General features: G+C 61.2%; 109 protein-coding genes and 2 pseudogenes (1 of these 111 running past the window's edge). 51 read left to right on the top strand and 60 right to left on the bottom strand.

What is annotated here, in order from left to right; genetic code table 11:
• Both ACZ5SR_RS00555 and ACZ5SR_RS00550 read right to left on the bottom strand, forming a co-directional pair.
• Positions 1-47, bottom strand: the 5' portion of a protein-coding gene (locus ACZ5SR_RS00555; protein WP_464449671.1) for an NAD(P)H-dependent flavin oxidoreductase. 1003 nt of this gene lie to the left of the window's left edge; only the first 47 of its 1050 coding nucleotides appear in the window; it begins with the start codon at positions 45-47; the stop codon falls past the left edge of the window.
• A 3-nt stretch (positions 48-50) separates the two neighbouring features.
• Positions 51-1082, bottom strand: coding sequence for a hypothetical protein (locus tag ACZ5SR_RS00550; protein WP_464449670.1), 1032 nt, complete (start codon positions 1080-1082; stop codon positions 51-53).
• A 120-nt stretch (positions 1083-1202) separates the two neighbouring features.
• On the opposite strand from ACZ5SR_RS00550, the gene hpaR reads away from it, so the two are divergent.
• From hpaR to ACZ5SR_RS00485, 13 genes are all read left to right on the top strand, one after another.
• Positions 1203-1682, top strand: coding sequence for a homoprotocatechuate degradation operon regulator HpaR (gene hpaR, locus ACZ5SR_RS00545; protein WP_464449669.1), 480 nt, complete (start codon positions 1203-1205; stop codon positions 1680-1682).
• Positions 1683-1685: 3 nt separating this feature from the next.
• Complete coding sequence (locus tag ACZ5SR_RS00540) at positions 1686-2339, top strand: fumarylacetoacetate hydrolase family protein (protein ID WP_464449668.1); 654 nt, start codon at positions 1686-1688, stop codon at positions 2337-2339.
• Positions 2336-3112 (top strand): fumarylacetoacetate hydrolase family protein, encoded by a 777-nt coding sequence (locus tag ACZ5SR_RS00535; protein WP_464449667.1) that lies wholly within the window; start codon positions 2336-2338, stop codon positions 3110-3112. Before ACZ5SR_RS00540 ends, ACZ5SR_RS00535 begins: the two co-directional genes overlap by 4 nt.
• 2 nt (positions 3113-3114) lie before the next feature.
• On the top strand, positions 3115-4584 hold the full coding sequence (hpaE, locus tag ACZ5SR_RS00530; protein ID WP_464449666.1) for a 5-carboxymethyl-2-hydroxymuconate semialdehyde dehydrogenase: 1470 nt from the start codon (positions 3115-3117) through the stop codon (positions 4582-4584).
• Positions 4585-4613: 29 nt separating this feature from the next.
• A complete protein-coding gene (locus tag ACZ5SR_RS00525; RefSeq protein WP_464449665.1) occupies positions 4614-5045 on the top strand; it encodes an MAPEG family protein in 432 nt (143 codons plus the stop codon).
• A gap of 26 nt (positions 5046-5071) precedes the next feature.
• Complete coding sequence (gene hpaD / locus ACZ5SR_RS00520) at positions 5072-5998, top strand: 3,4-dihydroxyphenylacetate 2,3-dioxygenase (RefSeq protein ID WP_464449664.1); 927 nt, start codon at positions 5072-5074, stop codon at positions 5996-5998.
• Positions 5999-6010: 12 nt separating this feature from the next.
• Positions 6011-6442: a 5-carboxymethyl-2-hydroxymuconate isomerase gene (locus tag ACZ5SR_RS00515; protein WP_464449663.1), complete on the top strand. Its 432-nt coding sequence runs from the start codon at positions 6011-6013 to the stop codon at positions 6440-6442.
• 3 nt (positions 6443-6445) lie between these two features.
• Complete coding sequence (gene hpaH / locus ACZ5SR_RS00510; RefSeq protein ID WP_464449662.1) at positions 6446-7267, top strand: 2-oxo-hept-4-ene-1,7-dioate hydratase; 822 nt, start codon at positions 6446-6448, stop codon at positions 7265-7267.
• A gap of 181 nt (positions 7268-7448) precedes the next feature.
• Entirely contained in the window at positions 7449-8264 is an 816-nt protein-coding gene (gene hpaI, locus ACZ5SR_RS00505) for a 4-hydroxy-2-oxoheptanedioate aldolase (protein ID WP_464449661.1), read from the top strand.
• A gap of 86 nt (positions 8265-8350) precedes the next feature.
• The gene (locus tag ACZ5SR_RS00500) at positions 8351-9139 is read left to right on the top strand and encodes a class II aldolase/adducin family protein (protein WP_464449660.1); all 789 of its coding nucleotides are present in this window, start codon (positions 8351-8353) and stop codon (positions 9137-9139) included.
• Between the two features lie 17 nt (positions 9140-9156).
• Complete coding sequence (locus ACZ5SR_RS00495; RefSeq protein WP_464449659.1) at positions 9157-10164, top strand: 2-dehydropantoate 2-reductase; 1008 nt, start codon at positions 9157-9159, stop codon at positions 10162-10164.
• Positions 10165-10259: 95 nt separating this feature from the next.
• Positions 10260-10421 (top strand): hypothetical protein, encoded by a 162-nt coding sequence (locus ACZ5SR_RS00490; protein WP_464449658.1) that lies wholly within the window; start codon positions 10260-10262, stop codon positions 10419-10421.
• 61 nt (positions 10422-10482) lie between these two features.
• Positions 10483-11397 (top strand): DMT family transporter, encoded by a 915-nt coding sequence (locus ACZ5SR_RS00485; protein ID WP_464449657.1) that lies wholly within the window; start codon positions 10483-10485, stop codon positions 11395-11397.
• 16 nt (positions 11398-11413) lie between these two features.
• On the opposite strand, the gene rsmI is transcribed toward ACZ5SR_RS00485, so the two are convergent.
• Complete coding sequence (rsmI, locus tag ACZ5SR_RS00480) at positions 11414-12313, bottom strand: 16S rRNA (cytidine(1402)-2'-O)-methyltransferase (RefSeq protein WP_464449656.1); 900 nt, start codon at positions 12311-12313, stop codon at positions 11414-11416.
• Between the two features lie 14 nt (positions 12314-12327).
• On the opposite strand from rsmI, the gene ACZ5SR_RS00475 reads away from it, so the two are divergent.
• The 3 genes from ACZ5SR_RS00475 (at position 12328) to ACZ5SR_RS00465 (ending at position 13991) form a co-directional block, all read left to right on the top strand.
• The gene (locus ACZ5SR_RS00475) at positions 12328-12714 is read left to right on the top strand and encodes a YraN family protein (RefSeq protein WP_464449655.1); all 387 of its coding nucleotides are present in this window, start codon (positions 12328-12330) and stop codon (positions 12712-12714) included.
• 65 nt (positions 12715-12779) lie between these two features.
• The gene (locus ACZ5SR_RS00470) at positions 12780-13364 is read left to right on the top strand and encodes an SIS domain-containing protein (protein WP_464449654.1); all 585 of its coding nucleotides are present in this window, start codon (positions 12780-12782) and stop codon (positions 13362-13364) included.
• Positions 13365-13991: a BON domain-containing protein gene (locus tag ACZ5SR_RS00465; RefSeq protein WP_464449653.1), complete on the top strand. Its 627-nt coding sequence runs from the start codon at positions 13365-13367 to the stop codon at positions 13989-13991. It abuts the gene before it with no gap.
• Positions 13992-14098: 107 nt separating this feature from the next.
• Here the strand turns inward: ACZ5SR_RS00465 and ACZ5SR_RS00460 are convergent, their stop codons facing one another.
• On the bottom strand, positions 14099-15004 hold the full coding sequence (locus ACZ5SR_RS00460; RefSeq protein ID WP_464449652.1) for an NAD(P)-dependent oxidoreductase: 906 nt from the start codon (positions 15002-15004) through the stop codon (positions 14099-14101).
• A 120-nt stretch (positions 15005-15124) separates the two neighbouring features.
• Between ACZ5SR_RS00460 and ACZ5SR_RS00455 the strand changes: the two genes are divergently transcribed.
• Entirely contained in the window at positions 15125-15808 is a 684-nt protein-coding gene (locus ACZ5SR_RS00455) for a YggS family pyridoxal phosphate-dependent enzyme (RefSeq protein ID WP_464449651.1), read from the top strand.
• A 46-nt stretch (positions 15809-15854) separates the two neighbouring features.
• Here the strand turns inward: ACZ5SR_RS00455 and ACZ5SR_RS00450 are convergent, their stop codons facing one another.
• Positions 15855-16871: an asparaginase gene (locus ACZ5SR_RS00450; protein WP_464449650.1), complete on the bottom strand. Its 1017-nt coding sequence runs from the start codon at positions 16869-16871 to the stop codon at positions 15855-15857.
• A gap of 70 nt (positions 16872-16941) precedes the next feature.
• Here ACZ5SR_RS00450 and ACZ5SR_RS00445 point away from each other — a divergent pair.
• Positions 16942-18828, top strand: a pseudogene (locus ACZ5SR_RS00445) (carboxyl transferase domain-containing protein); the annotation flags it as partial.
• Positions 18829-18856: 28 nt separating this feature from the next.
• Here the strand turns inward: ACZ5SR_RS00445 and fahA are convergent.
• The 8 genes from fahA to purU form a co-directional block, all read right to left on the bottom strand.
• Positions 18857-20182, bottom strand: a complete 1326-nt coding sequence (fahA, locus tag ACZ5SR_RS00440; RefSeq protein WP_464449649.1) for a fumarylacetoacetase — start codon at positions 20180-20182, stop codon at positions 18857-18859.
• A gap of 10 nt (positions 20183-20192) precedes the next feature.
• Entirely contained in the window at positions 20193-20729 is a 537-nt protein-coding gene (locus tag ACZ5SR_RS00435) for a VOC family protein (protein WP_464449648.1), read from the bottom strand.
• A 25-nt stretch (positions 20730-20754) separates the two neighbouring features.
• A complete protein-coding gene (locus ACZ5SR_RS00430) occupies positions 20755-20943 on the bottom strand; it encodes a DUF2783 domain-containing protein (RefSeq protein WP_464449647.1) in 189 nt (62 codons plus the stop codon).
• Between the two features lie 8 nt (positions 20944-20951).
• Positions 20952-22640 carry an FAD-dependent monooxygenase gene (locus ACZ5SR_RS00425; RefSeq protein ID WP_464449646.1) on the bottom strand — a complete coding sequence of 563 codons (1689 nt, stop codon included), beginning with the start codon at positions 22638-22640 and terminating at the stop codon, positions 20952-20954.
• A gap of 21 nt (positions 22641-22661) precedes the next feature.
• The gene (locus ACZ5SR_RS00420) at positions 22662-23096 is read right to left on the bottom strand and encodes a MarR family winged helix-turn-helix transcriptional regulator (protein WP_464449645.1); all 435 of its coding nucleotides are present in this window, start codon (positions 23094-23096) and stop codon (positions 22662-22664) included.
• A gap of 155 nt (positions 23097-23251) precedes the next feature.
• A complete protein-coding gene (locus ACZ5SR_RS00415) occupies positions 23252-24760 on the bottom strand; it encodes an FAD-linked oxidase C-terminal domain-containing protein (RefSeq protein ID WP_464449644.1) in 1509 nt (502 codons plus the stop codon).
• A gap of 119 nt (positions 24761-24879) precedes the next feature.
• Positions 24880-25755 carry a LysR substrate-binding domain-containing protein gene (locus ACZ5SR_RS00410; protein WP_464449643.1) on the bottom strand — a complete coding sequence of 292 codons (876 nt, stop codon included), beginning with the start codon at positions 25753-25755 and terminating at the stop codon, positions 24880-24882.
• 47 nt (positions 25756-25802) lie between these two features.
• Entirely contained in the window at positions 25803-26651 is an 849-nt protein-coding gene (gene purU / locus ACZ5SR_RS00405; protein ID WP_464449642.1) for a formyltetrahydrofolate deformylase, read from the bottom strand.
• A gap of 197 nt (positions 26652-26848) precedes the next feature.
• On the opposite strand from purU, the gene aptA reads away from it, so the two are divergent.
• Positions 26849-28162 (top strand): omega-aminotransferase AptA, encoded by a 1314-nt coding sequence (gene aptA, locus ACZ5SR_RS00400; protein ID WP_464451077.1) that lies wholly within the window; start codon positions 26849-26851, stop codon positions 28160-28162.
• A 102-nt stretch (positions 28163-28264) separates the two neighbouring features.
• Positions 28265-29341 carry an AbrB family transcriptional regulator gene (locus tag ACZ5SR_RS00395; protein WP_464449641.1) on the top strand — a complete coding sequence of 359 codons (1077 nt, stop codon included), beginning with the start codon at positions 28265-28267 and terminating at the stop codon, positions 29339-29341.
• Between the two features lie 184 nt (positions 29342-29525).
• Here ACZ5SR_RS00395 and ACZ5SR_RS00390 read toward each other — a convergent pair whose 3' ends face one another.
• The 5 genes and pseudogenes from ACZ5SR_RS00390 to ACZ5SR_RS00370 all read right to left on the bottom strand — a co-directional run bounded on the left by ACZ5SR_RS00390 (position 29526) and on the right by ACZ5SR_RS00370 (position 38008).
• Positions 29526-32441, bottom strand: coding sequence for a Tn3-like element IS1071 family transposase (locus tag ACZ5SR_RS00390; protein ID WP_003049965.1), 2916 nt, complete (start codon positions 32439-32441; stop codon positions 29526-29528).
• 166 nt (positions 32442-32607) lie between these two features.
• Positions 32608-33021: pseudogene (locus ACZ5SR_RS00385) on the bottom strand (5'-methylthioadenosine/adenosylhomocysteine nucleosidase); the annotation flags it as partial.
• A 98-nt stretch (positions 33022-33119) separates the two neighbouring features.
• A complete protein-coding gene (locus ACZ5SR_RS00380; RefSeq protein WP_464449640.1) occupies positions 33120-34802 on the bottom strand; it encodes a long-chain-fatty-acid--CoA ligase in 1683 nt (560 codons plus the stop codon).
• A gap of 131 nt (positions 34803-34933) precedes the next feature.
• Positions 34934-36352, bottom strand: coding sequence for a Re/Si-specific NAD(P)(+) transhydrogenase subunit beta (gene pntB / locus ACZ5SR_RS00375; protein ID WP_464449639.1), 1419 nt, complete (start codon positions 36350-36352; stop codon positions 34934-34936).
• 54 nt (positions 36353-36406) lie between these two features.
• Complete coding sequence (locus ACZ5SR_RS00370; protein WP_464449638.1) at positions 36407-38008, bottom strand: Re/Si-specific NAD(P)(+) transhydrogenase subunit alpha; 1602 nt, start codon at positions 38006-38008, stop codon at positions 36407-36409.
• 233 nt (positions 38009-38241) lie between these two features.
• Between ACZ5SR_RS00370 and ACZ5SR_RS00365 the strand changes: the two genes are divergently transcribed.
• The gene (locus tag ACZ5SR_RS00365; RefSeq protein WP_464449637.1) at positions 38242-38736 is read left to right on the top strand and encodes an NUDIX hydrolase; all 495 of its coding nucleotides are present in this window, start codon (positions 38242-38244) and stop codon (positions 38734-38736) included.
• Entirely contained in the window at positions 38733-39491 is a 759-nt protein-coding gene (locus tag ACZ5SR_RS00360; protein ID WP_464449636.1) for a sulfite exporter TauE/SafE family protein, read from the top strand. Before ACZ5SR_RS00365 ends, ACZ5SR_RS00360 begins: the two co-directional genes overlap by 4 nt.
• Positions 39492-39499: 8 nt before the next feature.
• Here the strand turns inward: ACZ5SR_RS00360 and ACZ5SR_RS00355 are convergent, their stop codons facing one another.
• Positions 39500-40270 (bottom strand): transglycosylase SLT domain-containing protein, encoded by a 771-nt coding sequence (locus tag ACZ5SR_RS00355; protein ID WP_464449635.1) that lies wholly within the window; start codon positions 40268-40270, stop codon positions 39500-39502.
• 50 nt (positions 40271-40320) lie between these two features.
• Here ACZ5SR_RS00355 and mnmA point away from each other — a divergent pair, with 50 nt between their 5' ends.
• Positions 40321-41490: a tRNA 2-thiouridine(34) synthase MnmA gene (mnmA, locus tag ACZ5SR_RS00350; RefSeq protein WP_464449634.1), complete on the top strand. Its 1170-nt coding sequence runs from the start codon at positions 40321-40323 to the stop codon at positions 41488-41490.
• A gap of 4 nt (positions 41491-41494) precedes the next feature.
• Here mnmA and ACZ5SR_RS00345 read toward each other — a convergent pair whose 3' ends face one another.
• The 4 genes from ACZ5SR_RS00345 to ACZ5SR_RS00330 form a co-directional block, all read right to left on the bottom strand.
• Positions 41495-42829 (bottom strand): DUF3422 family protein, encoded by a 1335-nt coding sequence (locus ACZ5SR_RS00345; protein ID WP_464449633.1) that lies wholly within the window; start codon positions 42827-42829, stop codon positions 41495-41497.
• Positions 42830-42933: 104 nt separating this feature from the next.
• Positions 42934-43935 (bottom strand): SLAC1 family transporter, encoded by a 1002-nt coding sequence (locus ACZ5SR_RS00340; protein ID WP_464449632.1) that lies wholly within the window; start codon positions 43933-43935, stop codon positions 42934-42936.
• Positions 43936-44009: 74 nt separating this feature from the next.
• Complete coding sequence (gene ssb, locus ACZ5SR_RS00335) at positions 44010-44510, bottom strand: single-stranded DNA-binding protein (RefSeq protein ID WP_464449631.1); 501 nt, start codon at positions 44508-44510, stop codon at positions 44010-44012.
• Between the two features lie 67 nt (positions 44511-44577).
• On the bottom strand, positions 44578-45765 hold the full coding sequence (locus ACZ5SR_RS00330) for an MFS transporter (RefSeq protein ID WP_464449630.1): 1188 nt from the start codon (positions 45763-45765) through the stop codon (positions 44578-44580).
• 168 nt (positions 45766-45933) lie between these two features.
• Between ACZ5SR_RS00330 and uvrA the strand changes: the two genes are divergently transcribed.
• From uvrA to ACZ5SR_RS00315, 3 genes are all read left to right on the top strand, one after another.
• Positions 45934-48861 (top strand): excinuclease ABC subunit UvrA, encoded by a 2928-nt coding sequence (gene uvrA / locus ACZ5SR_RS00325; RefSeq protein ID WP_464449629.1) that lies wholly within the window; start codon positions 45934-45936, stop codon positions 48859-48861.
• Positions 48862-48906: 45 nt separating this feature from the next.
• Positions 48907-49293 carry a glutaredoxin family protein gene (locus tag ACZ5SR_RS00320; protein WP_464449628.1) on the top strand — a complete coding sequence of 129 codons (387 nt, stop codon included), beginning with the start codon at positions 48907-48909 and terminating at the stop codon, positions 49291-49293.
• A 73-nt stretch (positions 49294-49366) separates the two neighbouring features.
• Entirely contained in the window at positions 49367-49981 is a 615-nt protein-coding gene (locus ACZ5SR_RS00315; RefSeq protein WP_464449627.1) for a CYTH domain-containing protein, read from the top strand.
• A gap of 22 nt (positions 49982-50003) precedes the next feature.
• Here the strand turns inward: ACZ5SR_RS00315 and ACZ5SR_RS00310 are convergent, their stop codons facing one another.
• Together ACZ5SR_RS00310 and ACZ5SR_RS00305 are read right to left on the bottom strand one after the other, a co-directional pair.
• Positions 50004-50414 carry a PaaI family thioesterase gene (locus tag ACZ5SR_RS00310; RefSeq protein ID WP_464449626.1) on the bottom strand — a complete coding sequence of 137 codons (411 nt, stop codon included), beginning with the start codon at positions 50412-50414 and terminating at the stop codon, positions 50004-50006.
• Positions 50411-50770, bottom strand: coding sequence for a MerR family transcriptional regulator (locus ACZ5SR_RS00305; RefSeq protein ID WP_464449625.1), 360 nt, complete (start codon positions 50768-50770; stop codon positions 50411-50413). Before ACZ5SR_RS00305 ends, ACZ5SR_RS00310 begins: the two co-directional genes overlap by 4 nt.
• A gap of 142 nt (positions 50771-50912) precedes the next feature.
• On the opposite strand from ACZ5SR_RS00305, the gene ACZ5SR_RS00300 reads away from it, so the two are divergent.
• Both ACZ5SR_RS00300 and ACZ5SR_RS00295 read left to right on the top strand, forming a co-directional pair.
• Positions 50913-52088 carry a serine hydrolase domain-containing protein gene (locus ACZ5SR_RS00300; RefSeq protein ID WP_464449624.1) on the top strand — a complete coding sequence of 392 codons (1176 nt, stop codon included), beginning with the start codon at positions 50913-50915 and terminating at the stop codon, positions 52086-52088.
• A 29-nt stretch (positions 52089-52117) separates the two neighbouring features.
• A complete protein-coding gene (locus tag ACZ5SR_RS00295; protein ID WP_464449623.1) occupies positions 52118-53737 on the top strand; it encodes a long-chain-fatty-acid--CoA ligase in 1620 nt (539 codons plus the stop codon).
• A gap of 14 nt (positions 53738-53751) precedes the next feature.
• Here ACZ5SR_RS00295 and ACZ5SR_RS00290 read toward each other — a convergent pair whose 3' ends face one another.
• Positions 53752-54372 (bottom strand): glutathione S-transferase family protein, encoded by a 621-nt coding sequence (locus tag ACZ5SR_RS00290; RefSeq protein ID WP_464449622.1) that lies wholly within the window; start codon positions 54370-54372, stop codon positions 53752-53754.
• A 218-nt stretch (positions 54373-54590) separates the two neighbouring features.
• On the opposite strand from ACZ5SR_RS00290, the gene ACZ5SR_RS00285 reads away from it, so the two are divergent.
• Complete coding sequence (locus ACZ5SR_RS00285; RefSeq protein WP_464449621.1) at positions 54591-55769, top strand: acyl-CoA dehydrogenase family protein; 1179 nt, start codon at positions 54591-54593, stop codon at positions 55767-55769.
• A 17-nt stretch (positions 55770-55786) separates the two neighbouring features.
• Here the strand turns inward: ACZ5SR_RS00285 and ACZ5SR_RS00280 are convergent, their stop codons facing one another.
• From ACZ5SR_RS00280 to ACZ5SR_RS00270, 3 genes are read right to left on the bottom strand one after another with little or no spacing between them, the layout of a single operon-like run.
• Positions 55787-57145, bottom strand: coding sequence for an MFS transporter (locus ACZ5SR_RS00280; RefSeq protein WP_464449620.1), 1359 nt, complete (start codon positions 57143-57145; stop codon positions 55787-55789).
• Between the two features lie 8 nt (positions 57146-57153).
• Entirely contained in the window at positions 57154-57996 is an 843-nt protein-coding gene (gene pyrF, locus ACZ5SR_RS00275; RefSeq protein ID WP_464449619.1) for an orotidine-5'-phosphate decarboxylase, read from the bottom strand.
• Between the two features lie 35 nt (positions 57997-58031).
• Positions 58032-58697: a GntR family transcriptional regulator gene (locus ACZ5SR_RS00270; protein WP_464449618.1), complete on the bottom strand. Its 666-nt coding sequence runs from the start codon at positions 58695-58697 to the stop codon at positions 58032-58034.
• 117 nt (positions 58698-58814) lie between these two features.
• On the opposite strand from ACZ5SR_RS00270, the gene ACZ5SR_RS00265 reads away from it, so the two are divergent.
• The 10 genes from ACZ5SR_RS00265 to ACZ5SR_RS00220 all read left to right on the top strand — a co-directional run bounded on the left by ACZ5SR_RS00265 (position 58815) and on the right by ACZ5SR_RS00220 (position 68523).
• Positions 58815-60011: a CaiB/BaiF CoA transferase family protein gene (locus tag ACZ5SR_RS00265; protein ID WP_464449617.1), complete on the top strand. Its 1197-nt coding sequence runs from the start codon at positions 58815-58817 to the stop codon at positions 60009-60011.
• Positions 60008-60784 (top strand): enoyl-CoA hydratase, encoded by a 777-nt coding sequence (locus ACZ5SR_RS00260; RefSeq protein WP_464449616.1) that lies wholly within the window; start codon positions 60008-60010, stop codon positions 60782-60784. The genes ACZ5SR_RS00265 and ACZ5SR_RS00260 overlap by 4 nt, the downstream gene beginning before the upstream one ends.
• Positions 60785-60819: 35 nt before the next feature.
• A complete protein-coding gene (locus ACZ5SR_RS00255; protein WP_464449615.1) occupies positions 60820-61797 on the top strand; it encodes an ABC transporter substrate-binding protein in 978 nt (325 codons plus the stop codon).
• A 15-nt stretch (positions 61798-61812) separates the two neighbouring features.
• Positions 61813-62619: an ABC transporter permease gene (locus tag ACZ5SR_RS00250; protein ID WP_464449614.1), complete on the top strand. Its 807-nt coding sequence runs from the start codon at positions 61813-61815 to the stop codon at positions 62617-62619.
• Between the two features lie 8 nt (positions 62620-62627).
• Positions 62628-63377: an ABC transporter ATP-binding protein gene (locus ACZ5SR_RS00245; protein ID WP_464449613.1), complete on the top strand. Its 750-nt coding sequence runs from the start codon at positions 62628-62630 to the stop codon at positions 63375-63377.
• 1 nt (position 63378) lies between these two features.
• A complete protein-coding gene (locus tag ACZ5SR_RS00240) occupies positions 63379-64263 on the top strand; it encodes a polysaccharide deacetylase family protein (RefSeq protein WP_464449612.1) in 885 nt (294 codons plus the stop codon).
• 82 nt (positions 64264-64345) lie between these two features.
• Positions 64346-65122, top strand: a complete 777-nt coding sequence (locus tag ACZ5SR_RS00235; protein WP_464449611.1) for a short-chain dehydrogenase/reductase — start codon at positions 64346-64348, stop codon at positions 65120-65122.
• Positions 65123-65129: 7 nt separating this feature from the next.
• A complete protein-coding gene (locus ACZ5SR_RS00230) occupies positions 65130-66287 on the top strand; it encodes an acyl-CoA dehydrogenase family protein (protein WP_464449610.1) in 1158 nt (385 codons plus the stop codon).
• 14 nt (positions 66288-66301) lie between these two features.
• Entirely contained in the window at positions 66302-67102 is an 801-nt protein-coding gene (locus ACZ5SR_RS00225) for an enoyl-CoA hydratase/isomerase family protein (protein WP_464449609.1), read from the top strand.
• Positions 67102-68523, top strand: coding sequence for an MmgE/PrpD family protein (locus ACZ5SR_RS00220; RefSeq protein WP_464449608.1), 1422 nt, complete (start codon positions 67102-67104; stop codon positions 68521-68523). The genes ACZ5SR_RS00225 and ACZ5SR_RS00220 overlap by 1 nt, the downstream gene beginning before the upstream one ends.
• Here ACZ5SR_RS00220 and ACZ5SR_RS00215 read toward each other — a convergent pair.
• The 6 genes from ACZ5SR_RS00215 to ACZ5SR_RS00190 all read right to left on the bottom strand — a co-directional run bounded on the left by ACZ5SR_RS00215 (position 68469) and on the right by ACZ5SR_RS00190 (position 73945).
• Positions 68469-69788, bottom strand: coding sequence for an amidase (locus tag ACZ5SR_RS00215; protein WP_464449607.1), 1320 nt, complete (start codon positions 69786-69788; stop codon positions 68469-68471). The genes ACZ5SR_RS00220 and ACZ5SR_RS00215 overlap by 55 nt on opposite strands.
• Positions 69789-69794: 6 nt before the next feature.
• Positions 69795-70703 (bottom strand): DMT family transporter, encoded by a 909-nt coding sequence (locus ACZ5SR_RS00210; protein ID WP_464449606.1) that lies wholly within the window; start codon positions 70701-70703, stop codon positions 69795-69797.
• An 80-nt stretch (positions 70704-70783) separates the two neighbouring features.
• Entirely contained in the window at positions 70784-71650 is an 867-nt protein-coding gene (locus ACZ5SR_RS00205) for a uracil-DNA glycosylase (protein ID WP_464449605.1), read from the bottom strand.
• An 8-nt stretch (positions 71651-71658) separates the two neighbouring features.
• On the bottom strand, positions 71659-72156 hold the full coding sequence (gene rimI, locus ACZ5SR_RS00200; protein ID WP_464449604.1) for a ribosomal protein S18-alanine N-acetyltransferase: 498 nt from the start codon (positions 72154-72156) through the stop codon (positions 71659-71661).
• An 8-nt stretch (positions 72157-72164) separates the two neighbouring features.
• Entirely contained in the window at positions 72165-72965 is an 801-nt protein-coding gene (gene tsaB, locus ACZ5SR_RS00195; protein WP_464449603.1) for a tRNA (adenosine(37)-N6)-threonylcarbamoyltransferase complex dimerization subunit type 1 TsaB, read from the bottom strand.
• Complete coding sequence (locus ACZ5SR_RS00190; protein WP_464449602.1) at positions 72962-73945, bottom strand: DMT family transporter; 984 nt, start codon at positions 73943-73945, stop codon at positions 72962-72964. The genes tsaB and ACZ5SR_RS00190 overlap by 4 nt, the downstream gene beginning before the upstream one ends.
• A 78-nt stretch (positions 73946-74023) precedes the next feature.
• Between ACZ5SR_RS00190 and dacB the strand changes: the two genes are divergently transcribed.
• The gene (dacB, locus tag ACZ5SR_RS00185; RefSeq protein ID WP_464449601.1) at positions 74024-75646 is read left to right on the top strand and encodes a D-alanyl-D-alanine carboxypeptidase/D-alanyl-D-alanine endopeptidase; all 1623 of its coding nucleotides are present in this window, start codon (positions 74024-74026) and stop codon (positions 75644-75646) included.
• Between the two features lie 35 nt (positions 75647-75681).
• On the top strand, positions 75682-75936 hold the full coding sequence (locus ACZ5SR_RS00180) for a SemiSWEET transporter (RefSeq protein ID WP_464449600.1): 255 nt from the start codon (positions 75682-75684) through the stop codon (positions 75934-75936).
• 7 nt (positions 75937-75943) lie between these two features.
• Here ACZ5SR_RS00180 and ACZ5SR_RS00175 read toward each other — a convergent pair whose 3' ends face one another.
• The 3 genes from ACZ5SR_RS00175 to purE are packed head-to-tail and all read right to left on the bottom strand — an operon-like array spanning position 75944 to position 78644.
• On the bottom strand, positions 75944-76948 hold the full coding sequence (locus ACZ5SR_RS00175) for an L-threonylcarbamoyladenylate synthase (RefSeq protein WP_464449599.1): 1005 nt from the start codon (positions 76946-76948) through the stop codon (positions 75944-75946).
• An 8-nt stretch (positions 76949-76956) separates the two neighbouring features.
• On the bottom strand, positions 76957-78147 hold the full coding sequence (locus ACZ5SR_RS00170; RefSeq protein WP_464449598.1) for a 5-(carboxyamino)imidazole ribonucleotide synthase: 1191 nt from the start codon (positions 78145-78147) through the stop codon (positions 76957-76959).
• Positions 78144-78644: a 5-(carboxyamino)imidazole ribonucleotide mutase gene (purE, locus tag ACZ5SR_RS00165; protein WP_464449597.1), complete on the bottom strand. Its 501-nt coding sequence runs from the start codon at positions 78642-78644 to the stop codon at positions 78144-78146. The genes ACZ5SR_RS00170 and purE overlap by 4 nt, the downstream gene beginning before the upstream one ends.
• Positions 78645-78725: 81 nt before the next feature.
• Here purE and trxA point away from each other — a divergent pair, with 81 nt between their 5' ends.
• Entirely contained in the window at positions 78726-79679 is a 954-nt protein-coding gene (gene trxA / locus ACZ5SR_RS00160; RefSeq protein WP_464449596.1) for a thioredoxin, read from the top strand.
• Positions 79680-79760: 81 nt separating this feature from the next.
• Here trxA and ACZ5SR_RS00155 read toward each other — a convergent pair whose 3' ends face one another.
• Positions 79761-80282, bottom strand: coding sequence for an Mpo1 family 2-hydroxy fatty acid dioxygenase (locus ACZ5SR_RS00155; RefSeq protein WP_464449595.1), 522 nt, complete (start codon positions 80280-80282; stop codon positions 79761-79763).
• A gap of 154 nt (positions 80283-80436) precedes the next feature.
• Here ACZ5SR_RS00155 and ACZ5SR_RS00150 point away from each other — a divergent pair, with 154 nt between their 5' ends.
• Positions 80437-80802: a hypothetical protein gene (locus ACZ5SR_RS00150; RefSeq protein WP_464449594.1), complete on the top strand. Its 366-nt coding sequence runs from the start codon at positions 80437-80439 to the stop codon at positions 80800-80802.
• Between the two features lie 67 nt (positions 80803-80869).
• Here the strand turns inward: ACZ5SR_RS00150 and ACZ5SR_RS00145 are convergent, their stop codons facing one another.
• The 3 genes from ACZ5SR_RS00145 to pyk all read right to left on the bottom strand — a co-directional run bounded on the left by ACZ5SR_RS00145 (position 80870) and on the right by pyk (position 84484).
• A complete protein-coding gene (locus tag ACZ5SR_RS00145) occupies positions 80870-81778 on the bottom strand; it encodes a phosphoribosylaminoimidazolesuccinocarboxamide synthase (RefSeq protein ID WP_464449593.1) in 909 nt (302 codons plus the stop codon).
• 76 nt (positions 81779-81854) lie between these two features.
• Complete coding sequence (fba, locus tag ACZ5SR_RS00140; RefSeq protein WP_464449592.1) at positions 81855-82919, bottom strand: class II fructose-bisphosphate aldolase; 1065 nt, start codon at positions 82917-82919, stop codon at positions 81855-81857.
• Positions 82920-83050: 131 nt separating this feature from the next.
• A complete protein-coding gene (gene pyk / locus ACZ5SR_RS00135) occupies positions 83051-84484 on the bottom strand; it encodes a pyruvate kinase (RefSeq protein ID WP_464449591.1) in 1434 nt (477 codons plus the stop codon).
• Between the two features lie 231 nt (positions 84485-84715).
• Here pyk and ACZ5SR_RS00130 point away from each other — a divergent pair, with 231 nt between their 5' ends.
• Positions 84716-85831, top strand: a complete 1116-nt coding sequence (locus ACZ5SR_RS00130) for a fatty acid desaturase (RefSeq protein WP_464449590.1) — start codon at positions 84716-84718, stop codon at positions 85829-85831.
• Positions 85832-85984: 153 nt separating this feature from the next.
• Here ACZ5SR_RS00130 and ACZ5SR_RS00125 read toward each other — a convergent pair whose 3' ends face one another.
• From ACZ5SR_RS00125 to ACZ5SR_RS00100, 6 genes are all read right to left on the bottom strand, one after another.
• A complete protein-coding gene (locus tag ACZ5SR_RS00125; protein WP_464449589.1) occupies positions 85985-87178 on the bottom strand; it encodes a phosphoglycerate kinase in 1194 nt (397 codons plus the stop codon).
• 106 nt (positions 87179-87284) lie between these two features.
• Positions 87285-87620, bottom strand: a complete 336-nt coding sequence (locus ACZ5SR_RS00120) for an AzlD domain-containing protein (RefSeq protein ID WP_464449588.1) — start codon at positions 87618-87620, stop codon at positions 87285-87287.
• Positions 87617-88348, bottom strand: a complete 732-nt coding sequence (locus ACZ5SR_RS00115; RefSeq protein ID WP_464449587.1) for an AzlC family ABC transporter permease — start codon at positions 88346-88348, stop codon at positions 87617-87619. The genes ACZ5SR_RS00120 and ACZ5SR_RS00115 overlap by 4 nt, the downstream gene beginning before the upstream one ends.
• The gene (gene fmt / locus ACZ5SR_RS00110; protein ID WP_464449586.1) at positions 88348-89310 is read right to left on the bottom strand and encodes a methionyl-tRNA formyltransferase; all 963 of its coding nucleotides are present in this window, start codon (positions 89308-89310) and stop codon (positions 88348-88350) included. Before fmt ends, ACZ5SR_RS00115 begins: the two co-directional genes overlap by 1 nt.
• 7 nt (positions 89311-89317) lie before the next feature.
• Positions 89318-89824 carry a peptide deformylase gene (def, locus tag ACZ5SR_RS00105; RefSeq protein WP_464449585.1) on the bottom strand — a complete coding sequence of 169 codons (507 nt, stop codon included), beginning with the start codon at positions 89822-89824 and terminating at the stop codon, positions 89318-89320.
• Between the two features lie 92 nt (positions 89825-89916).
• Positions 89917-91569 (bottom strand): phosphoethanolamine transferase, encoded by a 1653-nt coding sequence (locus ACZ5SR_RS00100; RefSeq protein ID WP_464449584.1) that lies wholly within the window; start codon positions 91567-91569, stop codon positions 89917-89919.
• Between the two features lie 171 nt (positions 91570-91740).
• Here ACZ5SR_RS00100 and ACZ5SR_RS00095 point away from each other — a divergent pair, with 171 nt between their 5' ends.
• A complete protein-coding gene (locus ACZ5SR_RS00095) occupies positions 91741-92472 on the top strand; it encodes a phosphatase PAP2 family protein (RefSeq protein WP_464449583.1) in 732 nt (243 codons plus the stop codon).
• An 85-nt stretch (positions 92473-92557) separates the two neighbouring features.
• Positions 92558-93724, top strand: a complete 1167-nt coding sequence (gene dprA, locus ACZ5SR_RS00090) for a DNA-processing protein DprA (RefSeq protein ID WP_464449582.1) — start codon at positions 92558-92560, stop codon at positions 93722-93724.
• Between the two features lie 102 nt (positions 93725-93826).
• Here dprA and secF read toward each other — a convergent pair whose 3' ends face one another.
• The 3 genes from secF to yajC all read right to left on the bottom strand — a co-directional run bounded on the left by secF (position 93827) and on the right by yajC (position 97072).
• The gene (secF, locus tag ACZ5SR_RS00085; RefSeq protein WP_464449581.1) at positions 93827-94777 is read right to left on the bottom strand and encodes a protein translocase subunit SecF; all 951 of its coding nucleotides are present in this window, start codon (positions 94775-94777) and stop codon (positions 93827-93829) included.
• 12 nt (positions 94778-94789) lie between these two features.
• Complete coding sequence (gene secD, locus ACZ5SR_RS00080) at positions 94790-96670, bottom strand: protein translocase subunit SecD (RefSeq protein ID WP_464449580.1); 1881 nt, start codon at positions 96668-96670, stop codon at positions 94790-94792.
• Positions 96671-96739: 69 nt separating this feature from the next.
• Positions 96740-97072 carry a preprotein translocase subunit YajC gene (gene yajC, locus ACZ5SR_RS00075; protein ID WP_090044009.1) on the bottom strand — a complete coding sequence of 111 codons (333 nt, stop codon included), beginning with the start codon at positions 97070-97072 and terminating at the stop codon, positions 96740-96742.
• A gap of 234 nt (positions 97073-97306) precedes the next feature.
• Between yajC and ACZ5SR_RS00070 the strand changes: the two genes are divergently transcribed.
• A complete protein-coding gene (locus ACZ5SR_RS00070) occupies positions 97307-98149 on the top strand; it encodes an EamA family transporter (protein WP_464451076.1) in 843 nt (280 codons plus the stop codon).
• A 112-nt stretch (positions 98150-98261) separates the two neighbouring features.
• On the opposite strand, the gene ACZ5SR_RS00065 is transcribed toward ACZ5SR_RS00070, so the two are convergent.
• The 3 genes from ACZ5SR_RS00065 to phaP all read right to left on the bottom strand — a co-directional run bounded on the left by ACZ5SR_RS00065 (position 98262) and on the right by phaP (position 100905).
• On the bottom strand, positions 98262-99428 hold the full coding sequence (locus ACZ5SR_RS00065) for a hypothetical protein (RefSeq protein ID WP_464449579.1): 1167 nt from the start codon (positions 99426-99428) through the stop codon (positions 98262-98264).
• Between the two features lie 46 nt (positions 99429-99474).
• Entirely contained in the window at positions 99475-100263 is a 789-nt protein-coding gene (locus tag ACZ5SR_RS00060; protein ID WP_464449578.1) for an enoyl-CoA hydratase/isomerase family protein, read from the bottom strand.
• A gap of 84 nt (positions 100264-100347) precedes the next feature.
• Positions 100348-100905 carry a TIGR01841 family phasin gene (phaP, locus tag ACZ5SR_RS00055; protein WP_464449577.1) on the bottom strand — a complete coding sequence of 186 codons (558 nt, stop codon included), beginning with the start codon at positions 100903-100905 and terminating at the stop codon, positions 100348-100350.
• Between the two features lie 241 nt (positions 100906-101146).
• On the opposite strand from phaP, the gene ACZ5SR_RS00050 reads away from it, so the two are divergent.
• Positions 101147-101746 (top strand): hypothetical protein, encoded by a 600-nt coding sequence (locus tag ACZ5SR_RS00050; protein WP_464449576.1) that lies wholly within the window; start codon positions 101147-101149, stop codon positions 101744-101746.
• A gap of 28 nt (positions 101747-101774) precedes the next feature.
• Here the strand turns inward: ACZ5SR_RS00050 and mdeB are convergent, their stop codons facing one another.
• Complete coding sequence (mdeB, locus tag ACZ5SR_RS00045; RefSeq protein ID WP_464449575.1) at positions 101775-104384, bottom strand: alpha-ketoglutarate dehydrogenase; 2610 nt, start codon at positions 104382-104384, stop codon at positions 101775-101777.
• 102 nt (positions 104385-104486) lie between these two features.
• Here mdeB and ACZ5SR_RS00040 point away from each other — a divergent pair, with 102 nt between their 5' ends.
• The gene (locus ACZ5SR_RS00040; protein ID WP_464449574.1) at positions 104487-104954 is read left to right on the top strand and encodes an Lrp/AsnC family transcriptional regulator; all 468 of its coding nucleotides are present in this window, start codon (positions 104487-104489) and stop codon (positions 104952-104954) included.
• 7 nt (positions 104955-104961) lie between these two features.
• Here ACZ5SR_RS00040 and ACZ5SR_RS00035 read toward each other — a convergent pair whose 3' ends face one another.
• Positions 104962-105573, bottom strand: a complete 612-nt coding sequence (locus ACZ5SR_RS00035) for a 3'-5' exonuclease (protein WP_464451075.1) — start codon at positions 105571-105573, stop codon at positions 104962-104964.
• An 82-nt stretch (positions 105574-105655) separates the two neighbouring features.
• Here ACZ5SR_RS00035 and ACZ5SR_RS00030 point away from each other — a divergent pair, with 82 nt between their 5' ends.
• Both ACZ5SR_RS00030 and ACZ5SR_RS00025 read left to right on the top strand, forming a co-directional pair.
• Complete coding sequence (locus tag ACZ5SR_RS00030) at positions 105656-105823, top strand: hypothetical protein (RefSeq protein ID WP_464449573.1); 168 nt, start codon at positions 105656-105658, stop codon at positions 105821-105823.
• A 117-nt stretch (positions 105824-105940) separates the two neighbouring features.
• Positions 105941-106411: a hypothetical protein gene (locus ACZ5SR_RS00025; RefSeq protein WP_464449572.1), complete on the top strand. Its 471-nt coding sequence runs from the start codon at positions 105941-105943 to the stop codon at positions 106409-106411.
• A 4-nt stretch (positions 106412-106415) separates the two neighbouring features.
• Here ACZ5SR_RS00025 and ACZ5SR_RS00020 read toward each other — a convergent pair whose 3' ends face one another.
• The 4 genes from ACZ5SR_RS00020 to dnaA all read right to left on the bottom strand — a co-directional run bounded on the left by ACZ5SR_RS00020 (position 106416) and on the right by dnaA (position 112108).
• Positions 106416-106727: a cupin domain-containing protein gene (locus tag ACZ5SR_RS00020; RefSeq protein ID WP_464451074.1), complete on the bottom strand. Its 312-nt coding sequence runs from the start codon at positions 106725-106727 to the stop codon at positions 106416-106418.
• Between the two features lie 16 nt (positions 106728-106743).
• On the bottom strand, positions 106744-109347 hold the full coding sequence (gene gyrB, locus ACZ5SR_RS00015; RefSeq protein WP_464449571.1) for a DNA topoisomerase (ATP-hydrolyzing) subunit B: 2604 nt from the start codon (positions 109345-109347) through the stop codon (positions 106744-106746).
• Between the two features lie 84 nt (positions 109348-109431).
• The gene (gene dnaN, locus ACZ5SR_RS00010) at positions 109432-110541 is read right to left on the bottom strand and encodes a DNA polymerase III subunit beta (protein WP_108285435.1); all 1110 of its coding nucleotides are present in this window, start codon (positions 110539-110541) and stop codon (positions 109432-109434) included.
• Between the two features lie 166 nt (positions 110542-110707).
• Positions 110708-112108: a chromosomal replication initiator protein DnaA gene (gene dnaA / locus ACZ5SR_RS00005; protein WP_464449570.1), complete on the bottom strand. Its 1401-nt coding sequence runs from the start codon at positions 112106-112108 to the stop codon at positions 110708-110710.
• Between the last annotated feature and the right edge of the window lie 100 nt (positions 112109-112208).

Genomic DNA, 112208 nt, shown 5'->3' with positions numbered 1-112208 from the left:
TGCACGATGGGAGCCAGCAGATCGGGGAGCAGTGATTTGGCGATCATGGTTCAGGGGGACGTGGTTGGGTTCTGGATGAGCTTGAGCAAGTCGGCCAGCATTTTTTCCTTGGCCGAATTCTCGGATCCCGTCCATGAAAAAGTCACGTTGTCGGTGCCGTAGGTCAACATTTTTCGATCGATGGGCCCCTGAAAAATGCCATGTGCCGCGTTGTCGTAAAACCAGACATCGATGTCGGCTTTTTGGGCTTTGAGCCGGTTCATCCAGTCGATCGGTTTTTCGGTGAGGTCCGTGGGGTTTTGGCGGCCGTTGCATCGCGCTGCATTGCCCACAGGAATTTCCGAGTTGGGTGCGCGGTTGACGAGACAACTTTCTTGACGTTGCCACATCCAGTCTTCTGGGTGTTTGCCGCCATAGTTGTCGAGTTTGCCAAATACCAGTTTGACGGGCACAGCCACCGTGTCAGGCAAACCGATGCCCATGCCGGGCAAGCCTTCGGCGAAAACAGCTTTGACATGCTCGGGGCTGACCACACTGGCCAGATTGGCCACCACGGCAGCGCCGTTGGAGACGCCTTGTAAATAGATTGAACGGGTGTCGATTTTGTCCGACTGTGTCAGCGCCCACTCGTAGGCCCCTTTGGCCGCTTTGTAGATCATGCGTTGACGCGATTCGTTGGTCGCTTGCGAACCCCAGAACGGGTAGCCTTGGTAGAAGCCATTCATTTGGTAGGCGTCAAACACCAGTGTGGCGATGTCCTTTTTTTGAAGGGCAGTTGCCAGATTGCGCTCGAGCATGCCCAGGCCTCCTCCCCCATGCGCAATGATCATCAGTGGCGGTTTGATGGCCAAGGGGCTGCCATTCCATCGGCTAGGCACGGTCAGTTGTGACGATTTGTGGCACGGGTCGAACTCTGCGAGTGGCCCTTTGACGGTGTGAAAACGCGGACGGAGTTGCACCAACTCTGCGACGTTCTCCGGGGCGGGCTTGCAGTCCGGCCTTGGCTGCGCAGCGCAACCCAGAGCTAAAAAGCCCAGACATGCGGCCAGAGGCCAAATCGTGAGGCGCAGGGGAAGGTTCATGGTGTCTCCAAGGTGTGGGCATCTTAGGGGAAAAGCCTGCTTGCAGAGCGTGAAGTGACCGATGGTTTCAGTAGAAACCCGCATGGCAGTGAGCAGCTATTCATTTAACATGTTAAATAAATGAGCAACCAACCTTCTTTTGCCCACCGCAACTTGCCCCGGCTTTTGCTCGAAGCCCGTGAGGCGGTGATGTTCCACACCCGTCCTAGCTTGCGTGAGCATGGCTTGTCGGACCAACAATGGCGCGTTTTGCGTGTGTTGGGGGAGCATTCGGACGAGCCCGGTGGCATTGAAACCGGTCGTGTGGCCCATGAGGCCTATTTGTTGGGCCCCAGCCTCTCCGGCGTGTTGACCCGCATGGAGCGTGACGGCCTGATTGAGCGCCATCGTTGCCCACAAGACGCCCGCCGCACTGTGGTGCGCGCCACCGCATTGGGCCTGGACAAGGTGCAGGCTTTGTCTCAGACCATCGAAGCGCATTACGCCTGGATGGAACAGCAACTCGGCAAGGCGCGCTTGATGGCTTTGTACGAGTTGTTGGACAAGGTGATCGCATTGGAAGTGACCGATGCAGATGCACAAGAACACACAGAGGAATAAGGCATGCAGTCGATCCCAACCGCGAATCTGCCCTGGCAACCCCAAGGCACGGTCTATGGTGCTTTGCTGAACTTTCGACGTGAGTGGGACCTCTGGGGCCCGCGCATGACGCAAGATCCGCACAAGGCACCACCCCAATCGCCGGTGCTTTACGTGAAAACTGCCAACACCTTCAGCCCCGCTGGGCAGGCTTTGGTGCTGCAAGACGGCGTGAGCGAAGTCGACATCGGTGCCACGCTGGGCTTGGTCATCTGTCACGACGGTCAAGTTGGCGCTGCCGCGCTGCTGTGCGACTGGTCGGTGCCGCATGCCAGCTACTACCGTCCCCCAGTCAAGTTCCGCTGCCGCGATGGCTTTCTGGCTTTGCCGCAGCAGGTCACAAAGGGGCAGGTGGCTGACTGGGCCGCGCTGCAAATCGAAGTGCGCTGCAATGGTGAGCGGGTGCAAACGGTGGATTTGCGTGGGTTGATGCGTGACTTGCCCACGCTGCTGGCCGATGTGGGCGAATTCATGACGTTGCAAGCCGGCGACGTGTTGATGTTGGGCACCGATTGCCTGGACGATGGCTCACGCCCACGCGCCAAAGCGGGTGATCGGGTGGAGATTTCTGCGTCTGGCTTTTCGTCCGTGTCTGTGCAAGTGGGAGGTGCCGCATGAAGCACGCACGCATCGCCTGGTCGGGCGCCATTCAGGAAGCCGTTGAGTCAGATGGCCAGTTGCTCATCACCCAAGGCCCGCACAAGGGGCGGCGCGTCGGTTTTGATGAAGTCGTCTGGCTGCCGCCACTGGCCCCCGTTCCGCAAGCGCGCACCGTGATCGCGCTGGGTCTCAACTACGCCGACCACGCCAAAGAACTCGCCTTCAAAGCACCCGAAGAACCGTTGGCTTTCATGAAAGGTGAGGCCTCGCTGATCGGGCACAAGGCTTTCACGAAGCGCCCTGCTGACGTCAAGTACATGCACTATGAGTGCGAGCTGGCCGTGGTCATTGGCCGCACTGCACGCCGCGTGAAGAAGGCCGACGCTTACGACTACGTAGGCGGCTACACCGTGGCCAACGACTATGCGATCCGCGACTACCTGGAGAACTGGTACCGCCCCAACCTGCGCGTGAAAAACCGCGACACCTGCACGCCGATTGGCCCCTGGCTGGTGGATGCGGTGGATGTGCATCAACGTCAAGGTGGGCCCATGGCACTGAAGTTGCAGACCACCGTCAATGGCCAGGTCACGCAAAGCGGCAGCACCGCCGACATGATTTTCGACGTACCCACGCTGATCGAGTACTTCAGCAGCTTCATGACGCTGAACCCCGGCGACTTGATCCTGACCGGCACACCCGACGGCATCGTCGATTGCCAGCCTGGCGACGTGATCGTCACCGAGATCGACAGCATCGGGGCGCTGACCAACACCATCGTGAAAGCTTGAACATGAAAATCGACCACCTCATCCATGGCCAGTCCGTCGCAGGCCGCGACTACTTTGAAACCGTCAACCCCGCCACGCAAGAAGTGCTGGCCGAAGTCGCCTCGGGCGGCGAAGCAGAAGTGAATGCCGCCGTGGCCGCCGCCAAAGCCGCCTTCCCTAAGTGGGCCGCCACGCCTGCGACTGAGCGCGCCAAGATCATGCGCAAGCTGGGCGACCTGATCACCAAGCACGTTCCTGAGATCGCCGAGACCGAGACAAAAGACTGTGGCCAGACCATCAGCCAAACCGGCAAACAGCTGGTGCCGCGTGCGGCCGACAACTTCCACTACTTTGCCGAGATGTGCACCCGTGTGGACGGCCATACCTACCCCACGCCCACCCACCTGAACTACACCTTGTTCCACCCGGTGGGCGTGTGCGCTCTCATCAGCCCCTGGAACGTGCCCTTCATGACCGCCACCTGGAAGGTCGCGCCCTGCTTGGCCTTTGGCAACACCGCCGTGCTCAAGATGAGCGAACTCTCGCCCATGAGCGCAGCGCGCCTGGGCGAGCTGGCACTCGAAGCCGGTGTGCCCGCTGGCGTGCTCAATCTGGTGCATGGTTACGGCAAAGAGGCGGGCGAGCCGCTGGTCTCGCACCGCGATGTGCGCGCCATCAGCTTCACTGGCTCTACCGTCACCGGCAACCGCATCGTGCAAAGCGCAGGCCTCAAAAAGTTCAGCATGGAGTTGGGTGGCAAGAGCCCGTTTGTGATCTTTGAAGACGCCGACCTGGACCGCGCCTTGGATGCCGCCATCTTCATGATCTTCAGCAACAACGGCGAGCGCTGCACCGCAGGCAGCCGCATCCTGGTGCAGCAAAGCATCTACGCCGACTTTGCCGTCAGGTTTGCTGAGCGCGCCAAACGCATCACCGTGGGCGACCCGCTCGATGAAAAAACCATCGTCGGCCCCATGATCTCCAAAGCCCACCTGGCCAAGGTGCGCAGCTACATCGAACTCGGCCCCAAAGAGGGCGCGACGATGCTCTGCGGCGGTCTGGGCCAACCCAGCTACGCGGCCGAGCTGCCTGCGCATGTCAAGCACGGCAACTTCGTCTGGCCCACCGTGTTTGCCGACGTGGACAACCGCATGCGCATCGCGCAAGAAGAAATCTTCGGCCCCGTGGCCTGCCTGATCCCGTTCAAGGACGAGCAGGATGCGATTGAAAAAGCCAACGACATCGAATACGGTTTGAGCAGCTATGTCTGGACCGAGAACCTGGGCAAGGCGCACCGCGTGGCGGCAGCGGTCGAGGCGGGCATGTGCTTTGTGAACAGCCAAAACGTGCGCGACCTGCGCCAGCCCTTTGGCGGCACCAAGGCCAGTGGCACGGGCCGTGAAGGCGGCACCTGGAGTTACGAAGTGTTCTGCGAGCCCAAAAACGTGGCGGTGTCGCTGGGCGGCCACCACATCCCGCATTGGGGCGTTTGAGTACACCGACCTTCCAACCGGAGATCAAGATGACTGTGAATCCATTGGCCATTTGGGCGCCTGTCTTTGCCATGATGGCTTTGGTGCTGGTGGTCGCTTACTTGACGTTTCGCGAGCGCGTTCGACAATTCAAGGCGCTGCGTGTGCACCCACAAAAAGTGTCCACGCGCAGCGAGTTTGCGGCGGCCCTCAAAGACACCCGCTGTGCCGACAATTTTTCCAACTTGTTTGAAACACCCGTCATGTTTTATGTGGCGTGTATCGGTCTTTATGTCACGCAAACGGTCAGCATCGGCGCATTGGTGTTGGCCTGCGTGTATGTGTTGCTGAGGGTGGGCCACAGTGTGGTGCATTGCGGCCGCAATGTGGTGTTCACGCGCTTCAAACTCTTTGCGGCCAGCATGCTGGTGCTGCTCGGGCTTTGGCTGGTGTGGGGCTTGACCTTGTTGCAAGTCATCTGATTCAAAGCCCATTCAAAGGACACCCCATGGGACAACTCGCCCTCGCCGCCAAAATCACCCACGTGCCCAGCATGTACCTGAGCGAAATCCCGGGGCCGCGATTTGGCACGCGCCAAAGCGCCATCGATGGTCACAAGGAAATCAGCCGCCGATGCCGCGCCATGGGCGTGGACACGCTGGTGGTGTTTGATACGCACTGGCTGGTCAACGCGAATTACCACATCAACTGCGCGCCGCACTTCAAAGGCAGCTACACCAGCAACGAGCTGCCGCACTTCATCAACCACATGGCTTTTGAGTCGCCGGGCAACCCTGAGCTGGGGCATTTGCTGGCCAAAGTGGCGAACGAACACGGCGTGGAAACATTGGCCCACGACAACACCACGCTCGACCCTGAGTACGGCACGCTGGTGCCGCTGCGCTACATGAACGAAGACCAGCACTTCAAGGTCATTTCGGTTTCGGCGCTGTGCATGGTGCATTACCTCAACGACAGTGCCCGCTTGGGCTGGGCCATGCGCGAGGCGGTAGAAAAGCACTACGACGGCAAGGTGGCGTTTCTGGCCAGCGGCTCGCTCAGTCACCGCTTTGCACAGAACGGTTTAGCCCCCGAATTTGCCCACAAGATTTGGAGCCCGTTCTTGGAGCAGCTCGACAAGCAAGTCTTGCAAATGTGGGGCAACCGCGAATGGAAAGCCTTTTGCGAAATGCTGCCAGAGTACGCCAGCAAAGGCCACGGCGAAGGCTTCATGCACGACACCGCCATGCTCATGGGCGCCTTGGGCTGGACCGGCTACGACGGCGGCGTCGACATGGTGACGCCCTACTTTGGCGCGAGTGGCACGGGCCAGCTCAACGCGATTTTTGAAGTGACCCCGCAAGACGGCAGCCAAGTGCCCGCTGCCGTGGCCAGCAGTGCAGAGGGCTACACGGCCATCAGCACCCGCCTTTGAGGAGAACGACACATGCCCCATCTTGTGATTCTCTACACCGGTCAGTTGGACGCTGAAGTCAACATGACCACCCTGTGCCGCCAAATGGCCGACGCCATGCTCACGGTGAAAGACGAGTCTGGCAAACAGGTTTTCCCCACAGGCGGCACACGTGTGCTGGCCTACCCGGCGCCGCATTACGCGGTGGCCGATGGCGGCGCGGCGGGGCAAGAAGCAGGCGGCACAGGTGATTACGCCTTTGTGTACCTGAATGTCCGCATGGGCCGTGGTCGAAGTGAGGCCACACAACAAAGCGCCGGGCAAACATTGCTCGAAGTCGCCAAGGCTTTTTTTGCGCCCGTCATGGCGCAGCGCCACATCGGCATCACACTGCAGATCGACGTCGGCCCCGAGGTGTTTGACGCCAAGCACAGCAACCTGCATCCACTTTTCAACAAGGTTTGAGCCATGTCCGTGTTCACCGAAGACCAGATCCTGCAGCTCGCGCACGAGCTCAACCAGTCTGAAAAATCCCGCACCCAGATCGAGCACTTTTCCAAGCGCTTTCCGGGCATGACGATCGAAGACGGCTACCGCATCAACCGCGCCTGGATGCAGCTCAAGTTCGCCGAAGGGCGAACCATGATCGGTCACAAGATCGGCCTCACCAGCCGCGCCATGCAGGTCTCGAGCCAGATCGACGAGCCTGATTACGGCACGCTGCTGGATGACATGCGCTACACCTGCACGCCGGGCCAAGTGCTGGACATTCCCTTCACCGATTTCATTGCGCCGCGTGTTGAGGTGGAGTTGGCCTTCATCCTCAAAAAAGAACTGCGCGGCCCGAACGTGACGGTGCAGCAGGTGCTGGAAGCGACCGATTACGTGACCCCTGCGATCGAGATCATCGATTCGCGCATCGAGCAGTTCGACCGCCACACCAAAGTCATGCGCAAGGTGTACGACACCATCAGCGACAACGCGGCGAACGCGGGCATCGTGCTCGGGGCCAAGCGGGTTGACCCGCTGGCCACCGACTTGCCGTGGTGCGGTGCTGTGCTGCGGCAAAACGGCGTGGTCGAAGAAACCGGTTTGGCGGCGGGCGTGCAAGGTCACCCCGCTGTGGGCATTGCCTGGTTGGCCAACAAGTTGGCACCATGGGGCGAACACCTGCAAGTCGGCGAAATCGTTTTGGCGGGCTCCTTCACCAAACCGGCGGTGGCCAAAGTAGGCGATGTGTTTGACGTCGACTACGGGCCACTGGGCAAGCTGGAGTTCAAATTCATTTAACACCAGAATGTTTCGCACGCCCACGCTGGTCGGGTCCGGGGGGCCTGGCTGGGCGATGTGGCAAAGCTAAGCGCCTCTGAGCCCGGACAGGCCCACCGGACCCGAACAGCACCCTCATCGAAGCCAATACGCCCCGACCCCAACATTCTGCAAACCTTGATCACCTTAAAGGAGTCGCCTTGTGAACACCCCAGTGAATACATTCAAACAAGCCCTTCAAAACAAACAGCCCCAAATCGGTCTGTGGATGGGCCTGGCCAGCGCTTACACCGCCGAAATCTGCGCCCTGGCGGGTTTTGACTGGCTGGTCATCGACGGCGAACACGCGCCCAACGACCTGCGCAGCATCCAGGCCCAGTTGCAAACCGTGGCCGCCTACCCCGCCAGCCACCCGGTGTGCCGCGTGCCCGTGGGCGAGACGGCGCTCATCAAGCAATACCTCGATCTCGGCGCGCAAAACATCCTGGTGCCCATGGTCGACACGGCCGAGCAAGCAGCGCAATTGGTACAAGCCATGCGCTACCCACAAGACGATGGCCAGGGCGGCGTGCGCGGCATGGCGGGTGCACGGGCCTCGCGCTGGGGGCATTTGCCGGATTACTTCAAGCGCGCCAACCAAGAAGTCTGCCTCTTGGTGCAAGTCGAATCGCGTGAAGCGCTGAAGAATCTGGATGCGATTGCTGCCACGCCTGGGGTCGATGGTGTCTTCATCGGCCCGGCCGATTTGTCGGCGTCGATGGGCCATGTGGGCAACGCCGCACACCCCGAGGTGCAGGCCGCGATTGCCGATGCCATTGCCCGCATTTTGAAAGCGGGCAAAGCCCCCGGCATCCTCACGCCTGACCGGCAACTGGCCGAGCATTACTTGCGCTTGGGCGCGGTGTTTGTGGCCGTGGGCCTGGATACCCAGCTCTTGATGCGCCAAACCACCGATTTGGCGGCGCATTTCAAATCGGCTGTGCCCGCAGCCGCGCCCGCCAAAGGTGCCACGTATTGATGGGTTGATTGGGCTCAGATCCCAATTTAATTTGTCCGGCGAAACAAAGAAACAAATGGGTTTTGACCCCAATGAAGGAGATCACGATGTTCCCCACTCCCCAACCCGTGGTGCCGTCGCTGCAAGCGCGGGTGCATCCTGACGAGTGGCAGACGCGGTTGCAGCTGGCCGCTTGTTACCGCGTGTTTGCCATGCTCGGTTGGACCGAGATGATTTACAACCACATCACGCTGCGCCTGCCAGACAGCGTGACGGGCGGTGAAAAACACTTTCTGATCAACCCCTTTGGCCTGCATTACAGCGAAGTCACGGCCAGCAACCTGGTCAAGATCAACATGCAGGGCGAGGTGTTGGACGGCTCGCCCTACAAGGTCAATCCGGCCGGGTTTGTGGTGCATGCCACGCTGCACGGCGGCATCGATGGGGCGCATTGCGTCATGCACACCCACACCACAGCGGGCGTAGCGGTGGCGTGCTTGAAGGACGGCCTGTCGCAAAGCAATTTCTATTCGGCGCAATTGCATGACATGGTGGCTTATCACGACTTCGAAGGCATCACCATCCATGGTGAAGAGGGTCCACGCGTGTTGCAAAGCATCGGTCGCAAACCTGCCGTGATCTTGCGCAACCATGGTCTGCTGGCTTGGGGCACGAGTCTGTCGCAAACCTTTGCGATTTTGTGGACGCTGCAACGTGCCTGCGAAATCCAGCTGGCCACGCAAAGCATGGGTGAGGCGATTCCAGTGCCTGAAGCGATTGCCGCCAAATGCACACGCGACGCCTTGCAGTTCAACCCCCACCATGGGGCAGGGCAAGATGTGTTCGAGGCGCTGGTGCGCCAGATGGACCGCATGGACACAGGGTGGCGCGCATGAGCTTGACGGACAACAGCATGACATTCCCAAAAATCGCCATCGTCGGCGCTGGAGCCATTGGCGGTTGGCTGGGCGTGCATCTTGCACGTTTGGATTCGGGTGCCGGGGCGCAGGTCAGCATTCTGGCGCGGGGCGACACGCTGGCGGCCGTGCGTCAACATGGTTTGAGATTGCACCAGGCGGGTGAGCTGCTGACTGTGCCAGTGACCGCTTCGGATGATGCTGCCGCCTTGGGCGTGCAGGATTTGGTGGTGATCTCGGTCAAGGCCCCGGCGCTGGCGGCCGTGGCGCAGCAAGTAGGGCCTTTGATCGGTCCCAACACCGTGGTGCTCACGGCCATGAATGGCGTGCCCTGGTGGTTCTTGCAGGGCTTGGGTGGCCCGGTGGCGGGGCGTTCCTTGAATGCGGTGGATCCACTTGGCACGATCGCCCGTGCCCTGCCGGCGCAGCACATCATCGGCTGCGTGGTGCATGCCAGCTGCTCGGTCGATGCGCCGGGGGTGATACGCCACCATTTTGGTGATGGACTGATCGTGGGCGAGCCTTCTGGGCAGTCCACGCCTCGTGTGCATGCGCTGCATGCTTTGCTGCGTCGGGCGGGCTTCAATGCCACGCTGTCACCACAAATTCAGAAAGACATTTGGTACAAGCTCTGGGGCAATATGACGATCAACCCGATCAGTGCCCTGACAGGAGCCACCACAGATCGGATCCTCGACGACCCGTTGGTGCGCCAATTCATTTCGGGTGTCATGCTCGAAGCCAAAGCCATCGGTGCAAAAATTGGCATCCCTATCGACCAAGAGCCCGAAGACCGTCACGCCGTAACGCGCAAGCTGGGGGCTTTTCGCACCTCCATGCTGCAGGACGTGCAGGCGTCCAAGCCTGTGGAACTGGATGCCTTGGTTTCGGCCGTGTGTGAGTTGGGGCAACTCACCCAAGTGGCCACGCCGCTGACCGATGCTTTGCTGGGTCTGAGCCGTCTGCACGCACAAGGATTGGGGCTTTATGGCACCAGGTCATGAGCTGTCTAACAATCTTTAATAACTTAAGCAGTATCTTTTCCACATAATCGCCCCAGCAAACAATTCTGCTTGCTTTGGTGTCAAAAGGTGCTTTTATGTTGATTTCAATGCTCGTCTTGGGCGTTTTGATGGTTGTCCTGGCTGTTTTGTATTTCAAGACGGTTCAGGAAATCGAACGCGACGACATCCATGAGGCCATGGCTCGTGCCGAGCGACTGAAAAACAAACGCGCTGCCAACCACTACGCAGGGGCCTGACCCCCTTCATCCAGTCGCTTGGATGTCATCTCCCAGGTCTGCGGGGCGTTAAATTGCCCCCATGTCCTCCGCTCCAGCATTGCCCGCTCGCTTGTCCCTGACGGGGTTCCTCACGCTCTTGTTGATCGCCCTGATGATGGGGGCCAACCATGTCGCGGCCCGCACGGCCTTCAACCATGGGGTAGACGTGGTGACCGCGGTCACCTTTCGCAGCACGGTCACCGCCTTCGTGGTCGCGCTGATTGTGTGGCAGCAGAAGGTCTCGCTGCAACTGACGGTCCGTCACCGAAAAAGCCTCTTGCTGATCGGCGCTTTGATCGCCGTTCAAAGTGTCTGTCTTTACTCGGCCGTCGCACGCTTGCCGGTGGCTTTGGCACTGTTGGCCTTCAACACCTACCCCTTGTTGACCGCGTTTTGGGCGCGTGTTTTGTACGGCCATCGCCCCGAACGCCAGGTTTTGCTGGCCATGCCGGTGATGCTGGCCGGACTGGCGCTGGCGCTCGATGTGTTCGGCGCTGCCTCGGGTCTGGGGGCTGTTGAGCATTGGGGGCAGATCGGAGCGGGCGTGGCTTTTGCCTTGGCTGCGTCCGCCACATTCGGTTTGGCGCTCGTCATCACCCAGCATGAAGCTGCCGATGTGGACGGGCGCTTGCGTACCTTCACCACCATGGCCACGGTGGCCATCTTGGCGTCTGTGGTGGCGCTGACCCAAAGTGGCATCCATTTGCCCAATGCCAGCGCAGGCTGGTGGGGCCTGGGGGCCTTGACGTTTTTGTATGGCACGGCCTTCACCATCATGTTCACCGTGTTGCCCAAGTTGGGTGTGGTGGGCAACTCGGCCATCATGAATGTGGAGCCCGTCTTTGCGCTGGTGCTGGCTTGGGCGCTTTTGGGGCAATCGATCGCGCCCATGCAATTGGTTGGCGCTTTGGTGGTGGTCGCCACCGTCATGTGGATGGGTTTGCGAAAACGCTGAGGAGGACAGTCGGCGGTCAGCCGTTCTTCAAAGCCAGTGCCTTGTCGTACAGCACGTTCTTGGACTCGCCCGTGATCTCGGCCGCCAGTTTGACCGCTGTTTTCAGCGGCAACTCGGGCAAGAGCACCTGCAGCACGCGCAGACCTTCGCCGGTCGACTCGGCCACCGGCGCATCATGCACCACCAGGACAAACTCGCCGCGTTGGCGATCAGGTTTCTCGGCCAACCACGTGGGCAAGTCCTGGGCGCTCAAGGTCTCAATTTGTTCAAATTGCTTGGTCAACTCGCGCCCCACAGTGATGGGACGTACGCCCAAAACCGACAGCGCTTGCGCCAAAGCTTCGATGCGGTGCGGCGCTTCCAACAGCACCACGGCCCGGCTTTCCATCGCCAAGGTTTGTACGGCGCGTGTGCGCTCGGCCGACTTGCTGGGCAAAAAGCCCGCGAACACAAAGCCGTCGTCACCCGTCATGCCCGAGGCGCTGAGCGCGGTGGTCACACTGCTGGCCCCAGGCAAGGGCAACACGCGGTAACCGGCTTGGCGCACGGCGCTCACCAACCTCGCACCGGGGTCGCTGATGGCGGGGGTGCCTGCATCGCTCACATAGGCCACCCTTTCGCCTTGGCTGAGGCGGGTGACCACGTTTTGTGCCGCTTCGGCTTCGTTGTGCTGATGTACCGCCAAAAGCTGCGAGCCAGGGCGGTCCAAGCCGTAGGCCCTGAGCAGCTGCTGGGTGTGGCGGGTGTCCTCGCAGGCAACGGCATCCACCTGCGACAAGACGTGCAAGGCACGCAGGCTGATGTCGGCGAGGTTGCCAATGGGGGTCGCCACGACATACAGTGTGCTGACCGGGTGGTTTTGCGATCCGGCAGCTTCGTGCGCGGCCTCAAGGGCTTTGCCGAATGAGGCAGACAAGGGAGAGGGCGTCAATGCAATTCCTCAAAAAAGACAAGGTGGGCCAGACCACCAAAGCCCGGGGTGATGCGGGCGAAGACGAGGCGCTGGCCTATTTGCAGGCGCGTGGTTTGCGCTTGCTGCAGCGCAATTATCGGACCCCCGGCCGTGGGGGTGGTGAAATCGACCTGATCATGCAGTCCGCCGATGGCACCGTGGTGTTTGTCGAGGTCAGAAAACGCAGCCGGACCGACCATGGCGGTGCGGCCGCAAGCATCGGCTACGCCAAGCAAAGGCGCATTATTTTTGCGGCACACCATTACCTCTTGCGTTGGCGTCAACTGCCTCCGGCACGCTTTGACGTGGTGAGCATCGAGGCCACTGGGCCGCAATGGCTGCAGGCGGCTTTTGATGCCACTTGAAATTCCGGGTGAAAAACTGTGTTTCGGGGCGGCAGCGCTGCGTGCGGGGTTATCATCGCGTGCGCATGCTAGACCTTCGAATCCAACAACATTTCATCGACAGTGCAGATCTGCACTACCAGGTGGCCGAGACTTTGGCCAAGCCTGTGGATGCGGCTGTCCAAGCTGTTTTGGCCTGTGTCACGGGGGGTGGCAAGGTCTTGGTGGGTGGTATGGGTCCTTCTGCTGCACTGGCCCAGTACCTGGCGAACTTGCTGGTGGGTGGGTTTGAGCGCGAGCGCCCGGGTTTGGCGGCGGTGGCCCTGTCTTCTGATGCCTTGACAGCCACCCGCTGGGCCGATGGTCAGGCCTTGGCCCGTCAGGTGCTGGCGCTGGGCCAAACCGGTGATGTGCTGGTGCTCATCAGTGTGGATGGCGGTGAAACCGCTTTGATCGAAGCGGTTCAGGCCGCCCACGACCGTGAAATGACGGTGCTGGCCTTGACCGGCCACCATGGTGGCGGCCTGGCTCGCCAGTTGCGTGAAACCGATGTGCATGTGTGCGTGCCCCACGAGCGGGCGGCAAGAATTCGTGAGGTGCAGCACTTGGTGCTGCACTGTCTGTGTGATGGAATTGATACCCAGTTGTTGGGTGAACAGGAGCCTGTATAAATGAAACGCAATCTTCAATCTTTGGTTTTGTCAGGTGCTGTGTTGGCGACCGCGTTGACGGCTTTGCCCGGCTGCGCTCCCTTGATCGTGGGCGGCGCGGTCATGACCGGCATTGTGGCCACCGACCGGCGCACCACGGGTGCACAGGTGGAAGACGAGGGCATTGAGCTCAAAGTGGCCAGCGCCGTTCGCCAGGAATTGGGCGACCGCGTTCACCTGAATGTGACCAGTTTCAACCGCAAGGTGTTGCTCAGCGGTGAGGCCCGCACGCAGGCCGACAAAGACCGCGCAGAAAAACTGGCGCAGGGCCAAGAGAATGTCCAGTCTGTTGTGAACGACTTGGCGGTTGCACCGCCCAGCAGCCTGACCCAGCGTTCCAAAGACACGGTGACCACCAGCCAGGTCAAGGCCGCCTTCATCGATGCCAAAGACCTTCAAGTCAACTCGATCAAGGTGGTGACCGAGCGGGGCATTGTGTATTTGATGGGTCGAGTGACCGCCCGTGAAGCCAAACGGGCCAGCGACGTCGTTCGCGGCATCGGTGGCGTGACCAAAGTCGTGCGTGTGTTCGATGAGATTTCTGAAGAAGAACTCAAGCGCTTGAGCCAGCCACCTTTGGCCAAGTAATACAGGGCATGCGCCACGAAAAAGAGCGGCTTGTGAGCCGCTCTTTTTCATGCCAGCGCCAGATCATCTCCGCGTCAGCGGCCAGCGATGATCTTGGGCTGCACGCCTCAGCGCAAGCGGCGGATCAGGCTCGAAGTGTCCCAGCGGCCCCCGCCCATTTTTTGCACATCGGCGTAAAACTGGTCCACCAGCGCCGTCACGGGCAAAAGGGCACCGTTGCGCTTGGCTTCGTCCAGCACAAGGCCCAAGTCCTTGCGCATCCAGTCCACCGCGAAGCCGAATTCAAACTTGTCGTCGGCCATGGTCTTGCCACGGTTGTCCATCTGCCAGCTTTGTGCCGCGCCCTTGCCGATCACGTCGAGCACCTGGTGCATGTCCAGACCGGCTTGCTGGCCGAAGGCAATCGCCTCAGACAGACCTTGCACCAAGCCCGCGATGCAGATCTGGTTGACCATCTTGGCCAACTGACCGGCACCGGATTCACCCAGCAAGGTGAAAGCGCGAGAGAAAGCCATGCCCACGGGCTTGACGGTGTCAAAAGCGGCGGTGTCGCCACCACACATGACGGTGAGCAAGCCGTTCTGTGCACCAGCCTGTCCCCCGGAGACGGGTGCATCGATGAACTGCAGACCCAGTTTTTGGGCTTCAGCCGACAACTCTCGGGCGACAGACGCTGAGGCTGTGGTGTGGTCCACAAAGATCGCGCCGGGCTTCATGCCAGCAAAAGCACCGTCCGGGCCCAGCACCACGCTGCGCAGATCGGCGTCGTTGCCCACGCAGGCAAACACGATGTCTACACCGGCGGCTGCCTCACGCGGGGTGGGGGCACTGGCGTTGCCGGGGCATTCGGCCACCCAAGCGGTGGCCTTGGCAGCGCTGCGGTTGTACACGGTGACGTGGTGCCCGGCGCGGGCCAAGTGGCCAGCCATGGGGTAGCCCATCACGCCCAGGCCCAAAAAGGCAACTTTCTTGGCGGGCGTGGCATCGTAGGTTTTGGCGGCGATTTGACTCATGGGTGTCTCGTTGTGGAGTGGATAAAGGGGCTATTTTGGCAGCCTGTCGGTGTTCTGGTGCGCACCGGGTGCTTTGGGCTGACCATTGGGTGACATGGGCGCTTTTGGTACGCTCAGGCCATGAACTCCTCGATTGCCGACAACATCACCCGTATTCGGGTGCAAATTCAGGCTGCTTGCCAGGCTGCTGGCCGCGCACCAGACAGCGTGCAGTTGCTGGCCGTGTCCAAAACCTGGGGGACCGATGCGGTTCGCCAGGCCTATGCCGCAGGCCAGACCGCTTTTGGCGAAAACTACATCCAGGAAGCGGTGGACAAGATCACCGCCTTGCGCGACTTGCCCCTGCAGTGGCATTGCATCGGCCCCATCCAGAGCAACAAGACCCGCTTGGTGGCCGAGCACTTTGACTGGGTGCACAGCGTGGACCGCCTCAAAATCGCCCAGCGCCTGTCAGAGCAACGCCCGGCTGAGCTGCCGCCCTTGCAGGTGTGCATTCAGGTCAATGTGGACGGCGGCGACAACAAATCGGGCGTGAGCCCGCAAGACCTGCCCGCGCTGGCGCAGGCTGTGGCCGCTTTGCCGCGCCTGCAACTGCGTGGCCTGATGACGATCCCCGAACCCGCCGAAACCGATGCGCAGATGCGCGCCGTGCACCGTCAGGCCAAAGACCTGTTTGAAAAAATGCGCGCTCAGGGCCTGCCGCTGGACACCTTGTCGATGGGCATGAGCGCGGACATGGCCGCGGCGATTGCCGAAGGCAGCACGATGGTGCGGGTGGGCACGGCGATTTTTGGCCAACGCTGAGGCCACCGATTCAGCGGTGCAGAAAGAAGCGAGCGGTTCTGACCTGTCAGGTTTGACCGCCCATTTGCAACTTGAAGGTGCTGCGCCGCTCACCCACCGGCACCCCCGCCACATTCAGCAGCGCCTGCGCACGCCAAGGTGCCAGCGCTTGCCGCTGCGCATCGTCCAGCCAACCCAATTGGTCCAAGGCCTCCACAGTCGCGGCAAACAACGCTGCTTTGTTGCCGTCCATGATCTTGATGGCCAGGGCTTGGCCACGCGATCGGCTGCCCACCACCTGCACGCCGTCTGCGCCCACTTTGGTGACCCAGTCGCCCCGACCTGCGCGCATGAAGTCGGCGTCGTTGCGCCCGGTGCCCGAGACCAACTCGGGGTGGGCGCTCATGGCCTGACCCAGTTGCGCCAGGCTTTCGCCATACAAGCCGTCCGATTCGGGTTGCGCCAGCCGGGCATAGCTGCGGGCCAAGCGTGACAAAGGCATGGCGTAGTTCGGGGCTGAGCAGCCGTCGATGCCCAGCGCCAGTTCTTCTTCGCTCAGTCCTGCCAGGTGCGCCACGGCCTGGCGGATGCGTTGCTGCAAGGGGTGTGTGACTTCGGTGTAACTGTCGGTGGGCAGACCGTGCTGCACGCAGTACGCCAAAAAACCGCTGTGCTTGCCGCTGCAGTTGTGGTGCCGCTCGTCGTAAGCAAAGCCCTCGGGCATGGGGCGGTCAAAAAAGGTGAAGCGGTAAGGCACATGGCAGCCGCATCGCATTTGCCGCGTGGTGCTGCCGCTTTTGCGCAAGATGGACGTGACCTGCTCGACGTGCATGTCTTCGCCGTTGTGGCTGGCGCACATCAGGGCCAGCTCTGTGGGGGTGAAGCCAAAATGCGCCACCCCGCCTGATTGGATCAGCGGCAGCGCCTGCATGGCCTTGAGGGTGGAGCGGGTGAAGCACAACCAATGCGGGTTGCCCACTTGGGCCAGCACACGGCCCTCGGTGTCGGTCACGGCCAGCGCGCCCATGTGCACGCATTCCTGCACGCCGTTGCGGGTCAACTCGATCAGGGGTTCGAAATTCATGACGGTGGCCTGTTGTGTTCAATAAAGCCAGTCTAAATTGTCTCGGACTTGACCGGGAGCTGTTGGGGCTGCGCCGCACAATGGCCGAATGCAAAACATTCAATCCCCCCTGCAAGCGCAACTGGTTCAGTGGTTGGTGGCCCCCGGTGCGGACGTGGCCGCAGGCGACGTTCTGGTGATTCTGGAAGCCATGAAAATGGAGCACGAAATCCGCGCCCCCCATGCCGGGCGCTTGACCGAGCTGTACTTTCAGGCGGGCGAGACGGTGGGTGAGGGTGAGGTCTTGGCGAGCTGGATGCGCATGGATTCAGTGCCAGTGCAGCGTGACACGGAGGCCCACGCACCGACCGCCTCAGCCGTATCGTCGGCTTTGCCTGTTGCGCCTCAGACCCCAGCGCATGGCGCTGGACGCCCTGCCGCCCAAGATGCCCCCCGCGCCGACCTGCAAAAGCTGCAAGACCGCCAGGCCTTCACGCTCGACGCGCAGCGCCCCGAAGCCGTGGCCAAGCGCCACGCCACCGGCCTGCGCACCGCCCGCGAGAACATCGCCGATCTGTGTGACCCGGACTCGTTTGTGGAATACGGCGCCTTGGCCGTGGCCGCGCAAAGCCGTCGCCGCAGTGCCGATGACCTCATGCGCAACACGCCCGCTGATGGCATGGTCACCGGCATCGGTTGTATCCACGGCCAGCGCGTGGTCGTCATGGCCTACGACTTCACCGTGCTGGCGGGCACACAAGGCATGCGCAACCACCAAAAGACCGACCGTATGTTGGGCGTGGCCTTGCAAAACAAGCTGCCGGTGGTGCTGTTCGCCGAAGGCGGCGGGGGCCGACCCGGTGATGTCGATGTCGCCATCGTCGCAGGCTTGAACCTGGCCACCTTCGCCTCCTTTGCCCGGCTCAATGGCCAGGTGCCGGTGGTGGGTGTGGTGGCGGGGCGCTGCTTTGCGGGCAACGCGGCCTTGCTGGGTTGCTGCGATGTGATCATCGCCACAACTGGCAGCAACATCGGCATGGGTGGCCCAGCCATGGTCGAAGGCGGGGGCCTGGGCGTCTTCAAGCCCGAGCAGATTGGCCCCAGCGACGTGCAGCACAGCAACGGCGTGATCGACATCTTGGTGGACAGCGAAGCGCAAGCGGTGACGGCAGCGCGGCATTACCTGTCGTGCTTTCAGGGCGCGCAAAGCGAATGGCAAGCCCCACGCGCCGAAGCCCTGCGCCATGTGGTGCCCGAAAACCGTGTGCGCGTGTACGACACCCGCGCTGCCATGCAGGGCATCGCCGACGTGGGCAGCCTCTTGTATTTGCGCGCCGGCTTTGGCGTGGGCATTCACACCGCGCTGGTGCGCATCGCGGGGCAACCGGTGGGCCTCATGGCCAACAACCCGCTGCACTTGGGTGGCGCGATCGACGCCGATGCCGCCGACAAGGCCGCCCGCTTCATGCAGCTGTGCAACGCGCACGGGCTGCCCATCGTGAGTTTGGTGGACACACCCGGCTTCATGGTCGGGCCGGACACCGAGGCCACAGCGCAAGTGCGCCATGTCTCGCGCATGTTTGTGGCGGCCGCGCACCTGCGGGTGCCGCTGCTCAGCGTGGTGCTGCGCAAGGGCTATGGCCTGGGCGCGATGGCCATGACCGGCGGGGGCTTTCACGAAACCCTGAGCACGGTGGCTTGGCCCACCGGCGAGTTTGGCGGCATGGGCCTGGAGGGTGCGGTGCGGCTGGGTTACCGCAAAGAACTCGAAGCCCTGCCCGAGGGCCCCGAGCGCGAAGCGCTGTTTGAACAGCTGCTGACGCAGCAATACGACAACGGCAGCGCCATCAACATGGCCGCTACGCTGGAGATCGACGCGGTGATCGACCCGGCCACCACCCGCGACTGGCTGGTGGCAGGGCTGGAGGCAGGGAAGATCCGGCCCTTCGACGGCGCACTGGCCATCGATACTTGGTGAATTGTGAGTGGCATGAGCCGCCCACCGTTCAGGACGGGATCGTCCGCGCAGGCAGCACTGTGCCCACACATTCCCCAAAGCCAATGCGTGCAGCACCTTCGTGCTCGCACCAGCCGCGCAGCACCACGCTGTCGCCGTCTTCCAGCCAGGTGCGTTGTTCGCCATTGGGCAGCGCGATCGGATTTTTGCCGCCGGTGGTCAGCTCGATCAGCGCGCCCGCTTGGTCGAGCGTGGGGCCCGACAAGGTGCCGCTGCCCAGCAGGTCGCCCGGTTGCAGGTTGCAGCCGTTGACCGTGTGGTGTGTGAGCATTTGCGCCACCGTCCAATAAGCATGGCGGTAGCTGGTGCGGCAGATGTTGGCATCGGGCTGACCAGCAGCGCGCATTTGCGGCGTTTGCAGGCCCACTTGCAGCTGGATGTCGAACGCGCCGCCGCTGCGGTTGGCGGCACTGTCCAGATAGGCCAGGGGCTGCGGGTCACCTTCGGCGCGGGTGAAGGCCACGCGGTAAGGGGTCAGCGCTTCGAGCGTCACCACCCAGGGTGAGACCGTGGTCGCAAAATTTTTGGCGAGGAAGGGGCCGAGGGGTTGGTATTCCCAGCCCTGGATGTCGCGGGCCGACCAGTCGTTGAGCATGCAGATGCCGAACACATGGTCTTCGGCTTCGGTGATGTCCACGGACTCGCCCAAGGCGTTGCCGCTGCCCACAAAGATGCCCAGCTCCAGCTCAATGTCCAGCCGCTTGCATGGGCCGAACGACGGCTCGGTCGCGCCGGGCGGCATCGTCTGGCCCACCGGGCGGCGGAACTGCTGGCCTGACACGCCAATGCTGGACGCACGGCCGTGGTAACCAATCGGCACCCATTTGTAGTTGGGCAGCAGCGGGTTGTCCGGGCGGAACTGCTTGCCAATGTTGGTGGCGTGGTGCACCGAGGTGTAGAAGTCGGTGTAGTCGCCAATGCGGGCGGGCACGTCGTATTCGGCCTCGGCTTGTGGCACCAGGCAGGCTTGCAATCCAGCCTGCTCCGCCGAGCCTTCGCGCAGTGCCCGAGACAGCGCCAGACGCAGCGCGCTCCAGGCCGATGTGCCCAAGGCCATCAGGGCGTTGAGTTTGTCTTGTGCGCCCGCTTGAGCGGCCGCAGCAGCCTCACCTGAAAACAGCTCGGCCTTGGCCAGTGCAGCCAGATCCACGATCTGATCACCAATGGCCACGCCGCCTCGGAAGGCTTCTCCAGAGCCCTTGTGGCGGAACACCGCAAAAGGCAGGTTCTGGATGGGGAAGTCGGTGCCAGCCGTGTTGGCCGAGGCGACCCAGCTTTGGAGGGCCGGGTTGTGGGTTTCGTTGAGCGTGGTCATGGAGCGGCTTTCAGGCGTTCATGCTGCCGTCGTGCATCCAGGCGGCGTGTTTGGGGGCGCGTTTGGTTTGGCTCCACTCTTCGAGCATGTCCCATTTCACTTCGTCGAGTTTCTTCATCATCTCGGGCGTACCGCAGTCGGCGGCCAGCTCCAGGCGGTGGCCGCTCGGGTCAAAGAAATAGATGCTCTTGAAGATGGTGTGGTCGACGGGGCCGAGCACTTCCACGCCACCCGCCACCAGTTTGTCTTTGGCCGCCAGCAGCGTTTCCATCGAATCCACTTTCAGCGCCAAGTGCTGCACCCAGGCGGGGGTGTTTTCGTCTCGGCCCATCTCAGGCTGGTTGGGTAACTCAAAGAAAGCCAGGACGTTGCCGTGGCCTGCATCCAAAAAGATGTGCATGTACGGATCAGGCGCTTTGGTGGAGGGCACTTCGTTTTCGGCAATGGCCAAAACAAATTTCATGTCCAGGTGCTTTTGGTACCACTCGACGGTTTCTTTGGCGTCTTTGCAGCGGTAGGCGACGTGGTGAACGGATTGAACGAGCATGGAGTTCTCCTTTGTGGTCGTGTGGTCAGAGGTCTTGCAGGGCAGTGGTGATCTGCTGCTGAAACAGGTTTTCATCGGCCAAGGCGTTGGCGTTGAGCAAGGCGAGTTTGACGAGGAACAACTGGGCCTTGTCAGCGCCTGCTTGGTCAATGGCCGTGGCCAGAGCGTCGTAGACGGTTTCGAGACCGCCGATGGAAAGTGCTTTGTCGGTCATGATTTTCCTTATTGCGGCACGGCGTTGGTCAGAGCGGCTTGCAAGCGCGTGGCATCCAGTGTGATCCACCGCGCGCAAACGTGCTGGTCGGGGCGAAGCAAATACGCGCCGCCGTTGACGGCCACACCATAACGCTGGCGCAGGTGGCCATCGGCGTCGGGCAAGTACTGGTCGGCACCCGCCACAGGCTGGGCCGCACCGATGGCGGTCACGTTCAAGGGCATGCCTGTTGCCCGCGCTGCGCTGATCACCTTTTGCAGTGCTTCAGGCAAATCCGTGTCGGTGAAGTACAGCAGGTCAAAGCCGCCGCCCAGGTGGTCGAGCAAAAAGTCGTTCGCACCCAATCGCACGTTTTGTGGCGGTGCGCCGTGCGCCGGGCCACTTTTGAACAAGCCGTTGTCGTCGCCCATGCTGTTGAGCTGGGAATGGGTGTACTCGTGCGGCCGCGAGGTGCGCCAGTGGTAAAGCGGTCGCACAAATTCTTGCGTGAGCGAGAGGGACAGCACCGCGTCGCGCAGCAAGCGAAAGCCGGGGCTGGGTGGGGCCATGAAGCGGGTGCTTTTGCCCGCCTCGGTGATGATTTCGCGCGCCGCGCCGACGCGTTCGGTGCTGTGGTTCGCCAGCAGTTTTTGGCTCGCCAGACCCTTGACCACAAAAGCCAAGTGCCAGCCCAGCGACTGCGCATCCTGAAACGCTGTGTTGGCCCCGCGCACGCCAAAGATGGGCAGCAGGTGCGCCGCGTCGCCTGTGAAAATCACGCTGCCGTGCACAAAGTCGGGCAAGGTCAGTGTGCGCGCCGAGTAGACCGAAGACCAGTCCATCTCCCATTTCAGGCCCGCGTGGCCGATCATGGCCAGTTGCGCGTCGATGCGCGCTTTGAGCGACTCGGGGCGCAGCGCCTCTTCGGGCGTTTCACCGGGGGGCAGCTGGTAATCCACACGCCAAATGCCGTGGGGCTCACGGTGCATCAAGATGGTGTTGCCGGGGTTCCACTCGGGGTCAAAAAAGGCCAGGCGCTCGGTGGGAAAGGGCAGGTCAATCTGGATGTCGGCGATCACGAAAAAGCCTTCGTAAGACGCGCCTTCCATTTGCAGGTTCATGGCGGATCGGATGCCCGATCGGCCACCGTCGGCGGCGACCACCCAATTACTTTCAAGCGCATACAGGCCTTCTGGCGTATCCACTTCTAGCACCGCGTAGCCGTCCTTCTGCTCAAGCTGATTGACCTTGTTGCCCCATCGGAAATCGATCAACGGGTTGGCTTTGCAAGCGTCGTGCAGGTACTCCTCCATGAACTGCTGCTGGACGTTGATGATCGGGAAAAACCGGTCATCGGCATCGTGCGGCGCTTCCATGCGGAACACACGCTGGCCCCGGTAAAACGAGTTGCCAAAGCGCCAGGGCAAACCGCCTGCGGTCATGCGGTCGGCTACCCCCACCTGCTGCAAAATTTCCATCGAGCGACGCGTGAAGCAAATCGCGCGGCTGCCTTGTGAAAACTGCAACTCGGCCGCCAGCACCACGCTGGGCACGCCGTGACGGGCCAGCTCTAACGCGGTCACCATGCCTGCAGGCCCTGCGCCGACGATCACGACTTTTTTCCGGTCTTGCGCAGGGTGGGCCGAAGCCAGCCAAGGTTTGAAAACCTCGTAGGTGTAGTAGATCGAAGGACGTGCTTCGGTGCTGGGGTTGTGCATGGGATGGTCGTTGTGTGATGTTCAGCGGGGGCGTGCGTGCGATATCAATCGGTCGAAGAGGGCGCTCAAGCTGGCTTGCTCTTTGTCGGTCAGGCAGCCAAAAATGTCTTGGTTGCGTTGGTGCACCATGGCCATGGCGCGCCCGAACACCTCGCGCCCGGCAGGCGTCAGTGTCAGCACCACGCCCCGGCCATCACCCGGGTGGTCGGCTTTGAGCACCAGGCCCTGATCGACCAGCGCCTGCGCAGCGCGGCTGGCCTGGCCCTTGTTCAGGTTGGCTTTGTCGGCCAGCTCTTTCACCGACAAAGGCTCAAAAGTGCCAATGGTTGTCAGGCACCGTCCGTCGCTCATCGACAGGCCCGTGCGCTCCGGATAGACCGACTGGCTGTCCATGTCGGTCAGCTTGTGCAGTTGGTGCAAGCGGTAGGTCAGCGTGCGGTCGAGTGGCGTGGGCATTCGGCTCTTCAGTCTGAAGGGGGTGAAAGAAGGCCTGATTTTAGGTTGATATGGTTGCGCGCGCAACTAAGTAGAAACACGGATGGTTGCATGCGCAACCAAGCGGGGTTAAAAAAAGCCTGAGGCTTGCTCAGGCTTTTTGCGGGCGTTTGGGCTCAGAACCGTGGCAAATCCGGGTGCTTGATGGCCCCGGCGCGCACCAGCATCTTGCCGTATTCGGCACAGCGGTTCAGCGTCGGGATGACCTTGCCGGGGTTCAAAAGTCCTTGGCGGTCAAAAGCCCGTTTGACGGCGAACATCTGCTCGTTTTCTTCCGCGCTGAACTGCACACACATGCTGTTCACTTTTTCGATGCCCACGCCGTGCTCGCCTGTCACCGTGCCGCCCATGGCCACGCTGGTTTCCAGAATATCGGCACCAAACAGCTCGCAGCGGCGCAACTGGTCGGCGTCGTTCGCGTCAAACAAAATCAGCGGGTGCAGGTTGCCGTCGCCCGCGTGGAACACGTTCAGGCAACGCAGCGCGTATTTGGTTTCCATCTCGGAGATGGCTTGCAGGATGTCGGCCAAGCGCTTGCGCGGGATGGTCGAGTCCATGCACATGTAGTCGGGGCTGATGCGGCCCGACGCCGGGAAGGCGTTTTTGCGGCCACTCCAGAATCTCATGCGCTGGGCTTCGTCGCGGCTCACGGTGATGGCGGTCGCGCCGCAGCCGCGCAGCACTTCGCTCATGCGGCCGATTTCTTCTTCGACTTCTTCTGGCGTACCATCGCTCTCGCACAGCAAAATCGCCGCCGCGCTCAAGTCGTAGCCTGCGTGAACAAAGTCTTCGACCGCGATGGTCATCGGGCCGTCCATCATCTCCAAACCGGCGGGGATGATGCCCGCCGCAATGACCGCAGCCACCGCGTCGCCCGCTTTGCGTACGTCGTCAAAGCTGGCCATGATGCAGCGCGCCAGCTGCGGCTTGGGCACCAGTTTGACGGTGACTTCGGTGGTCACGGCCAGCATGCCTTCGCTGCCCACCAGCACGGCCAGCAGGTCGTAGCCCGGGGTGTCGAGCGCATCGCTGCCAAATTCGATGGGGTCACCTTCGACGGTGAAACCGCGCACTTTGAGCACGTTGTGCACCGTGAGGCCATATTTGAGGCAGTGCACCCCGCCTGAGTTTTCGGCCACGTTGCCGCCAATCGTGCAGGCGATCTGGCTGGACGGGTCGGGCGCGTAATACAGTCCGTAGGGCGCAGCGGCTTCGCTGATGGCCAGGTTGCGCACGCCGCATTGCACCACCGCTGTGCGGCTCACGGGGTCAACGGTCTTGATCTGATTGAAGCGCGCCATCGACAGCGTCACGCCCATGCGGTGCGGCATGGCCCCGCCCGATAGGCCCGTGCCCGCGCCGCGTGCCACCACCGGCACTTGCAGGGCATGGCAAGCTTTGAGCACGGCTTGCACTTGGGCTTCGGTCTCGGGCAATGCCACCACCAAAGGCCGCTCACGGTAGGCGGTCAAGCCGTCGCACTCGTAGGGTGTGGTGTCTTCGGGGGTGTAGAGGATGGCATCAGCGGGCAGCACCCGGCCCAAAGCCTGCACCACAGCGCGTTGGCGCTCGGCACGTTCGGTGGCGGTCAGTTGCTGTGTTTCGGCGGGGGTGTTGGCGCTCATGGCATTCAAAACCTTGAAATGAAGGTTTGAATGTACGCCCAAGTGGGGGACCGTGGGCTGAATAAACTTTGACGGGCTTGTGAATTTGCCCGCAGCGTGGACGTATTGCTGTGGGGGGGTCAGGCCAGCGCTTTTTTCAGCCAATCGGCAAAGGTGGCGCATTCCCAGCGCTCCATGGTGCCCGTGCGCCAGCACAGGTAGTGGGCGTGGGGGCTGGGCACGCTGCGCTCGAACAGGCGGACCAATTGTCCGCTCTCAACCCAAGGCGCACCCAACTTGGTGCGGATCAGGCCCACACCCAGACCTTGGGCTGCGGCGTCGCACATGAGGCCAATGTCGTTGAACGATGAACCATCGGTGGGTTCGGGCCAATCCAGGTCGTGCGCGGCAAACCAAGTGCGCCAGGGCTCCAGTGGGCTGCGCAACAGGGCCACGCCTTGCAGGTCTTCGGCGCTGGCAAAGGGGCCGTTTTCTCTCAACCAGGCGGGCGATGCCAAGGGGGTTACATCGTCCTTGGCCAGGCACACATGCTCTACATCCGAGTAGCGGCCGGTGCCAAAACGCACCGTCAGGTCGGCGTCTTCGGCCACCACATCCAACAGGGGAATGCTCACTTGCAGCGTGATGTCGATTTCGGGGTAGGCGTCCAGAAAATGCTTCAAGCGGGGCATGAGCACCGAGCGCGCAAAAGTGGGTGTGACCGCCAGACGCAGCTTGCGTCGGCCGGGGGTGTTGCTGGCGCTGGGAAAGCGCTGCAGTGACACCAGACCCTCGCGCACATGGGCCAGGTATTCGTTGCCTTCGGTGGTCAGTGAAAAATCGGCCCGACGAAACAGCTTGGTGCCAATGATTTGCTCCAGCTGCTTGACTCGGTGGCTCACGGCGCTGGGGGTGACGCACAGCTCTTCAGCGGCCTGGGTCACGCTGCGCAACCGCGCCAAGGCCTCAAAGGTCAAGAGACACTGGATGGGAGGGATGCGTGAGGTGGCAGACATCGTGAATCAGTTGGGGACAGAGCTAAAGATCTGTCCCACAAAGTCATTTATTTAAAGATCACCGTCTTGTGGCCGTTGATCAACACGCGGTGCTCGCTGTGCCACTTCACGGCGCGTGCCAGCACTTGGCTTTCGGTGTCACGCCCAATCGTCGTGAGGTCTTCCACGGTTTTGCTGTGGTCCACGCGGGCCACGTCTTGCTCGATGATCGGGCCTTCGTCCAGATCGGCGGTCACATAGTGTGCAGTCGCACCAATCAGTTTTACGCCCCGGTCGTGCGCCTGGTAGTAAGGCTTGGCTCCCTTGAAGCTGGGCAAAAAGCTGTGGTGGATGTTGATGGCGCGCCCTGCCAGCTTGCGGCACAGGTCGTCAGAGAGGATCTGCATGTAGCGCGCCAGCACCACCAGCTCGGCACCTTCGGCCTGAATGATCTCGTACTGTTTGGCTTCGGCTTGGGCCTTGTTGTCTTTGGTCACCGGGATGTGGTGAAACGGCACGTTGTAGCTGGCTGCCAGTTGGTAGAACTCGCGGTGGTTGCTGACAATGGCGCGGATATCGAGCGGCAGCAAACCACTCTTCCAGCGGAACAGCAAGTCGTTGAGGCAATGGCCTTCCTTGCTGACCATCAGCACGGTGCGCATAGGCTGTGACGTGGCGTGCAGGTCCCACTTCATCTCAAAGGTCTGGGCAAACTGGCCCCACTGTGCATTCAGTGTCTCGCCATCGGCTTGAGCGCAGGCGAACTGAACGCGCATGAAAAACAGGCCGGTGTCGTGGTCGTTGTATTGCGCCGCTTCTTCAATATTGCCACCACGCTCCAGCAAAAAACCCGATACGGCATGCACGATGCCGGTGCGGTCAGGGCAGGAGAGAGTAAGGATGTAAGTGGTCGTCATGGCTGCAAGCTGCGGGGTTCGCCATGACGTTTTAAAGGGCAGTCATGGCCGTTTTATAGGGTTCTATTGTAGAAGACCCCTGTGTTGGGGCTGTTCATGGTTGTCGCGCTGGAGCGCGTGTTCGGCCCTTTGCCCTTTAAACTGCTTGGTTGAACCGATTTCAAGGAGTCTTTGCCGTGGCCCAAACCGACTTGCACATGGACAACCAGTGGTTGCCCTTCACGCCCAACCGCACCTTCAAACAAGACCCACGCGTGTTCGTGGGCGCAGAAGGCATGCACTTCACCACGCACGATGGCAAAAAGGTCATCGATGGCATCTCCAGCCTGTGGTGCGTGGGCGCAGGCCACAACCGCAAGCCTATCAACGAAGCCATCAAAAAGCAGCTGGACACACTGGACTACGCCACGGCGTTTCAGGCCAGCAACGACAAGGCTTTCAAAGCCGCGCAGATGATCGCCGACATGGCGCCCGGCGACCTGAACAAGGTGCTGTTTTGCAACTCCGGCTCAGAAGCAGCCGACACGGCCCTGAAAGTGGCGCTGGCCTACCACCGCGCCCGGGGCGAAGGCCACCGCAATGTGTTCATTGGCCGCGAAAAGGGTTACCACGGCGTCAACTTTGGCGGCATGAGCGTGGGCGGCCTGCCCGCCAACCGCAAGGTGTATGGCGCGCAGCTGCTGCCGCGTGTGGACCACATGCGCTTCATCCACGACCCGGTGAACCACGCCTACATCCATCATGAAGAGCCGGTCTGGGCCGAGGACCCGCTGCTGGAGCTGGAAAACCGCATTTTGGTCTTGCACGACCCGAGCAACATCGCCGCTGTGATCGTGGAGCCGATCGCGGGCAGCGCGGGCTGGTACATCCCGCCCAAGGGCTATGTCAAGCGCCTGCGCGAAATTTGCGACAAGCACGGCATTTTGCTGATTTTTGACGAGGTCATCACCGGCTTTGGCCGTTTGGGCGTGAACTTTGGTGCTGACTATTACGGCGTGGTGCCCGACATGCTCAACTTTGCCAAGGCGGTGACCAACGGCGTGATCCCGCTGGGTGGCGTGATCTGCCGGGACTTCATCTACGACGCGATGATGAACGCCAACTCGCCTGCGCACGCCATCGAGTTTTTCCACGGCTACACCTACTCGGGTCACCCTGTGGCTTGCGCAGCGGCCATTGCCACGCTCGACTTGATGAAGGAAGAAAACCTGTTTGCCCGTGCGGGTGAGCAAGGCATCAAGTTGGGCCATGCCATGCACAACGCCTTCAAGGGCTTGCCCAATGTGGTCGGCATCCGCACGCTCGGCTTGGCCGGTGCGGTGGAGCTGGCCAGCATTGCAGGCTCGCCCGGCAAGCGGGCGTATGACATCTTCATGGATTGCTTCCACAAAGGGGTGTGGGTGCGCCCAGCTGGCGAGAACATCGTCATTTGCCCGCCCTACATCGTGGAAGACGCGCACATCGACCAGATCGTGCAGACCGTGGCCGACAGCATCCGCAGGCATGCATGACCGCTTATTCGGAGTTCGTGTTCGCGTAGGTCGGAGCTTTAGCTCCGACAATCGTTTGTGCTCAGTTCCGTGATGTCGGGGCTGAAGCTGCAGGCTTACACCATGCGTTCAGGACTTCGAACAGCGGTCACCTTGTTGGTGGCGCTGGCTGCCGCCCAGCTGTGTGTTTGGCTGCACACCCCCATTCCCTGGATGTTGGGGCCATTGCTGGTCACGGCGCTGGCTTCGGTGCTGGGTGCGACCACGCGCAGCGCGCCCTTGCTCCGCAACGCGGGGCAATGGGTGATTGGTGTGGTGCTGGGCCTGTATTTCACGCCGCAGGTGGGTGCTCTGGTGGTCAGCCTGTGGTGGGCCATCGCGCTGGCGGTGCTTTGGGCGTTGTTGCTGGGCGCCTTGTTTGACGCTTGGCTGCAGCATCGGCACAGGGCTGAATTGGCCCATTTGCCACCCAGTGCTTGGCGGGCGACCACTTACTTTGCCAGTGCGATTGGTGGTGCATCCGAGATGACTTTGCTGGCCGAGCGCCACGGTGCACGTACCGATCTCGTTGCCGCCGCCCACAGTGTGCGCCTCGTCTTGGTGGTGTTGACCTTGCCCTTTGCCATGCAGTGGGCACAAAGCCACTGGGGTTTGCAGGTCGATGCACGTTTGCTGCCAGGTCCGGTGGTGGCGCATTGGCCAGGTTTATTTTGGCTGGCCTTGTCCACCGGGGTTGGCGCCTTGGTCATGGTGGCTTTCAAGCGGACCAATCCTTGGTTCATGGGGGCTTTGCTGGTCTCGATGGGCTTGACGCTGTCGGGGGTGCATTGGTCGGCTGTGCCCACGGAATTGTCGAACGCCGCGCAGTTGGTCATCGGCGTGAGCCTGGGGGTGCGCTTTCAGCGTGAATTTGTGCACACCGCCCCGCGCTGGCTTGCTACGGCTGCATCCGGCTCTGTGGTCATGATGCTGCTGTCGCTGGGCTTTGGCCTGTTTTTGGCCCACACCACGGGCCTGCACCCCGCCACCTTGATATTGGGCACCGCTCCCGGAGGGATTGCCGAGATGGCCATCACCGCCAAGGTGTTGCAGCTGGGGGTGCCTGTGGTCACCGCGTTTCAGGTCTGCCGTTTGGTGGCGGTGCTGATTTTGGTGGGGCCGATTTTCCAGTGGAGCCATCGGCAAAAAAAAACCGCCTGAGCGCGCAGGCGGTTTTTGTATTGAGCAGGTGATCGCTCAGTGGGGTCTCCTCGTTTTCAGTGCAATAAGTGACGGTACGAAAAGCTAGCACTGGCGCGGAGGTGGTGTTGGTAGATCGTTGATTTCATTGACTTTCCTGTTCACTTTCAAATCTGCGATTCGTGGCGTCAAACCGTGGTCGGTTTCATCCATTGGTGCCAGTTATCGATGCATTTGGCCGCGAAGGCAGGATTTGGTCAGCATAGCGGTCAACCGGGAAGCGAAACACACCCCGCAAGTTGATGCTCTCCAGCCTGGTGGGCGCAATCTTCCCGATCAGTTCCGGTGGAATGACCTGGCGGCGGTTCGACCAGCGATCCAGGACCGCCTGCATCTGTGAGGTATTCCACGCCATCACGATGTTGGCCATCAGGCTCAACGCATCGGCCACAGCCTGCATTTCATCGACACGTTTGGCCTGCGCCGGGCTGATCCGGCCGGTATAAATGGCGCGCTTGAGGGCGTTAACAGCCTCGCCCCGATTGAGCACCCGGCGCAACTCGTTCCTGAAAGCGTCCTTGACAAAGTAGTCAGCCAAAAACGCCGTACGCAGCAACCGCCCCAATTGCACGCCAGCCTCATAGATTGGATCGCCCTGGGCGGCAGAACCGAACCGCGCAAGAGCTGCCACCGCACTGGCATGTCCGCTCATGACCGAGGCTGCCAGGTGCACCAGACTATCCCAATGCTTTTCGATCAAAGCGACGTCGACATTGGCTTCGCACACCGCAGCGATTTCTGCGGGCACTTTGGTGCCGCGTGGCACAAAGAGGTGGCGCTGTTTGAGTTCCTTCAACCGCGGGCAAAGATCAAAACCAAGCAAACGGGCATGTGACATGGCAAAGTCGGTGTAGCCATGGGTATCCACAGCAAGCTGGCTGGTCTCCAGCTTTTCTTGGCGGATGACACCTTCAATGGCCACGCCCGCCTGGCGCTCATTGAGCACAAAGGGCTGCGCATGGAAGATGCCCCACCGGTCTTTTACATGGGAGTAGATTCCAATGGAAGGTGTGTTGCGCCGAGGATCAAGCCGGGCTTGCCACACCCGTTTGGTGGTCTCCATGCTCATCATGTCAGAAGATGCCAAATCGGACCGCCCCCAGGTGGCGGCAATCGGGTGTCGCTGCATGAATTCCAGCACAGCCTGGCAGGCCTGGCTCAGACGCCGTTCGTCCCGCGCCCAGCGCATGGCCTGGCGAATGCTGGTGGCAGACAATTGCGGAATCATGCGCGCGCATTCGACCGCAGTCAGACTGGTGCCGTGGGCCATGATGCCGGCATAGACCATCAGCAGCTCGTCGGTAGAGCGCGGCTCACGTCCGAGCATGATCCAGCTAAAGCGCACCTGGGCGTCAACGGCCAGAATCACTTCCGGCAATTGAACCTCACCGATGCGGTGATCCAAAGCCGCGCGCAGCTTGGTCACTTCTGGGTCTTCGTCCTCTGCGGGCAATGGCGACAAATGGAGTTCATCATCCACGCGCAGTACGCCACTGCGGGCTGCAGCGGCCACCGCATCGACACCGGCAGTTACTCTGGCCAGCAAAGGCTTCAAGAAAGTGGCAGCCTTGCTGGGTAACGATAGACGGGCATAGTGTTTCTTGGACTCTGCCTGCCAACGCTCGTCCGTGAAGAACAAGCGCGCACGACCCCGAAAGCTCAGGCTGTGCTCAATCCAGACCGAGCCATTGCGCACCGCGCGGCGCAGGGCAAACAGGGTGGCCACCTCCAACGCCTGAAACGCCCGTTCCCGGTCTGGGCTGGAGATCGAAACCTGCCAGATCATTCCCAGACTTGGTGCCACCACTTCAACTGGCAGCTTTCTGGATCCTTTGAGATATAAAGCTTGCAGCTTGGCAAGGTACTCGATGGCAGGATGCTCGCCGGTGGCCTGCCAGGGCAGCTTTGCAATGGCGACGAGCAACGACCGCACGGGGCGAATTCCATCAATCAATCCCTCGCGGACCAGGGAGGCCCTGCTCGGTGGTTTGCGTTTCTGGGTTTCGGTGATCAAGGCTTCAAGACGGGCACGCAACTCAGCATCTGGCACCGCACCTTGCGCGCTCAAGGCAACAAGTTCGCCGAGCAGCGTTTTGTACATTGCGGCCCAATTGACGGTAGCGGGGACATCGGCGGCAGCCTGACGCCACAGATCGGCGATCCGGCGCTGCACCATAAGGATCAACTGGTCTGTGGTGGTGAACAGGCAATACCGAAGAAAGCATGCGACCTCCACGGTGCGCGCTGGCTCTTTGATCTTGGCTCCGGCTGAGGGCGGCCTGGAGACAAGTCGGCGCGCGTAGCGGCGCAAGATGAGATCGGGGATGTCTGCCAGGTGCTTATGAACGTCCAGCGTGTAAAGCAGGTCGATGCGCTCCAGTACCTCGCTGATTTGGCGGGTTGAGTGTTTCGCCGGTGCAGCCCATAGCCAACTCTGCTGGGTTTGTCCATCTGGGCGCAGCTCTGAAACTGAGGCTCGCCAGCGATCAAGTGTTGCTGGATCAACGCTGGCGGCGATGGCGGTGCCTGTTTCAACTTCAAGCTGGGCAAGTGCCGCCGCAATCAGTGTCCGAATTGCCCGCTCGTGCACGATCACCAGCTTGTTCTTGTACAGCCATTGACGCGCCCGCACGAGTAGCTGATCGCGGTCGGCGCAGCGCGCCACTTCGTCGCGCAGTTCACGTACCAGTGAGCGGCGCTGGTGCTCGCTCATCCACTGGAATCCAAGGACCGTGCAGGCTACTTGTTGGTGATCGAATAGCGTGCGCCCGCGTTCATACATGGCTCTCAGCGAGGCGACTTCTGGTGCTGCAATGCCAAGCTCGTTGCCAAGGTGGCGCCACAAGGCTACTGGAATTACCCGAAAGGCACCGAGCAAACGCCCACTCATGCGCAGGAAACCAATATGGAGCGCCAGACCAAGCTTGTGGGAATCACCTCGGCGTGCATTGATTGCGTCGCGCTCGGCACCATCGAAGGTGAAAAATGCCTTCATCTCGAAGTCGCTGATATCGCGGGGGAGCCCACGCATCCCCAAAAACGTTGTGTGCCAACCCTGCATCGTGAACCTCAAAAGTGGGAGGCCACCATACCCGTTTACAAAGCGAACAGGAAAGTCAATGAAATCAACGGTCTACCCAGACCACCCCCGCGCCAGTGCTAGCTTTGCGTACCGTCACTTATTGCACTGAAAACGAGGAGACCCCCAGGTGCAGCGCGGCATGGGCCAACACCTGCTCGCTGGCTTGTTCAAGCTGTACAGCCAGGTTGGCATCGGCTTCAAAACGGGCACGGCCATACAGGGGCACTTCATGGCGCGGAAACAGCGGCGAGGCGTCCATGTCGTGCTGCACCAAGCCATCGGCCACCACCACATCACCCACCCGCACCTCGGAGCCCAGACCGCCCGCCACACCCGTGAAGACCAGGGCATCGACCCCAAAGCGCTCCAGCAGGACTGTGGCCGTCGTGGCCGCCGCCACTTTGCCAATGCGCGAGAGGACCGCCACCACCGAATGGCCTTGCCAATGGCCCACCCAAAAATCGCGCCCCGCCACTGTCACCCGCTGCTCATCGGGCATGGCCGCCAACACGGCGGCCAGTTCTTCGTGCATGGCACTCATGATGCCGATCATGGCCATGGATCACCCCTTGTTCTGTCATGCAAAAAAGAAAACGGCCACCTTGAAACAGGTGGCCGTTGGCCTGCGCGCAGGGCTTCAGCCCCTCAGCTGCGCCATCAGGCCTTGGCGCGCAATTCGCGTCGCAAAATTTTACCCACTGGCGTCTTGGGCAATTCATCGCGAAACTCGATCACGCGAGGCTGCTTGTACGCGGTCATGTTCTCGCGGCAGTAAGCCATGATCTGCTCTTCGGTCAGCGCCGGGTCTTTGCGCACCACCACCAGCTTGACGGTTTCGCCGGTTTTTTCGTCGGGCACACCAATGGCGGCACATTCCAGCACACCCGGACAAGCCGACGCCACTTCTTCGACCTCGTTGGGGTAAACGTTGAAACCGCTGACCAGGATCATGTCTTTCTTTCGGTCCACGATCTTGAAATAACCTCGTGCATCCACGATGCCCACATCGCCCGACTTGAAGTAACCGTCTGCGGTCATGACCTTGGCCGTTTCATCCGGGCGCTGCCAGTAACCGGCCATCACCTGCGGGCCTTTGATGGCGATCTCACCAGGCGTGCCGGGGGTGGTGACTTCGTTGCCGTCGTCGTCGAGCAGCTTCATGAAGGTGCCGGGCAAGGGCACACCAATCGTGCCGGTGAACTCGGTGCTGGTGGTCGGATTGCAACTGGCCGATGGGCTGGTCTCGGACAAGCCATAGCCTTCGCAGATCGGGCAGCCTGTTTTCTCCAGCCAGAGCTTGGCCACATTGGGCGTCACGGCTGTGCCGCCACCCAAAGACACTTTCAGGTTGGACCAATTGACGGTACCGAAATCCGGGTGGTTGGCCAACCCGTTGAACAAGGTGTTCACTGCCGGGAAGCTGTGGAAGGTGTGCTTGGACAATTCCTTGAGCACGGCTGGCAGGTCACGCGGATTGGGAATCAGGATGGTCTTGCCGCCCATGCGCAGGCCCAGCATCATGTTCACCGTGAACGCGAAGATGTGGTACAGCGGCAGCGCGCACACATTGGTGGGTTGCTCGCCCGCCGGAATGCGCTGCATGACGGGCTCGTTCCAGGCCTCTGACTGCAACACGTTGGCAATCACGTTGCGGTGAAGCAATACCGCCCCCTTGGACACGCCGGTGGTGCCCCCGGTGTACTGCAACACGGCGATGTCGTCGGCCGTCAACTCGGGTTTGCGAAAGGCTTGTTGACGCCCCTTGGCCAAAGCGTCGTTAAAGCGCACCGCCTTGGGCAGGTTGAAGGCAGGCACCATTTTCTTGACGTTGCGCACCACGTAATTGACCAGGCTGCCTTTGAGCAGGCCCAGTCGGTCACCCATGGCGGCCAGCACCACATGCTGGACCGGGGTTTGCGCGATGCACTTCTCTAATGTGGCGGCAAAGTTTTCGATGATGACGATCGCCTTGGCACCTGAATCCTTGAGCTGGTGCTCCAATTCGCGGGCCGTGTACAGCGGGTTGACGTTGACCACCACCAAACCCGCACGCAACACAGCGGCCACCGCCACCGGGTACTGCGGCACATTGGGCATCATGATGGCAACGCGATCGCCCTTGCTCAAGCCCAGTGATTGCAGGTAAGCCGCCATGGCCAAACTGTCTTGATCGGTCTGGGCGAAGCTCAAGTCCTTGCCCATGAAGCTGTAGGCAGTCCGTTCTGAATACTTGGAAAAACTGTCTTCCAGCAAACCCACCAAAGAACTGTATGCGGCAGGTTGGATGTCGGCGGGGACGCCTTCAGGGTAACTCTTGAGCCAAATGGGATTCGCGTTCATGTGGGGGTTCTCCTGCGATTCAGTCTACCGCAAATCTGACGCCTGACTGACGCTTAAAGCCTCGGGGTTTACGCCAAAAAAAAGGGGGTGAACCACGTTCACCCCCTTTTTTAAATGTCGATGCCGAAGACTTAGGACTTCAAAACCAGAAGCACCTCGTCGAGCATCTTTTTGGCATCGCCAAACAACATGCGGTTGTTCTCTTTGTAAAACAGCGGGTTGTCCACACCGGCGTAGCCGCTGGCCATGGAACGCTTCATGACGATGCTGGTGCGGGCCTTCCAGACTTCGAGCACCGGCATGCCGGCGATCGGGCTGGTCGGGTCGTCTTGCGCGGCCGGGTTCACGATGTCGTTGGCACCGATCACGATGGCCACGTCGGTGTCCGGGAAATCGTCGTTGAGCTCGTCCATCTCGAACACGATGTCGTAAGGCACTTTGGCCTCGGCCAACAACACGTTCATGTGGCCAGGCATGCGGCCCGCCACGGGGTGGATGCCAAAACGCACGTTCACGCCTTTGTCGCGCAGTGTCTTGGTGATTTCAAACACCGTGTGCTGGGCCTGGGCCACGGCCATGCCGTAACCGGGAACGATGATCACGTTCTTCGCCTCGCGCAGCATCTCAGCGGTTTCGGCAGCCAAGATGGGGCTGACTTCACCTTGCGGCTCGGCCGCTTCACCCGTGGGCTTGGGCGCGGCAGCCGTGGTGCCAAAGCCCCCGGCGATCACGCTGATGAAGCTGCGGTTCATGGCGTTGCACATGATGTAAGACAAGATCGCACCACTGGAGCCGACCAAGGCACCGATCACGATCAGCAAGTCGTTGCTCAGCATGAAACCGGTGGCCGCTGCAGCCCAGCCAGAGTAGCTGTTGAGCATGGACACCACCACAGGCATGTCAGCGCCGCCAATGGCCATGACCATGTGGATGCCGAACAGCAAGGCAATGGCGGTCATGATGAACAAGGGCACCATGCCGTCTTGCACCGTGTGGGCGTTCATGAACTCACGGCCAAAGTACACCACTGCGATCAAGCCCACCAGGTTGAGCCAGTGGCGGGCGGGCAGCAACAAGGGGCTGCCGCCAATGCGGCCGGACAACTTGCCAAACGCGGCCACCGAACCCGAGAAGGTCACCGCACCGATGAAGATGCCGATGTAAATTTCACCCGCGTGGATAGCGTGCGCAGCGCCGTCCAAATTTTTGGAAGCTTCGGGGTCCACATAAGTGGCATAACCCACCAGCGCCGCGGCCATGCCGACCATGCTGTGCATGAGCGCCACGAGTTCGGGCATTTGGGTCATCTGCACTTTGCGCGCAGCGTACAGACCAATGATCGCACCCACCAGCACGGAGCCCACGATCATGGGGATGCCCTCGGCCGTGACTTGCGGGCCAAAGATGGTGGCCAGCACGGCCAGGCTCATGCCGATCATGCCGTAAAGGTTGCCGCGCCGAGCGGTTTCCTGGTTGGACAAACCGCCCAGGCTGAGGATGAAGAGAATGGTTGCGCCGATGTAGGCGACCGTGGCCAAGCTTGAGTTCATGAGTGTCTCTTTAATCAGTTGGGGACAGATCTAAAGATCTGTCCCCAAATTCATTTACTTTCGGAACATCGCCAGCATGCGCTGGGTGACAGCAAAACCGCCAAACATGTTGATGGCCGTCAGCACCAAGGCCAAAGCAGCCAGAATGCCGATCAGCGTATTGGGACGTCCGGCTGCAGCCAAAGGCGAGATCTGCACCAGCGCGCCAATGGCGATGATCGAGCTGATCGCGTTGGTCACGCTCATGAGTGGGGTGTGCAGCGCGGGCTTGACGTTCCAGACCACCATGTAGCCCACAAAGCAGGCCAACACAAACACCGTGAAGTGCGACAGGAACGCAGCCGGCGCATAGGCACCGACCAGCACCAGCAACACGGCGGCAACCGCCGACACGATGAGCAACTGGCCCACCGGCATGGGGCCAGAGGGCTCGCCATGGCCGTGGCCTTTTTTGGCGGCAGGCGCGGCAGCGGGTTTGGGGGCGGGCTTGGGGGCCACCACCAAAGGCGGTGCAGGCCAAGTGATCTCGCCGTTCTTGATGACCGTCAGGCCCCGGATGGCGTCGTCTTCCATGTTGACGTTGATCACGCCATCTTTGGTTTTGCACAGCTCTTCGGTCAGGCGGAACAAGTTGGTGCCGTACAGCGTGGACGATTGACGTGCCATGCGCGAAGCCAAGTCGGTGTAACCGACGATGGTCACGCCGTGCTTGACCACGGCCTTGCCGGGCTCGGTCAGTTCGCAGTTGCCGCCTTGCTCAGCGGCCATGTCCACGATCACGCTGCCGGGCTTCATGCTTTGCACCATCGCAGCGGTGATCAGCTTGGGCGCAGGTTTGCCGGGGATCAACGCGGTGGTGATGATGATGTCGCACTCTTGGGCTTGCTTGGCGTACATCTCGCGCTGTGCGGCTTGGAAGCCTTCGCTCATGACCTTGGCGTAACCGCCGCCGCCCGAGCCTTCTTCTTCGTAGTCCACTTTGACGAATTCACCACCCAGCGACACGACCTGGTCGGCCACTTCGGCACGGGTATCGTTGGCGCGCACGATGGCACCCAAGCTGGCGGCCGCGCCAATGGCGGCCAAACCGGCCACACCGGCACCGGCGATGAACACTTTGGCGGGGGGCACTTTGCCCGCGGCCGTGATCTGACCGTTGAAGAAACGGCCAAAAGCGTTGGCGGCTTCCACCACCGCGCGGTAACCGCTCACGCCCGCCATGGAGGTCAGTGCGTCCATCTTCTGGGCGCGGCTGAGGGTACGGGGCAGTGCGTCGATCGACAGCGCGGTGACCTTTTTGGCCGCCAGTTGCTGCATCAAATCGGGGTTCTGGGCGGGCCACAAGAAGCCGATCAGGGTCTGGCCTTCGTGCATCAGGGCGACTTCGTCCGCAGTGGGGGCACGCACCTTGAAGACGATGTCGCTGCCGCTCCACAGCGCCGCGGCGTTGGGGGCAATGGTCGCGCCGGCTTCGACGTAAGCCGCGTCCGACAGGTCTGCCAGCTCACCCGCGCCTTGTTCAACCACCACCTCAAAGCCGAGTTTGACCAGCTTGGTCACGGCATCGGGGACTGAGGCCACCCGTTTTTCTCCGGGAAAAATCTCACGGGGTACGCCAATGCGTTGAGGCTTGGGGGCGTGATCGCCTGTTTGCATGAATGTCTCCTCACTCAATCCACAAAAAAAGTATGGCTAATAGCAAAGCTTAACCGAAGTCAATGAATACAAGCCCGGAGCAAGTCCTTATCCAAGCTGCAAGGGCCTTCAGAACTCAATAATATCAGTAACAGCTGATATTTGGAGGTATCTTTACCCCACCCGGCACCCTTTTGGTGCCCCAATGTTGCAGCCCAGCACGATGGCCCATTGGCAGACCGATAATCTGGGTCATGGATACACGCTGGAAACCCAATGTCACCGTAGCCGCCATCATTGAGCGTGATGGCCGTTACCTGTTGATCGAAGAGCACACCCAAGAGGGTTTGCGCCTGAACAATCCGGCGGGCCACTTGGACCCGGGCGAATCGCCTGAGCAAGCCTGTGCCCGCGAAGCACTGGAAGAAACGGCCCAACCGTTCACGCCCACCGCTTTGGTGGGCATTTACCTCTCACGCTTTCAACGCCCAGCGACGGGCGAAGACATCACCTATGTGCGCATGGCTTTTTGCGGCGACATTGGCGAGCTGCAGCCCCATTTGAGTCTGGACGAGGGGATCGTGCGAACACTGTGGATGACGCCTGAGGAAGTGCGCGCCAGCGCCGAGCGCCACCGCAGCCCCTTGGTCTTGCGCTGCATCGAAGACCACCTGGCCGGACAACGCTTCCCGCTGGAGGTGATCCACACCGACGCGGCTGTGGCCGATTTGCCACCACTGTCGTCATGAGCCCCGATCTGCCCAGCGAAGCCCTGTGGCTGCTCACAGGCGCAGCCGCCTTCGCTGCGGGCGTGCTCAATGCGATCGCCGGTGGCGGTAGTTTTCTCACCTTTCCCGCCCTGGTGTTTGCCGGTGTGCCACCCTTGGCAGCCAATGCCACCAGCGCCATGGCCGTCAGCCCGGGTTACTTGGGCAGCGTGCTGGGTTTTCGCTCGGAGCTGCAAACCCTGCCACGCGCCTTGCTGCAACGCGAAGTGACCATCGCTGCGGTGGGCGGCTTGATCGGCGCGGGTTTGTTGTTGGTCACCCCGGCGCGGGTGTTCTCAGGGCTGGTGCCCTGGTTGCTGCTGCTGGCCACAGCGCTGTTTGCCGCTGGCCCCTGGCTGGCCCGGCGCAACGCAGGCCAGGGTCACCCCGCTTGGCGGTTGCCGGGCCTGATGGGCGTGGCCATTTACGGCGGCTATTTCAACGGTGGCCTGGGCATTTTGCTGATGGCCCTCTACACCCTGACGGGTGAGAGCCGATTGAACACGGTCAACGCGCTGAAAAACCTCAACTCCTTTGTGCTGTCCCTGCTGTCGGCGGCCGCCTTTGCTGTGGCAGGCGCCATCGTCTGGCCGCAGGCGGTGTGGATGATGACGCTGGCCACATTGGGCGGTTGGGCCGGCGCTCGCCTGGCCAAGCGCTTGCCCGTGCGCTGGGTACGCTGGCTGGTCATTGGCACAGGCTTGGTGATGAGCTTGGTGTTTTTTACGCGCGCCTGATGTCGCTTTTAGTTGGTTTGGCCACCAGAAGCGGCCAGCGGCTCGACACGGTCAGGCAAAGACGGCTTTTGTCCCGCAGCCACTTGGTCCAGCAGGGCTTCTTCGGCAAAGACTTTGGCCACATACCCCCCATCCTCTGACAAGGCGTAGCCGCCAAGGTAGAACTTGAGGCCGTCTTCCAGAGAGCCGTTGCGCATCTTGACCGCATCCGACAAGACCGCCGCGCCGACGCGCATATTGGCAATGGGGTCAAAAGCGGCCAAACGCCCACCATAGGCTTCATAACGCTTGACGTGAATGTCCGTCACCACCTGCATCAAGCCCTGCGCCCCGGCCGAACTCTGGACAAAAGGGTGAAAGTTGGACTCGATGGCCATCACCGCCAAAATGAAGTTCGGGGCCAATTTGGTTCTTTTGGACAGCACATGCGCCTCGGCCACCAATGCGGCCAAAGGCTCCGGCGCAACTTTGTATTTGCGCCCCAACCATTGGGCCACAGCGGCTTGGGAGGGCGGCAAGTCCTGCAAACTCACGGCCGTGGCGCGCTCAGCGGTGTTTTCAGGCAACCAAGACAGCAACACCTGACGCTCACGCAACCAGTTGAACACCACCCCTTCGGAGGAGTGCAACCATTGCGGGTTCAGCCACAAAGCCAGAACCAAGCTCACGGCCGTCAAGCCCACCATGGCCAAACCACTGTGGGTGATGATGAACATCCCTTGCGCCACATCACGCAAGAATGTTCTACCTTGTTGGCACCAGATGCAGTGTTTGGTCATGAATTAAGGCCCATGGGGCATTATAAATTTTCGACCTGATCGGGCAGGCCATGTGGTCGCGGGATAATTGCAGCATGTCCCAATTTCACCGTGTGGTCGTCGGCTTGTCCGGCGGCGTCGATTCTGCTGTCACCGCCCATTTGCTCAAGCAACAGGGCCATGACGTCATTGGCATCTTCATGAAAAATTGGGAAGACGACGATGACAGCGAGTACTGCTCTTCGAACGTCGACTTCGTCGATGCAGCAGCTGTTGCAGATGTATTGGGCATCGAGATCGAGCACGTCAATTTTGCGTCCGATTACAAAGAGCGTGTTTTTTCGGAGTTTCTGCGTGAATACCAAGCCGGACGCACCCCCAACCCGGACATCCTGTGCAATGCAGAAATCAAATTCAAGTCCTTTCTGGACCATGCCATGCGGCTGGGCGCAGAAAAAATCGCCACCGGCCACTATGCAAGGGTCCGGCTGAACAGTGCAACAGGTCGGCACGAGTTGCTCAAGGGCTTGGATAACAGCAAGGACCAAAGTTATTTTCTGCACCGCCTGAACCAGGCGCAACTGTCCAAAACCCTGTTCCCTGTCGGCGAACTGCACAAAACCGAGGTACGCCGTATCGCCGAAGAGATCGGCCTGCCCAACGCCAAAAAGAAAGACTCCACGGGCATCTGCTTCATTGGCGAGCGGCCTTTCCGTGAATTTTTGAACCGCTACATCTCCAAAGAACCCGGCCCCATCAAGGACCCGACGGGCCGCACCATTGGCCAGCATGTGGGACTGAGTTTTTACACCCTGGGCCAACGCCAGGGCTTGGGCATTGGCGGCATCAAGGCCAAAGGTGCACAGCGGGGCGGCGGTGAACACACCCCCTGGTTTGTGGCGCGCAAAGACATCGACAAAAACACCTTGTGGGTGGTGCAAGGACTCGAACACCCCTGGCTCCAATCGCCTCGACTTGAAGCGACCGATGTGAGTTGGTGCGCAGGCCTTGCACCGCAAGCAGGCCCCTATGCGGCCAAGACCCGTTATAGACAAGCGGACGCGGCTTGCGATTTGCGACACTTGATGCCGACAGACGGTCAAGCCGGTTTCGAGCTGGCCTTCAGCGACAAGCAATGGGCGGTCACACCCGGACAAAGTGCTGTGGTCTATGACGGTGAAGTGTGCCTGGGCGGCGGCGTGATCTCCTTGGCCCCCACGCTGACAGACGCGGGGCCTTGAACCCTCAATGACCAGCGGTTTTCAGCTTTTCATGAATTTTCCGGGTCGTTCGCCAAACGCCCCACAGCACCAACGGCACCAATACACCGACAGCCACCTCAGGTTGAATCGGCATACCCGCTGCATGGAGGGCTTTGGCACCGTACAACAAAAGACTGACCACGTAATAGGAGATCGCCGCGATCGACAGGCCTTCCACCGTGCTCTGCAAACGCAGCTGTAAGGCTTGCCCTTTGGTGAGTTTTTCGAGCAGCACCTGGTTTTGTGCCTCGGTGGCAATGTCAACGCGCGTGCGCAGCAAGGCGCTGGAACGCGAGACCCGCTCGGCCAAAGAGGCCAGGCGCTTTTCGGTGGCCTGAACTGTGGCCATGGCTGGCGACAAACGGCGCTGCATGAACTCGCCCAAGGTTTGCGTGCCCGAAATCGGCCGCTCGCGCAACTCGGCCAAACGCTGGCTGACGAGCGTGTCGTAGGCCCGCGTGGCGGAAAACCTGAAGCCGTGCTCGGCCGTGGCCCGCTCGATGCGGGCGGCCAGGGACACCAGCAAGTCAAGCAAGGCTTGGTCGGTTTCACCCTTGCTTTCGAGCAATCCGGTGATGTCGGCCAGCTGCGTCTCTGCGGCCGACAGCATGGCCGACAGGTTTTTGGCCACCGGCAAACCCCGCAGCGCCATCAGGCGGTAAGTTTCCAGTTCCAGTAAACGCTGCGAAATGCGCCCGGCTCGCGCCTCGGTGGTGCCGTCGGGGGCCAGCACCAGCATGCGTTCAAAACCATCCGCACCGATACGGAAATGCGTCAGGATGCAGGAATGCGGCAGCCCCTCGGTGGTGTTGCCCATGCGCGAAGCCAGCACCGTCCCCTCGCCCAGCCATGCTTGGGCCTTGGCCATCAAATCAGGGTCGGCCAAGTCGGCCTGCAGCATGCCCAAATGGATGGCCCCAATGGTTTGACCAGGCAAACCGCGCAACCACTCGGTGCCGGTGGCCACATGCGGGGCCAAAGCGGGACCATCGGCGCCCCAGTCGGCGTTTGCGGGCAAAGACTGCACGATGGAGTAACGGGTGAACTCGGTGTGACGCTCCCATTTCACCGTGAAATGGTCACAGCGCAAGCGCAGAAAATTGCCCTGCAAACTCTCGAGACTCAAATCGGCGTGGCCTGGCAAAAGGCGCAAATGCGCCCACTCCTGCTCGCGGCTCACCCCTGCATTGAGCACCGCGACATAAACAATCAAGGCAGGTAAACGCACCCGGGCCGACGGGCGGGCGTGGACTTCGTTGTGCAATTCACGCCGCAGGGCGTCTTCTTGCGGCAAAAAGCGGGATGTGATTTCGTTCATGCCTGCATTTTGACGAGGTTATTGAAAACAGAACACCCCCTGCCAAAGAAATGGCAGGCTGCGCCAGCACAACGCCCCATTCCTGAAGGGGTCCTTCAGGGCTTTCAGGTCCGTGAGGGCGAGGGTGCAGGGGCCTCGGCCACCAGCAAAACACCTCGCCAAAGCCCGCGAACCGTGGCCAGCAGCAAGGCACCGATGACCCCAGACACACAGAGCAGCCAAGCCATGGCCAAAACATGGACCCAGCCCTGCGTGGGCGCAAGATGCAAAGACAGGGCGGCCGAAGCGGCCAAGGGGAACGACATGCCCCAAAAAGGCATGCCAAAAGGCTGCTGCAAACAGCGCTTGAGCACCGTCAACGACACCAGCGTGAAAAACAATGAAACACCCCAAAGCATGTGCAAAACCGTGTCAGGTGCGCCCAACTGGTGTCCCGACAAAGCCAAAATGGAAGGAGGTGCCATGGTCACGAACATGGTGGGCATCATGCGTGCAGGCCACAGACCCACCATGCCAATGCGCGCCAGCACAAGCACAAGTGCAATAGGCCACAAAAAGATGGCAACCCCGTACTGCGCAGCAGCCCAAACCGGGTGGCCTAGCGTGACCCCAGCCAAGGCGGGCAACACATTGCCCACCACCGGAATGAACAGCGCAGGTGTCATACCGCGCCAGAAATCCTCTGCCGTCATCGCTGGCTGCAACCAACGCCAAATGACACCCACGGTGCCCAGCAGCAAGCCAACAGCGCCCAACATCCACACCAGCTCGGCCCACAGGCTATATCCCCTGTGCGCCACCCAGATGGTCGGCAGCAAAACCACCGATGAAGGCAAGGTGGCCACAAACACATGGCGCAGGGGATGGCTGGCATCCTCCAATACCGCTGCGGGAAACCGATACCAGCGCCACAGCTTGGCCCCTGTCAGGACCACAAAAACCACAGCCGCCAACACGCCAAGCCCCAGCGACACCTGCAAAGCCACAGAGCCCCAGTGGGGTACAGCGCGGAACCATGCCAGCGACAGGCCGCACAGGCCCATGACCATGGCAAACCAGGCAAAACCCAAATACTGCACGGATGCAAGAGGCGCTCGTTGCGTCATGTGGTGATTTTTTTCCTATAAAAAAAACCCGTGGTCCAGGCCACGGGTTTGGGAAGCGAAAGACAAGCCGAGCGTCAGAACGGGATGTCGTCGTCCATGTCGTCAAAACTGCTGGCCGCTGGCTTGGGTGTGGCCGCTGCTGGGCGCTGTGCGGGCGCAGCGGCAGGCCGTGCGGCTGGTGCCGCCTGACGAGGCGCGTAACCACCGCCTCCACCATCATCGGATGGCCCCCCCATGCCTTGGCGACCACCGAGCATTTGCATGGTCTCACCGCGGATCTCGGTGGCGAATTTCTCGACGCCATCCTTGTCGGTGTACTTGCGGGTGCGCAGGCTGCCTTCCACATAGACCTGCGAGCCTTTTTTCAGGTACTGCCCTGCGATTTCGGCCAACTTTCCGAAAAAGCTGATGCGGTGCCACTCGGTGGCTTCTTTCATCTCGCCAGTAGCCTTGTCCTTGTAACGGTCGGTGGTGGCCACATTGATGTTGCTGACCGCATCGCCCGAAGGCAAGTAACGGGTTTCTGGGTCGCGGCCCAAATTGCCGACGATGATGACTTTGTTGACGGATGCCATGAAAACTCCTCGATGATGTCTGAATTATGAGGCCATTCCCTGCCTACTTGGCGGACTTGCCCCACCCTCAGGCCGCGTGCGGGACCGGTGCGCTTCGGCCCGGGGTTTGCATGGGCCAGGCCACCAGCAACCAAGCCAGCATGGCCACACCACAAGACAAAAACAGTGCCGGACTGCCCCAGGACTTGACCAGCCAGCCGCCCGACAAGGCCCCGACAAAAAAGCCCAGCGACTGCAGTGTGTTGTAAACCCCCATGGCCGTGCCGCGCATGGCCCGAGGCGCGATGCGCGAAGCCAAACTGGGCTGGGTGGCTTCCAGCGCGTTAAAGCCACAAAAGAAGACCAGCAACAAAGCCGCCAAAGCCCCCAGACGCGTGGTGCCCACCGACTGAAGCAAAAACCCAGCTTGCACCAGCACGATCAGGCCGATCGACACCAAAAACACCTTTTTGAGGTGCCCGCGCCGCTCCATGGCAAACACCACACCCAAGAACAAAAACGACACCAACACTGCCGGCAAATACACCTGCCAGTGTTGCGCCGTCTGCAGTCCCGCCTGCACCAGCAAGGCAGGGACCGACACCCACATGGCCAGCTGCACCGCATGCAGCACAAACACGCCGACATTCAAACGCATCAGATCGGCATGGGCCAGCACGTCGCGCAGTCGACCCCGGCCCTCTCCAGTCACCGGCTCGGGTGCAGGGGGAGCCCCCCAAATGACCACAACCACGCCCAACAGCGCCAGCAGACCGGTCAGCCAAAAAAGACCCGACAACCCGATCCAAGCCGTGAGCAAAGGCGACGCCACCAAGGACAGCGCGAACATCAAACCGATGCTGCCGCCCACCAAAGCCATGGCCTTGGTGCGCACCTCGTCCCGTGTCAAGTCGGCCAGCAAAGCCGTGACGGCGGCCGACACGGCTCCAGCCCCCTGCAAGCTGCGCCCAATCAGCAAGCCGGTGAGGTCGGTGGCTGCTGCGGCCCAAAAACTGCCCAAGGCAAAAATCACCAAGCCCAGCACGATGACGCGCTTGCGCCCAAAACGGTCCGAGGCCATGCCAAACGGCAGCTGCAAAAGGCCCTGCGTCAGCCCATAAATGCCCATGGCCAGACCCAGCCACACCGGGTCTTCACCACCGGGGTAGCGGCGCGCCTCCAGGGCAAAGACCGGTAAAACCAAAAACAAACCCAACATGCGCAGCGCAAAAATGCTGGCCAGCGAGGTGCTGGCGCGGCGCTCGATGGGGGTCATGTGCAATGCATGAGCAACGGAATCAGGCGAAGAATCGGCCACAAAAGAACTCAAAAAGCCCTGCAACGGGGTAATGCAAAAGCCGGATTGTCCCTGATTGACGGCCCCCTGCGCCCCGCAAGAGGCCGAAGGGGATAATCAAAGGTTTTGCTGATCTGGCTGCCCCACGTGAAATTTGCCGACCCTTCTCTCCTGCCCGACGAACCCGAACCCGCACGGTATCTGGCCTCAGCCCTGCGGCAAACCCACATCAGCGTGCGCGGGGCGCGCACCCACAACCTCAAAAACATCGACCTCGACATTCCGCGCAACCAGCTGGTGGTGATCACCGGGCTGTCGGGTTCGGGTAAATCGAGCCTGGCTTTTGACACGCTGTACGCCGAAGGCCAGCGCCGCTATGTGGAAAGCCTGTCGGCCTATGCGCGGCAGTTTTTGCAGCTGATGGACAAGCCCGATGTGGATTTGATCGAGGGCCTGTCGCCAGCGATTTCCATCGAGCAAAAAGCCACCAGCCACAACCCGCGCTCCACGGTGGGCACCGTGACCGAGATCCACGACTACCTGCGCTTGTTGTATGCCCGCGCGGGCACGCCGTACTGCCCCGACCACAACCTGCCGCTGCAAGCGCAAACCGTGAGCCAGATGGTGGACGTCGTGCTGGCCCTGCCCGAAGACACCAAGCTGATGATCTTGGCACCCATTGCCCGTGAGAAAAAAGGCGAGTTTGAAAAAGTCTTTGAGCAGATGCAGGCCCTGGGCTATGTGCGTTTTCGCATCAATGGCCAGACGGTGGAGATAGAAGACCTGCCCGCGCTCAAAAAAACCGAGAAGCACAACATCGACGTGGTGGTTGACCGCATCAAAGTCCGCTCTGAGGAGGATGCCAAAGCGCGCGATGCCCTGCGCCAGCGCCTGGCCGAAAGCTTTGAAGCGGCGCTGCAGCTGGCCGAGCACCGCGCCGTAGCACTCGAGATGGACACGGGCAAAGAACACCTGTTCAACGCCAAGTTCTCCTGCCCGGTGTGCACTTATTCCATCAGCGAGCTGGAACCAAGGTTGTTCTCGTTCAACTCGCCCATGGGCGCGTGCCCCACTTGCGACGGCATTGGCAGCATGGCGTTTTTTGACCCTGAGCGGGTCGTCGCCTTCCCCTCGCTCAGCTTGGCCAGTGGTGCCATCAAGGGCTGGGACCGGCGCAACGGCTTTTATTTCAGCATGCTCGAAAGCCTGGCCAAGCATTACCAGTTCGACATCGAAACGCCGTTTGAAAAACTCGCGCCGATTCACCAGCAGGTGCTGCTGCACGGCTCGGGGCTAGAGGAAATCAAGTTCAGTTACACCATGGAGTCCGGCGCATCGCAAGGCAAAAAGGTCAGCAAGAAGCACCCGTTTGAAGGGATCATCCCCAACATGACGCGCCGTTACCGCGAGACCGACTCGGCCGTGGTGCGCGAAGACCTGGCGCGTTACCGCAACATGCAGGCCTGCACCAGCTGCCACGGCACACGCTTGCGGCGCGAGGCGCGCCATGTGCGCATTGGCGAAGGCGCACAAGCCCGCGCCATTTACGAGATCAGCCACATCACGCTGGGCGAGTCGCAGCAGTACTTTCAGGGCCTGAAAATGCACGGGGCCAAGGCCGAAATTGCCGACAAGGTGGTGCGCGAGATTGCGCTGCGCCTGAAGTTTCTGAACGACGTGGGCCTCAATTATTTGAGCCTGGACCGCAGCGCTGACACGCTGTCGGGCGGCGAGTCGCAGCGCATCCGTCTCGCCAGCCAAATCGGCTCGGGCCTGACGGGCGTGATGTACGTGCTGGACGAGCCCAGCATCGGTCTGCACCAGCGCGACAACGACCGCTTGATCGGCACGCTGCAACACCTGCGCGACATCGGCAACAGCGTGCTGGTGGTGGAGCACGACGAAGACATGATCCGCGTGGCTGACCATGTGATCGACATGGGGCCGGGTGCAGGCGTACACGGCGGGCGCGTCATGGCGCAAGGCACCTGCGCCGACATCCTGGCCGCGCCCGATTCGGTCACCGGCCAATACATGTCGGGCCGCAAAAAGATCGAGATCCCCAAACGCCACAAAACGGGCAAGGATTTCATCGAGATCTTGGGCGCGTCGGGCAACAACCTGAAAAGCGTGAACGTGAAGTTCCCTGTGGGCTTGCTCACCTGCGTGACCGGGGTATCCGGTTCAGGCAAATCCACTTTGGTCAACGACACGCTCTACACCGCAGCCGCACACCAGATTCACCGTGCCCACGATGAAGCCGCAGCGCACGAAAAAATCAAAGGTCTGGAGCACTTCGACAAAGTCATCAACGTCGACCAGTCGCCCATTGGCCGTACGCCCCGCAGCAACCCCGCCACCTACACCGGCCTGTTCACCCACATCCGAGAGCTGATGGCCGAAGTGCCTGCGGCCCGTGAGCGCGGCTACGGCCCCGGGCGCTTCAGTTTCAACGTGACCGGTGGCCGCTGCGAGGCGTGTCAGGGCGACGGCATGGTGAAGGTAGAGATGCACTTTTTGCCCGATGTGTATGTGCCCTGCGACGTGTGCCACGGCATGCGTTACAACCGCGAAACGCTCGAAGTGCAATACAAGGGCCAGAACATCGCGCAGATCCTGAACATGACGGTGGAAGCCGCGCACCAGTTCTTCAGCGCCGTGCCCAACATTGCCCGCAAGTTGCAAACCCTGCTCGACGTGGGCCTGACCTACATCCGACTGGGTCAAAGCGCCACCACCCTGTCTGGCGGCGAAGCGCAGCGCGTCAAGCTGGCACTGGAGTTGTCCAAGCGCGACACGGGCCGCACGCTTTACATCTTGGACGAACCCACCACCGGCCTGCACTTTGCCGACATCGACCTGCTGCTCAAAGTCTTGCACCAGCTGCGCGACGCGGGCAACACCATCGTCATCATCGAACACAACCTCGACGTGATCAAAACCGCCGATTGGCTGATCGACATGGGCCCAGAGGGCGGTGCTGGCGGCGGCACGGTGCTGGGCGAAGGCACGCCGGAGCAACTGGCCAAAAACAAGGCGAGCTTCACCGGACATTATTTGGCGCGCTTGCTTTAAAAACTCTGCCCAACTTTCCAATCTTTTTTGTAACTTCAAACCTTTATGAAAACCGTCATCCGTACTTTTTTCAGAACCCTGCGCGTCGTGCTGGGCCCCGTCATGCTGCTCAAAGAGCGCCTCACCCAACCCACTGGGCTGGTGCGGGAAGCTGCGGCGCAAGCCCGCGTAGACCAGCAGTGCCAAAGCCTGGCGCTGTACCAGTTCAGCACCTGCCCGTTTTGCATCAAGGTGCGCCAAGAAATGCGCCGCCTGTCGCTCCCCATTGAAAAGCGCGATGCGCAACACCACACCGGCAACCGCGACGCCTTGCTGCAAGCTACGGGCGCAACCCAAGTGCCGTGCCTGCAAATCACCGAAGCCGATGGCCAAACCCGTTGGCTGAAGGATTCGGCCGCGATCGTGGCGTATTTGCGCGAGCGCTTTGCCTGAAGGTAGGCAAAACAAACCGCTTGTATGTCGGCGGCTTCAGCCACGACAAGCCCTATGAAGCTGCACTTCGCCCATGGAAACCGAACTCAAACTCAGTCTGAACGAAGCAGACCTGCCGCGCCTGCTGGACCACCCGCTGCTGGCGCCAGCGGGTGAAACACAACGCCTGCTCAACACCTATTTCGACACGCCCGAACTGGCCTTGCAACAGCGCCGCATGGCGGTGCGCGAGCGGCTGGCAGGTGAGCAATGGCTGCTGACCGTCAAGACCGCAGGCCAAAGCCAAAACGGCTTGTCGCGCAGGCAAGAGTGGGAAGGCCCGACCACGCCAGGTGCGCTGCAATTCGACACGCTGGTGGACGACGCCGCGCTAGCCCAAGACCTGATGGCTTTGCGCCCGAACTTGCGCGCCCTGTTTTGCACCGACTTTGAACGCCAGCGCTGGGTCATCGCCCATGCCGGCGCACAGATCGAAGTCGCGCTGGACCAAGGCCGCATCCATGTGCCCGGCACTGACCGGAGCGAGCCGCTCCTGGAGCTGGAATCGGAACTGCTGAGCGGCCCGGAAGAGGCACTGATGGCGTTGGCCGATGTGCTGCGCCAAACACCCCAAGGCCCGGTGATGCTGCTGCCCAGCGATGCGAGCAAAGCACAGCGGGGGATGGCGCTTTGGAGCAGGTCACGCTGACCCGCCACTTTGGCCACACACCTCAAGCCGTCTGCACCACCGTCAGCAAAGTCTGACCGTTCGCCACCAGCTTTTCGCCTTCTGCATCCACCGCAAACAAATCACAGCTGGTGAACACCTGTGCTTTACCCGGTTTAACCACCCGTGCGCGGGCAATGAACTTTTGACCCACGGCAGGCCGCAGGCAGTTGACCGAAAAGTGGGCAGCCAACAAATTCGGCCCCGCCACGGTGCCTGCCGCAAAACCGCAGGCGGTGTCGATGAGTGTGCCGATCAGGCCTGCGTGCAAATAACCTGAGTACTGACCGACCTCTGAGCGCCAAGGCATCTGGATTTCGACAAAGCCGGGTTCGGCCACAGTCACCTCAATCCCGCACCAACGGTTGAATTCGGCCATGGCGTTGATTTTTTTCAGCATCTCCAGTGGGCTCATGGTTTTCTCCTGGCTTGGGTTTTGAACCACCCGATGTGGTCCATCAGTTTTTGGCGAAGTGCTTTTTGCTCGTTCATGAGCTGGTCGATCTCGGCCACACGCGCCAGGATGGCGTCGATCATGTCTTGCGCAGACAGCTTGCCCGTTTTGAAGCGCGGCAAATAATCGGCAATGAGGGGCAGCGAGAACCCCATCTCCCGCGACATGGCAATGAAGATGACGTGCTTCACGGTTTTTTCGTCGTACTCGCGGTAGCCGTTAGGCAACCGCTGGCTTTCAATGAGGCCATCGGCCTCATACCGCCGCAAGCGGTGCACCGACACTTGGGTCTTGGCCGAGAGTTCTGAAATGCGCATGGATTCAGTCTATCAACGCTCGCACTGCGCGAGAGTTGTGGCCTTTGACGCATGGGCGACAAGCCAAAGCGATCACTGCGCCGCAGGTGATACCCCATGCCCCAAGGCTGGTGTACAAAACACCCTTCAACCGGAGCCACCGATGACTGCACACAAAGACTTGCCCCATGCCCAACCTGCCGATGTCGGCCTGTGCCCCGAGCGCACGCAGCGCCTGATGGACGTGCTGCGCCGCGAAGTGGCCAGTGGCAGGTTACCCGGTGCGGTGGCCATGATCGCCCGGCGCGGGCAGATCGGCTTGTTCGAAGCCGTGGGCCAACAAGACCCCGGCACGGGCACGCCGATGCAGACCAACAGCATCTTCCGCATCTATTCGATGACCAAGCCGGTCGTTTCGGTGGCGGTGATGATGCTGGTCGAGCGCGGTCAGTTGCTCTTGAGCGACCCGGTCAGCCACTGGTTGCCCGAGTACGCGAACCAACAGGTGGCCACGGCAAGCGGCTTGGAGCCCGTGCGACAAGACGCCACGGTGCAAGACCTGCTGCGCCACACGGCGGGGCTGACCTATGAATTTTTGGGCGACTCGGTCGTGCAGCGCTTGTACGGCGCGATGAAGATCGCCTCCCGCGAGCGGACCAATGCCGAGTTTTCGCAAACGCTGGCCAACCAGCCGCTGCAGTTCCAGCCCGGCACCGTGTGGGCCTACAGCCGCGCCACCGATGTACTCGGGCGGCTGGTCGAGGTGGTGAGCGGGCAAGGTTTGGGCGCATTTTTGCAAGCCGAAATCTTTGGCCCGCTGGGCATGGTGGACACCGGCTTTGCCGTGCCGCCCGAGCAGCAGCACCGCATTGCCGAGCCCTTTGCGCACGACCCCGATGGCGGCGTGCCGATGAAGGTGCTGGAGCCGCGCCAAGTGCCCGCCATGGAGGGCGGCGGCGGTGGCCTCATGTCCACCGCCATGGACTACACCCGCTTTTTGCAGTGCCTGCGCAACCGTGGCGAGTTGAACGGCGTGCGCCTGCTCGGCCCCCATACGGTGGACTACATGACTGCAGACCATCTGGGCGGCATACCGGCAGACGGCACCTTGCTGCCACCGGGCCACGGCTTTGGTCTGGGCTTTGCGGTGCGCACCCATTTGGGCCTGTCGCCTGTGCCCGGCTCGGTGGGCTTGTATTACTGGGGCGGCATCGCGGGCACCACGTTTTTTGTGGACCCAGCGCTCGACATGTATGCCATGTTGATGATTCAAGCACCCAACCAAAGGGACTACTATCGCCCCTTGTTCCGCGACCTGGTGTACGCGGCCTTGGTGTAAAAAATTCAAAACCATTAGAGACAAAAACCATGTCCACATCCGGCCTCATGATGAACCGCCCGCTGCTCATTTCGGGCATCCTCGAACACGCCGCTGCGCAGTTTGGTGACCAAGAAATCGTCTCACGCGAGACGCACGGCCCCTTGCACCGCAGCACCTATGCCGAGACTGCCAAACGTGCACGCCAACTGGCCAACGCGCTGGCGCAAATGGGCCTCAAAGCGGGCAGCGCGGTCGGCTCGATCGCTTGGAACAACCACCGCCACCTGGAGGCTTATTACGCCGTCTCGGGCAGTGGCATGGTCATGCACACCTGCAACCCGCGTCTGCACCCGCAGCAGCTGATCTATGTGATCAACCACGCCGAAGACGAAGTGGTGCTGTTTGACGCCACCTTCGCGCCGCTGGTCAAAGGCATTGCCGCGCATTGCCCCAAGGTCCGCGCCTGGGTCTGCCTGGCCGATGCGGCCAACACGCCTGCCATTGAAGGTGTGAGCGTGCAGAACTACGAAGGCCTGATCACCGGCCACAGCGACACCTTCAACTGGCCCGAGCTGGACGACCAAACCGGCGCGGCGCTTTGCTACACCTCAGGCACCACCGGCAACCCCAAGGGCGTGCTGTACACGCACCGCGCCATCGTGCTGGACGCCACCACCGCCTGCTTGCCCGATGTGCTGGGCTTTTCCACGCAAGAGACTGTTCTGCCTGTGGTGCCCATGTTCCACATCAACGCTTGGTGCATCCCCTATGCCGCGCTGGTGGCGGGCACCAAGTTGGTCTTGCCTGGTCCCAAGCTCGACGGCGCCAGTTTGTATGAGCTGATGGACGCCGAGCAGGTCACCATCAGCGCGGGCGTTCCCACCATCTGGATGGGCCTGATCCAGCACGTCGAACAAAACAACTTGCGCTTTGCCCACATGAAGCGCACCTGCGTGGGCGGCTCGGCCATGCCCATGGCGCTGATCGCCAAGTTCATGGACAACTACGGCGTCGAAGTGCGCCACGGCTGGGGCATGACCGAGACCACCGCTGTCGCCACCATGAGCAACTTGAGCCGCGCCGACCGCCTCAAGCCCGCTGCCGAGCAACACGCCATCGTGGCCAAGCAAGGCAAGACCGTCTCGGGCATCGAGATCAAAATCGTCGATGAAAACGGCGTCACCTTGCCCCGCGACGGCACCTCACAAGGCGAGTTGATGGTGCGCGGCCAGTGGATCGTGGAGCGCTATTTCAAGGCCGAGAAAACCGCGCTGGTGGATGGCTGGTTCCCCACCGGTGACATCGCCACCATCGACGCAAGCGGAACCATGCAGATCCGCGACCGCACCAAGGACGTGATCAAAACCGGTGGCGAGTGGATCAGCTCGATCGACTTGGAAAACGCCGCTGTGGGTCACCCCGCTGTGGCCATGGCCGCCGTCATTGGTGTCAAACACCCCAAGTGGGACGAGCGCCCGCTGCTGTTCATCGTGCGCAAGCCGGGGCAATCGCTGGAGAAGCAAGAGATCCTCGACTTCCTCACCACCAAGGTCGCCAAGTGGTGGGTGCCTGACGACGTGGTGTTCCTTGAATCGCTGCCCGTGGGCGGCACGGGCAAGGTGCAAAAAAACGAACTGCGCAAGGACTACGGCGGCGTGTTCAGCTGATCAAGCTTAACCCATCAAACCCTGGCGCTGGGCCGCTCGTTCATGCGGTCGCGCCAGGCTTGTAAGGCGCTCATGCCCTCGTCGCCCGGCACAAACTTCATCAGGCCCCGCGCAAACTCCAACGCGCAAAACGCGGTGATGTCGGCGATCGTGAAACGCGCGCCGGCGATAAAGGGCTGGCTTTGCAGGCGCTGGTCAAAGCCCCGCGCCACCTCCCGCACCTTCTCGGCCTGAGAGCGACCAAACTCCGGAAACTGAGGTTTCTCTAAAGCGGCAAGCCCCGGGTGACTGTGCCGAATCGCATTGGCAATGCCGCCCAGCAAGTACAGCTCCACCTGCCGGTCGGCCATCTCGATGAAGCCACGCTCGTCGCCGTCCACACCCATCAGGTTGGGCTCAGGAAAGCGGCCTTCGAGCAAAGTACAAATCGCCCGCGTCTCGGTGATCACGCGGCCGTCATCCAGCTCCAACGCGGGCACTTTGGCCAGCGGGCTTTTGGCCAGGTATTCGGGCGTGCGGTGCTCGCCACCGTTCAGGTCCATGTTCACCATCTCGATGCCGGTGATGTTTTTCTCGACCAGGAACATCAGCACCCGGCGGGGGCTGGGGGCGCGGTGGGCGGTGTAGAGCTTCATGGTTTCTCCTTTTTTTGGCAGGGGCATCTTCAATTCTTCTGCCCGTTTTTGCAGACTAGCACCCGTCAGCACGGGGGCATGCCACGCAGATGACAGCCACTGCGGGGCACAAATAGACACCCGGGCGACACCCAGTCACGAGCCGGACAGAACAAGGGCGCTGCAGCCTTTCCAATCCTCACCAGACACCCTGTTCAACGATTTGAGAAAACGCGACCATGAACTTCGACATCCCTCCGGACATTGCAGCCCTGCGTGACCGCACGCGTCGGTTCATCGCCGAACAAGTGATCCCGCTGGAAGGTGACCCGCGTCACGGCCTGCACGGCCCTTCCAAAGAACTGCGCGAAGAACTGGTGGCCCGTGCACGCGCCGCAGGCTTGCTCACGCCCCACGCATCCAAGGAAATGGGCGGCCTGGGCCTGAGCCATATTGCCAAAGCGGTGGTGTTTGAAGAAGCCGGTTATTCCAACCTGGGACCCACGGCACTGAACATCCACGCCCCGGACGAAGGCAACATCCACCTCATGGAAGAGGTGGCCACCCCCGCGCAAAAAGAACGCTGGCTGCGCCCCCAAGTAGCAGGCCTCACGCGCTCGTGTTTTGCCATGACCGAGCCCGACCCTGGCGCGGGCGCTGACCCGTCCATGCTCAAAACCACCGCCGTGCAAGAGGGCGATGACTATGTGATCAACGGCCGCAAATGGTTCATCACCGGGGCCGACGGTGCGGATTACGTCATCGTCATGGCGCGCATGGAAGACGGCACGGCCACCATGTTTCTGACCGACATGGAAAAAGCGGGCATCACGCTCGAGCGCAGCATGGACGCGATGGACAACTGCTTCACCGGCGGCCACGGGGTACTGCGCTTTGACAACGTGCGCGTGCCCGCCAGCGATGTGCTGGGCGAAATAGGCCAGGGCTTTCGCTACGCACAGATTCGGCTCGCCCCTGCGCGCTTGACCCACTGCATGCGCTGGCTGGGGCAGGCCCGCCGTGCGCACGACATCGCACTCGATTACGCCAGCCGACGCCACGCATTTGGCAAGCCACTGGCCGAGCACGAAGGCGTGGGCTTTATGTTGGCCGACAACGACATCGACCTGCACACCGCCCGCCTGCACATCTGGCACACCGCTTGGCTGCTCGACCAAGGCCAAAAAGGCGGCTTTGAATCCAGCCGCGCCAAAGTGGCTTGCTCCGAGGCCGAGTGGCGCGTGGTGGACCGTTGCGTACAAATTCTGGGTGGCCAGGGTGTCACAGCCGACACCCCTGTGATGCGCATCTTCATGGACATGCGCGCCTTCCGCATTTACGACGGCCCGAGCGAAGTGCACCGCTGGAGCATGGCGCGCAAGCTGGTTTACAAAGCGCAGCAGGCGGCAAAGGCGTAAGCACCCCGGCCAGCGTCTTATCGAGCGCGCAGTCGGGCCAAGCTCAGCGCCGCTCCTAATGCTGCCGTCACGGCGCCCAACATGATGGCCTGGCCCGCGCCCATCGACCCAAACAAGTTGAAACACAGGGCCACCAAAGCGGCCCCGCTGGCCTGTCCGATCAACCGCGCCAAAGCCACCATGCCGCTGGCGCCACTGCTGCGGTGAGCTGGTGCACTGCTCATGATGGCGCGCAAATTCGGTGATTGGAACAAACCAAAACCCAAACCGCACAGTGCCATGCACAGCGCCATCAGGCCGAACGAAACCTCAGCGCCCATCACGCCCAGCCCCGCCATGCCCAAACTCAGAATGCCCAAGCCCACACCGCCCAAAATCGCGGGCGGGTATCGGTCAGACAGCGTGCCCGCAACGGGCGCCATCAAGGCCACCACCAGTGCCCACACCGACATGAGCACCCCGGTTTCCAGCGGGGGCCGTCCCAGCTGCTGTTGGAAAAAGAAAGGCAAAGCCACAAAGGCCAAGCCCTGGGTCGTGAAAGAGCTGAACGAGGTGAACACGGACAAGCTGAACAAAGGCCTGCGCATCAAATCCATCGGCAACACAGGCGCCGCATGCCCTCGCTGGCGTCGTAACAAGCAGTAGCCGCTGCCCAACATGAGCACGAGTGAGCCGACCACCACCACAACACCTTGTTGCTGTGCGATGGCACTGAGCGTGAACACCAGCGACGCAAAACAAACGGCCGACATCAGCGCCAGAACACGGTCATAGGGCGCGTCGGTCTTGGCAGCTTCCGTGCGGGGCAGGTAACGCCGCGCGAGCAACAGCCCCATCAAACCCAAGGGGGCCTGCAAACCAAACAACCAGGGCCATGGCAAAAAGGCCAGCAAGACGGAGGCCACTGTCGGCCCCAAGCTGTAGCCCAAACCCACAATCAGGGCGTTGAGACCCGCGCCGCGCCCCAACTTTTCAGGCGAGAAGATGCGCTGAATCAGGGCCAAGTTGACGCTCATGACCCCAGCCGCCCCCACCCCCTGAATGGCGCGAAAAAAGGCCAACCACTCCAAGCTCGTAGCGCAGGCGCTGCCCAGCGCCGCCAGATTGAACAGCAACATGCCCAGCAAAAACACCTTGCGTGCGCCCCAGCGGTCTCCCAACGCGGCCAGTGGCAACAACACAGCCACCACGGCCAACTGGTAAGCATGGACCACCCAGACCGATTCGGCAGGGGTGCGCTGCATGGCCGCGCCGATGGCAGGCAAGGCCGTGTTGGCCACCGACTGATCGAGAGAGCCAAGAAAGACAGCGAGAAGCAGGGACAGCAAGGCCATCCAGTGCGCGCCGTCTGGTGCTGGCTTGACCGCGGCGGTCATCAAGGCCTTCAGGCCTTGGCCGCTTCGAGGGTGTCGCGCGTCTGCTTGGCCACTTGACGGGCCGCTGCTGCGAAATCTTCCCCGCTGGATGCATAGAGCACCGCACGCGATGAATTGACAATGATAGCGCCTGCACTGCTGCCATCGGCATTCGCCCGCCAGCCTGCCTTGACAGTGGCCACCGCATCGCCGCCTTGTGCGCCAACGCCGGGGATCAGCAAGGGCACGGTGGGGGCGAGTTCGCGCACGCGCTCGATTTCGGCCGGGTACGTGGCACCCACCACCAAACCGAGTTGACCGCTCAAGTTCCAAGGGCCTTGGGCCAATTTGGCGACGTGCTCGTACAGCAAAGGCTGACCTTCGACTGAAGCCAAACGTTGGTTTTGCAGATCGTCACCGCCGGGGTTGGAAGTGCGGCACAGCAAAAACGCGCCTTTGCCGTGGTACTTCAAATACGGCGCGACAGAGTCCCAGCCCATGAAGGGCGACAAGGTCACGGCATCGGCACCATAGCGCTCAAAGGCTTCTTTGGCGTATTGCTCGGCTGTGCTGCCGATGTCGCCGCGCTTGGCGTCCAGAATGATCGGCACATGCGGCGCCACGCGGCGCATGTGTTCCATCAGGCGTTCAAGCTGGCCTTCAGCGCGGTGGGCGGCAAAGTAGGCGATTTGCGGCTTGAAGCTGCTGACCAGGTCGGCCGTGGCGTCTACGATGGCGGCGCAAAAGTCGTAGATCTTGTTGGCGTCGCCTTTGTAGCGGTCCGGGAATTTGGTGGGGTCGGGGTCCAGGCCCACGCAGAGCATGGAGCCGTTTTGGCGCTCGGCGGCGCTCAGCATGTCAAGAAAGGTCATGGGGGGATTTTAAGCGGCGCCCCAAACGCAAAGCTTCACTGCGAAGCCAGCAAGTCCGTGGGCAAATTGAGGATGAAGTCGTTCAGGCTTTTGGCATCTCGCCCAGGGCGCATGTGGTCGCGCATCGAAAAAACGGCCGCTTCGGCATCGCGCGTGCGCAGCGCCTGAACAATCAGTTCATGCTGCTCAAACGAAGCCTGCAAACGCCCCAAGGCACCAAAGGCGTGTCGGCGGTAAACGCCTGTTCGGAAACGAATACGCAAGACTTCTTGCCGCAAAAACGGGTTGCGTGTGCCCTGATAAATGAGCTCATGGAACGCCAGGTTGAGCTTTTGCCAGCCCTGCAAGTCCTCTGCTGCGGCCACCAAGCGGCTTTCTTCGTGCAAGACAAAGAGCTTTTGCATGTCTTCTTCGGCCATGCGCTCGCAAGCCAAGCGCACCGCCACAGCCTCCAGCTCGGCCAGCAACTCCCACAGGCTGAGCAGTTGCTGCAAGTTCATCTTGGCCACGGTGCTACCACCCCGGGGCATGTTGCTGACCCAGCCCTGGGCCTGCAACTGGATGAGTGCTTCGCGAATCGGTGTTTTTGACACACCAAATTGTTCGGCCAAAGCACTTTCGTCGATGGCATCCCCGGGCAACAAATCACCCTTGGAGATGGCTTCTTCCAAGTGCAAACGGATTTGATCGCTGACTTTCATGGGGTACTTCTAAGGGCAAACACTGATATTTTGTCATATTGCTATGCATGCGGATATCAACTATAAATATATTTATGGAAGATGACTTTGTTTTTAAAGTCTTCCAACACACAATTTATGGCCAAAATCCAAGCTTCCACTGCGCTTTCACGTTTCAAGGTCATCGACCTGTCCCGCGTTCGCGCTGGACCCAACTGCGTGCGGATCCTGACCGATTTTGGTGCGGACGTGGTGCGCGTCGAGCCACCTGAAGGGGTTGATCCGAACGAAGCCATGTTTGCCGCCAACCGCAAGGGGGGAGATTTTCAGAACATCAACCGCAACAAACGCTCGATGACACTGAACCTCAAGAAAGAAGGGGCAATGGACATCCTCAAGCGGATGATTGCCGAAGCGGATGTGGTGGTGGAGAACTGGCGTCCCGATGTGAAGGACCGTCTGGGCCTGGATTACGAGTCGCTCAAGGCCATCAACCCTCGCATCATTTTGGCCAGCATTTCGGGCTTTGGGCAGGATGGCCCCTATGCCTGGCGGCCAGGGTTTGACCAGATCATTCAGGGCATGGGTGGGTTGATGAGCGTGACGGGCGAGCCCGAGCACGGCCCCATTCGGGCGGGCTTGGCTGTTGCCGACCTGAGCGCGGGGCTGTACTGCGCCATTGGCATTTTGGTGGCCTTGATCGAACGAGAGACTTCAGGCCAAGGCCAGTGGGTGCAAAGCTCTTTGCTGCATTCGCAAATTGCCATGATGGATTTCCAGATGGCCCGCTACCTGAACGACAACGATGTGCCGGTGCAGGTGGGCAACAACCACCCCACCAGCTCGCCCATGGGCTTGTTCGAGGCCAGCGATGGTTGTTTCAACCTGGGCGCTTCGGGCGAAGGCAACTGGAAACGCTTTTGTGAAGTGCTGCAAAAACCCGATTGGTACCAAGACCCGGAGTTTGTGACAGAGCCGCTTCGCGTCAAGAACAGAGAACGGCTGAACCACTTGATTGCGCAAGAGTTCCCCAAGAAGACCGTGCACCAATGGGTGTCGCTGCTCAACCAGGCGGGCGTGCCTGCAGGCCCCGTCTACACCGTGCCGCAGGTTTTTGAAGACGAGCAGGTCAAGCACTTGCATGTGACCACCACACTGCCCACACAGTTTGGCAAAGACATGCACTTCATCACCCAACCGGTGTTGCTCAGCCGCACGCCGTCCAAAGTGGTGGCACCTGCGCCGGGCTGGGGCGAGCACACGGACGAGGTGCTGAGTGAGCTGGGCTTTTCCTCCGAGGCCATCGGAGACTTTCATGCGCGGGGCGTCGTATGACATCAGGTCGCATTGACTTGAGCGTGCAGGGCCATGTGGCCCACATCACGATCGATGACGTCGCCCGGCACAACGCGATGAGCCTGTCCATGTGGACATCCTTGCTCTCGGCGTTTGAAGAGATTGACCGCAGCCACGAGGTACGCGTGTGTGTGCTGCGCGGCGCAGGGGAGAAGTCCTTTGTCTCAGGGGCCAACATCAGCGAGTTTGAGACCCAACGCAACTCCGAGGCTTCGGTGGCGCATTACAACGACATGGTCAAGCGCACGCAACAAGCGATTTTTCGCTGCCGCGTGCCAGTGATCGCGGCCATCAGTGGGATTTGCTACGGCGGCGGGCTGGGCCTGGCCTTGAGTTGTGATATGCGTTATGCCGCACCCCATTCTCGTTTTCGCATGCCTGCTGCCCGCATGGGGCTGGGCTACGACAGCGAAAACATGAAAAGCATTTTGAGCAACTTGGGGCCACAGGCCACCGCCGAGGCTTTCTACACCGCCCGTGTCTATGACGCACGCAGCGCGCAGGCCATGGGCATGGTCCTTGCGGTGGTAGACGATGTGTTTGCACACTGCACCAACTTGGCGCAGGAGATTGCGGACAACGCCCCTTTGACCATTCAGGCCGCCAAGCAAACCCTGGTGGCCCTGGCAGAAGATGAAAAAGACATGACGTCAGTGAAAACCGCCATCGACGCCTGTTTCAAAAGCACAGATTATGCGGAAGGCCGGCTGGCTTTCGCACAAAAGCGGTCCCCTCAGTTCACCGGCCATTAATCCCCCGATCCATTCACCAACCCAGGAGTATTCAGATGAAACTTTTGACTTCCCTCATCGGCTTTGCACTGTCGGTCTCGACAGGCATGGCCTTGGCACTGGGCCCAGCGCCCGCCCCCCTCAAAGACAAAGCCACGCTGACCGTTGGCTACGTCAAAGTGGGCCACCTCTCCCCCATGCTCTTGGTCGAAGAAGAACTCAAGAAGATGAACATCGAGGTCAAGCGTGCCGAGTTCGTGCGCTACGCCGATGCCCGCACCGCCTTGCTGTCCAACTCGGTCGATGTGTCGGCCGTGGGCGCGGGTGACTTGGCCATCGTGGCCGCACAAGGCAGCAAAAACCTGATCGGCCTGACCGGTGTGGGCAGCTCTCCCAAATACTTGGTGGTGCGCAAAGGCGCCAAAATCGATGACTGGGCAGACATCAAGGGCAAGAAAATTGCCATTGCTCCTGGCTCGGCTGTCTGGTTCCAGTGGGCCATGACCTTGATCGAAAAGAACATCCCCTACAACTCGTTCACGCCCGTGAACGTGCAAGGTGGCGGTACCGCCTTTGTGCAAGCGATGAAGCGTGGCGACATCGATGCCATGGTGCTGTGGGAGCCCTTTGAGTCGCAGGCTGTGGCCGAAGGTGATGCTTATTTCTCGCAAAAGCTGGAGTACAGCCAGTCTCGCGCTGTGGGCGCCGAGCTGGGCATGCTGGCCGCCTCTGGCGAAGCCATGACCCAGAAGAAAGAACTGGTTCGCCGTTTCCTGTGGGCTTACCTCAAGGCCGAAGAAACCCTGAGCAAGAACAAAGATGTGTTTGCCGATGCTTATTCCAAGTACACCGGTTTGCCCATGAACGTCACCAAGGAATCGGCCAAGATCATCCAACTCGGTGGCGTGCTGAACAAAGACCAGGTCTCGCGCTTGGCTGAAGCGGCCTTCAAGCAAGGCATTGTGCAAAAAGAAGTGACCAAAGAAGCCGCCGCCCTGTACGACGACTCGATGGTTGTTGAACTCAAGAAGTAAGCAGGCAATATCCACATGGCAAACGCTTCTCTCGATACCCTTCGTCGGACAGTGCTTGGCATGTTGGTGCCAGCCTTGGTTCTGGTCATCTGGCAGGTGGCAGGCAGTCGGCCCGACATGGCCGGCATCCTGCCCACCCCAATGCTGGTTCTGGAAGGCTGGCACGGCTGGATTTTCGGTTCGCCCGGCATGGGCCTGAACCCGTACCTGGGCTCTTGGGTCTCCAACGTCCAATACTCCTCCATGCGCGTGGCGCAGGGCTTTGTTCTGGCTGCCCTGATTGGCGTGCCCTTGGGCTTGCTGATTGGATGGAGCCGGCTGGTTCAGCAACTGTTTGACCCGCTCATTCAGAGTCTGCGCCCGATCCCAATCACGGCCTGGTTGCCGTTTTCGATTGCCCTGTTCGGCATCCGCGACATGGGGGCCATCTTCCTGATCTTTTTGGGCGGCTTCTATGCGATTGTGGTCAACACCACGCAAGGCGCACGCGATGTCGAGCGCAACTTGGTACGGGCCGCGCTCATGATGGGTGCCAGCCGCAAGCAACTGCTTTACCGCGTGGTACTGCCAGCAGCCATGCCCTCCATCTTCACCGGCTTGCGCATTGGCCTGGGCATCTCTTGGACGGCTGTGATCGTCTCCGAGATGGTGGCTGTCAAGTCGGGGCTGGGCTATGTGCTGTGGGACGCCTACTACGTAGGTCGCATGGACATTGTGCTGGCCGACATGGTGTCGATCGGCATCATGGGGTTTTTAAGTGATCGCCTGATCGTTTTCATTGAAAGCAAGGTTTTGGTCTGGCGCATGCTGCAAAGCCATTAAGAAACAACATGTCCGATATTTCAATTCAAAACCTTTACAAGACCTACCCGGGTGCCACACCCGTCAAGGCGCTGGAAGACATCAACCTGCAAGTGGCTCCGGGTGAGCTGGTGGCTTTGCTCGGGCCTTCGGGCTGCGGCAAATCCACCTTGCTCAACCTGATCGCTGGATTCGAGCAACCCAGCCAGGGCCAGCTCTTGGTCAACGGCCAAGGCGTGCGCGCACCCGGCCCGGATCGGGGTGTGGTCTTCCAAGAAGCGGCCCTGTTCCCTTGGCTGACCGTTTGGGAAAACGTGATTTTCGGCCCCAAAGTGCAGGGCATGGCGCGCAGCGAGTACGAAGACCGTGCCCATGAAATGATCAAGATCGTGGGCCTGAGCGATTTCAAAAACCATCTGCCCGTGCAGTTGTCGGGCGGCATGCGCCAGCGTGTGGGCATTGCCCGCATCCTGACGCTGGGCTCACGCGTCTTGCTGATGGACGAACCCTTTGGCGCACTGGATGCACAAACCCGTCTGACCATGCAGGAGCTGCTGCTCACGGTGTGGCAACAGCTCAAGCCCACCATCATCTTTGTCACACACGACATCGATGAGGCGATCTTTTTGGCCAGCACGATTTATGTGATGTCCGCTCGACCAGGCCGCATCCAAACGAAGATCACCGTGCCACTGGCGCGACCACGCACCGTGGCCGACACGGCCAGCGAAACCTTTGCTGCGCTCAAGCTCGACATCCTCAACCTCATTCGACACTGACATGGCCAACCCCCGCATTCCCTACCGCTTCTCCAACGATGGACCCGCTCTCAAGGCCGCGCCTGAAGGCGCCATCATGGTGCACTTGGTGGTGAACGTGGAGCATTGGCAGTTCGAGTCGAGCATGCCGCGCACCATCATCACACCGCCGCACGGCAAAGAGACGGTGCCCGATGTGCCCAACTTCAGCTGGGCCGACTACGGCATGCGGGCCGGTCTGCCGCGCATCCTGCGGGCCATCCAAAACCGTGGCCTGCCCGCCTCCACCAGCTTCAATGCCGGGGTCATCACCGCTTACCCACAAGCCGCCCAAGCCATGCACGAAGCAGGCTGGGAGTTCATTGGCCATGGGGTCCACCAGAAAAGCCTGAACCACAACCAAGGTGAGTCCGAGGAATCTTTGATCGCGATGAGTCTGGACATGATCGAACGCTTCACGGGCCAGCGCCCCCGAGGCTGGCTCAGCCCTGGTTTGCGTGAAACACATGACACGCCCGAGTTGCTGAAAAAGCAGGGCGTGGAATACGTTTTTGACTGGGTGGTGGACGATGTGCCCGGCTGGATGCAAACGCGCAACGGTCCCTTGCTGGCCTTGCCCTACAACTTGGAAATCAATGACTCGATCATTTACGCCATCGAGAAACACAGCAGCGACGAAATGTACGAGCGCTTGGCACGGACGTTGGCTTTGTTTGAGCGCGAAGCGGCCACACACCCACGCGTGCTGGCGATCGGCCTGCACCCGCACCTGATGGGTGTGCCGCATCGCTTTGCCAGCTTCGAGCGCATGCTGGACTTGCTGATGAAGTCACCCCAAGTGTGCTTCATGAATGGCGGACAGATTGCCGACTGGTACACCGCACAGGTCCCCGCGCCCAGCGCCTGATGGAGGCGCTCACTCCCTGGCGCCGTCTTGATTTAGAAACCCGGGCAAGCCCAATGGCTTGCCCCATTTGCAGGCCTTTTGCATGAACCTCGAACTCGATCAAAAACAAGTCATCGTCACGGGTGGCTCCAAAGGCATCGGCCTGGCCATTGCGCTGAACTTTGCGCGTGAAGGAGCCAAGCCCGTGCTGGTCTCGCGCCAACGCAGCAACCTGGACGCAGCCTTGGCTGCTTTTGCCAAGGAGGGTTTGCCTGCCCCCGCCATCGCGGAAATCGATTTGTCCCAACCCGGCTCGGACCGCGCCTTGTTCAATCTGTTTCCTGCAGCAGACATCCTGGTCAACAACGCCGGCGCCATTCCCGGCGGCAGCCTGCACGACATCGCCGAAGACGCGTGGCGCGGGGCCTGGGAACTCAAGCTGTTCAGCTACATCAACCTCACCCGGCTGTATCTGGGGGCGATGGAGTCACGCGGCCATGGCGTGATTTGCAACATCATCGGCATGGCCGGGGCGGCACCGCGCTACGAGTACATCTGTGGCTCTGCGGCCAACGGTGCGCTGATCTCGTTCACCCAAGGCATTGGTGCTGGTAGCGTGCGCAAGGGCGTGCGCGTGTTCGGCATCAACCCCTCACCCACACGCAGCGACCGCATCGAAGGTGTGCTCAAGCAGCAAGCCGCCAGCAAGCTGGGCGATGCCTCGCGCTGGCAGGAAATGACACAGAAATTACCCTTTGGCCGTTTGGCCGAACCTGACGAAATTGCACGCCTTGCCGTACATTGCTCATCCCCCGTGTGCGGCTACCTGAGCGGCACGGTCTTGCACGTCGATGGTGGCCAGCAATACGCACCCAACTGAGAAAACCATGCACACAGAAAACAACTTTGAATCCCTGCGCGATGGCGTGCGCAGCGTAGTCTCCCAGTTCGACTCGCGCTATTGGCAAGAGATTGACGAGGCCCGCGCGTTTCCCGAAAAATTCGTGCAAGCCTTGACCTCGGCTGGCTGGTTGTCGGCCTTGATCCCGGAGGAATACGGTGGCTCCAACCTGAGCTTGGTAGAAGCCAGCGTGATCATGGAAGAGATCAACCGGGCTGGCGGCAATTCGGGTGCCTGCCATGGCCAGATGTACGTGATGGGCTGCGTGGTGCGCCACGGCTCTCAGGCGCAAAAAGAAGCGCTGCTGCCCAAGATCGCCAGCGGTGAGTTGCGCATGCAGTCGATGGCAGTGACCGAGCCCACCACCGGATCCGACACCACCCAACTCAAAACCTTTGCCGAGCGCAAAGGGGACCGCTACATTGTCAACGGCCAAAAGGTCTGGACTTCGCGTTTGCAGCATTCGGACTACATGCTGCTGCTCGCACGCACCACGCCACTGGCTGAGGTCAAGAAAAAATCCGAAGGCCTGTCGGTGTTCCTGGTGGACTTGCGCGAGGCCGTGGGCAAATCGATCACGGTGCGCCCCATCCGCAACATGGTCAACCACGAGACCAATGAAATCTTCATCGACAACCTGGAAATACCGGTTGAAAATCGCATTGGCGAAGAAGGCAAGGGGCTCAAATACATCCTGGATGGCCTGAACGCCGAGCGCATCCTGATCGCTGCCGAGTGCATTGGCGACGGTTACTGGTTTGTGGACAAGGCCAAAGACTATGCTAACCAGCGCGTGGTTTTTGACCGCCCGATCGCCAAGAACCAGGGCATCCAGTTCCCGATTGCCCGGGCTTTTGTCAACGTCGAGGCTGCCAGCCTCATGCGCTACGAAGCCGCCCGCTTGTTTGACGCGCAGCAGCCCTGTGGGGCACAGGCCAACATGTCCAAATTGCTGGCCGCCGATGCTTCTTGGGAGGCGGCCAACGTTTGCCTGCAAACCCATGGCGGCTTTGGCTTTGCCGCTGAATACGACATCGAGCGCAAGTTCCGCGAGACCCGCTTGTACCAAGTGGCCCCCATCTCGACCAACCTCATCCTCTCGTATGTCGGCGAGCATGTCTTGGGCATGCCCAAATCCTACTGAAGGCGTTTGCACACATGGCTCTTCCTCAATCTTGGGACACCTTGCAGCTGCAGATGCACGACGATGGCGTGCTTCAGGTCACACTGAACCGCCCCGATGTCGGCAACGCCATCAACACCCGCATGGGTCAGGAATTGCTGGACCTGTGGCAACGCCTGACCGACGATGCACAAGGCGTGCGATGCGTGGTGTTGACCGGCGCTGGTCCGAAAATTTTCTGCGCTGGGGGTGACCTGAAAGAGCGCAACGGCATGACGCGGGCGCAATGGACGCACCAACATGAAATCTTTGAACGCGTGTCTTGGGCATTGGTGGATTTGCCACTGCCCGTGATCGCGGCGGTCAATGGCCATGCCTACGGCGGCGGTCTGGAGTTGGCCCTGTGTTGCGATTTCATTTACGCCAGCACCAGCGCACGCTTTGCCTTGCCTGAGGTCACGCTGGGCATCATGCCCGGCATGGGCGGCACGCAAAACCTGCCTCGCGCCATCGGCGAGCGCCGCGCCAAGGAACTCATCATGACGGGCCAAGCCTTTACTGCCCAGCAAGCGCTGGAGTGGGGTTTGCTCAACCAAGCCATTGAACCGGAAAGGCTCTTGGCCCAAGCCCTGAGCACGGCGCAAACACTGGCACGCAATGCCCCACTGTCGGTGCGGCAAGTCAAGAAATCCATCCGCTACGGTGGCCAGATGGAATTGCGCACGGCTTACCGATTTGAAATCGAGGCTTACAACCAATTGGTAGACACCGAAGATCGGCGCGAGGGCGTGCTGGCCTTCAACGAAAAAAGACCGCCCCGATTCAAGGGGCAATGATGACCCACGCCACCCCAACGCCCTGGAGCGAATGGCTGGTGGCGGCTTTGCGCAGGCCTGTGCATGGGTCTGACCGTGAGCGAGCCACACTGCACCTGATCGACTGGCTGGGCTGTGCGCATTTGGGACAAACCACCGAGCTGGGTGCGGTGCTGCGGCAATGGGCGCAGGTGCAAGCGCCCGGCCCCATTTGGGTGTGCGGTCACCCCGGTTTGCACGCCGCAGAAGCGGCCCGCTGGCATGGCGCTTTGGGCAGCTGCCACGAAATGGACGATGTGCACCGCGAAGCCGTGGTGCACCCGGGCGACACGGTCATTCCTGCAGCGCTGGCCATGGCTCAGCGCGAAAACGCCAGCCCCGAAGCCTTGCTCGATGCGGTGGTGGTGGGCTACGAAACGGCCATCGTGCTGGGCCTGCTCAGCGGGCCAAACCATTACGCCCAGTGGTACAGCACCGCCACAACGGGCGTCTTTGCCAGCGCCATGGCATGCGCCCGCTTGCTGAAACTCGACGCAACACAGACACAGCACGCCCTGGCCTTGGCCGGCATGCAATCTGCGGGCGTCTGGCAATGCCGCTTGGAGCCGGGCCTGGCCAAGCAGATGGCGGCAGGCCACAGCGCCCAAGCAGGCCTGGTGGCAGCCGACATGGCCGCTGCGGGCATGACCGGGCCTTTGTCCATTCTGGAGGGCCCTTTGGGCTGGTTAAAAGCCACCGCGGGCAACCTGGACGCGGCCCGGGCGCAAGCCCTTTTGCAAGCACCACCCGAGCGCGCCTGGCGTGTGCACGAGGTCAGCTTCAAACCCTGGCCTGCTTGCAGGCATGTACACCCCGCCATCGAATGCGCGCTGCAGATGCACACCCAAGGGGTCGACCCCGATCAGATCGTCAGCATTCGCCTGGAAACCTATGGCGTGGCGCTGTCGTTTGCAGACCAGCCCCACCCGCTAACGGCTTTGCAAGGGAAGTTCAGTTTGCAACACGGCGTGGCTTGGACCCTGCGCCACGGGGGGTTCGGGCTGGAAGCCACAAGGCCAGCGGCCCTGGCAGAGCCGGCGTGCGCCGCGCTGCGTGAACGCGTGACCTTGGTCTGTGGGCAGGTCCAAGACCGGGCTTATCCGCAAAGCTTTGGCGCAAAGCTGCAGCTGCAAATGGCCAACGGCAGCCAGCACAGCAGCGAGGTGGTCAACGTGTTGGGCGACCCTGAAAACCCCTTGAGCCCTGAGCAAATAAGGGCCAAAGCAAATCAGTTGCTGCAAGCCAGCGGCTGGGCCACGGCGCAGGCCGAGCAGCTCATTGGCTTGGTTGGGGCGCTGCCTCAGGCCCAAGCCTTGGGGCCTTTGTGGGACAGCCTCCAAGCCGGGCGTCAGCCCCAGAAGGTGTCAAGCGCACAGGCCAGCGAGAGCAAGCGCTCGTCCTGACCGGGCGCAGCCAGGAACTGGCACGACACCGGTAAACCCTCAGCCGGGCAAGGAAAGGACAAAGCAGGCGCTCCGAGCATGTTGGCCAGGCACGCCCAGTCGGCTTGGCTGGCAGGTGCGGCTTCGGTGTGGGCAAAAGCGGTGTGCGGCGTGGTGGGCAACAGCAAGACATCGATGCCTTCAAACAAAGCCCCAGCCTGCGCACGCAAGCCATCGATGGCGGCCTGGCTGGCTTGCCGTTTTTCCGGACCCAGGCGGGCCCCGTAATGCAGCATTTTTTGCAAGCCCGTACTCAAACCAGGCAGCTCAGAACCCAAGGCGTTCAGCCAGTAATCCGCGCCTTCCCATTCGCTCATGAGCAAGGCATTCAAACGGTTGCGGGCGGGCAACCAATCGGGCAAAAGCACGGTTTGCAACTGCGCGCCATGCGCCTGCAGGCGCTGCTGAGTGGCCTGCCAGGCTTGGTGCACAGCAGGCGCCATTTCCACCTCAGCCGTTTGAGGCAGGATGCCCACGCGCAAACCGCGCCAAACGCTGGCCTGTGCAGCAGGTGCAAGGCGGAAGCCCAACAGGCACGCCATGGTTTGCGCGAGGTCGTCACCACTGCGCGCCAGCGGGCCAGCCACATCCAGCGTGGGACTCAGGGGCACGATGCCGTCCATGGGGATGCGCGTGCGCGTGGGGATCATGCCCATCAGACCGCAGTAAGCTGCCGGAATGCGGACCGAACCCATGGTGTCGGTGCCCATGGCAATGGTGCACAGGTGATCGGCCACGGCAGCGGCAGAGCCACCGCTCGAACCGCCCGGGGTGAAGCCTTCGCGCAAGGGGTTGATGCAGCGGCCGTACACGGGGTTGTCGGTGGTGGCCCCCAAGGCGGCTTCGTGCATGTTGAGCTTGCCCAACAACACCATGCCGGCATCGCGTAGGCGCTGGTAAACGGGCGCATCTTTGTCAGGCATGCGCTGTGCGTATGCCGCTGTGCCAGCGGTACACGGCATGCCCAGCACATCGATGTTGTCTTTGAGGGCCATCACCACCCCATCGAGCGGCCCCAACGGCTGCCCCTTGGCCCAACGCTCGGCACTGGCCTGGGCCTGTTGCAGGGCCAGGTCTTCGCACACATGCACAAAGGCCTGCAATGCCGGGTTGCGCTGCGCGATACGTGCCAGATGCGCCCGGGTCACGGCCACGGGGTTGGTGAGGCCTTGCGCATAAGCTTGCTGCAAGTCGGCGGCATTCAAAAGGGTCAGGTCCTGGTTCATGGTCAGTCAGGCATCGGCCGCTTGTCGGGCTGGAGCTGGGGTGGTTCTGGCGGGCCACAGCACAGAAGCAATGGCCAGCACGATCAACACGATGGCGGCCCAGTCTTGCCAATGCAAGGCTTCGTTGAGGAAGTAGGCCCCACTGAAAACGCCCAGCACCGGAATGAACATCACACTCAGTGTGGAGGCCAGCGGCGGCAAATTGCGCGCCAACGAAAGCCAGGCCGCTTGGGCAAATACAAACACGCCAAAAGCGTTGTAGACGATGGCGGCCCAGGCCATGTCAGGCGGCGGACCCCATTGGTCACGCTCGAACGCCACGGCCAGAACACTCATGAGCACGCTGCTCATGCAAGTCATCCAGAACACGAGGGCCAGGGTCGGCGCCTGGATGCGGGTATGGCGAATTTGCTGTGTACCCAAACCCCAAAAAGCGGCTGCCACCAGACCCAGCACGACCCCCAAGGGTTTGCCCGAGATGGCGCTCAATTCATGCCAGAGCAAAAGCACCACCCCAAAAGCCGCACACCCCACACCCAACCAACCGCGCCAACGCAGCGCTGCCCGATACCCCAAAACACCAATGATGGCGGAAAAAATCGGCATGGTGTAACCCAAGATGGCAGAGCGGCCACTGGAGAGGTTTTGCACGGCCAAGATGATCAATACATGCCAAACCAGCATATTGGTGGTGGCCAGCATGAAAAGTTCTTTCCAGTCGGCTTTTGGAATCCGGAAGGGGACTTTTTTGGCGTACAACACCAAGGCCAAAAAGGGCAGCCCCATCCACATGCTCAAACTGCGAAAGGACAAGGGCGGGTAATGGTTCACACCCAACTTGAGCATGGGCCAGTTGAAGCCCCAAACCAAAGTCAGCGTGATCAGCAGCGTGATTTGTTGTCGGCTCAAGGTCATGAGGGCCATGGTAGCGCAGCCCCATCGCATTCACTGACCAGGCGGCGACAACCCCCTGACCTAAGGGCAGTAGGCCAGGCTTAATGGCCGCGCACGACTTTCATCGCCATCACCAGATCGGCCCATGCTTTGGACTTGTCAGCCGCATTGCGCAGCAGCGCATCAGGATGGTAAGTGACCACCACAGGTACGCCTTGGTAGCTGTGAACATGGCCGCGCAGTTTGCCCAGCGGCTCGGTCGATTGCAGCACCGCCTGAATGGAAAATCGCCCCATCAACACAATGACTTTGGGCTTGACGAGGGCCACCTGCCGCGCCAAATACGGCGCGCATGTGGCCAACTCTTGCGGGCTGGGGTTGCGGCTGCCAGGCAGTCGGCACTTGAGGCTGCTGGTGATGTACACACCGCCTTCGCCATTGGCCTCGCGGCTCAAACCTACCGCCTTGAGCATGTTGTCGAGCAACTGTTTGGGTTGACCCACAAAAGGCTCACCGTGCTGGCCTTCGGCTTCGACTTGCGGGTCGCCAATGACCATCCAATCGGCGTGCACATCGCCCACACCAAAAACGGCTTGTTGGCGGCTCGCGCACAAATCACAGGCCCGGCAGGTGGCAACGGTGGTTTGCAAAGCTGCCCAATCCATCTGGTCAACACCCTCGGCCAAGGGTTTGCCCACCCGCACATCGGCCACAGGCATTGGCACGACGGCAGGTGCGGGGGCAGGTGTGAGGGCTGGGGCAGCGGCTCGCGCAACCGGCGACGCGGTGGGGGCCACTCCCATGGGGGCAGAGACAGGCAGCGCCGCATCAGGCGGAGCGGCGACAGCCTGTGCCTGAACCTGAGGCTGTTCGTCGGCGATGCGCTGCGGCCACCACACGCGCACACCCATTTCAGCCAGCATGGCGCGTTGGCGGTCGTCCAAGTCAAATAGGGTAGGGTCGCTCATGTTGGGGCTCACAGTTTCAAACTCATCACCACCGCATGCTCACGCTGCTGGCGGCCTGCAGGATAGTAATCCTTGCGGATGCTGACCTGCTTGAAGCCGTAACGCTCGTAGACTTTCAGTGCACGCAGATTGCTTTGACGCACTTCCAGCCACAGCCATTGCGCCTGTGCATGGCGCGACAACAGTGACAAGGCGTCCAGCATCATGTGGCCCCAACCCTGACCTTGCCGAGCGGGGGCGACGGTGATGTTGAGCAAATGCATTTCTTCAAAGCCGCGCATGGCCAGAAAATAACCCAGCAATTCACCATCCAACCACAGGCACTGGGCTTCAAACAAAGGGTTGAGCGAGTCGCGGAAATTGCCCCGCGTCCAGGGGTGGCTGTAGGCGGTTTGCTCGATGGCCATCACCGCATCCAAATGGTCTTGCGTCATGGGGGCCAGCGTGACGCGGTTGCGCGTGGCCTCCGACGGCTGGGCGCCTTCTTCAGTTGAAGCTGGCTTCATGGACAGACTCATGGCTGCGCGGCGGCCTTGGCCAAGGCCATCTTGGCCTCTACGGCCTGCGCCTTCAGGGCCTCGCGCTCGGCGGTGGTGTTGGCCACTTTGTCGCGGATGTACAGCGGCATGGCCTGCTCGGCCGGCACGGCCAGGCCTTGCACCCACAAGACCGGGGCCAAGCGCAGCAAAGCGGCGGCGGTGGGCAAGGCCTCGCAGCGCAAACCACCTGACACGCATGGGGGCAAGCGTTCGCCATACGCGGCAAAAGCGTTGCCCGCCTGCAGCACCACGCGGTCATCGGGCATCTGCAATTTTTCGGGGGCACCCACCTGCAAGGGCGAGGCTTCTAGCCAACGCCCGAGACCGCCCCCCGGCACGGGATCCCAGCGGTAAGCGGCGCTGTACACCTCGTCCATGCGAGCATCCAGCAGCGCCAGCACGGTCAGCGCAACATCGGGGGCGATGGCCCCCGATTGCACTTGCGTCCAGCGCGCCTCTTCGGCCACGGCCAACAAAGTATCGACGGGCAACACGGGTACATCGGCCCCGAAGGCCAAGCCTTGCGCCACGGCGCAGGCGGTGCGCAAGCCGGTAAAAGACCCTGGCCCGCGGCCGAAGACGATGGCGTCGAGCGAAGCCAGCGGCATGTCGGCTTCGGCCAGCAAGGCCAGCACCGCTGGGATCAAACCGCTGGAAGCTTGCGCGCCGCCGGGCAGGGTTTGGGTCCAGACCTGCGCGCCCCGGGCCACGGCCAAAGACAGCACATCGGTGCTGGTGTCAAAAGCCAGCCACCGGCGCTCGGGGCTGCCGCTCATGGCTGGCCCCCAGTTTGAGACGAAGTGGGGGCAGTCGCAGGCTTTTTGGCCTGCCGCACGCCAAACAAAATACCGCCCGTCACCAGCGCCAGACCGGCCAGCAAATTCCAATGCATGGGCTCACCCAAAAACCACACCGCCCCCAGCGCCGACAAGCCCGGCACCAGCGCCGTGATCATGGTCGAACGCACCGGGCCGTAGTGGCGCACCATTTGCGTGAAGGTGATGCCCGAGATGACCACCGAGCCCATGCCCTGAAACACAGCTTGAAACAAAATCTCGGTCCAAGGCACCTGCAGCAAATGGGTGGGCAACAGCCCCACGCCGATCAAGGTCAGATACACGGGCACAAAACTCACAAACGCAAACGCGGTGATGGCCATGGTGGCACGCACCGCATCCAGCCCATGACGGCGCACCGTGATGCTGTAACCCGCCCAACAGCAAGCGGCTGTCATGAACAGCAGATCGCCCTTCCAGACCTCACCGCCATCAAAAGCCATCAGCAAGCTGGCGCCGCCCACCAGCACATCGCCCAGCACAATGAAGCCCAGACCCAGTGCGCGGGCCGATGACACTTGCTCACGCAAGACCAGCCAGGCCAGCAAGGTCGTCCACAAGGGCAAACTGCCGGGCAGCAGCACCGAAGCATGTGAGGCCGGTGCAAAAAAGAAACCCGTGTAAGCCAACACGGCATAAAGCAAGCCCCCCAACAAGCCGGCCTGCACGGTCGGGGCCAAAGGCAAGGGCGACAGACCACCCAAAGAACCCACTTTCTGACCGGCCTGGCGGGCAGAGCGCATCAACCACCAAGCCCAAGGCAGCAAGATGCTGCTGGCCCCAAGAACGCGCGCCAACGCGATGTCCAGGGGCAGCAAGCCCCGGGACGCCGAGGCCCGCGCAATGACAATGAAACCGGTCCAGATGAGCACCGTGATGACCGCCGAAGCCAGACCCACGGTTTTTGAAGAAAATCGCATGGCCCGAATCATACGGGGCCGACGGCCCAGCCTGTTCTTCGCTGCCCGATCAGCGCCTGTGCCCGTTAGACTTGAGCGATGACCGCATCACGCGCCAAGCGCCCATTTTTGTCCACGCTCGCCCACGCCCTACCTGCGGCAATGGCGCTGAGCTGCGCACTGGCCTGGCCTGTCAACGCCCAAAGCCAAGCACACACCAGCACCGCCACCCGTGCCGATGGCGCCCGCCAGGGCCCCGCTGGTCGCGGCCACGCCGCGCTGCCTCGGCATGTCCTGCAAACCCTGCAAAAGGCCCAAGTCCCTCCTTCGGACCTGAGCGTCCTCATCGCCCCCCTGCCCGGTGGCGCAGTGTCCAGCAGCGCCCAGCCACGGCACTTGTCGCACCAGGCACAAGCCAGCGTCAACCCAGCCTCGGTCATGAAGTTGTTCACCACCTACGCCGGCTTGAGCCTGCTGGGGCCCGACCACGTTTGGCGCAACCGGGTGTACACCGATGGCCCCGTGCGCGATGGCGTTTTGCAAGGCAACCTGGTCGTGCGCGGCAGCGGCGACCCCAAGCTGGTGGTCGAGCGGCTGCAAGAGCTGATGGCCCAGGTGCGCTCGGCGGGCGTGCGCGAGGTGCGCGGTGACATCGTGCTCGACCGCAGCGTGTTCGACGTGCGCGAACGCAGCGAGCCCTTTGACGACGAACCTCTGCGGCCTTACAACGTGGGGCCGGACGGTTTGCTGCTCAATTTCAAGGCGGTGGTTTACAAATTCACGCCTGACGCTGCCAGCGGCCAAGCGCAGGTGCGCTTTGAACCACCACTGGCGGGCTTTTCTGCCCCGACGCAACTGCCACTCAGCCAAGCCCCGTGCAGCGACTGGCGTCGCCAGCTGCAGGCCGACTTCGGCCAAGCCCAGCAAGTGCGCTTTGCAGGCCGCTACCCGGCCAGCTGCGGCGAACGCGAATGGCCTGTGGCCTACCCCGAGCCCGAAGCCTATGCACCGCGCGTCATGCAAGCCCTGTGGCAGCAAGCGGGCGGGCAACTCACAGGGCAGGTGCGCTACGGCTCGCGCCCAGCATCGGCCAAGCTGCTGCTGGAAGCGCCCTCTTTACCCTTGTCCGAGATCATCCAAGACATCAACAAATTCTCGAACAACGTGATGGCGCAGCAGGTGTTCCTGACACTGTCGAGCGAGTTGGGAGCCCCCGGGCGGTTTGAGGCCTCGCGCTTGCGCCTGTCGCAGTGGTGGCGCAAGGACTTTGCCGGGCAGGAAGAACCTGTGCTGGACAATGGCTCGGGCTTGTCGCGCAGCGAGCGCAGCACGGCGCAGGCCCTGACGGCACTGCTGCAGGCGGCGCACGCCAGCCCGCACGCCCGGCACTTTGTCGACTCGCTGGCCATCGCCGGGGTAGACGGCACTGCCGCCCGCCTCAAAGAACGCAGCCCGCAGTCGCCCGTGATTGGCAACGCCTGGCTCAAAACCGGCTCACTGCGGGATGTGGCCTCGGTGGCAGGCTACGTGCAGGGCCAAAGTGGCCAGCGCTACACCCTGGTAGCCGTGCTGCACCACCCCAACGCCCACCAGGCCCGAGCCGTGCTCGACCAGCTCTTGGAGTGGACGGTTCGCGACATGGATTCGGCCGCGACCAGCCGTCGCGCATCAAGACCCCTCAGCGCCTCTGAACGCAAGACCGCCCAAAGCAACGCCCCTTGAACACGCCCGGCCCGCAAACGCACTGACTTCCCAAAATGAACCTCATCGACTGGGTCGGCTCTTTGGCCGCCTTCCTGACCACCGCCAGCTTCATCCCGCAAGCCTGGCAAACCTTCCGAACCCGGGACGTGAGCGGCATCTCGCTGGGCATGTACAGCCTTTTCACAGTGGGTGTGGCCCTGTGGCTGGTCTATGGCATCTTGATGGTGGCTTGGCCCATCATCATCGCCAACGCCATCACCACCAGCTTGGCGCTGATGATCTTGGTGATGAAGTTGCGTTACCGCTGACGCCGCTTCAAGCCGCGGCCCGCTGCAAACGGTCCCGCACCCCTTCCCATTCGGGTGTGTCGGGCGGCTGCTGCACCCAGATTTGGGTCACACCCCGGGCGTCCAGATCGCGCAGCACACCGAACAAGTCGTGCGCAGCTTCTTCAGCAGTTGTGGCTTGCTGTCGCCACAGCACACCAGCACCCACGCCCTCTTGGGCTGATGGCCGCTCGGCCGACCACAGTCCCAGGTTGTTGGCGTGCGGCCCGAGCGCTTGTAATTTGTGCGCGATGTCGGCGGCCGACATCAAGCGCACCTTGGCGCGGGGCGCATAGTGCGACTCAAGCGTGCCCGAAGCTCGGGGCGCAGGCTGACCCAGCAACGCTTGCGGCGCGTCCTTGTCCAGCACGATGCGGCCACAAGCCGCTTCAATGTGCGCCCGCGTGATGTGTCCGGGCCGCAGCAAAACGGGCTCGCCGCGTGTGCAGTCGATGATGGTGGACTCGATGCCCACCTCGCAGTCACCGCCGTCCAGAATCAACAAATCAGGTCCCAACTCGGACTGCACATGCGCGGCGCTGGTGGGGCTCACACGGCCAAATCGGTTGGCGCTGGGGGCAGAGACACCCAACACGCCCAAAGGCAAGCAGGCTTGTAGCAGGGACTGCGCTACCGGGTGCGAGGGGCAACGCAAGCCAATGGAGTTTTGCCCCCCGGCCGAAGCCGCGGCCACGCCGCTCAAACGCGACAAGATCAAGGTGAGCGGGCCGGGCCAAAAAGCTTGCATGAGCTTTTGCGCAAAGTCGGGCACCTGCGATGCAAACAAGGCAACCTGTTCCACGCCAGCCACATGCACGATCAAGGGGTGGTCCGCTGGGCGGCCCTTGGCTGCAAAGATTTTCGCCACCGCCGCATCGTCGGTCGCGTTGGCGGCCAGGCCGTACACCGTCTCGGTGGGCAGGCCGACCAACTGACCGTCATGCAAAGCTTGTGCAGCCTGCGCGATGGCAGCATGGGAGGCACTCAAGATCATGGTGGTCTTTAAAACGCTTCGATGCCGAGCAAAGCGGCCGCTTGCAAGGCGGTGGCGCGCACGGCCTCGGGCGTGGCACCGGTGATGTTCAGGTGACCCATCTTGCGACCCGGTCGGGCCGACAGCTTACCGTACAGGTGCAAATGCGTGCCGGGCAAGGCCAGCACTTGGCCCCAAGCGGGGGTGCTTGGACCTTTGCCCGCAGGCGTGACTTCGGGCCACAGATCACCCAGCAAGTTGAGCATGATGGCGCTCGAATGCTGGCGCGGCTGGGTGAGCGGCAAGCCCGCCAAGGTGCGCACCTGCAGTTCAAACTGCGACTGGTCGCAGGCGTTCATGGTGTAGTGGCCGCTGTTGTGTGGGCGCGGTGCCATTTCATTCACCACCAACTGACCGCCTTCGAGGAGGAAAAACTCCACACAAAGCACGCCCACGTAATGCAGGCCTTCGGCGATGGCCCGGGTGGCGGCCACAGCTTGCGCAGCCACATCAGCAGGCACAGCCCCTTCGTACACGCTGGTCACGGCCAAAATGCCTTCGCGGTGAAGGTTCAGTTGGATCGGAAAATTCACCATCTGCCCATCGGCGCCACGCGCCACAATCACCGAGCACTCGGCCTGCAGCGGCAGCATTTTTTCGAGCACGCAAGGCACGTTTTTCAACTCTGCCCAGGCGGCTAACAACTCTTCGCGGGTCTTGACGCGGATCTGGCCCTTGCCGTCGTAACCCATGCGGGCGGTTTTCAAAATACCGGGCAGCAAATCGTCACCCACAGCCGCCAACTGCGCGGCCGTCTCGATGACAGCATGCGGGGCCACCGGCACGCCGCAGCGCACAAAGTGGGCTTTTTCGGCGGCGCGGTCTTGCGCAATCGCCACCGATTCGGACGCGGGGGCCACTGGGCGGTGTGCGCCCAAGGTCAGCAGGGCCGGTGCGGGCACGTTTTCAAACTCGGTGGTGATGGCCGCGCAGCGCTGCATCAGCTGCGCCAGGCCCTGCTCGTCCCCATAATCGGTTTGGATGTGGTGATGGCTGACCAAGCCCGCGGGGCTGGCGGTATCGGGATCGAGCACAGCGGTGAAATAGCCCATGGCTTGGGCCGCATGAACAAACATGCGGCCCAACTGGCCGCCGCCCATCACGCCCAAAGTGGCCATCTGGCCATTGACCATGGCGCCCGGCAAAATGGCGCGGCTCATGCGGCACCCACCGGGGGAAGGGTCATGGCACGGGCCGCAGCAGTTTGTTCGGCGCGGAAAGCTTCAAGCTTGGCGCGCAAAGCCGGGTCCTTGCTGGCCAACATGGCCACGGCAAACAAAGCCGCATTGGCCGCACCGGCTGCGCCGATGGCAAAGGTGGCCACGGGCACGCCTTTGGGCATTTGCACAATGCTGTGCAGCGAATCCACGCCCGACAGGGCCTTGGTCTGCACCGGCACGCCCAACACCGGCACCACGGTTTTGGCCGCGATCATGCCGGGCAAATGGGCTGCGCCACCCGCGCCTGCAATGATGGCTTGCAGGCCCCGCTCTGCCGCGCTCTGTGCATAAGCAAACATATCGTCCGGCATTCTGTGGGCAGAAACCACGCGGGCGTCGTGAGGGATGCCAAACTGTTGGAGAATCTGGACTGCGTGCTGCATGGTGTCCCAGTCGGAGCTGGAACCCATGACGACGCCGATGAGCGCTTGAGTCATTGGGTGCTTTTTGTGATCAATGTCGAATTTTAAGGTTTCACCCGCTTGGGGTCTGGAACACAACCCGGAACACTGCCCGCCATGATGGACGTCACGATACAAAACTTTGAAGCCGAGGTCATCGAAGCCTCTATGACCACGCCCGTGCTGGTGGACTTTTGGGCCCCTTGGTGCGGCCCGTGCAAGTCTTTGGGCCCCGTGCTCGAAAAAGTCGAGGCCGCTTACGAAGGCCGCTTCAAGCTGGTCAAAATCGACTCGGACCAGGAGCAGCAACTGGCGCAGGCTTTCGGCATCAAAAGCATCCCCACCTGTGTGTTGCTGAAAAACGGCCAGCCCGTCGATGGTTTCATGGGCGCTTTGCCCGAAGGCCAGGTCAAGCAGTTTTTGGACAAACACCTGCCCGCCGAAGGTGAGTTGCAAGCCCAAGCCGCCGCCCAAGAAGCCCAAGAGCACCTGCAAGCCGGTGACGCTGACAGCGCCCGCGCTGCACTGGAGCAAGCCCTGGCCACCGACCCCGGCAACGACGACGCCCGTTTTGACCTGGTCAAACTGTTGATCGGTGAGGGCGAGCTGGCCGAAGCCGCCGCCTTGCTGGCCCCCACCATGAGCCGCATCCCGGTGCCGCTTCGCTTTGAGGCGCAAACCCAATGGCTCAACGCGCTGGAATTTGTGACCACCGATCCGCGTGGTCAGTGGGACCTGGACCAGTTTGACGCCTTGATCGCCCAGAACAAGCGTGACTTTGAAGCCCGTTTTGCCAAAAGCCGCCTGCTGATCGCGATCGGCCAATGGGAAGCGGCGATGGACGAATTGCTCGAAATCATCATGCGCGACAAAAAGTGGGACGACGAAGCCCCACGCAAAACTTTTGTCGCCCTGCTGGAACTGATGACCCCGCCCAAGCCCAAAACGCAAGATGCGACAGGCAAGTCAGCAGGCGGTATTGAGCTGATGGGCAAAGCCGCGCTGCAAGAAGACCCGCTGCTGGCCATGATCTCCAGCTACCGCCGCAAGCTGAGCATGATGCTCAACTGACACAGTACCCGACCCCAAGCCCGGCCCAGCTGCTGCGATGCAGGCTGACCGGGCTTTTTCACGACAGCGCCGCCCACAGAATCAGCGGGTGGCCCCGGCCTGGCGCTCGATGTCCATGTGCATGCGCTTCAACAACCCGGCCCACATGAGCACCTCACCGACCACAAACATGGGGCCGACCAACAAGCCCACCATGTCGTCCACAAAAGCCGGTTTGCGGCCCTCGAAATAGTGGCCGATGAACTGGATGAGCCAGCCGATGAAGAACAAGGCCAAACCCGCCTGCCAAACCGCCAGCCCCAGGTCTTGCGCCAGAGGTGGCACCTCATGGGCGGCGGCGATCAACACGCCATTGACCACCGATGTCGCCACGCCCAACAAAAGATCACCTCGGCTCAGGTACCAAAGGCTGGTGAGCGCCCACATGGCCCAGGCCAGGGTCAGCGTTTGACCCGCCACAGACCAAGCCGGCCCCAAAAGCAAAACGCCGATGGACAGGAAAATCAGCGGGATACCCAGCAAATGGGTGGCGATGTTGCGGCGATCACGGTGGTAATGGGCGTACTGCACCATCAAGGTGGTCGCAGGGCGAAAAAGTGTCATTCCATGTCCTTGTTCTGGCGGTCAAAACGCCCAATGTAATACTTGTCGTTACACACATTTACCGGTTTCAGGCACTTGAGCGGTCCATGTCAGCCCTTTCGAGGATGGTTGCAACCTAGAATTTAACCATCACTTTTGAACTCATTTTTAACCCATGCGACGCGCCGAACCTCTGATCACCCCCGAAGAGCTGCAATGCCTGCTCGGTGGTGCGCCTGTGCGCTCGAACGTGCCCAGCCGCAGCTTGCTGGCACAACTGCCTTCCCTGCATTTTGGCGCTGCACTCTGGCTGGTCAAGGGTGTTTTCCTGTATGCCGTGCTCATGAGTCCCGATGCCGCCAACCTGGTGGGCAGCAGCCGCTACCTGTGGATGCGCGGCTTGCTAGAGTTGGTTTGCTTGGCTGTATTTTGGGGCGCATCCCTGCACCCGCGAGGCCGCACGATGGCCTGCGCCAGCTTGCTGGTGGCCAGCACCACCTTGCTGCTGGATGCCATGACACTGCTGGCGTTGTCCAGCTGATTTCGCGAGCCCCAAGACAAAGGCGCTGCCATGCAGCGCCTTTTTTGTGCCCGACATGCCGTGAGCTTCAGGCCATCAACTTCTTCATGGCCTCTTCGTATTTGGCGGCCGTGTTCTCGATCACCTCACGCGGCAAGCGCGGCGCTGGCGGGGTCTTGTCCCAAGGCTTGCCATTGACCTGGGCGGTTTCCAGCCAGTCGCGCAAAAACTGTTTGTCGTAACTCGGTGGGTTGGCGCCTTCCACATAACTTTCAGCGGGCCAGTAGCGCGATGAGTCGGGCGTCAGCACCTCGTCCATCAGCACCAAGGTGCCATCGGCGTCGAGGCCAAATTCGAACTTGGTGTCGGCAATGATGATGCCCTTAGCCGCCGCAATGTCACGCGCTGCTTTGTAGAGCTGGATGCTGATGTCGCGAATGCGGCCCGCCAGATCGGCGCCGATCATGGCCACGGTTTGCTCGAAGGTGATGTTCTCGTCGTGCTCACCCACCGCCGCCTTGGCTGCGGGCGTATAGATCGGTTCGGGCAATTGACTGGCGTTTTTCAGGCCCGCGGGCAGCTTCACGCCACACACGGCCTGGTTGTCCTGGTATTCCTTCCAGCCACTGCCTGCCAAATAGCCACGCACCACCGCCTCAACCGGAATAGGCGTTAAGCGCTTGACCAGCATGGAGCGACCCACAACCTGCGGCACTTCTTCGGCACTAACCACGCTCTCGGGGGCATCGCCTGTCAGGTGAATCGGGCAGATGTTCAGGCCCTTGGGGCCGAGTTGGTCGAACCAGAACAAGGCCATTTGCGTGAGGAGCACCCCTTTGCCCGGAATCGGCTCGCCCATGATCACGTCAAATGCGCTGATGCGGTCCGAAGCCACCATCAAGATGCGGTCGTCGCCCACGGCGTAGTTGTCGCGCACCTTGCCACGCGCCAGCAAGGGCAAGGAAGTCAAGGCCGAGGTGTGAAGCGCAGAAGTCATGGCAAAAAGCAGTCCAGCAAAAAAGAAAAAGGCCCGTTGAACAGTCAACGGGCCATTCGGGTCAATTATCGCAGGCTCAGTTCACCACTTGGGCCAATTCACCCCGCGCGTAACGGGCGGCGACTACCTGCAGGTTGTCGCCCTTGATCTTGGGCGCTTGGCCTTCGCAGCCGAACTCCAAGTAACGCTGTTTGCAGATTTGCTTGGCCGCTTCGCGGGCGGGCTTGAGCCATTCCCGGGCATCGAACTTGTCAGGGTTTTCAAACAGGAACTTGCGGCAAGCGGCGGTCATCGCCAGACGGATGTCGGTGTCGATGTTGATCTTGCGCACACCGTGCTTGATGGCTTCCTGGATTTCCTCGACCGGCACGCCGTAGGTTTCCTTCATCTTGCCGCCGTACTGGTTGATCATGGCCAGCAACTCTTGCGGCACGCTGGACGAGCCGTGCATCACCAAATGGGTGTTGGGGATGCGTTTGTGGATTTCCTTGACGCGGCTGATGGCCAAAATGTCGCCCGTGGGCTTGCGGCTGAACTTGTAAGCGCCATGGCTGGTGCCAATGGCAATGGCCAAGGCATCCAGACCGGTGGCTTTGACGAACTGGGCGGCCTCTTCGGGGTCGGTCAGCATCTGGCTGTGGTCCAGCTTGCCTTCGGCGCCAATGCCGTCTTCTTCACCGGCTTCGCCGGTCTCCAGATTGCCCAGGCAACCGAGTTCGCCTTCAACCGACACACCCAACAAGTGGGCCATGTCCACCACGCGGCGCGTCACGTCGACGTTGTAGGCAAAGTCGGCTGGGGTTTTACCGTCTTCCAGCAAGGAGCCGTCCATCATCACCGAAGAAAAACCGAGGTTGATCGCGCCCTGGCAAACCGCCGGGCTTTGGGCGTGGTCCTGGTGCATGACCAGCGGGATATGAGGCCACTGCTCGGTCGCAGCCTGAATCAAATGCTTGATGAAGGGCTCACCCGCATATTTGCGGGCACCGGCGCTGGCCTGCAAGATGACGGGTGCTCCGACCTCGTCGGCAGCGGTCATCACGGCCTGGACTTGCTCCAGGTTGTTGACGTTGAAAGCTGGAATGCCGTAGCCGTTGACGGCTGCATGGTCCAGCAGCTCGCGCATTGAAACGAGTGCCATGGTGGTGATTTCCCGGGGAAGTTGAAGATTCAGCAGCGCCGAGGTGTACCCGGCCCGTAACTGGTCAGGATTTTATAGGGTTCGGCCTGACACACCTCAGAACCGCCCCCTCCCGGAATGGCGAATCACACTCAATCGACCTTGCAAATTTTCAGCATGTTGGTGCCGCCAGGCGAGCCCATGGGCTCGCCGCAGGTGATGGCGTACACGTCGCCTGAACTGACAATGCCACGGTTTTTCAGGTGGTTTTCAGCCTCGGCCAAAGCGGTGTCGCGGTCAGCGCTGGTGTCCATCAACAAAGGACTGACGTTGCGGAACAAGGCCATTTTGCGCTGAGAAGACAGCTTGGTGGTGAGGGCATAAATCGGTATGTGCACCCGACGACGGCTCATCCACAAGGCGGTGGAGCCGGATTCGGTCATGGCCACAATGGCCTTGGCGCCCAAATGGCTGGCGGTGAACAAAGCGCCCATGGCGATGGACTGGTCAATGCGGCTGAAAGTCTGGCCTTTGAAATCGGCGTCGATTTCCACATCTTCCGCGCCCTCGGCTGCCAAGCAGATCTTGGCCATCTCTTCGACCGTCTCCAACGGGTATTTGCCCGCCGCCGTTTCGGCGCTCAGCATCACAGCATCGGTGCCGTCCAGCACGGCGTTGGCCACATCGGACACCTCGGCGCGGGTGGGCACCGGGTTGGTGATCATGCTTTCCATCATCTGGGTGGCGGTGATGACGACCTTGTCGTGCACCTTGGCCAGCTTGATCATGCGTTTTTGCAGGGCGGGCACAGCGGCGTTGCCCACTTCGACGGCCAAATCACCGCGGGCGACCATGATGCCGTCGCTGGCCTTGAGGATGGCTTCGAGGTGCGGAATGGCTTCAGCGCGTTCGATCTTGGCGATCAGGCCCGGCTTGTGGCCGTATTCGGCCCCGGCCACATTGCACAGCTGGCGGGCCATTTCCATGTCGGTGGCGTTTTTGGGGAAGCTCACAGCCACGTAGTCGGCGCGCAGGCTCATGGCGGTTTTGATGTCGTCCATGTCCTTGGCGGTCAACGCAGGGGCCGTGAGGCCGCCGCCTTGTTTGTTGATGCCCTTGTTGTTGGACAGCTCACCACCCAGCTTGACAGTGGTGTGCACTTGCTCGCCCTTGACGGCATTGATGGTGAGCACAATCAGGCCGTCGTTGAGCAGCAGCACATCGCCCGCTTTCACGTCACGGGGCAATTCCTTGTAATCGAGGCCCACGCCTTGCAGGTCGCCGGGTTCGGTGCGCGAGGCATCGAGCACAAATGGCTGGCCCGGCTCCAGCATGACTTTGCCCTCGGCAAACTTGCCCACGCGGATCTTGGGGCCCTGCAGGTCGGCCATGATGGCCACTTCGCGCCCCGCACGTTGCGAAGCTTCGCGCACCAAACGGGCACGGTCCACATGGTCTTGCGCCTTGCCGTGGCTGAAATTGAGCCGAACCACGTTCACGCCAGCGCGGATCATGGCTTCGAGCAGGGCGGGATCGCTGGAAGCAGGGCCTAGGGTGGCAACAATCTTGGTAGCGCGACGGGACATTCAATGCTCTCCATGTAATTTGATTTCAATTCTCACACGGAATCGGTTACATACCGGGTTCTTTCGACCCCGTTTCCCTGATGGGAAACCCCAGTGGTGGGCTGCGGCCCTCACATCCAACCTGCATGCCCACCCATTTCCCCCTGCCCAAGCCCCTGAATTGATCCTTGTCAGCCGCAAAAAAGGGTTGGGCGACTAAACTTGGGTTCAGCTTGTTCTTACAGAAGCACCATGACCGCATTGCACACACCGACGACCGACCAACCCATCGGGCTTGACCAGCCCTTGCCGCACCGCAAGACCCTGCGCGAGTGGCTGATTCCTTTATCCGGGCGCAGCACCGTCCGGGCCTTTGCGCTTTTGGTGTTGGACTACGCGCTGTTTTTCGCCCTGATCACCGGCACCATCGCGCTGGCGTCGATCTGGCTCAAAGTGCTGTGTGCCCTGGCCGCCGGTTTCGTGATTGGCCGCCTGTTCATCATTGGCCATGACGCCTGCCACCAGAGCCTGACGCCCCACCGCGAACTGAACAAGGTGCTGGGCCGCATCGCGTTTTTGCCTTCGCTCACGCCTTACAGCCTGTGGGACACCGGCCACAACGTGGTGCACCACGGCTACACCAACCTCAAGGGCGTGGACTTCGTCTGGACACCCCTGACTGCCGCTGAGTTTGAAGCCCTGAGCCCCATGCAAAAGCTGCTCGAGCGCGCCTACCGCAGCGGCTGGGCCCCCGGTCTTTACTACATGATCGAGATCTGGTGGAAGCGCGAGTTCTTCCCTAACAAAACCCACATGCCCACCCGCCGCCCCATCTTTTTCAAAGACAGCCTGCTGGTGAGCCTGTTTGGTGCCTTCTGGATCGCCACCATCGCCGCCGCCGCTGTGTACACCGGCCAGTCGGTTTGGCTGTCTTTGCTGCTGGGTTTTGTGGTGCCCTTTTTCTTCTGGAACAGCATGATCGGCTTTGTGGTTTACGTGCACCACACCCACGTCAAGGTGTCCTGGCATGACAACAAGGCCGCTTGGACCAAGGCTGCGCCGTTTGTGTCGACCACCGTGCACCTGACCTTCCCGTTCAACATCGGCGGCATGATGCACCACATCATGGAGCACACGGCCCACCATGTGGACATGAGCATCCCGCTGTACCGCTTGAAGCAAGCGCAAACCAAGCTCGAAGAAATGCTGCCTGGTCGCATCATCGTGCAAGCCTTCTCCTGGAAGTGGTACTTCGAGACCGCCAAGAACTGCAAGATGTACGACTTCACCCGCGAATGCTGGACCGACTTCAAGGGCAACATGACCAGCCCCGTGCGCGCCAACCTGCCACCGGCTGCTCAAGCCTGACCAGGACTTAGGCTTCAACAACAAAAAACCCCGCATCGCGGGGTTTTTTGTGGGGAGAACATTTGTGGGAGGCTGCCCCTGCAGCCGAATATGTGAAGTGGCTCCGGCCAGCATTCGCGAGCGGGGGCTCGCTCCCACAAGGGAGAAACGCGTTCAGCCTGCTGCGCGTTTGGCCAAAATCTCAAAGGCGGGCAAGGTCTTGCCTTCCAGGATTTCCAGGAAAGCGCCGCCGCCCGTCGAGATGTAGCCCACCTGCTCTTCGATGCCGTATTTGGCAATCGCGGCCAGCGTGTCACCGCCACCCGCGATGCTGAAGGCGCTGGACTCGGCAATCGCCTGGGCGATCACTTGGGTGCCGTTGGCAAACTGGTCGAACTCGAACACGCCCACCGGGCCATTCCACACAATCGTGCCCGCTTGTTTGAGCTGCGCCGCCAACTTGGCCGCCGTCTCAGGGCCAATGTCCAAAATCATGTCGTCATCGGCCACGTCGGTGGCTTTCTTGACGGTGGCCACCGCGTCGGCAGCAAAGGTCTTGGCAGTCACCACATCGGTCGGGATCGGCACTTCGGCACCACGGGCCTTCATGGCCTCGATCACGGCTTGGGCTTCGCCGACCAAATCGGCTTCGGCCAGGCTCTTGCCGATCTTCAGACCCGCCGCCAGCATGAAGGTGTTGGCAATGCCGCCGCCCACGATCAACTGGTCCACGTTTTGCGACAAGCTCTTCAAGATGGTCAGTTTCGTGCTGACTTTGCTGCCTGCCACGATGGCCGCCAAGGGGCGCTTCGGGTTGGCCAAGGCCTTGCTGATCGCATCGATCTCGGCCGCCAATAAGGGGCCAGCACAGGCGATGGGCGCGAACTGGGCGATGCCATAGGTCGTGCCCTCAGCGCGGTGGGCGGTGCCAAAAGCGTCGTTCACGTAGATGTCGCACAACTTGGCCATCTTGCGGGCCAGCTCTTCGTTGTTCTTTTTCTCACCTTTGTTGACGCGGCAGTTTTCGAGCAACACGACCTGACCGGGGGCGACGGTCACGCCGTCCACCCAGTTGGCGACCAGCGGCACATCACGACCGAGCAACTCGCCCAAGCGTTTGGCCACGGGGGCCAGCGAATCTTCGGGCTTGAACTCGCCCTCCGTGGGGCGCCCCAAGTGGGACGTCACCATCACGGCAGCCCCAGCGGCCAGCGCCATCTGGATACAGGGCACGCTGGCGCGGATGCGGGTGTCTTCGGTGATGCTGCCGTCATCGGCTTGCGGCACGTTCAGGTCGGCGCGGATGAAAACACGTTGGCCCGCAGCTTGACCGCTGGCGCACAGATCAGAAAAACGGATGACGTTCATGGGGAGGCTTGTCCTGTATCGGGAAATTGGGCTCGATTTTAAAAGCACTGGCAAGGCACCCATTCGCGAGCGGGGGCTCGCTCCCAGAGGTCAAGGTTGGCGCGGCTTACCAACCCAAGCCGAGGTGCAAAGGAAGATACACCGCCATGCCACCCAAAATGGTGATCAGCACATCGCGCCGCCAAAAATAAGCAGCCACGCCAGCCACAGCGGCGTACAAGCGGGCGTCTTGCCAGGTGCTGACCAACTCACCCTGCACGGTGATGATTTCCGGGATGACCACAGCCGAGAGCGCCGCGATGGGCGCGTACTGCAGACCACGCTGCGCCCAGTGCGGCAGCTGCCAAGACTTGCTGGAGATGAAAAAGAAACTGCGGGCCACCACCGTGATCACGGCCAGGCCCACGATCACCGCCAGCGTCCACAAGTCGGTGCCGTTCATGCCGCCACCTTGGGTGCAGGCCGGATTTTTTCGACCGTCAGGCACAAGATCACCGCCACGGCAATGGCCACAACGATGTTGAGTTTGAGCGGCAGGCTGTAAGCGACCACTGCGGCCACACCCGCCACAACGGCCGAGAGCATGCGCATGCGCGAGCTGGCCAGCGAGCACTGAATGCCCAGCAGGCACAAGATGCCTGCAAAGCCCAAGCCCCATTCGGGTGGGATCAGATTGGCCAGGCCCACGCCCAGCAAGCTGGCCACGATCCAACTGCCCCAGTTCAGAAAATAATTGCCCGCCAGATAAGCCTCCTGCCCTGTGCGCTCGGCGTCCGTGCTGCCAGGGTGCGGGAATTGGCGTATGAACAGCACATAAGTGATGTCGGCCGTGAAGTAACCGTGGCACATGCGCTGCCAGCGCGGCAAGTGCATCAGATAGGGCCGCAGATGCAGGCTGAACACCACAAAACGCAGGTTCACGCAAAAACCAGTCGCCAAAATCACCCAAGCCGGCGCTCCGGCCACCAAGAGTGGAATGGCCGCCAGTTGCGAGCTGCCCGCAAACACCAGCATGGTCATGGCCACGGCCTCGAACACGCTCATGCCCGACTTGACCATGGCCACGCCCGTCATCAGACCCCAGGCGGCCACCCCAGGCGCCTGCGGGGCCAGGTCGCGCAGGCCTTGCCAAAACTCGGCGCGGCGGTAGAGCGTGGGCCGGAAAAACATCAGGCCACCAACCTTTGACCTGGCTGCAAAGGGTAACCGCGCAAAAAGTCGGCCGCACCCAAGCGCTTGCCACCGGGGCGCTGCAATTGCGTCAGACACAGCTGCCCCTGCCCGCAGGCCACGCGCACGCCTTGCGCATCGGCCTGCACCACGGTGCCAGGCTCGGCCGCCGCCTGCAAAGGCTCGGCCACGGCTTGCCAGAGCTTGAGGGTTTCGGTGCCGCCCGTTGTGGTCAAAGGTACGGTCATACCGGGGAAGGGGTCAAAGGCGCGGATGCGCCGCGCCAACACCTCAGCGGGCAAAGCCCAGTCGAGCGCCGCTTCGGCCTTGTCGATCTTGTGCGCGTAGTTCACGCCTTCTTCGGGTTGCGGCTGGTGCGGCAAGGCGTCGAGCTTCGCCAGCGCCTGCACGATGGCCTCGCCGCCCAGCGCAGCCAAGCGGTCGTGCAGCACAGCGGTGGTATCGGTGGGCGCAATGGCACAGGGCAAGACCAGCAGCATGTCGCCGGTGTCCAGGCCTGCGTCCATCTGCATGATGGTGATGCCGGTTTGTGTGTCGCCCGCCTCGATGGCGCGATGGATGGGCGCAGCGCCACGCCAGCGTGGCAACAAAGAGGCGTGGATGTTCAGGCAACCCTTGGGCGGCAAGTCCAGCACCCATTGCGGCAGGATCAAGCCGTAAGCCGCCACGATCATGGCGTCCGCTTGCGCGTCCAGCAGGGTTTGACGGGCGGCAGCGGCGTCTTCGGGGTATTTGCCATCGAGGCGCAGGCTGCGCGGCTGGGCCACCGGCACGGCGTGGTCCAAAGCCCATTGCTTGACAGGCGAAGGCTGCAGCTTCATGCCACGTCCAGCGGGTCGGTCGGGTTGGGAGAGCACCAGCACGATCTCGTGACCCGCCGCGTGCAAGGCGGCCATGGCCACCTGGGCAAATTCGGGCGTGCCCGCAAAAATCAGACGCATGCCGAGCTCAGCGTCCGGCTTTTTGGGCTTTGACCATCTTGGTCTTGATGCGGCCTTGTTTGAGTGGGGACAGGTACTCCACAAACACCTTGCCCATCAGGTGGTCCAGCTCGTGCTGGATGCAAATGGCCAGCATGCCCTCGGCCTCGATGGTGCGGCTTTGGCCATCGCGGTCCATGGCCGTGACTTTGACTTGGGTGGCGCGCTCCACGCCGTCGTAAATACCGGGCACCGAGAGGCACCCTTCTTCGCCCTTGACGCGCTCGTCATTCATCCAGGTGATTTCCGGGTTGATCAGCACCATGGGCTGGTTGCGCTCTTCGGAGGTGTCGATCACCACCAGGCGCTCGTGCACGTCGATCTGCGAAGCCGCCAGGCCAATGCCACCGGCGTCGTACATGGTCTCCAGCATGTCATCGATCAGGGCGTGGATGCGGGCGTCCACCGCTTGCACGGGTTTGGCCACCTTGTGCAGGCGAGGATCGGGGTAACAAAGAATGGGAAGCAGGGCCATGGCATCAACACGGAAAGGAAATCAGGAGCCTATTGTCCCCAATTTCCGATGCGCCTGCCGGAGGCAGGGCGCATCTTTGGGGGCGAGGGCCTTCAGCGGCCCGATGAGCACGCATCAAACAGATCCAACTCCGGTTTGGCCAAACGGGTGTCGACCTGGCTCAAACCCAGCATCGAGTGGAAAAAGTGGTCATGTGACAAAGCCTTGGCACTTTGGGATTGCAGACAATCCATGCGCCAATTGCGCTCACGCTGCAAGGGCTTGGACAGCCACACCAGCATGGGCACATGGATTTGCTCCTTCGGGGCCAGGCTGTAAGGCATGCCGTGCAGGTAAAGGCCTTTTTCGCCCAGCGACTCGCCATGATCGGACACGTAAATCAGCGCCGTCGGGCGCGACTGGGCCTGCAGCCACTTCACGGTTTTGGCAATGAAATGGTCGGTGTACAGGATCGAGTTGTCGTAGGCATTGACGATGTGCTCGGGGGGGCAGTTTTGCAGCGCATGGCTGCTGCACTCGGGCTGATAGGCCTTCATCGCCGCTGGCGAACGCTTGTAATAAGCCGGGCCATGGCTGCCCATCTGGTGCATCACCACCACCGTGCCCTTGGCGCGTTTGGCCGGATCCAGCGCGGCCAGCTGCTTGGGCAACTCGTGCAGCATCACCTCGTCCAGACACTCACCGCCTGTGCAAAACTCGGGCACTTTCAGCGCCGTGGTCGCCACATTCGGCACCCGGTCACACACCCCCTTACAACCCGACTGGTTGTCTAACCACAGCACCGCCAGACCTGCGCGCTGCAAGACATCCAGCACGCTTTCAAACCGCTCTTTGCTGTCTTCATGGGCCGCTTTCTCCAAATGAGAAAACATGCATGGCACCGACGCTTGGGTGCTGGTGCCGCAGGATTTGACATCTGAAAAATAGACCAAGTCGCCCTGTGCCTGAATTTTGCGCAACTGAGGGGTGGTGTCGCGGGCGTAGCCGCCCAAACCGAAATTGGCGGCCCGCGCAGTCTCACCCAAAATCACCACCATCAGCGGGGCCGAGGCCTCGCTGGCGGGGGGCATGCGCAAGCTTGCATCTTCGCCAATGACCTGCAGAGGCTTAACCGCCTGAGTCGCCTGCCCCACAGCCAGACGGGTCAGCGCATAAACACTGTTGAACGGGTTGATCATGTAGCGCAGTTGCTTGTGGTTGCGCGTGAGCGAGGCGATGTCCTGAAACGACATCCAAAACAGCCCCAGCGCCACCAAAAAAGCCAGCAAGGCCACGCCCAGCTGACGCACCAGCAGCGGCTTGACCGACACCGCGCGAACAGGCTGCCGCCAGAGCCACACCCCCGGCAGCACCACACCCATGACCACCGCCGCCAGCATGGACCAAGACAACAGATCACGCACCTCGCGCGCATCGGTCTGCGCCACGTTGGCCAACATGCTCGAATCGATGACCACGCCATAGGTCAGCATGAAGTAACTGCTGGACGTCACCGTCAGCAGCATGGCCAGGCCAGCAGGCTTGAGCCAGCGCGGCCAGACCCACAAGCACAAAAACCAGCCCAGCAAGGCCAACAAGATCAGCCAAAGGCTGCCCATGGTGGCCAGCGCACCCCAGCCTTGGGTTTCAGGCAGCTTCCAGATGGCCATCCAGAACGGCAAGTTACCGACCGTCGCCAGCCAAATGGCCAAGACAGCCAGCAAACTGGTGGGGTGCCAGGCGGTGCGCTCAGAAAGAAGCTTCATGCAATGAACGTTTCAACATACAAATGGACTCGATTCTAGACAGAGCACCTGAGCCCTTGCTGAAGCAAGCCTTCCATCTGGCCACAAGTTTCAGAGGCCCAGTTCTGCGGCCCTCAGCAAAGCTTCATACAGGGTTTGTTTAATGACGCCAACGTCACTGTCATAAAACGCATGTCCCGTCTTGATTCGTCCCCACTTGCCATGCGTGAAAACTCGCCCTTCAGACGACTGGGGTTGTTCACCGTTTTGGCTTTGCTGGCACTGCTGACATGGGATTTTTCGGGGCTTGACTTGAGCGTCATGCACTGGATCGCCAGCCCACAGGGCTTTGCCATGCGCCACAACTGGTGGCTGGAGCACCTGCTGCATGACCGGGTACGCCATGCTGCTGTCCTGGCGTATCTGGGCGTGCTGGTCATGGTTTGGCTGCCCATGGGGCGATTCAGGAATTTACGCCAGATCCAAAGATTCGAAATCTGGGCGGGCATCACCTTGGGGCTGGTGCTGATCAATGTCCTCAAACGCTACAGCCAGACCAGCTGCCCTTGGGATTTGACAGAGTTTGGCGGTGTGGGCACCTATGTTTCACATTGGAACTGGAGCCTGCGCGATGGCGGATCTGGGCATTGCTTTCCCGGCGGTCATGCCTCCTCGGCTTTGGCGTTTTTGGCACTGTGTCTGCCTTGGCTGTCCTCTGGCGTCTCTGATCAAAGACGCCAAGGTCTTCGGTTGCTGATCGGCGTCCTCGCCCTGGGCGTCTTGCTGGGCGCGGTGCAAACCTTGCGTGGTGCCCACTACCCCAGCCACTCCCTCTGGACCGGATGGATGTGCTGGAGCATCGCCGTGGTCAACCACATGGCCTTCGCTTGGCTGGCCCGCAAAAGAGCAACCCAAGGGCACTGACACGGTCTCGCGTCATTTGCCGAGGCGCGAGGTTTGAACCACAATGCCTCCACAGACAGCCTGCAGGCTGCACAGGGAGACAACAATGGTCAACACCCCAGAAGAACTGGGTTCGTGGTTGCGGCTGCTGCTCACGCCGGGCGTAGGGCCCGAAACAGCCCGACGCCTGCTCGCGGCATTTGGGCAGCCAGAGGCCATATTTAGGCAAACAGAATCTGCCTTGCGCCAGATCGTCTCGGCGCAGCAAGCCCAAGCGCTGGGGCAAGCGCCCGATGGCTGGGCCAGTCTGAACGACGACACCTGGCAATGGCTGCAAACCGACACGACAACAGACATGGGCCGTGCGGTGATCACTTTGGGTGACGCCGACTACCCCGCCTCCTTGCTCGACATCCCAGACCCACCCCTGATGCTGTATGCCTTGGGCCAGACCGCACAGCTGCAGGCGCTGAAGGCCGAACAAGCGCTGGCCATGGTCGGCAGCCGCAACCCCACGCCCCAAGGGGCTGCCAACGCCCGCGATTTTGCGCACAACCTGGCCGCGAGTGGCCTGACCATCGTGTCAGGCTTGGCGCTGGGCATCGACGGTGCAGCGCATGAAGGCGCTTTGCTGGGTGCAGCGACTGGCCGCTTGAGCACCATCGCGGTGGTGGGCACTGGCTTGGACCGGGTCTACCCCAAGTCACACCGAGCGCTGGCGCACCAGATTGCCCTGCGCGGCCTGATTCTGAGCGAATACCCACTGGGCACGCCGCCGCTGGCCCCCAATTTCCCACGGCGCAACCGGCTGATTTCGGGCTTGTCTCAAGCCACGCTGGTGGTCGAAGCCGCCTTGCAATCGGGCTCGCTCATCACCGCCAAACAAGCGCTGGAACAAGGCCGCGACGTGATGGCCATCCCCGGCTCGATCCACTCGGCCCAAGCCAAGGGCTGCCACTTGCTGATCAAACAAGGGGCCAAACTGGTGGAGTCAGCACAGGACGTGCTGGAAGAGTTGAAACTGCCCGTGGAGCAGACCCAAGGCAACCTGGCGCTGAAAAGCACGACCACCGACGATGACCCGGCCAGCAGCCGCAAACCCGAAGACGTCTTGCTGCGCGCCATGGGGCACGACCCGGTGAGCCTGGACGCCCTTCAGGCGCGCTGCGGTTGGCCCACCGCGCAACTGCAAGCCGGACTGCTGGAACTGGAGCTGATGGGGCAAGTGGGTCGCTTGCCGGGTGGGTTGTTTCAAAGGATCGGATCTGCTTAGCTCGCGATGGGTTACCCCCCTTCGGCCGCAGGGGCGGCCTCCCACGAAGCACTTGAAAGCAAAAAAGGGCCACAAGTGGCCCTTTTTTCTGGTCAAGGTCGGTCAGACCACCGCGCCCGAGTTTTCGTCGTTCGGGTCGTTGTCTTTCTTGATCGGCTTGATCAGGTCTTCGCGCTGGATGCCCAGCCACATGGCAATGGCCGCCGCCACGAACACCGACGAGTAAATGCCAAAGCAAATGCCGATGGTCAGCGCCATGGCGAAGTAGTGCAGCGTCTCGCCACCGAACAGCAACATGGACAACACCATGATCTGGGTCGAGCCGTGGGTGATGATGGTGCGGCTGATGGTGGACGTGATCGCGTTGTCAATCACTTCGACCGTGTTCATCTTGCGATAGCGGCGGAAGTTCTCGCGAATCCGGTCAAAAATCACCACCGATTCGTTGACCGAATAACCCAGCACCGCCAGCACCGCCGCCAGCACCGCCAGCGAAAACTCCCACTGGAAGAAGGCAAAAAAGCCCAGAATGATCACCACGTCGTGCAAGTTGGCGATGATGGCCGAAACGGCGAACTTCCACTCGAAGCGGATCGCCAGATAAATCATGATGCCGATCACCACGAAGGCCAAAGCCTTGAGGCCGTCTTCGGCCAACTCGTCGCCCACTTGTGGGCCGACGAACTCGGTGCGGCGCAGGGTCACATCAGGGTCATTGGCTTTGAGGGCCGACAAGACTTTCTCGCTTTGCTGGGCCGAGCTCACGCCTTTCTGGGCGGGCAGGCGAATCATCACATCGCGTGCAGAACCGAAGTTTTGCACCTGCACTTCAGAAAAGCCCAGCGTGCCCACCGTGCCGCGCACTTTTTGCAGGTCGGCGGGCTGGCTGTAGCTCACTTCCATCAAGGTGCCACCCGTGAACTCCACCGACAGGTGCAGACCGCGGCTGAACAGGAAAAATACCGCCAGAGCAAAGGTCACGAAGGACACCCCGTTGAGCACCAATGCATGGCGCATGAAGGGGATGTCTTTTCTGATTTTGAACAATTCCATGGTCTTTTCCCCTTAGTCGGCTTTCACCGCAGTGCCAGCCTCAGGCCGCCAGACGGTACCGATCGACACCGATTTGAGTTTCTTCTTGCCGCCATACCAGAGGTTGACCAGGCCACGCGAGAAGAACACGGCCGAGAACATGCTCGTCAAAATGCCGATGCAGTGCACCACCGCAAAGCCGCGCACCGGGCCGGAGCCAAAAGCCAGCAAGGCCACGCCCGCGATCAGCGTCGTGATGTTGGAGTCAAAAATCGTCGCCCAGGCGCGGTCATAGCCCGCGTGAATGGCCGCTTGCGGGCTGACGCCGTTGCGCAGCTCTTCACGCACGCGCTCATTGATCAACACGTTCGAGTCGATCGCCATGCCCAAAGCCAACGCCATCGCGGCCATACCTGGCAGCGTCAGGGTTGCTTGCAGCATGGACAAAATGGCCACCAGGAACAAGAGGTTCACACCCAGCGCGATGCCTGAGAACAAACCGAACATGGCGTAGTAAATGACCATGAAGGCCACGATCACCAGGAAACCCCAGGTCACGCTGTTGAAGCCTTTGGCAATGTTCTCAGCACCCAAGCTCGGGCCAATGGTGCGCTCTTCGATGATTTCCATCGGCGCGGCCAACGAACCAGCGCGCAGCAAGAGCGCGGTGTCGTTGGCTTCGGCCGTGGTCATGCGGCCCGAAATCTGCACGCGACCGCCGCCAATCTCGGCGCGAATCACGGGAGCTGTCACCACTTCGCCCTTGCCCTTTTCGAACAAGATGATGGCCATGCGCTTGCCCACGTTGTCGCGCGTCACATCCTTGAAGATGCGGGCGCCCTTGGCGTCCAGTGTCAGGTTGACCACGGGCTCCTGCGTCTGGCCATCAAAGCCCGGCTGGGCATCGGTCAGGTTGTCACCCGTGAGCACCACTTGCTTCTTGACGATCAAGGGGCGGCCGTCGCGCTCCATGTAGCGTTCAGCGCCAAAGGGCACGATGCCACCGGCTTGTTCAGCCGCACGCGCTTCTGTGCTTTCGTCCACCATGCGCACCTCCAGGGTGGCGGTGCGGCCCAAAATGTCTTTGGCTTTGGCCGTGTCCTGCACGCCGGGCAACTGCACCACGATGCGATCCAGACCCTGCTGCTGGATCACCGGCTCGGCCACGCCCAGTTCGTTGATTCGGTTGTGCAGTGTGGTGATGTTTTGCTTCAAAGCCTGCTCTTGCACTTTGCGGGCGGCTTCGGGCTTGATGCTGGCGGTCAGGCGGAACTCGCTGCCATCGGCCACTTCTTGCGCTTGCAGGTCGGCAAACTGATCGGCCAACACGCGCTTGGCGGCTTCGAGTTGCTGCGCATCACGCAAGCGGATTTCAATGCTTTGGCCATTGCGGCTGATACCGCCATGGCGCACGTCTTTTTCGCGCAGCAAGCTGCGCAGGTCACCCGTGATGGATTCCACTTTTTGCGTCAACGCCGCTTGCATGTCCACCTGCAGCATGAAGTGCACGCCACCGCGCAAGTCCAAGCCGAGGTACATGGGTGAGGCGTGCAGGGCCGTCAGCCAAGCCGGGGAACGGGACACCAGGTTCAGTGCGACCACAAACTGCGGGTCAGCCGCGTCGACAATCAGCGCTTTTTGAATGGCATCCTTGGCCTTCAGCTGCTCGTCAGTGCTCTGGAAACGGGCTCGGATCGAGGTCCCGTCCAACGCCACGGTTTGGGGCGTGATGGCCGCGGTCTTCAGCGCATCCTCGACCTTTTGCAAGGTCGAGGTGTCCACCTTGATGGTGGCCTTGGCCGAAGACACCTGCACGGCAGGCGCCTCACCATAAAAGTTGGGCAGGGTGTAGACCACACCCAGCAACATGGCGATCACCAGGATCGCGTATTTCCAGACCGGGTAACGGTTCATAGTGACTCGCGTGCAGGATAAAAAACGGGGCTGGCCAATGCCGCGCCCCATGAAGAAAGCGCGTGTGAATTACTTCAGGGTGCCTTTGGGCAGAACTTGCACCACAGCGCTGCGCTGCAATTGCACTTCCACGCCCGTGGCCAGCTCCACACCAATGTAGGCGTCGCCGATCTTGCTGACTTTGCCCAACAAACCACCTGCAGTGACCACCTCGTCGCCTTTGGCCAGTGCGTCAATCATGGCGCGGTGCTCTTTTTGCTTCTTCATCTGGGGGCGGATCATGACGAAATACAGGACCACAAACATCAGCAGCAAAGGCAGCATGCTCATCAAGGTGGACTGCATGTCACCTCCGGCAGCAGCGGCAGGAGCAGTTTGGGCAAAAGCGGAAGAAATGAACATGGAAGCTCCACAAAAAAGCAAACTCGAAATTTATCGGAGCCCAACCAGTGGCCCGCGAACGAAGCCGCCATTGTATGCGGCGCTATGATCGCCCCTAAAAGCCTTTTTTGGCACCGTTCACCCTGCCCACAGCCTTGTTCTTGCCCCTTTGGGCGCACCCCAAATGACCGCCACGCCATGCCGCCATGGCCACTTATCCACGAGAGGCCACCTTTGAATTTGCGTTTGTGGGCCATGCTGGCCTTGTTGGGCAGCCTGGTGTCCTTGGCGGTGGGCACCTCGTTCGCCAAAAGCCTGTTCCCGGCGCTGGGTGCCGAAGGCACCACCACTTACCGCCTGGTGTTTGCCATGCTGATGCTGATGGCCGTGTTTCGCCCCTGGCGACGGAAGTGGGTCTGGGCCGACGCGCTGCCGCTGGGCCTGTATGGCGTCACGCTGGGCGTGATGAACCTGCTGTTCTACAGCTCAATCAAGACCATCCCCTTTGGCGTGGCGATTGCCATCGAGTTCACCGGCCCGTTGGCGGTGGCGGTGTGGACCTCCAGAAAAGCCAGCGACTGGCTTTGGGTCGCGCTGGCCATTGCGGGCCTGGCGCTTTTGCTGCCCCTGCCCGGAGCGGATGCCGCCACCACGCTGGACCCGGCGGGCATGCTGTTCGCCTTCACGGCGGGCATTTGCTGGGCCTTGTACATCGTCTTTGGCCAGCGCGTGGCGCTGCGTTATGGGGCCATGGCCACGCCCATGGGCATGCTGGCGGCCGCCTTGGTGGTGGCTCCGGTCGGCATTTTTCATGCGGGCACCGCTTTGCTGGACCCCCGCTGGCTGGTCGCGGGGCTGGCAGTGGCCTTGCTTTCAAGCGCCATCCCCTATGCGCTTGAGATGTTTTCCCTCAACCACTTGCCCAAAAACACCTTCAGCATCTTGCTCAGCCTGGAGCCGGCTGTGGGTGCGCTGGCGGGATGGCTGGTGCTGTCCGAACGCCTGACCGTGCTGCAAGGCCTGGCCATTGCCATGGTGATGGCCGCCTCGATGGGCACCGCTTGGTCTGCAGGGCGCGGCAAGTCGGCCCAGATCTAGCGGCCTGTTCACTCGATTCCCTGTGGGAGGCTGCCCCTGCGGCCGGATGCGTTTCGTGGCCGCAGCGGTCATTCGCGAGCGGGCGCTCGCTCCTGCTTTATAGAGAGTGGGCTTATTTGGTCTTGGGGGCTTCAGCAGATGGCTCTTTGGGGGCGGTCACATCTGGCTTGGCTTGTTCGGCCTTGTCCTCTTTGGGCTTGTCGCCTGCAGCCTTATCGTCTTTGGCTTTACCGTCTTCTGATTTGGCATCGGCTTTGGGATCGCTCTTGAGCTTTTCCAGTTGCTTGAGCAACCAGCTGCGTTTTTCCAAACGTTCTTGTTCTTTGCGCTCAATTTCCTGCAGGCGTCTGGCGCGGTCGGCCTCGGCCTTTTCCTTGCGCTCACGGGCCTGAGCGGCCAAGGCCTCTTTCACCATTTGTTCTTCGCGCAGGCGTGCCTCTTCTTCGGCTTTGATCTTGGCCGCCTCTTCGGCCAACATTTTGGCCTGGCGGGCCTCTTCCTGTTTTTGGCGTGCAGCCTTGGCCCCGGATGTTTCGCGCACCCCCGTGCCCCAAGGCTGTTGATCGAGCTGACGGCGAATCGCGGCCTCTGCCGTGATAGGCACCACCTTGCCCTTGTCGGTGGCGGTGAAGAAACCCTCACAACGGGTTTTCAGTCCACCAGACAAGGTGCATGCAAAACCCTTGGGATTTTGCTCGCCCCAGGCTTTTTTCTGCGCCAAGAAGTCATCGCAGCGGCTCATGGCCCGCTGGATTTTGCGATCCTCCGCGCTCACTTCCTTGGCCGCCATGTCAAACCACTCGTATCGGACGCGGTCGAGCTGCAAGGCCGTGCGCACACACTCTGCCTTGGCGGGCTCCATGGCCAAGAAGGTGTTGCGCCAGACAGCGCGCAAGGCGGCGTTGTCCTCCACCACCACGAACTGGGTGCGGCCCTGGGTGGGGCAGGCGTTGACCGCCACATCGTTGACGCGCTTGAACTTGCCGCGCCAAGTCACCGCCACCGACTCCAAGTCTTGCGGCGTGATGTCGATGCGTGCCTCAAAGTAGGGCGCTTGCACCTCGCGCTCGATCACGGCTTGGCCCTGAACGGTGATTTCGAGGTTGCACACCTGCTCGGCGTTTTGCACACGCGCGGCCACCACCACCGAATTGGGCTGACCTGCCAACAACTGGTATTGCCCGGCGTGCGCAGGCCCAGCCAAAGCCAGCCAGCCGCAAGCGATGACCACCCAGTGGCCCGCCTTCAATGCGCGTGCAGAAATTGAAATTGATTGCATGACAGACAAGTATCGGCTCGAACCGCCGATTCTTGATAGACCCGGCTCACCGACCCACAAAAACTGGCTTGCGCCGCTCGGCAAACGCAGCGCGCCCTTCGGCAAAGTCGGCGCTGAGGCTGGTCTTGTGCTCCCGCTCACGCAAAAGGGCCACATCGGCTTGCCCGGTTTCGATCTCGCGCAGCGACTTTTTGGTCTCTTGCACCGCCAGCGGGGCCAAAGCCAAGATGTCTTGTACCAGCGCCAGCAAGGTCGCATCCCATTCTTCGGCCGTCACCAAAGCCTCAAACAAGCCCATCGCATTGAGCTGTTCGGCAGAAAAAGGCCGCGCCGTCAAAAACGCGCGCTTGGCACCGGCCAAACCAAAACGGCTCACGTAACGCTGCAAACCGCTGGGGTAATAGTGCAAACCCAGCGCCGTGGCGGGCATGCGCCACTCGATGCCTTGCAACCCGATACGCAAATCACAGGCCAGCACCACATCGGTCGCCCCGCCATACACGCTGCCGTTGAGCGCGCAAATCGTCACCGGGCGCAGCGCGGCCAGCGCATCGGGGATTTCTTCAAAGAACGACGAACCGTGCCCGGGTTCGTCAAAGCCGCCAATGTCGTAACCGGCACAAAACACCGGCTTGGGCTGGCCCATCGTGTTGGCCGTCAACACCAGAACCCGCACCGCGGGGTCGCGGTTGACGGCATCAAAATGGGCCAACAAAGCCTTGAGGTCGCCGTTTTCCAGGCGGTTGCGCTGGGCGGGTCGGTTCAGGGTGATGGTGGCCACACCGCCTTCGATGTGCAAAACGGGGGCTGAAGGCTGTGCAAGCGCAGAGTGCATGGGGGCGTCCAAAACAAAAAGGGTGTCCGAAGACACCCTGATTGTAGGAAGCGGGCGGCAAGCACCCGCTTATTGAGCAGAAGCTCAGGCCTTGGCTTTGGCCTTGGACATGGCGGCCTTGACCGAAGCTTCGGCTTGGGCTGTTGCAGCTTTGATGTTCGACTCGGCAGTGTCAGCAGCTTGCTTGGCCACTTTTTTCAGGGTTTCAGCAGCAGTCTGGCTGGCTTCGTAAGCGGTTTTGAACACGGCCACAGCGGCGTCAGAGCCAGCAGGTGCGTTTTTCAGGCTGTTTTCGACCAAGCTTTTGACCGCTTTTTCGGACTCGGCCATTTTGCTTTCGACGGCTTTGGTGAACTCGGCACCGGTGCTGTTGGCGATGTCAGCCAAGTGACGGCCATAAGACACCGACTTTTCGAAGGCGGGCTGCACCAAAGCGGCTTGCACGGCCATCAGGTCTTGAGGCGACTTGGCGCCCATCAGGGCTTGCATGTTGGCGAAAGACTCGCCCACAGCGGCTTTGCCAGCGGCCATGTTCAGCTCGACCAAGCGCTCGAAACCGGCGAAAACGGTTTGCGACAGGCCAGCGGCCACGTTCATGTTGGCTTGTTGGGTGGCAGTGAATTGTTCAGCGTTGAAGTTCATTTGGAGTTCCTTGAAAGGGGTTTTTGTTGCAATGCAGCAATTTGAACAGCATGAAGCGCCCATAGCAAGGGAAAACCCGCACTTTAGAGTCCGCTCTCCAATTGGGCGATTGGTGTGAACAACTATCCGGAACGTCTCGCCCTGCCCCTGTGCCATGGCCGGCGCAAGGCCTTTGCCCATTGCGCCAGTCCGACTCACTACACTTGGCGCAACGCCGATCCGGCCCCAATCTCCGCGCTCTATGGAATTTCTCAGTCTTCTGTTTTTATTGGCCACGGGCATCCACTGGCTCAACACCCAAGGCCAGCGCAAACGCACCGCCTTGCTGGCTGAGCAATTGCGGCCCTATCAAATCGAAAAGCACATAGAACAGCTCACCGGGGCCTATATGCGGGCGCTGGGCGAGGGCGATGCCGAGCGCCAGCAACAAATCCTGCAGCTGCAAGAGGCCGCCGAGCAACAACTGGCCAGCGAATTTCAGCGCCTGGCGCAGGAATTCGCCAAACTGCCTGCACCCATGACCCGGGCTTTCAAGGTGTCTCTGCCCTTCGTCGACCAGCTTTCGCCCAAAACCACCTTTGACATGCGCCGCATGCTGGAAGTGCACGCACAAGGCATCGAGCGCACCGTGAACAACCTGCAAGGCCTCGCACCCAAGGCACGGGCCTTTCGCATGATGGGCGAGATGTTTTTGATGCAGCACAGCTGCCACTGGTTTTGCCGCTCCAAAACCATCGCTTCGGCACGCATGGTGGCGCAGCACCAAACGCATTACGAGCAAGCGCTCGACGCCGCCAGTCCCGAAACCCGCGAAGCTTATTTCAGCGTGGTGCAGGGCTGAAGCCCCTGCAAACGCTCAGCTTCACACCTCAACGCCCCAGCGATTGCAGCGCCGCCTGCGCGATGCTGTCCGCGTCCACCGCAAAGAAGCGACGCAGTGCGGCCCGCGTGTCGCTGCGGCCAAAGCCGTCGGTGCCCAGCGTGCGATAGCGGCGGCCTTCGGGCACGAAGGCACGCACGCTCTCGGGCACGGCGCGCACATAGTCGGTGGCGGCGATCACCGGGCCTTGGGTGCCGTTCAGCAATTGCGCCAGATGACCAGCGCCAAGAGCGCCACCGGCTTCTTGCGCCATGCCATCGCGCGCCAATTCGCTCCAGCTGGTGATGCTCAGCACTTCCACGCCCACGCCTTGCGCCGCCAGTTGCTGCGCGGCTTTAACCACTTCGGTCAGGATCGCGCCGGAGCCGAGCAAGGTCACGCGCTGGGCCGCATCGCTCGGCCCATACACACCAAATCGATACCCTCCGCGCAACACATCGGCATCCACGCCCGCAGGCAAATCCGGCTGGGCGTAGTTCTCGTTCATCAAGGTGACGTAATAAAACACATCGGCCTGCTGCTCGACCATCTCGCGCATGCCCGCGTCCAAAATCACGGCCAATTCGCCCGCAAAGGCCGGGTCGTAGGCCTTGCAATTGGGGATGGTGGCCGCCACCAAATGGCTGCTGCCGTCCTGGTGCTGCAGGCCCTCGCCCCCCAAGGTGGTGCGGCCTGAGGTGGCGCCGAGCAAAAAGCCCCGGGCGCGTTGGTCGGCCGCGGCCCAGATGGCGTCGCCCACGCGCTGAAAACCGAACATCGAGTAATAAATGTAGAAGGGCAACATGGCCAGGCCGTGCACGCTGTAGCTGGTGGCGGCTGCCGTCCAGCTGGCGATCGCACCCGCTTCGCTGATGCCTTCTTCCAGAATCTGGCCGTCGGTGGCTTCGCGGTAGCTCAGCACCGAGCCAATGTCTTCGGGCGCGTAGCGCTGACCCACGCTGCTGTAAATGCCCACCTGCTTGAACAGGTTGGCCATGCCGAAGGTGCGCGCCTCGTCGGCCACGATGGGCACGATGCGCGGGCCCAAGGTGCTGTCTTTGAGCAAGTTGCCCAGCATGCGCACAAAGGCCATGGTGGTGCTCATCTCCTTGCCATCGGCCTGCAGCGCAAACTGCCCGTAGCTGGTGAGCGCAGGCACGGGCAAGCGGTCGCAGGTCGTCTCGCGCTTGGGCAAGCTGCCGCCCAATTGGGCACGGTGATCACGCAGGTAGCGCATCTCGGCGCTGTCATCTGCGGGTTTGTAAAACGCCAAGCCCTTGGCCTGCTCGTCGCTCAGCGGCAGGTCAAAGCGGTTGCGGTACTCGATCAGGTCTTGCTCGTCGAACTTCTTTTGGCTGTGCGTGGTCATCTTGCCTTGGCCTGCGCTGCCCATGCCAAAGCCTTTTTTGGTGTGCGCCAAGATCACGGTGGGCTGGCCACGGTGCGCCGCAGCAGCGGCATAGGCCGCGTGGATTTTCACAATGTCGTGGCCGCCGCGCTTGAGTTGGTCGATCTGCTCATCGGTCATCCCCTGCACCAGCCTCGCCAGTTCTTCGTTTTGGCCAAAGAAGTTGTCGCGGTTGTAGCGCCCGTCTTTGGCGGCAAAGGTTTGCATCTGCCCATCGACCGTGTTGGCAAAGGCGCGCAGCAAAGCGCCCGAGGTGTCGCGTGCCAGCAGGCCGTCCCAGTCGCTGCCCCACACCAGCTTGATCACGTTCCAGCCCGCACCCGCAAACAGCTTTTCCAGCTCGTCGATGATGCGGCCATTGCCGCGCACCGGGCCATCCAATCGCTGCAAATTGCAGTTGACCACCCACACCAGGTTGTCGAGTTTTTCGCGGGCGGCCAGTGTGAGCGCGCTCATGCTCTCGGGCTCGTCCATCTCGCCGTCGCCAAACACGCCCCAAACCTTGCGGGCGCTGCAGTCTTGCAGCTGGCGGTGCGTCAGGTAGCGCATGAAGCGCGCGTGGTAAATCGAGCTGATCGGCCCCAAGCCCATCGAGCCCGTGGGGAACTGCCAAAAATCAGGCATCAGCCAAGGGTGCGGGTAGCTCGACAAACCGCGCGCGCCGCTGTCGGGCGCGGTGATCTCTTGGCGGTAATGCAGCAAGTCGGCTTCAGACAAGCGGCCTTCCAGAAAAGCGCGGGCGTAAACACCCGGTGCGCTGTGCGGCTGAAAGAACACCAAGTCGCCTTTGTGTTGTTCGGTGCGCGCATGAAAGAAGTGGTGAAAACCGGTCTCGAACAAATCGGCCACGCTGGCGTAACTGGCGATGTGCCCGCCCAACTCGCCATAGGCCTGGTTGGCGCGCACCACCATGGCCAGCGCGTTCCAACGCATGATGGCCACCAGCCGCTCTTCGGTGGCCAAGTCACCGGGGAACACCGGCTGGTCATCCACCGCGATGGTGTTCATGTAAGGCGTGTTCAGCTCGGGCTGCCAGCCCGTGCGCTGCTGGCGCGCCACGGTGGCCAGCTCGTCCAGAATCTGGCGCGCACGCTCTGGGCCCTGCGAGCCGATCAGCGACAGCAAAGCCTCGCGCCACTCGGCGGTTTCTTCGGGGTCGATGTCGTGGGCGTGTGACAGCGCGTGCAAGAGGGGTTCGTAAGGAGCATTCATGCTGTTGACTCTACAGAGGCAGGCGGCGCATGTGCTGCGTATTTACGCCTCCTGAGCCACGATTTAAAGCACAATATGCCGAAATAAAAAGGAATTCAGCACATGATTCTGGACAACGTCGATTTGAAGATACTGGACGAGCTGCAGCGCGACGGCTCGCTGTCCAACGTGACGCTGGCCAAACGCATCGGCCTGTCGCCCTCGCCGTGCCTGGCCCGCGTCAAGGCACTCGAGAGCAACGGCGTGATTCAGCGCTATGTGGCGCTGGCCAGTGCGGCGGCGCTGGGGCTGGGCCTGACGGTGTTCATCTCCATCAGCCTCAAGACCCAAAGCAAAGCCACCTTGGCCGACTTTGAAGCGCACATCGCCCGGCACGACGAAGTGATGGAGTGCTATTTGATGACCGGCGACAGCGACTATTTGCTGCGCGTGGCCGTGCGCGACATGGCGGCGCTGGAACGCTTCATCTTGGAGCAGCTCTCACCGATTCCGGGGGTCGAGAAAATTCGCTCCAGTTTTGCGCTCAAACAGGTGCGATACAAAACGGCGTTGCCGCTGGGTTTGGGGTGAAGGGCTTTCAGCCCTGCGCACGCTGCTTCAAATACTGCCCCACCATGTGCCGGCTGGTGCGCTGCAGGCCCATGAGCAAAGCGTGGTCGGCCTGGGTACAGCCGTAGCGGGTTTTCAGATCGTGCTGCATTTGCGCCAACAAATGGGCGGCCATCTCGGCATCGGCCAATGCCCGGTGGGCGCGGCCTGAACTTGGCAAATGGTGCATGGCCGCCAGTGTGCCCAGCTTGTGGTTGGGCGCTTGCGGGTACAGGCGGCGCGACAGCAGCAAAGTGCAGGCAAAGGGGTGCGCACCGTCTTGCCCGCAGCGGGCCAGCTCGGCCTGCCAGAACTTTTTGTCAAAGGCCGCGTTGTGCGCCACCATGGGCCTGCCCGCCACAAAGCGCGCCGCCTCGCGCATCACCTGCTCGGCCGGGGGCGCGGCCTGCACCATCTCGTTGGTGATGCCCGTGAGCTGGGTGATGAAACTGTTCACCCGCACCCCGGCGTTCATCAGGCTTTGGTAGCGGTCCACCACCTGCCCGCCTTCGAGCATGACGATGGCCACCTCGGTGGCGCGGTCGCCCATGTTGGGAGATATCCCGGTGGTTTCGAAGTCGATGATGGCGATGGAGGACATGGATGGGGCAGCAGCAGGCATTCGGGGGAACGTTTCAAGCTTATCCGAAGGCCCTGCCAGCAGCGCCCCAAAGACCTGCACAATGCGAAAGAAACTTCATTCGCTCACGCCCATGCACCCCGGCCCCATCCTCTTTTGCGGCGACCCCCACGGCCAGTGGCTGCACATCATCGATGCCGCCCTGCAAACCGACGCCCGCGCCGTCATCTTGCTGGGCGACTTGGAGCCCGCTCGCCCGCTGCACATCTAGCTGGAAGCCATTTGGGAGCGGGTCTGGTACATCCACGGCAACCACGACACCGACCACGCGGACAACTTTGCCCACATATGGCACAGCGAACTGGCCGAGCGCAACATCCATGGCCGTGTGGTCACGCTGCCATGCGGCACCCGCATCGCCGGGCTGGGCGGCGTGTTTCGCGGGGCGGTGTGGTACCCCAAAGACCAGCAAGCGCCCAAGTTTCGCAACCGCGAAGAACACGTCCGCATCACGCCGCGCCAAGACCGCTGGCAAGGCGGCGTGCACCTCAAGCACTGGTCTAGCATCTACCCCGACGAAGTCGAACAATTGGCCGTGCTGCAAGCCGACATCCTCATCACCCACGAAGCCCCCGGCTACCACGAACACGGATTCCATGAGCTGGACGAACTGGCCCGCCGCATGGGCGTGCGCATGACGGTGCACGGCCACCAGCACGACAACATTGACAGCAGCGCGCGCTGGGCTGAGCAGGGGTTTAAAAGTTATGGGGTGGGGTTGCGTGGGCTAATGGCGGTGGAGGGTTTATCACCACCTGATCAAGACTCACGCCATCTTGGCCATCGAAATAAGGGATAACGTACTAAACGCTGCCCTCTTTTTCCACCACCAAAATTCTCGCCTCGCCTCGAGGGTGTGCCACATGTTCACAACCCACGCCTGCAAAAAACACATCGCCGACACCTAAAGCGACAACATGCTCTATGCCATCTAGGCGGTAATGCATGTCAACATGCCCGTCGAGCACTGCAAAGACTTCATCTCCATCGTTGACGTGCCACTTGTAAGGCTTGTTCGTCCAATGGAGACGTGTGGTTGTGCCATTCATGTTGGCCACATCCAATGCACCCCAAGCACGGTCGGCAGTGAACTCTTTGCTGCGGATGATTTTCAACAAACGTGCTGACCCATCAAATATCGATGTTCCCCGCCCGCAGCGCGTTGCTCTCAATGAAGTGGCGGCGTGGCTCGACCTCGTCGCCCATGAGCATGGTGAACACGCGGTCGGCTTCGATGGCGTCGTCGATCTGCACGCGCAGCAGGCGGCGCACGGTGGGGTCCATGGTGGTTTCCCACAGCTGGGCGGGGTTCATCTCGCCCAGACCCTTGTAGCGCTGGCGGCTGGTGGTGCGTTCGGCTTCGCTGATGAGCCAATGCATGGCTTGGCGGAAGTCGCCCACTTTTTCTTCTTTCTGGCGCTCGCCCTCACCGCGAATGGCTTTGGCGCCTTCGCTCAGCAAACCACGGAAGGTCTCGGCCGCTTCGGCCAATGCGCCGTAATCGGCACCGTGCACAAAGTCTTGCGTGATGATGCTGCTCTTGATGTTGCCGTGGTGGCGGCGGCTGATGCGCAGGATCGGTTTGTCGGTGCGCACGTCAAACTCGGCAGCCACTTCGGCAGGGATGCCGGTGGTGTTGAGTTCGCGCAGCTTGGCTTGCAGCGCGGGGGCGCATTCGGCGGCTTGCTCCAGCGTGTCCAGGTTCAGCGACACGCCGTCGGCCATGGCGCGCAGGGCTTCGGCGTCCATGAAGTTGGACAGGCGGGCAATGACGTGTTCGGCCACTTGGTGCTTGCGGGCCAGGGCTTCGAGCGTTTCGCCCGTGAGCACTTGGGGCGCAGCGCCGCCGGTGCTGATGCTGGCGTCTTTGAGCGCGATGCGCAGCAAGAAGCCGTCGAGTGCCGGGCCGTCTTTGAGGTACAGCTCTTCTTTGCCTGCTTTGACTTTGTAGAGCGGTGGCTGGGCAATGTAGATGTGGCCGCGCTCGACGAGGTCGGGCATTTGGCGGTAGAAGAAGGTGAGCAACAGTGTGCGGATGTGCGCGCCGTCCACGTCGGCGTCGGTCATGATGATGATGCGGTGGTAGCGCAGTTTGTCGACGTTGAAGTCGTCGGTGCCGCTCTTGCCAGACTCGGCGCTGGCCTTGCCAATGCCGGTGCCCAAGGCGGTGATGAGCGTGACGATTTCGTTGCTGGTGAGCAGTTTTTCGTAGCGGGCTTTTTCGACGTTCAGGATCTTGCCGCGCAGGGGCAAGATGGCCTGGAATTTACGGTCGCGGCCTTGCTTGGCCGAGCCGCCGGCGGAGTCGCCCTCGACGATGTAGATTTCGCACAGGGCCGGGTCTTTTTCTTGGCAGTCGGCCAATTTGCCGGGCAGGCCCATGCCGTCGAGCACGCCTTTGCGGCGCGTCATTTCGCGGGCTTTGCGGGCGGCTTCGCGGGCGCGGGCGGCTTCAACGATCTTGCCGCAGATGATCTTGGCGTCGTTGGGGCGCTCTTCCAAAAAGTCGGTCAGGGCTTTGGCCACGATGTCTTCGACCGGGGCGCGCACTTCGCTCGACACCAGCTTGTCTTTGGTCTGGCTGGAGAACTTGGGCTCAGGCACTTTGACGCTCAACACACAGCACAGGCCTTCGCGCATGTCGTCGCCGCTGACTTCGACTTTTTGCTTTTTGGCGATCTCGTTTTTCTCGATGTACTTGGCGATCACGCGGGTCATCGCGGCACGCAGGCCCGTGAGGTGGGTGCCGCCGTCACGCTGCGGGATGTTGTTGGTGAAGCAGAGCACGGACTCGTTGTAGCCGTCGTTCCACTGCATGGCCACTTCCACACCGATGCTGGTGCCGGGAATGCCGCCGTAGCTGTCCGCAGGGCGCTCGCCCATGGCGTGGAAAGCGTTGGGGTGCAGCACTTTTTTGTTGGCGTTGATGAAGTCAACAAAACCCTTGACGCCACCAGCGCCCGAGAAGTCGTCTTCTTTGCCGCTGCGCTCGTCCTTCAGACGAATGCGTACGCCGTTGTTCAAGAAGGACAGCTCGCGCAAACGCTTAGCCAAAATCTCGTAATGGAAATCGGTGTTCTGCGTGAAGATTTCGACGTCAGGCAGGAAGTGCACTTCGGTGCCGCGCTTGTCGGTGGCACCCGTGACGCGCATGGGCGAGATCTCCACGCCGTCCACGGTCTCGAGCAAACGGTTTTGCACAAAGCCTTTGGCAAAGTCGATCTGATGCACTTTGCCTTCGCGGCGCACCGTCAGGCGCAACCATTTGCTCAAAGCATTCACGCAAGACACACCCACGCCGTGCAGGCCGCCCGAGACCTTGTAGCTGTTTTGGTTGAACTTGCCGCCCGCGTGCAGTTCGGTCAACGCGATCTCTGACGCACTGCGCTTGGGCTCGTGCTTGTCGTCCATCTTCACGCCGGTGGGGATGCCGCGGCCGTTGTCGGTGACGCTGATCGAGTTGTCAGAATGGATGGTGACGACGATGTCGTCGCAGTGGCCCGCCAGCGCTTCGTCAATCGAGTTGTCGACCACCTCGAACACCAAGTGGTGCAGACCGGTGCCATCGGACGTGTCACCGATGTACATGCCGGGGCGCTTGCGCACGGCCTCCAGGCCTTCCAGAATCTGGATGGAGCCTTCGCCGTAACCTTCGGATGCGCCCGCTTGGTTGGCGTCGATCTTGGGTTGCGCGGTGGTGAAGGCTTCTTCGCTGGGGTTGATTTCGTCGGTCATGTTCAATTTTCTCTGTCGCTTGAATGGCCGAAACCCGCGAAGGGTCGCGGGTTTCGATAGGGGTTGGCCTTGTGGGCTTTCGCCTTAAATGCGCATCGGCATCACCACGTATTTGAAGTTGTCGTTCTCGGGGATCGTGATCAGCGCCGAGCTGTTGGCATCGGCCAGATCAATGCGGACCATGTCTTGGCCCATGTTGCTGAGCACGTCGATGATGTAGGTGACGTTGAAGCCGATCTCAATGCTGTCGCCACCGTAGTCGATGTCGAGTTCGTCCACGGCTTCTTCTTGCTCGGCGTTGGTGGATGCCACGCGCAGGCTGCCGGGGTCGAGGTTCAGGCGCACGCCTTTGAACTTGTCGCTGGTCAAGATGGCGGTGCGCTGCAAGCAAGACAGCAGGGCTTGGCGGCCCAGAGTCAGGTTGTTGCTGTGGCCCTTGGGGATCACGCGGTTGTAATCGGGGAACTTGCCTTCGACCAGCTTGGTCACGAACTCCATGCCGTCAAAGCTGAACTTGGCCTGGTTGTTGGCGAATTGCATCTCGATCGCGCCATCGGCATCCGACAGCAAACGCTGCAGCTCCAGCACGGTCTTACGCGGCAAGATGACTTCTTGTTTGGTGGGCACTTCCACGTCGAGCGTGGCGGCAGTAAACGCCAAGCGGTGACCGTCGGTGGCCACCAGGCTCAGGCGGTTGCCTTCGGCCACAAACAAGATGCCGTTGAGGTAGTAGCGGATGTCGTGCACAGCCATGGCAAACGAGACCTGACCGAGCAATTGCTTGAGGGTCTTTTGCGGCACGCTGAACACGGGGCCGAATGTGGCGGCTTCTTGCACCAATGGAAAGTCTTCTGCGGGCAGAGTCTGCAATGTGAACTTGGACTTGCCGCCCTTCAAGATCAACTTGGCTTGAGAGGATTCCAGGCTCACGGTCTGGTCGGCAGGCATGGTGCGCAGGATGTCGATGAGTTTGCGTGCGCCCACAGTGGTGGTGAAGTCGCCTGGGTCGCCATCCATCTCGGCGGTGGTGCGGATCTGGATTTCGAGGTCGCTGGTGGTCAGCTGCACGGCGTGGCCGGTTTTGCGGATCAACACGTTGGCCAACACGGGCAGGGTGTGGCGGCGCTCAACAATGCCGGACACGGATTGCAGGACCGACAGCAATTTGTCTTGGGTGGCCTTCAGGACGATCATTTGTCTACCTTTGATGGTTTTTTCAGGCGTCAGCCCAAGATGGGCTGAAGGATGCAAACAGGGTACATTTTCGCCGTTTTTCGGCTGTTTTTTTGCCCAAACCCCCCGATTGGGCATTCTTTTGCCGGGGATTGGCGGTGACTTGGTTGGAGCCCAAAACCAGACATCAGCCCTTGAGGGTTTGTTCCAGCACGTGCAGCTGCTGGTTCAACTCGGTCATTTGCTGACGCTCGGCGTTGATTTTGCGTACGGCGTGCAGCACCGTGGTGTGGTCGCGCCCGCCAAACAGCTCACCGATCTCGGGCAGGCTCTTTTGGGTCATTTCCTTGGCCAAGTACATGGCAATCTGGCGCGGCCGAGCAATGCTGGCGGGGCGCTTTTTGCTGTACATGTCTGCGACCTTGATCTTGTAGTAGTCGGCCACCGTTTTCTGGATGTTTTCGACGCTGATCTGACGGTTTTGGATGGACAAGAGGTCGCGCAGGGCGTCGCGCGCCAGCTGGATGGAGATTTCCTTCTGGTTGAAACGCGAATAGGCCAAAATTTTGCGCAGCGCGCCTTCAAGCTCGCGCACGTTGGAGCGCACGTTCTTGGCCACAAAAAATGCCACCTCTTCGGGCATTTCGCTGCCTTCGCTGATGGCTTTGTTGATCAAAATGGCCACGCGCATTTCCAGCTCGGGCGGCTCCATGGCCACCGTGAGGCCCGAATCGAAGCGCGAGACCAGGCGCTCGTGGATGTCGGCCAAGCCCTTGGGATAGGTGTCACTGGTCATGACGATGTGCGACTTTTTGGCCAGCAAGGCCTCAAAGGCGTTGAAGAACTCTTCTTGCGTACGGTCTTTGTTGGCAAAGAACTGCACATCGTCGATCAGCAGCAAATCGAGCGAGTGGTAGTGGTGCTTGAACTCGTCAAAAGTCTTGCGCTGGTAAGCCTTAACCACATCCGACACAAACTGTTCGGCGTGGATGTACAAAACTTTGGCTTCGGGGCGATCGGCCAGCAGTTTGTTGCCAATGGCATGCATCAGGTGGGTCTTGCCCAAACCCACGCCGCCATAGATGAACAAGGGGTTGTACAGGTGCCCCGGCGAACCGGACACGTGCATGGCCGCAGCACGCGCCATGCGGTTGGCGGTGCCCTCGACCAGGTTGTCAAAAGTCAGGGCGGTGTTGAGCCGGCTGCGGAAGGTGTTGGTCGCGGGCTCTTCGGGCAGATCGACCGGGTCAGGGCCATTCTCCATGGACGATGGCGTGGACTGGCGCACAGGCCTGACGCCACCATCGCGAGGAGTAAGCACTAACTCGATCTGAACAGGATGACCCTGAAGGTTTTCAAGAAGCGCGGCCAAACGACCCGCATATTGGGCCCGAATCCAGTCGAGCTTAAAGCGGTTGGCGACAAACAAAGTGAGGCGTTGCTGGTCTTCCGAGATCTGCGCAGTGAGCGGTTTGATCCAGGTGTTGAACTGCTGCTCGGGCAGCTCGCGGGACAGCTCGTCCACGCAAGCCTGCCACAAAGCCTGACCGGCATCCATCTGAAATTCTGGGGTGAGTCCCTCGGACATGTTGTATTTATTTTTTGTGGACAGTTGAGAGAAAAAATGGCAGGGAAATCAGGCTTATCAAGAGCTTATCCACATGCCGAATCGCGTTTGCCAAGGCATC

Source organism: Limnohabitans sp. TEGF002 (assembly GCF_055395845.1).
The sequence above is the reverse complement of the archived record's forward strand: the minus strand, read 5'-3'. Positions and strand labels throughout refer to the sequence as shown.

Coding starts and splice junctions, on each gene's coding strand:
- ACZ5SR_RS00550 (WP_464449670.1), bottom strand. CDS start 1,082: ATGAACCTTCCCCTGCGCCTCACGATTTGGCCTCTGGCCGCATGTCTG.
- hpaR (WP_464449669.1), top strand. CDS start 1,203: ATGAGCAACCAACCTTCTTTTGCCCACCGCAACTTGCCCCGGCTTTTG.
- ACZ5SR_RS00540 (WP_464449668.1), top strand. CDS start 1,686: ATGCAGTCGATCCCAACCGCGAATCTGCCCTGGCAACCCCAAGGCACG.
- ACZ5SR_RS00535 (WP_464449667.1), top strand. CDS start 2,336: ATGAAGCACGCACGCATCGCCTGGTCGGGCGCCATTCAGGAAGCCGTT.
- hpaE (WP_464449666.1), top strand. CDS start 3,115: ATGAAAATCGACCACCTCATCCATGGCCAGTCCGTCGCAGGCCGCGAC.
- ACZ5SR_RS00525 (WP_464449665.1), top strand. CDS start 4,614: ATGACTGTGAATCCATTGGCCATTTGGGCGCCTGTCTTTGCCATGATG.
- hpaD (WP_464449664.1), top strand. CDS start 5,072: ATGGGACAACTCGCCCTCGCCGCCAAAATCACCCACGTGCCCAGCATG.
- ACZ5SR_RS00515 (WP_464449663.1), top strand. CDS start 6,011: ATGCCCCATCTTGTGATTCTCTACACCGGTCAGTTGGACGCTGAAGTC.
- hpaH (WP_464449662.1), top strand. CDS start 6,446: ATGTCCGTGTTCACCGAAGACCAGATCCTGCAGCTCGCGCACGAGCTC.
- ACZ5SR_RS00500 (WP_464449660.1), top strand. CDS start 8,351: ATGTTCCCCACTCCCCAACCCGTGGTGCCGTCGCTGCAAGCGCGGGTG.
- ACZ5SR_RS00495 (WP_464449659.1), top strand. CDS start 9,157: ATGACATTCCCAAAAATCGCCATCGTCGGCGCTGGAGCCATTGGCGGT.
- ACZ5SR_RS00490 (WP_464449658.1), top strand. CDS start 10,260: ATGTTGATTTCAATGCTCGTCTTGGGCGTTTTGATGGTTGTCCTGGCT.
- ACZ5SR_RS00485 (WP_464449657.1), top strand. CDS start 10,483: ATGTCCTCCGCTCCAGCATTGCCCGCTCGCTTGTCCCTGACGGGGTTC.
- ACZ5SR_RS00475 (WP_464449655.1), top strand. CDS start 12,328: ATGCAATTCCTCAAAAAAGACAAGGTGGGCCAGACCACCAAAGCCCGG.
- ACZ5SR_RS00470 (WP_464449654.1), top strand. CDS start 12,780: ATGCTAGACCTTCGAATCCAACAACATTTCATCGACAGTGCAGATCTG.
- ACZ5SR_RS00465 (WP_464449653.1), top strand. CDS start 13,365: ATGAAACGCAATCTTCAATCTTTGGTTTTGTCAGGTGCTGTGTTGGCG.
- ACZ5SR_RS00460 (WP_464449652.1), bottom strand. CDS start 15,004: ATGAGTCAAATCGCCGCCAAAACCTACGATGCCACGCCCGCCAAGAAA.
- ACZ5SR_RS00455 (WP_464449651.1), top strand. CDS start 15,125: ATGAACTCCTCGATTGCCGACAACATCACCCGTATTCGGGTGCAAATT.
- ACZ5SR_RS00450 (WP_464449650.1), bottom strand. CDS start 16,871: ATGAATTTCGAACCCCTGATCGAGTTGACCCGCAACGGCGTGCAGGAA.
- fahA (WP_464449649.1), bottom strand. CDS start 20,182: ATGACCACGCTCAACGAAACCCACAACCCGGCCCTCCAAAGCTGGGTC.
- ACZ5SR_RS00435 (WP_464449648.1), bottom strand. CDS start 20,729: ATGCTCGTTCAATCCGTTCACCACGTCGCCTACCGCTGCAAAGACGCC.
- ACZ5SR_RS00430 (WP_464449647.1), bottom strand. CDS start 20,943: ATGACCGACAAAGCACTTTCCATCGGCGGTCTCGAAACCGTCTACGAC.
- ACZ5SR_RS00425 (WP_464449646.1), bottom strand. CDS start 22,640: ATGCACAACCCCAGCACCGAAGCACGTCCTTCGATCTACTACACCTAC.
- ACZ5SR_RS00420 (WP_464449645.1), bottom strand. CDS start 23,096: ATGCCCACGCCACTCGACCGCACGCTGACCTACCGCTTGCACCAACTG.
- ACZ5SR_RS00415 (WP_464449644.1), bottom strand. CDS start 24,760: ATGAGCGCCAACACCCCCGCCGAAACACAGCAACTGACCGCCACCGAA.
- ACZ5SR_RS00410 (WP_464449643.1), bottom strand. CDS start 25,755: ATGTCTGCCACCTCACGCATCCCTCCCATCCAGTGTCTCTTGACCTTT.
- purU (WP_464449642.1), bottom strand. CDS start 26,651: ATGACGACCACTTACATCCTTACTCTCTCCTGCCCTGACCGCACCGGC.
- aptA (WP_464451077.1), top strand. CDS start 26,849: ATGGACAACCAGTGGTTGCCCTTCACGCCCAACCGCACCTTCAAACAA.
- ACZ5SR_RS00395 (WP_464449641.1), top strand. CDS start 28,265: ATGCGTTCAGGACTTCGAACAGCGGTCACCTTGTTGGTGGCGCTGGCT.
- ACZ5SR_RS00390 (WP_003049965.1), bottom strand. CDS start 32,441: ATGCAGGGTTGGCACACAACGTTTTTGGGGATGCGTGGGCTCCCCCGC.
- ACZ5SR_RS00380 (WP_464449640.1), bottom strand. CDS start 34,802: ATGAACGCGAATCCCATTTGGCTCAAGAGTTACCCTGAAGGCGTCCCC.
- pntB (WP_464449639.1), bottom strand. CDS start 36,352: ATGAACTCAAGCTTGGCCACGGTCGCCTACATCGGCGCAACCATTCTC.
- ACZ5SR_RS00370 (WP_464449638.1), bottom strand. CDS start 38,008: ATGCAAACAGGCGATCACGCCCCCAAGCCTCAACGCATTGGCGTACCC.
- ACZ5SR_RS00365 (WP_464449637.1), top strand. CDS start 38,242: ATGGATACACGCTGGAAACCCAATGTCACCGTAGCCGCCATCATTGAG.
- ACZ5SR_RS00360 (WP_464449636.1), top strand. CDS start 38,733: ATGAGCCCCGATCTGCCCAGCGAAGCCCTGTGGCTGCTCACAGGCGCA.
- ACZ5SR_RS00355 (WP_464449635.1), bottom strand. CDS start 40,270: ATGACCAAACACTGCATCTGGTGCCAACAAGGTAGAACATTCTTGCGT.
- mnmA (WP_464449634.1), top strand. CDS start 40,321: ATGTGGTCGCGGGATAATTGCAGCATGTCCCAATTTCACCGTGTGGTC.
- ACZ5SR_RS00345 (WP_464449633.1), bottom strand. CDS start 42,829: ATGAACGAAATCACATCCCGCTTTTTGCCGCAAGAAGACGCCCTGCGG.
- ACZ5SR_RS00340 (WP_464449632.1), bottom strand. CDS start 43,935: ATGACGCAACGAGCGCCTCTTGCATCCGTGCAGTATTTGGGTTTTGCC.
- ssb (WP_464449631.1), bottom strand. CDS start 44,510: ATGGCATCCGTCAACAAAGTCATCATCGTCGGCAATTTGGGCCGCGAC.
- ACZ5SR_RS00330 (WP_464449630.1), bottom strand. CDS start 45,765: ATGACCCCCATCGAGCGCCGCGCCAGCACCTCGCTGGCCAGCATTTTT.
- ACZ5SR_RS00320 (WP_464449628.1), top strand. CDS start 48,907: ATGAAAACCGTCATCCGTACTTTTTTCAGAACCCTGCGCGTCGTGCTG.
- ACZ5SR_RS00315 (WP_464449627.1), top strand. CDS start 49,367: ATGGAAACCGAACTCAAACTCAGTCTGAACGAAGCAGACCTGCCGCGC.
- ACZ5SR_RS00310 (WP_464449626.1), bottom strand. CDS start 50,414: ATGAGCCCACTGGAGATGCTGAAAAAAATCAACGCCATGGCCGAATTC.
- ACZ5SR_RS00305 (WP_464449625.1), bottom strand. CDS start 50,770: ATGCGCATTTCAGAACTCTCGGCCAAGACCCAAGTGTCGGTGCACCGC.
- ACZ5SR_RS00300 (WP_464449624.1), top strand. CDS start 50,913: ATGACTGCACACAAAGACTTGCCCCATGCCCAACCTGCCGATGTCGGC.
- ACZ5SR_RS00295 (WP_464449623.1), top strand. CDS start 52,118: ATGTCCACATCCGGCCTCATGATGAACCGCCCGCTGCTCATTTCGGGC.
- ACZ5SR_RS00290 (WP_464449622.1), bottom strand. CDS start 54,372: ATGAAGCTCTACACCGCCCACCGCGCCCCCAGCCCCCGCCGGGTGCTG.
- ACZ5SR_RS00285 (WP_464449621.1), top strand. CDS start 54,591: ATGAACTTCGACATCCCTCCGGACATTGCAGCCCTGCGTGACCGCACG.
- ACZ5SR_RS00280 (WP_464449620.1), bottom strand. CDS start 57,145: ATGACCGCCGCGGTCAAGCCAGCACCAGACGGCGCGCACTGGATGGCC.
- pyrF (WP_464449619.1), bottom strand. CDS start 57,996: ATGACCTTTCTTGACATGCTGAGCGCCGCCGAGCGCCAAAACGGCTCC.
- ACZ5SR_RS00270 (WP_464449618.1), bottom strand. CDS start 58,697: ATGAAAGTCAGCGATCAAATCCGTTTGCACTTGGAAGAAGCCATCTCC.
- ACZ5SR_RS00265 (WP_464449617.1), top strand. CDS start 58,815: ATGGCCAAAATCCAAGCTTCCACTGCGCTTTCACGTTTCAAGGTCATC.
- ACZ5SR_RS00260 (WP_464449616.1), top strand. CDS start 60,008: ATGACATCAGGTCGCATTGACTTGAGCGTGCAGGGCCATGTGGCCCAC.
- ACZ5SR_RS00255 (WP_464449615.1), top strand. CDS start 60,820: ATGAAACTTTTGACTTCCCTCATCGGCTTTGCACTGTCGGTCTCGACA.
- ACZ5SR_RS00250 (WP_464449614.1), top strand. CDS start 61,813: ATGGCAAACGCTTCTCTCGATACCCTTCGTCGGACAGTGCTTGGCATG.
- ACZ5SR_RS00245 (WP_464449613.1), top strand. CDS start 62,628: ATGTCCGATATTTCAATTCAAAACCTTTACAAGACCTACCCGGGTGCC.
- ACZ5SR_RS00240 (WP_464449612.1), top strand. CDS start 63,379: ATGGCCAACCCCCGCATTCCCTACCGCTTCTCCAACGATGGACCCGCT.
- ACZ5SR_RS00235 (WP_464449611.1), top strand. CDS start 64,346: ATGAACCTCGAACTCGATCAAAAACAAGTCATCGTCACGGGTGGCTCC.
- ACZ5SR_RS00230 (WP_464449610.1), top strand. CDS start 65,130: ATGCACACAGAAAACAACTTTGAATCCCTGCGCGATGGCGTGCGCAGC.
- ACZ5SR_RS00225 (WP_464449609.1), top strand. CDS start 66,302: ATGGCTCTTCCTCAATCTTGGGACACCTTGCAGCTGCAGATGCACGAC.
- ACZ5SR_RS00220 (WP_464449608.1), top strand. CDS start 67,102: ATGACCCACGCCACCCCAACGCCCTGGAGCGAATGGCTGGTGGCGGCT.
- ACZ5SR_RS00215 (WP_464449607.1), bottom strand. CDS start 69,788: ATGAACCAGGACCTGACCCTTTTGAATGCCGCCGACTTGCAGCAAGCT.
- ACZ5SR_RS00210 (WP_464449606.1), bottom strand. CDS start 70,703: ATGACCTTGAGCCGACAACAAATCACGCTGCTGATCACGCTGACTTTG.
- ACZ5SR_RS00205 (WP_464449605.1), bottom strand. CDS start 71,650: ATGAGCGACCCTACCCTATTTGACTTGGACGACCGCCAACGCGCCATG.
- rimI (WP_464449604.1), bottom strand. CDS start 72,156: ATGAAGCCAGCTTCAACTGAAGAAGGCGCCCAGCCGTCGGAGGCCACG.
- tsaB (WP_464449603.1), bottom strand. CDS start 72,965: ATGAGCGGCAGCCCCGAGCGCCGGTGGCTGGCTTTTGACACCAGCACC.
- ACZ5SR_RS00190 (WP_464449602.1), bottom strand. CDS start 73,945: ATGCGATTTTCTTCAAAAACCGTGGGTCTGGCTTCGGCGGTCATCACG.
- dacB (WP_464449601.1), top strand. CDS start 74,024: ATGACCGCATCACGCGCCAAGCGCCCATTTTTGTCCACGCTCGCCCAC.
- ACZ5SR_RS00180 (WP_464449600.1), top strand. CDS start 75,682: ATGAACCTCATCGACTGGGTCGGCTCTTTGGCCGCCTTCCTGACCACC.
- ACZ5SR_RS00175 (WP_464449599.1), bottom strand. CDS start 76,948: ATGATCTTGAGTGCCTCCCATGCTGCCATCGCGCAGGCTGCACAAGCT.
- ACZ5SR_RS00170 (WP_464449598.1), bottom strand. CDS start 78,147: ATGAGCCGCGCCATTTTGCCGGGCGCCATGGTCAATGGCCAGATGGCC.
- purE (WP_464449597.1), bottom strand. CDS start 78,644: ATGACTCAAGCGCTCATCGGCGTCGTCATGGGTTCCAGCTCCGACTGG.
- trxA (WP_464449596.1), top strand. CDS start 78,726: ATGATGGACGTCACGATACAAAACTTTGAAGCCGAGGTCATCGAAGCC.
- ACZ5SR_RS00155 (WP_464449595.1), bottom strand. CDS start 80,282: ATGACACTTTTTCGCCCTGCGACCACCTTGATGGTGCAGTACGCCCAT.
- ACZ5SR_RS00150 (WP_464449594.1), top strand. CDS start 80,437: ATGCGACGCGCCGAACCTCTGATCACCCCCGAAGAGCTGCAATGCCTG.
- ACZ5SR_RS00145 (WP_464449593.1), bottom strand. CDS start 81,778: ATGACTTCTGCGCTTCACACCTCGGCCTTGACTTCCTTGCCCTTGCTG.
- fba (WP_464449592.1), bottom strand. CDS start 82,919: ATGGCACTCGTTTCAATGCGCGAGCTGCTGGACCATGCAGCCGTCAAC.
- pyk (WP_464449591.1), bottom strand. CDS start 84,484: ATGTCCCGTCGCGCTACCAAGATTGTTGCCACCCTAGGCCCTGCTTCC.
- ACZ5SR_RS00130 (WP_464449590.1), top strand. CDS start 84,716: ATGACCGCATTGCACACACCGACGACCGACCAACCCATCGGGCTTGAC.
- ACZ5SR_RS00125 (WP_464449589.1), bottom strand. CDS start 87,178: ATGAACGTCATCCGTTTTTCTGATCTGTGCGCCAGCGGTCAAGCTGCG.
- ACZ5SR_RS00120 (WP_464449588.1), bottom strand. CDS start 87,620: ATGAACGGCACCGACTTGTGGACGCTGGCGGTGATCGTGGGCCTGGCC.
- ACZ5SR_RS00115 (WP_464449587.1), bottom strand. CDS start 88,348: ATGTTTTTCCGGCCCACGCTCTACCGCCGCGCCGAGTTTTGGCAAGGC.
- fmt (WP_464449586.1), bottom strand. CDS start 89,310: ATGCGTCTGATTTTTGCGGGCACGCCCGAATTTGCCCAGGTGGCCATG.
- def (WP_464449585.1), bottom strand. CDS start 89,824: ATGGCCCTGCTTCCCATTCTTTGTTACCCCGATCCTCGCCTGCACAAG.
- ACZ5SR_RS00100 (WP_464449584.1), bottom strand. CDS start 91,569: ATGAAGCTTCTTTCTGAGCGCACCGCCTGGCACCCCACCAGTTTGCTG.
- ACZ5SR_RS00095 (WP_464449583.1), top strand. CDS start 91,741: ATGTCCCGTCTTGATTCGTCCCCACTTGCCATGCGTGAAAACTCGCCC.
- dprA (WP_464449582.1), top strand. CDS start 92,558: ATGGTCAACACCCCAGAAGAACTGGGTTCGTGGTTGCGGCTGCTGCTC.
- secF (WP_464449581.1), bottom strand. CDS start 94,777: ATGGAATTGTTCAAAATCAGAAAAGACATCCCCTTCATGCGCCATGCA.
- secD (WP_464449580.1), bottom strand. CDS start 96,670: ATGAACCGTTACCCGGTCTGGAAATACGCGATCCTGGTGATCGCCATG.
- yajC (WP_090044009.1), bottom strand. CDS start 97,072: ATGTTCATTTCTTCCGCTTTTGCCCAAACTGCTCCTGCCGCTGCTGCC.
- ACZ5SR_RS00070 (WP_464451076.1), top strand. CDS start 97,307: ATGCTGGCCTTGTTGGGCAGCCTGGTGTCCTTGGCGGTGGGCACCTCG.
- ACZ5SR_RS00065 (WP_464449579.1), bottom strand. CDS start 99,428: ATGCAATCAATTTCAATTTCTGCACGCGCATTGAAGGCGGGCCACTGG.
- ACZ5SR_RS00060 (WP_464449578.1), bottom strand. CDS start 100,263: ATGCACTCTGCGCTTGCACAGCCTTCAGCCCCCGTTTTGCACATCGAA.
- phaP (WP_464449577.1), bottom strand. CDS start 100,905: ATGAACTTCAACGCTGAACAATTCACTGCCACCCAACAAGCCAACATG.
- ACZ5SR_RS00050 (WP_464449576.1), top strand. CDS start 101,147: ATGGAATTTCTCAGTCTTCTGTTTTTATTGGCCACGGGCATCCACTGG.
- mdeB (WP_464449575.1), bottom strand. CDS start 104,384: ATGAATGCTCCTTACGAACCCCTCTTGCACGCGCTGTCACACGCCCAC.
- ACZ5SR_RS00040 (WP_464449574.1), top strand. CDS start 104,487: ATGATTCTGGACAACGTCGATTTGAAGATACTGGACGAGCTGCAGCGC.
- ACZ5SR_RS00035 (WP_464451075.1), bottom strand. CDS start 105,573: ATGTCCTCCATCGCCATCATCGACTTCGAAACCACCGGGATATCTCCC.
- ACZ5SR_RS00030 (WP_464449573.1), top strand. CDS start 105,656: ATGCGAAAGAAACTTCATTCGCTCACGCCCATGCACCCCGGCCCCATC.
- gyrB (WP_464449571.1), bottom strand. CDS start 109,347: ATGACCGACGAAATCAACCCCAGCGAAGAAGCCTTCACCACCGCGCAA.
- dnaN (WP_108285435.1), bottom strand. CDS start 110,541: ATGATCGTCCTGAAGGCCACCCAAGACAAATTGCTGTCGGTCCTGCAA.
- dnaA (WP_464449570.1), bottom strand. CDS start 112,108: ATGTCCGAGGGACTCACCCCAGAATTTCAGATGGATGCCGGTCAGGCT.